We start from the raw sequence: 112,506 nt of genomic DNA on the forward strand, positions 1-112,506 counted from the left end.
CTGATGCCCGGCGTCGAAGCGGCAGCCGGTGTGCGCCTCGATGTGCTGCGCGAGCGCTTCGGTGCCCATGCTGCGGCAGGCTTCCGCGCGGCACAGTTGCACGGTGACCGGCGCGGCGGGCTCGCTGCGGAAGTGGTGATAGTAGGTGATGACACCGTGCACTTCGGCGCGCGACAGGTTCAGCGCACGCGCGAGCGGCGCAACCGCGGCCGGGGGCACGTAGCCGAGTTCGTCCTGAATCGCGTGCAGCACCGCGAGCAGCGACATGCCCGGCCGCGCGTGAGTCTGCACGAGTTGATCGGGCGCGATGGCGAGGGAATCGTCCAAGAGGGGGCTCCTTCGAGGTCATATATGCACTTGTTATTCATAATGAGTGCACGTATGCTTCGTTTATTCAATATAGGATAGGCGAACGATAGGCGGGTGAATCGGCGCGCGCAATAGGAAAGAGTTGAACATATATGATCAGGATTGAATGTCAGGCGCAGCTGGTGGTGAAGGGCGTGGACGGCCGCGAGGCCCGCCTGTCGGACGTGGTGCCGCTGCTCGCGCTCGTCGACGAATCCGGCAGCATCGCGCAGGCGGCAACGCTTAAGGGTTTGTCCTACCGCCACGCGTGGGGTTTGCTGCGCAGCATCGAAGAGCGCCTCGGTGGTCCGCTAATCGCGAAGGAGCGCGGACGCGGCTCGGTGCTCTCCGAACTCGGGCAGGCCGTGCTGCGGGCGCAGCGTCTGTGCGGCGAGCGGCTGAACGGCAACATGCAGGCGCTCGCGAGCGAAGTGGCAAGCGACCTGAACCGCTGGCTCGCTTCGCCCGCCGACGACGTGCGCATCCACGCGTCGCACGGTTACGCGGTGGCCGCGCTGGTGACGGCGCTGGTGGCGAACGATCTGCCGGTCGACATCAAGTACCGCGACAGCGCGGACGCGGTCAGCGCACTCGCGCGCGGCGAATGCGATCTGGCGGGTTTTCACCTGCCGCTCGGCGAATTCCGCGCGGTCTGCGCCGATACCTACCGGCGCTGGCTCGATCCGCAGCGCCATGTGCTCGTGCATCTCACGCGGCGCAAGCAGGGGCTGTTCATCGGCAAGGGCAATCCGAAGCGGATCGGCGGCCTGCGCGATCTTGCGCGCGACGACATTCGCTTCGTCAATCGTCAGCCGGGCTCCGGCACGCGCATGCTGCTCGATCTCGCGCTGCGCCAGCTCGGCGTGGATCCGGATCGGGTCAACGGCTATGCGTCGACCGAACTCACGCATTCGGCGATCGCGGCGTTCGTCGCGAGCGGGATGGCGGACGTGGGTTTCGGCGTGGAGCCCGCGGCGCATCACTTCGGGCTCGACTTCATTCCGGTCGTCGACGAGGACTACTACTTCGCATGCGACCGCGGGAATCTCGAACGCGCACCGCTCGCCGAAGTGATCACGTTGCTGCGCGGCAGCGCGTTTCTGCACAGCGTCGAGCATCTGGAAGGCTATGATCCACGCGACTGCGGCAAGCTGGTCGATCTCGCGGCCGGCCTCGGCGAGCCGCGCTGATGCGGCGCAGTAAAAGCGCTGTAAGGAGCCTGCGGTAAGAGGCCGTAAACATCGTGTTGCCCGAGTCGCTGCGGATCGGGTCCGTTTCGGCTAATCTCTCAGCTTCCGTTCCCGCCTTGACCGCGCGCCACACCGCGGCTGAATCGATATGAAAGTTCTTTTACACGCATGTGCCGTCGCCGTGACGGCGGGTGTGCTGCTCGCCACCGTTCCGCTTGCCTTCGCTCAGAATTCGCCAGGCGTGCCGGGCGGCATCCTGCAGGACGAGTTCCGCCTGGCAGAGCATCCGCAAATGCCGTTCGCCGCGTCGGCGCCTTCGGACAAGTATCAACACGGCAGCAGGTCGGACCGCCGCAAGCGCGGCGACATGGGTGACCCGAACGGCTGCAATCTGCAGTGTCCTAAAGACGAGTGACATCTCACTCGCTGCGGCGCCGGCGTGACGCGGCCGCCGCTGTTTGACGGCCGGTGTGCAACCGGCCGGCTGGCGCTCAAGGCTTGGCCGTGTGCCACATGTCCTTGAAGCCGTCTCCCTTCGCATCCCCCGCCTGTTTGTCCGCCGCGTAGCGATACAGCGGATGGCCCTTGTACGCCCATTGCTGCTTGCCGTCGGCGCTCGGAATCAGCGTCCAGTCGCCTGACGGCTTGTCTGCCGGGCTTGCCGTCGCCGCCGGCCAGTTGCTCATGCACCCGCCGGTGCAGGCGCTCACGCCGGGCGTGGTGTCCTTGTCGAACGTGTAGAGCGTCATGCCGTCGGCATTGACGAAGCGGCCGTTGTTCACCTTCGGCGGATCGGCCAGCGCGCTCTGTTGCAGCGCAACCAGCGCGAGCGGGGCGAGAAGGAGGATTGTCTTGCGCATGATGCGGGCTCCTGAATTGACAACGTGTGGTTGGAGTATAGGCAGCGGGCGGGCACTCGCGGATTGCCGTTCGCCTGCCAGCAATAAACGCATGCGTGCACGTGAATATTCCGCAGGTCGGGTGATCCCTGGTGGGTGAGGCGATTTTAGTGGCGAGATTAAATGGGTGATTATTGGCGATTGCGAACTCGCCGAAGAAATTTGGGAAATTTCTATTTGATATTTGGGAGATTTATTATTGCGGATTTTTCTATTTGTTGGCTTCTTTGAAAATGCGATGTTGTTGAGCGGGTGATTGATTTATAGTCCGAGAATAAATATCGTGTGAATGGATAATTAAATGACTGGAGTTCCCTTCTGGAGGGGCTGGTAAAGGCGGTGTGAGATGCGCCAGAGGGCGGTGGCGGAATGGAGAAAAGCGTGTCGGGCTCGCATGCAATTCAGACGGACAGCGCATGCTTTATAAAATAAGATGAATTGTCAAATAAGGCAAATTGTGATTTGTGATTAATTTATGATGTTAGGATTGCGCCGCTCGATGAGGCGGGGAATTGCTTACGAGCTAATTTGTTCAACCACTAAAAAGGTACTGAAAATGCAAAAGATCAATCGCAATGAACTGGCTAAATCCGCTGTTGCTGGTGGCTGCTGCAAGTGCGCCAACAAGACGACGCCGGTAGCAACCACGCCGGTTGTCAAGGCGTAATAGTCTGGCATGCCGGGGAGGTCCTCATGAGGACCTCCCCGGTCCAAAGCATCAACGTGGAGTGAAACATGGGGTCGTGGACCACCGCGTCAGTCATGCTGGCTTCGCTGCGCAACAGAATCGCGCTTGCCAGGCGCAGACTGCAAAGCGGATTGATCGCCCGCCTGCCGGCTTCGGCAATCGAGCCATTGGCCGCTGCTGCATGGAAAATCCACAGTCTCGTCGACGCCCGCACGCGCTGGAACGGTATTGCGCGCTGTGAGATCGGTCGTGACGTTCTGGGGCTGGCGCCGTTCAGCGCAACCCATGTGTCGTCCGGCAGCCTGCGCGAAAGTCTGATCGACCAGCGGATCTATTACGGCCGGCTGTCACGCGGCAGCGAAGCATGGCCGGACCTGCAAGGTATCGCGGCCACACTTGCCAGCAAGATCCGCCAACTGCAGGCCGAGGTGCCCGGGCGGCCCGTCATCGTTTCGCCGTTTCACTACGTATCGCAATACGCAAACATTTATGTGATCGACGAGCTGCGCGAAGTGCTCGGGCTCGAATCGATTTCGGTCGTGTCCGGCGTGCCGCGCGACATGTACGGCGACGACCAGACGCTGATCCCCAGCGTGACCGTGCTCTACACGTACGGCGACGGCGACCGCAACGGGCTGGGCCTGCGGGTGGCTCGAACGTTGAGACGCAACGGCGTCGCGGTGCTGTTCGCCGATGTGCCGCCCTTCACGCTGCACCGCTACCCAATGGAGACAGTCGGCGTGTCGATATTCGGACGCGACGCGCGCATCCATAACGGCGTGTTCCGGCTGGGCGCACCGTTCGGTGCAGTGCTGCTGCCGTTCTATCTGCGTTTCAAGCGCGGGCGGTTCAGCGGCGAATTGTTCGAGCCGTTGCCGCTCGCCGATCCCGACGCTGCGCAACGGCTCGCCACGTGTATCGAAGCAGCAGTGGTCGATAACTATCGCGACTGGCTCGTCGCAGGACATCCGTCGATGTACGCGTTCGCGCCGACCCGCTAGACGTTCATCCGCGAGGCAATCCGGCCGCGCGGCACGACGCCCGCCCCGGGCGGACAGACATAGCGCCGGTTGCCAACCGGCGGCAATGACACTATGGAACCCATCAATCTTCCCCAGTTCAGGGACGTCTCATGGCGCTGGATCGCGTATGCGACTTCCACGCTCGTGGCCGTCGCGATCGTGTTCGCGTTCGTTCACGATGTCGAATTGAAGCAGGACGTGCGCGCCGAAATCGTGTCGCCGGCCGAACTCAAGATTCAAGGATTAAGCGGCCTCGTGTCGGATATCTGCGTGAGCCGCGCGTCGCGTGTGGCGCAGGGCGAGCCGCTGTTTCGTCTCGACCGCGATTTGACGCTCGCGAGCAACGGTCTGCAACGCAAGGCTTTCGACGAACACGACCGCGACGAGCAGATTCGCACGAGCGACGCGCAGTACCTTCAGCGCAAGGCCGATCTGAGCGCGCAACGAGATGCCGCGCGGCTCGCCGCACAGAGCCGGCGCGCGGAAATCGCCGCGCTCGACGAGCAACTGGCGCAAAACCGCGCGCTCTCCGGCGAGGCCAGCCGCAAGCTTGCGCGGCTGGAGTCGGTGGCCGACTACATCACCGCCGACCGGATCGAGCAGGCGAGCGCCGATACGCATCAGGCGAAGGTTGCTGTTGCGCAAAGCGCCGCGCGTCGTCAGCAGCTCGCTGCGGACCTGGGTGCCGCGCTGAGCACCCAAACGGGCCTGGGCGCCCAACTCAACGAACTGGATGCGCGCCACGCGCGCGAGTTACAGGACATTCGTATGCGCTTCGAACAGACCCGTCAGGACGCAACGATTTCCGCGCCGAAAGCGGGCTTCGTGACCTATTCCGGGCTGGTGCCGGGGCGCACGCTCGCGCCGGACGACGTCGCGCTGGTCATCTCGACCGGCGAGAAGGGCGCGCTGCGCGCCGCGCTGCGCATTCCGTCGCGGCGGCGCGGCTTCGTTCGCGAAGGGCAGATCGTGCGGCTCAAATTCGACGCGTTTCCGTACGCGAAATTCGGCAGCTACCCGGCGCGGATCGACTCGATTTCCCGCACCACCGTGCGCTCGCCGATGTCGCCGGCGGCCGCCTCCGAGACGCGCGGTGCAGAGGACGATTACATGGCATGGGCCACGCTGGCCGGCGACACATTCCACTTCGAGCGGCAGCGCTTCGAGATTCTGCCTGGCATGAATGCGACGGCGAGTATCGTGATCGAGCGCCGCACCATCGCCGAATGGGTGCTCGCGCCGTTGTTCCGCGTGCTGCGAGGTTGACGGTGCGCGCGATCTATCAGAACGAAGTTGCCGAATGCGGTTACGCCTGTCTGGCGATGGTGCTGTCGCACTTCGGCCGGGCGACCGAAGTGCGCGAGTTGCAGGCATTCAGACCGATCTCGGCGAACGGTTTGTCGCTGATGGACCTGTACGACGTCGCCGTCGAGTTCGGGCTGGCGGTGCAGGCTTACCGTTTCGGCAGCGGCGATCTGGCGAGCGTCAAACGCGGGTCGATCATGCATTTCGGCGGCGCGCATTTCGTCGTGTTCGAGAAGTACGGGCGCGGCTATGTGCAGGTGATCGATCCGGCGACGGGCCGCCGGCGCATTTCGATGGACACCTTCGTCGCCAACGTGTCCGGCTACCTGCTCGAATGCGCGCCGACCGCGACGATGCCGCGCATGCGCCACAAGTCGCGCGTGCCGGCGGCGCTCGCGCGGGTACGCGCGCTCAATCCGCAACTCAACGCGCAGATCGCCAAGGTGATGTTCATCGCGCTCGGCAGCCAGTTCGCGATTCTCGCGATGCCTTATCTCGGCAATCTGGTGCTCGACGACGTGGTCGCCGCCGACAACCTGAATCTACTCAACGTGCTGGTGCTGACGTTCTCCGGCATCTTCATCGTCGGCGCGCTGAGCCAGTACATCGAGACCTACCTCGTCGAACTGTTGCACGGCCTCGTGCAGATGAACATGACCGAGGGCCTGCTGGCGAAGCTGCTGAGCAATCCGATCCCGTACTTCGAGAAGCGTCACGTCGGCGATCTGTTCGCGCGCGTGAAGGCGCAGGACGAGATCAGCGTGTACGCGACGCGCACCATGATCGCACTCGGCATCGACCTGGTCGTCGGCCTGGTCGCGCTGGCGCTGATGCTGGTGCAAAGCCCGCAACTGACGCTGATCGCGCTGCTGATTTTCGTGCTCTACGTGGCGGTGTCGTTCGCGCTGTTCACGCGGATGCGGGACACGCACGCGCTCGTGCTCGAAGAATCGGCGCGTTGCGACGACACACTGATCGAGACGATTCGCGGCGCGTCGCTGATCAAGCTGTCGCAGGGCGAGACGCGGCGCACCGCGATCTTCATGGCGAAGTACCGCGCGTACTTCGCGGCGGTCGTGCACAACAGCCGCCTCGGCAGCACCCGCGACGCGATTCTCAAGCTCGTCAACTACGCCGACATGATCGCGGTCAGCTGGTTTGCCGCGCGCCTGATGCTCGGCGGCGCGATCTCGGTGGGCGTGTTCTATTCGTTTCTGATCTACAAGTCGTTGCTGTCGGAGCGCTTCGCGCGCTCGATCAATGCAGCCTTCGCGTATTTCATGCTGAGCGTGCCGGTCGCGCGGGTCGGCGACATCGTCGACGGCGAAGCGGAGCGCTACACGCCGCCGGCCGATGTGCACAAGACCGTCGAGGTGCGCAGCTTCGAGCGTATCGACGTGCGCGACGTCACGTTCCGCTACGGCGTGTCGGACCAGCCGGTGCTCAAGCACGCGAACCTCGTGATCCGCAAGGGCGACAAGATCGTGATCACCGGCGCGTCGGGTAGCGGCAAGTCCACGCTGTTCAAGCTGCTCGCCGCGGCCGAACCGCTTCAGGAAGGGGAGATCCTGCTGAACGGCATCGCGTGGCCGAATCTCACCGTCGACGAAATCCGCCGGCATGCCGTTCACATGCGGCAGGGCGATCTGATTCTGCATGGTTCGATTGCGGATAACGTGTCGCTCTTTGCCGGCCACGCGGACGAGGCGCGCATTCACGCGTTGCTCGATGAGGTCGGCCTGCTGCCCGACGTGATGCGTCTGCCGATGCGCACCCGCACGGTGATCAGCGACACGATCGCCAATATTTCCGCTGGCCAGCGGCAGCGTTTGCTGCTCGCGCGAGCGCTGTATCAGCAACGCGAACTGCTGCTGCTCGACGAACCGACGTCGAATCTCGATCCCATGTCGGTGCGCAAGATCGTCGCGTTGCTGCGGCGGATCGAGCGGACCGTCGTGGTGATCACGCACGACATGTCGCTCGCGGCCGCGTTCGAGACGCGTTATCGGCTGGTCGACGGCGAGCTGCTGCGCGAGGCGCGTGCGGAGGCGGTCGTCGATGAATAAACGGATGGTGGCGGCCTTGCTGATCGCGCTCGCCTGCGTCAATCACGCGAGCACCGCGGCCGCCGTCGACCTGCTCACAATCGCCGAGCAGGCGCTCGCTTACAACGCGGACCTGCGGCGTCGCGCGCAGGCTCCAGGGCCGGGCGGCTGGCGGTGCCGAAGGCCCGCGCGGCATTGCTGCCGCAACTGTCGGGCGGCTGGGGGCGCGCGTACAACCGAATCGCCACCGAGGGCCTTCCGAGCGACAACTACTGGCAAAACGGGTGGACCGTCACGCTGACGCAGCCGGTGTTCGACTGGAGCCGCTGGACGACGTACCGCCAGGCCGACTTTGTCAGCGCGCGCGGCGCGCTCGACGCTGCGCGCGCGCAGCAAGAGGCCATCCTGCAAGGGGTGCGCGCGTACTTCGACGAACTCGCTGCCGAAGACGAACTGGCGCGCGCCGGCGACTACACGCTCGCGCTCGAACAGCATATCGAGCAGTTGCAGCGCCGGCAGGCGGCGGGCGAGGCGACCGTGATCGACTTGCGGGACGCCGAAGCGGCGCGCGAGCAGGCCCGGCTGCAGCAGACCGATGCCCGCGGCGATTTGCAACTGCGGCGCCTGGCGCTGGAACAGATCACGGGTGAGCCGTTTGCGGGACTGGCGCATTTGTCGGACTCCGCGCTGATGCCGCACCTGAGTCCCGACGACCAGGATAGCTGGGTCATGCGGGCTGAAGCGCACGACTACATGGTGCAGTTGAAACAGATCGACAGGCGGATCGCGCAGTTTGAAGTGGAGAAGGCGCGCGCGCGGAATCTGCCGGTCGTGAATTTGACCGCGAGCCACACGCCGGCCGGCGCGGCCTCCGGCTATGCTCGTCCGACCACCACCACGACCGCGATGTTGTCGGTGACGATTCCACTATTCGAAGGGGGCGAGACGGACGCGATCATCGACGAAGCGCGTGCACTCGAGGACAAGGCGCGGGAAGAGCTGCTCGGCGCAACTCGGGCAGCGGGCGCGACCGCGCAGGAGAACTGGACGCGCTTTCATGACGGCGTGACGCGGGTCGAAGGGTTGATGCGCGTCGTGCAGACTTCGCGCGCCGCATTGAGCGCGACGCAGGTGGGCTACAAGGTGGGCAGCCGCACGAGCACCGACGTGCTGCGGGCAGCGGATTCGTTTTACACGGGTCGTCGCGATCTGATTCGGGCGCGCTATACGGCGATTGTGGCGTTGCTGCAGCTCAAGGCCGCGACGGCGACGTTGGACCTGGACGAGGTGGCGCGGGTGAATGGGTTGTTGGCCGCGGGGGAGGAGGGGCGCGGTGCGATGGCGAATCGTCAGGCGGTGGCGGCGGAGCGCGCGGCGCATGCGGGCAATGAGCAGGGCGTCGCCGGTCAGAGCGCGCAACAGACCACGCAGGGTGCCGGGCCGCCGCCAATGTCGCCGATCGAAGCGTTGCGCGTCGCGCAACAGAAGGCGCTTGCGGCGACTCGCTGACGAGCGTGGTGGGTTCGGGAAACAAAAAACCCCGCGAGCCGGAGGCTAGCGGGGTTTTTTACAAAGCAGCGTTCCTTGCAGGATGTTTGGTGGAGGCGGCGGGAATCGAACCCGCGTCCAGAAGCACTCTACGACCAGTTCTACATGTTTAGTTCTGTCATTTGATTTAACCCCAGTGACGCGGACGAACACGCTGCACTGAGGCGATTCACTAGATTTTCGACCCGGATGTCGTGACGCCACCAAGGCTTAACTGACGTATATGACCTCTGTCGGTATTGCTACCGGTCTTGCGACTCTAGCCCGTCAGTGAACTAGGCAGAGGACGGCGGCCCTTAGGCTGCCAGTGCGAACGTATCGTCGTTTGCAGTTACGTTTTTCCCATTGATTAACGAGGTGACGGGTCCTCGACATGCCCTAGCCGCTTTGCAACCCCTGTCGAAACCAGGTCGCCCCCGCGGTTCGTTGCTCAAGTTCTCTGAGCCAGCATAGATTTTACAGTAGATTGACGGCCGCGTCCTGACTCATTGGTGTGGCGGCCGCCGCGGCACTTCAGCCGATCTCGCGCAACAGCTTCTGCAATTCGACCGGTGATTGCACGACATGCTGCGCGTGCCATTGCGCCGGCGGAATGTCGTTGCCGCAGTAGCCGTATGCAGCCGCCACGGTCTTCATGCCGGCCGCGAAGCCCGCCTGCACGTCGCGCAGATCGTCGCCGACGTAGACGACACGCTCCGGCACCACGTCCAGCTCGCGCGCGGCGTGCAGCAAGGGCGCCGGATGCGGCTTCGAATGCGCAGTCGTGTCGCCGCTTACGACACAGCCCGCGCGCTCTTCGAGGCCCAGTTGCGCGATCAGGGGCTCGGTGAGCCTCGCGACTTTGTTCGTGACGATGCCCCAGCGCACACCGCGTGCGTCGAGCTCGTCGAGCAATTCGGGGATGCCGGGAAACAGCGTGGTCTCGATGCACAAATCTGCTTCGTAGTTGGCGAGAAACTCCTCGCGCATCGACGCGAATTCGTGATCGTCCGGCCCGATGCCGAACGCCCCGCCGAGCAGCCCGCGCGCGCCCGCGGACGCGAGCGGACGCAGGTCTTCGAGCGGCACCATGTGGAGTCCGCGGTCATGGCGCATCTTGTTGACGGCGGCCGCGAGATCGGGCGCCGTGTCGGCCAGCGTGCCGTCGAGATCGAACAGCACAGCATGGCAAAGGCCGAGCACGTCGTCGTTGCCTTCGCGTTGGGGCAGGGGGGTGGGATCGCTCATTGTTGAATTCAGTGTGGCGGGTCGGGGCGGCTCAGGTGTCGCGTCGGCAGGCGAGCATGTAGTTCACGCTCGTGTCGGCGGACAGCGTGAAATGCTTGCTGAGCGGGTTGTAGACGATGCCTTTGATGTCGGCTGTGCGCAGGCCGGCGGCGCGCACGAAGCCCGCCAATTCCGACGGACGGATGAAGCGCGCGTAGTCGTGCGTGCCCTTGGGAAGCATCCGCGCGATGTATTCGGCACCGATCACCGCGAACAGGTACGACTTCACGTTGCGGTTCAGCGTGGAAAAGAACACCCAGCCGCCAGGCTTCACGAGTGTCTTGCAGGCCTCGACGATAGCGCCGGGCTGAGGTACGTGCTCCAGCATTTCCATGCAGGTGACCACGTCGAACGTGCCCGGCTCGCGGGCGGCGAGTGCCTCGGCGGCGATCTCTTCGTAATCGACGGTTACACCACTTTCAAGACTGTGAAGATCGGCGACGCCGAGTGCCTGGGTCGACAGGTCGATGCCCTTCACATGCGCGCCGAGGCCGGCCATCGACTCCGAAAGAATGCCGCCGCCGCAACCGATGTCCAGCACCTTCTTGCCTGCCAGATGCGCTTGGGCGTCGATCCAGCTCAGACGAATGGGGTTGAGTTCGTGCAGCGGTTTGAATTCGGCATTCGGGTCCCACCACCGATGCGCGAGGTCGCTGAATTTCTGTAGTTCGTGGGGATCGGCGTTGGTCATGGCGGAAGCTGCCTCGATGAGAGCGTTGAGCGGGCGCTCGAGGATAAACCCTGAGTATATAGGTCGAGGGACAGGGCGGCAAAAGGGTGGCTCTGGGGCGGTGCGTCGTGGGACTTGGCCTCGTGGAGCTTCGCTTCGTGGCTGGTCGCCCCGACTGCGGGGCGCGAACGTTCACCCACTCCCTGCCGGACGGCGCGCCCGAGATCGCACAGCGCGAACTGCGCATAAAAAAAGCCCCGCCGAAGCGGGGCTTTGATACTGCGGTAACCTGAAGCTTACTGCTTCGGCGTACCCACAACTTCGACTTCCACGCGACGATCCGGTGCGAGGCAGGCGATGAGTTGCTTGCGGTTCTTCTGGTTGCAACCGGTCGTGACCGGGTTGCGACGGCCCTTGCCTTCCGTATAGATACGGTTGGCTTCGACGCCCTTGCTGACCAGGAATGCCTTCACAGCTTGTGCACGGCGCAGCGACAGACGGTCGTTGTACTTGTCCGTACCGATGCGGTCCGTGTGACCCGTTGCGACGACGACTTCCAGGTTGATACCTTGAATCTTCGATGCCAGTTCGCTCAGCTTGTCCTTGCCTGCCGGCTTCAGGATTGCCTTGTCGAAGTCGAACAACGCGTCAGCTTGATACGTAATCTTTTCGCTAGAGATGGCCGGTGCAGGTGCGACCGGAGCCGGCGGCGTCGGAGCTTGAGCAACCAGGGCGCCATCGCACTTTGCGTTGGCCGTTGCGGGCGTCCAGAATGCATCGCGCCAGCAAAGCTCGTTCGTGCCGTTCATCCACACGTATTCGCCAGTACCATTCACCCAGTTGTCGTTCGTAGCTTGTCGCGACGCCGGCACCGACTGCGCCACGGCGGATGCAGCCATAACTGCGGTAGCTGCAATGAACGCGAGCTTTGAAAGTTTATTCATATTTCTCCTCTCGAAATTGAGATTACCGCAGGTTTACTGCGAGCCTGTTGACGAAGACAAGTCATACATTGCTCGAAGTATAACATTTGTGCGGAACAAAAAACGTGGTGTGTAGACTTCGAGCAGTGTCTAACTCTTTGTGCGTTGGCATTTTGCCATATCGTTCCCTTCCGACGATAAAAAAATCCGCCCCGGATCAAAACGCCCCTCAATTGTGGTGCATGCGCAACAGAAGTAATCGCCGGAACGCGCCGCCAGTCTTGGCTGAGCGCCGGATTGCCCCACGCACGAATCGCGCCTGGACGGCTCGAAAGCAGGGTCTTGGGGGCCCCCTCCCAAAGCTCCTGCTAATAGGTATACGTACCCTCGCCGGGCGCGGATTCACGGCATGTTAGAATCGCGTGATGCATTGCGCCTGCAATGCTTACGCGAAGGCGCGCTGAACCCGGCGCCTTCGCACGTAAAAGATACGGATAATGGATCAATTCGCCAAAGAGACTCTGCCAATCTCCCTAGAGGAGGAAATGCGCCGTTCGTATCTCGATTACGCGATGAGCGTGATCGTAGGGCGTGCGCTTCCCGACGTTCGCGATGGCCTGAAGCCGGTGCACCGGCGCGTGCTGTACGCGATGCACGAGCTGAATAACGACTGGAACCGCGCGTACAAGAAGTCGGCGCGTATTGTCGGCGACGTGATCGGTAAATATCACCCGCACGGCGACACGGCGGTATACGACACCATCGTCCGGATGGCGCAGGACTTCTCGCTGCGCTACATGCTGGTGGACGGCCAGGGCAACTTCGGTTCGGTCGACGGCGACAACGCCGCGGCGATGCGCTACACCGAAATCCGCATGGCGAAGATCGGCCACGAACTGTTGGCCGACATCGACAAGGAAACGGTCGACTTCGCGCCGAACTACGACGGCAGCGAAAACGAGCCGGCCATCCTGCCCGCGCGCATTCCCAATCTGCTGATCAATGGCTCGTCCGGCATCGCGGTCGGCATGGCGACCAATATTCCGCCGCACAACCTCAATGAGGTGGTCGACGCCTGCCAGCACCTGCTTAAAAACCCGCAAGCCACGATCGACGAGCTGATCGAGATCATCCCGGCCCCCGACTTCCCGACCGCCGGCATCATCTACGGTGTGGCCGGCGTGCGCGACGGCTATCGCACGGGCCGCGGCCGCGTGGTGATGCGCGCGCTCACGCACTTCGAGGAAATCGACCGCGGCCAGCGCATGGCGATCATCGTCGACGAACTGCCGTATCAGGTGAACAAGCGCTCGCTGCTGGAGCGCATCGCCGAGCTGGTCAACGAGAAGAAGCTCGAAGGCATTTCCGACATTCGCGACGAATCCGACAAGAGCGGCATGCGCGTCGTGATCGAGTTGAAGCGCGGCGAAGTGCCGGAAGTCGTTCTCAACAATCTGTACAAGGCGACCCAGCTGCAGGACACCTTCGGCATGAACATGGTCGCGCTGGTCGACGGCCAGCCGAAGCTGCTGAACCTGAAGGAAATGCTGTCGTGCTTCCTGTCGCATCGCCGGGAAGTGCTGACGCGGCGCACTGTATACGAACTGCGCAAGGCGCGCGAACGCGGCCACGTGCTCGAAGGCCTCGCGGTTGCGCTCGCCAACATCGACGAGTTCATCGCAATCATCAAGGCCGCGCCGACGCCGCCGATCGCCAAGCAGGAATTGATGGCGCGTCCGTGGGATTCGTCGCTGGTGCGCGAAATGTTGTCGCGCGCGGAGACGGAAAACGCGTCGGCGGGTGGCCGCGAAGCCTACCGTCCTGACGGATTGAATCCGTCGTTCGGTATGCAGGCTGACGGCCTCTACCGTCTGTCCGACACCCAAGCTCAGGAAATTCTGCAGATGCGTCTGCAGCGCCTGACCGGTCTGGAGCAGGACAAGATCATCGGCGAGTATCGCGAAGTGATGGCGCAGATCGCCGACCTGCTGGATATCCTGGCTCGCCCGGAACGCATTACGGCGATCATCGTCGACGAACTCACGTCGATCAAGGCCGAATTCGGCGATGCGCGCCGCTCGAAGATCGAGCTGAACGCCACCGAGCTGAACACCGAAGATCTGATCACGCCGCAAGAGATGGTCGTCACCATGTCGCATGCGGGCTACGTGAAATCGCAGCCGCTGTCCGAGTACAGCGCGCAGAAGCGCGGTGGGCGCGGCAAGCAGGCCACGGCGATGAAGGAAGACGACTGGATCGACACGCTGTTCATCGCGAACACGCACGATCACATTCTGTGCTTCTCGAATCGCGGTCGCGTCTACAGCGTGAAGGTCTATGAAGTTCCGCAAGGTTCGCGGAACTCGCGCGGCCGTCCGATCATCAATATCTTCCCGCTTCAGGAAGGCGAGAAGATTACGGTTGTCTTGCCGGTCAAGGAATTTTCGGCCGACAAATTCGTCTTTATGGCCACCGCGTTAGGAACCGTCAAGAAGACGCCGCTGGAAGCCTTTGGCCGCGTGCTGCGCAAGGGTATTATTGCGGTCGGTCTGGATGACGGCGATTACCTGATCGGCGCGGCCATCACGGACGGTCAGCATGACGTCATGCTGTTCTCGGACTCGGGCAAGGCGGTTCGCTTCGACGAGAACGACGTGCGCCCCATGGGCCGTGAAGCGCGCGGTGTGCGCGGCATGCAGCTCGAAGACGGACAGAACGTGATCGCGTTGCTGGTCGCCGGCGACGAGCAGCAGTCGGTGCTCACCGCCACCGAAAACGGCTTCGGCAAGCGTACCCCGATCACCGAGTACACCCGTCACGGGCGCGGTACGAAGGGCATGATCGCGATCCAGACCTCGGAGCGTAACGGCAAGGTCGTCGCCGCCACGCTAGTGGATCATGAAGCGCAGATCATGCTGATCACCAATACGGGCGTGCTGATTCGCACGCGCGTGTCGGAAATCCGCGAAATGGGACGTGCAACCCAAGGTGTTACACTCATCAGCCTTGACGAAGGGACCAAGCTTTCTGGTCTGCAACAGGTGGCCGAGGCGGAAGTGGAAGGCGACACCGAAGGTCCCGCCGAAGGCAACAACGGCGGTGAAGACAACGGTGCAGCCTGATCCGCGTCGGCGGCTCCCGGTCTCGGTAACAGGTTGAATGCTGCGCAGGGAGCTATGGCGTGTCGGGCCGACACGCATCCCGCGCAGCGCGCAGTTCAAGTTAATTTCTCTTAGGGAGTAATGATGCAAAAACGATTTAAACAACTGATGTTGCTGGCCGCCCTCGTGCCGACCTTCGCCATGGCTCAAGCGCTGCAAAGCCAGCCGCCGGCGGCTCAGGCTCCGGCTGCTGCCGCAGCACCGGTTGACCCGGCCAAGCAGGCTGCGATCAAGGACCTGCTGGACGCAATCGACGCGCAGAAGCTCGTCGGCGCAATCGGCAATAGCGCGCAAATGCAAGCGAAGCAACTGGTTCCGGCCATCCTGTCGGACGCGCTGAGCGAAAACAAGACGATGTCGGACAAGCAGAAGCAGGCTGCCGTGCCGACGCTGCAAAAGAACGCAGTGCCGAAGCTGGTTGACGGCGCAGGCCAGGTGTTCGCAACGGACAACTTCCGTCAGGACGCAATGCAAGCTCAGTACGACGCGTACGCGAAGTACTACAGCACGTCGGAAATCAAGGATCTGACGGCGTTCTACAAGAGCCCGACCGGCCGCAAGTTCATCCAGGTGCAAGACCAGGTTGGCCGCGACGTCGTGAACGGCCTGATGCAGAAGTACATGCCGCAATCGATCAAGGCAACGCGTGATCAGGCCGACAAGGAAGTCGCTTCGGTCAAGCCGGCGGCCAAGTAATTCCACGGTCGAAAGGCTGCGCTGACATCGCCTGAGCCGCCGCCTGGCAGGCTCGCCGGGCACGCCGTAGCGCGTGCCGGGTTTGGCGGGTTGGCGATGACAATGCGATAATGGCCGTTTGCGCACAGGCGCAGACGGCCATTTTCTTTTCGGCGCGGAATCTCGGCGGATTCGTTCCGGTCAGTCGCTTCCTCCAGCCCGCGCTAGCGGACCCGCGCCGTCGATTCCGCGTGGCCACGTTTCATCGTGGTCGCCTTGCCGGCGGCCACCTCCGCCGTTTTTTGCGCGATCTATCGTTTTTCGCGCCCGCTTCCAGGACTTCACGATGCGCGTCTTTAATTTCTCAGCCGGCCCGGCGGCCATGCCCGAAGATGTGCTGCGCCAGGCAGCCGACGAGATGCTCAATTGGCAAGGCAGTGGCATGAGCGTGATGGAAATGAGCCATCGCGGCAAAGAATTCATGTCGATCCACGAGGAGGCGCTCGTCGATCTGCGCGAGTTGCTCGCCGTGCCGGCTAGTCACCGAATCCTGTTCTTGCAGGGCGGCGGGCTGGGCGAAAACGCGATCGTGCCGATGAACCTGCTCGGCACGAAACCGCGCGCGGATTTCGTCATCACCGGTTCGTGGTCGCAGAAGTCGTTCAAGGAAGCGCAGAAATACGGCAGCGCGCATCTGGCCGCCAGCGGTCAGACGGCCGACGGCTTCACGCGCGCGCCGGCGCGCGCGGAATGGCAGTTGTCGGACGATCCGGCTTATGTGCATCTGTGCACGAACGAGACCATCCACGGCGTTGAGACCTTCGAGATTCCCGACCTCGGCGATATTCCGCTGGTGGCGGACGCGTCGTCGCACATTCTGTCGCGCCCGATGGACATCGCCAAATACGGCGTGCTATTCGGCGGCGCGCAGAAGAACATCGGCATGGCCGGCGTGACGGTGGTGATCGTGCGCGAGGACATGCTGGACCGCGCGCAGCCGATCTGCCCGTCGGCGTTCGAATGGAAGACCGTCGCAGAGAATAATTCGATGTACAACACGCCGCCCACCTACGCGATCTACATCGCCGGGCTGGTGTTCAAGTGGTTGAAGAAGCAGGGCGGCCTTGCCGTGATCGAAGCGCGTAACCTCGAAAAGTCGAAGCTGCTGTACGACGCGATCGACTCGAGCAGCTTCTATCTGAACAAGGTCGAACGCGGCTCGCGCTCGCGAATGAACGTACCGTTCTTCCTCGCCGACGAATCGCGCAACGAAGATTTCCTGGCCGGCGCGAAAGCGCGGGGAATGGTGCAGCTAAAGGGCCACAAGTCCGTCGGCGGCATGCGGGCGTCGATTTATAACGCCGTCCCGCTCGAAGGCGTCAAAGCGCTTGTCGAATACATGAAGGAATTCGAGCAGCGCAGCGCCTGAGTCACGCTGACCAGCAGGCGCGCGCATCCTTTCCAGCAGTTACCCGGCAGGGCCGTTTTCACGCATGGACGACGAACTCAATACCCGACTCAAACCCCTTCGCGAACGCATCGACGCGCTCGACGCGCAGCTGATCGCACTTCTGAACCAGCGTGCCGCGGTGGCGCTCGAAGTGGGCGAGGTCAAGAAGCATTTCAACGCGCCGGTGTTCAGGCCCGAGCGCGAACAGCAGGTGATCGCGCGTTTGCAGGACATGAGCGAAGGGCCGCTCGCGGGCGAGCACATCAGCGCAATCTGGCGCGAGATCATGGCGGCGAGCCGTGCACTCGAAAAAACCATCAAGGCCGCCTACCTCGGGCCGGTCGGCACCTATAGCGAACAGGCGATGCACGAGTACTTCGGTCAGTCGATCGAAGGTCTGCCGTGCCCGTCGATCGACGAAGTGTTCCGCTCGGTCGAGGCGGGCGCCGCCGAATTCGGCGTCGTGCCGGTCGAGAATTCGACCGAAGGCGCGGTATCGCGCACGCTCGACCTGCTGCTGCAAACGCAGTTGACGATCGGCGGCGAACTGGCTTTGCCGATTCACCACAATCTGTTGACGCTGAATGGCGGCCTCACTGGCGTGAAGCGCGTGTGCGCCCATGCGCAGGCGCTCGCCCAATGCCAGCGCTGGTTGTCGACCAACGCGCCGCAGCTTGAGCGCCAGGCGGTGTCGAGCAATGCGGAAGCCGCGCGATTGGCCGCGGAAGATCCGACGGTCGCGGCGATCGCCGGCGATCGCGCCGCGACCCATTACGGTTTGCAAGTGGTAAACGCGCTGATTCAGGACGATCCGCACAACCGCACGCGTTTCGTGATGATCGGCAAGCAGCCGGCCGGCCAGAGCGGCTACGACCAGACTTCGCTGATCGTGTCGGTCGTGAACGAGCCGGGCGCGATGGTCAAGCTGCTGGAGCCGCTCGCGCGCCATAGTGTGTCGATGACCCGTTTCGAATCGCGTCCGGCCCGTATCGGCACGTGGGAGTACTACTTCTACATCGACGTCGAGGGCCATCGCGACGATCCGGCGGTTGCCGCCGCGTTGACCGAACTCGGCCAGAAGGCCGCGTTCCTGAAGATACTCGGTTCGTACCCGCGCGCCCGCTGACGGGAAGCAGGCAAAGGGATTCGGGCGGCACCGGGCCGCCCACCCGCACATTCCACATCCACAGTCGTTCGGAGATATTCATGACAGCGTCTTTTGGTCCTTCCTACGTGCGCGCAATCGCGCCTTACATCGCCGGCAAGCCGATTTCGGAAGTGGCCCGCGAGTTCGGTCTGGATGAGGCGACCATCGTGAAGCTGGCATCGAATGAAAATCCGCTCGGTATGCCGGAGTCGGCGCAGCGCGCGCTGGCGCAGGCCGCCAGCGAACTCGGCCGTTATCCGGATGCGAACGGTTTCGAGCTGAAGGCGGCGTTGAGCGAGCGCTATGGCGTGCCGGCCGATTGGGTCACGCTCGGCAACGGCAGCAACGACATTCTCGAAATCGCCGCGCACGCGTTCGTCGAGAAAGGCCAGTCGATCGTCTTCGCACAGTATTCGTTCGCGGTCTACGCGCTGGCCACGCAAGGCGTGGGCGCGCGCGCGATCGTCGTGCCGGCCGTCAAATACGGGCACGACCTCGACGCGATGCTCGCCGCGATCACCGACGACACGCGTCTCCTGTTCGTCGCCAATCCGAACAATCCGACCGGCACGTTCATCGAAGGTCCGAAGCTCGAGGCGTTTCTCAACAAGGTGCCGCGCCACGTGGCCGTCGTGCTCGATGAGGCGTACACCGAATATCTGCCCGCGCAAAAGCGCTACGACTCGATCGCATGGGTGCGCCGTTACCCGAATCTGCTCGTATCGCGCACCTTCTCGAAGGCGTTCGGCCTCGCCGGCCTGCGCGTCGGCTTCGCGATTGCGCAGCCCGAATTGACCGACCTGCTGAACCGCCTGCGGCAGCCCTTCAACGTGAACACGCTGGCGCAAGCTGCGGCGATCGCCGCGCTGAACGACCAGGCGTTTCTCGAGAAGAGCGCGGCGTTGAACGCGCAAGGCTACCGCCGTTTGACCGAGGCGTTCGACAAGCTCGGTCTGGAGTATGTGCCGTCGGACGGCAACTTCGTGCTGGTGCGCGTCGGCAACGATGCCGCCGCCGGCAATCGCGTGAACCTCGAATTGCTGAAGCAGGGTGTGATCGTGCGTCCGGTCGGCAACTACGGTTTGCCGCAATGGCTGCGCATCACGATCGGCCTGCCGGAAGAGAACGAAGCGTTCCTCGCGGCGCTCGAAAAAACGCTCGCGACCGCGTAAGCGGTGATCCTTGACCCGCGCGCCTGATCGGCAACTCATCGGCATGACTGGCGCGCCTTTTTCTGTGACCGACGTGGCCGCGTTCTCTTTTAACAAGCTGGTGATTTTCGGTGTCGGCCTGATCGGCGGATCGCTCGCGCGCGCGTTGCGCGAGCGGGGCGAGGTCGAGGGCGCGCGCAAGGTGATCGGCGTCGGGCGGTCGCCCGCGTCGAGCGCGCGGGCGCAGGCCTTAGGCGTGATCGACGGCGCCGCCGCGTTGAACGACGACACCGCGCTGCGTGAAGCGCTGCGCGGCGCGGACTTCGTGTTGCTGGCGGCGCCCGTCGCGCAGACGCAGCCGCTCCTGGAGCGCATCGCGCCGTACCTCGACACTGCCACGATCGTCACCGATGCGGGCAGCACCAAGTCGGACGTAGTCGGCGCGGCTCGTGCGGCGCTCGGCGCACGCATCGGCCAGTTCGTGCCGGGGCATCCGATTGCCGGTCGCGAGTCGAGCGGCGTGGATGCCGCGTTGCCCGACCTGTATGTGAGCCGCAATGTCGTGCTGTGCCCGCTGTCGGAGAATGCGCCGGAGGCGGTCGAGCGGGTCGCGGCGATGTGGCGGGCCACCGGCGCCCTCGTGCGCGAGATGACGCCCGAGCAGCACGACCGCGTGTTCGCGTCGGTCAGCCATTTGCCGCACGTGCTGTCGTTCGCGCTGGTCGAGCAGATTCTCAATTCACCCGACGCCGCATTGAAATTCTCGTTTGCGGCGGGGGGCTTTCGCGACTTCACGCGCATCGCCGCGTCGAGCCCGGAAATGTGGCGCGACGTGTGCGTTGCCAACCGTGCCGCGCTGCTTGACGAACTCGACGCGTACACGGACGTGCTTGCGCGCCTGCGCAGCGCGATCGAAGCCGCCGACGGCGCCGCGCTCGAAGCCGTCTTCGCACGCTCGCGGCTCGCGCTCACCGAATGGCAGGAACAGCGCGCGGCCGGGCTTGCCCGGAGCGACGCGCCGAAATAACCGGAAACTGGACTCAATCATGGAATTCCTCGATCTCGGACCGTATTCCCGTGCGTCCGGCACGGTTCGTCTGCCTGGCTCGAAGAGCATCTCGAACCGGGTGTTGCTGCTCGCGGCCCTCGCCGAAGGCGAAACGACGATCACCAACCTGCTCGACTCCGACGACACCCGCGTGATGCTCGACGCGCTGGAAAAGCTCGGCGTGCGTCTGAAGCGCAATGGCGACACCTGCGTCGTGACGGGCACGCGCGGCGCGTTCACCGCACGCCACGCCGACCTGTTCCTCGGCAATGCGGGCACGGCGGTGCGTCCTCTGACCGCGGCGCTGGCCGTGAACGGCGGCGACTACCGGATCCACGGCGTGCCGCGCATGCACGAACGGCCGATCGGCGATCTGGTCGACGGCTTGCGCCAGATCGGCGCGAAGATCGACTACGAAGAGAATGAAGGCTATCCGCCGCTGCGGATCCGCCCGGCGCAGATTGGCGCCGACGCGCCGATCCGTGTGCGCGGCGACGTATCGAGCCAGTTCCTGACCTCCTTGCTGATGACACTGCCGCTCGTGCGCACTGAAAGCGGCGTGAGCACCGTGCTTGTGGACGGCGAGTTGATCTCGAAACCGTACATCGAGATCACGATCAAGCTGATGGCGCGCTTTGGCATCGAGGTCGAACGCCACGGCTGGCATCAGTTCGTCGTGCCGGCGGGCCAGCGCTACCAGTCGCCGGGCACGATCATGGTAGAGGGCGATGCGTCGTCCGCGTCGTATTTCCTCGCGGCCGGCGCGCTCGGCGGCGGCCCGCTGAGAGTGGAAGGCGTGGGTCGCGCGAGCATCCAGGGCGACGTCGGCTTCGCCGATGCGCTGATCAAGATGGGCGCGAATCTGCAGATGGGCGACGACTGGATCGAAGTGCGCGGCGTCGGCCACGACAGCGGCAAGCTCGAGCCCATCGACATGGACTTCAACCTGATCCCCGATGCCGCGATGACGATCGCCGTCGCCGCGCTGTTCGCGGACGGCGCCACCACGCTTCGCAACATCGCCAGTTGGCGCGTGAAGGAAACCGACCGGATCGCCGCGATGGCGACCGAGCTGCGCAAGGTCGGCGCGAAGGTGCGGGAGGGCGAGGACTTCCTCGTCGTCACGCCGCCTCAAAAGCTGATTCCGAACGCCGCGATCGACACCTACGACGACCACCGGATGGCGATGTGCTTCTCGCTGGTCAGTCTCGGCGGCGTGCCGATCCGGATCAACGACCCGAAGTGCGTCGGCAAGACATTTCCTGATTATTTCGAGCGCTTTACCGCGCTTGCTCAACCCTGATTCGACCCCGGATCGACTGACGTGCGACTTTTTCGATGAAACCGACCCGTCCCTTTCACCAGACGCCCGTCATTACGATCGACGGCCCGAGTGCCTCCGGCAAAGGCACCGTGGCCGCGCTGGTTGCCGCGAGCCTCGGCTTTCACCTGCTGGATAGCGGCGCGCTGTACCGGCTGGCCGCGCTGGCCAGCCTGCGTTACGGCGTCGCGGCGGATGACGCCGACGCCCTTGTCAAACTGATCGACGACCTGCACATCACGTTTCGTGAGGGGCTGGCGCAGCTCGACGGCGTCGACGTGTCGGCGGAAATTCGCGCCGAGGAAGTCGGCAGCCGGGCCTCGGCGATCGCGGTGCATGCGCCCGTGCGAGCCGCGCTGGTCGCGCGTCAGCGGGCTTTTCGCAAGGAGCCGGGGCTGGTCGCCGACGGTCGCGATATGGGCACCGTGATCTTCCAGGACGCCGTGCTGAAGGTGTTCATGACCGCCAGCGTCGAGGCCCGCGCGGCGCGCCGGTATAAGCAATTGATCCAAAAAGGATTTTCTGCTAATATAGATGACTTGCTCCGGGATTTGCGTGAGCGCGACGCGCGTGACAGTCAGCGCGCAGCCGCGCCACTCAAGCCTGCAACGGATGCAAAGCTGCTAGACACCTCCGCCTTGTCGGTCGACCAGGCGGTCGAGCAAGTGGTGCAATGGTACGAAGCTTTAGTCCCGCCTGCCTGATGAAACTACGAGTTGCGCATCAGTGCCGGGAGCAGTAGAAATCTCGTTGTCGGTAGGTGCTTCACGATGGTCGTGGAGCGTTGTTTTAACCCTTTAACCCCGCGTGGCACTCGCATTCCTGGCCCTTATTGCTGACCGTTCGGCCAGCCGGGCACCGCGAGAACCATGCAAATTTTGATTTTTATGTCCGACCTGCAAACCTCTACCCCGAATACCGAATCTTTTGCGGCTCTGTTCGAAGAGTCGCTGACCAAGCAAGACATGCGCGCTGGCGAAGTGATCTCCGCCGAAGTCGTGCGTGTCGACCACAACTTCGTGGTCGTCAACGCTGGTCTCAAGTCCGAAGCCTACATCCCGCTCGAAGAGTTCCTGAACGACGCGGGCGAGGTAGAAGTGCAGGCGGGCGACTTCGTTTCCGTCGCGATCGACGCGCTGGAAAATGGCTATGGCGACACGATCCTGTCGCGCGACAAGGCGAAGCGTCTGGCTTCGTGGCTGTCGCTGGAAAAGGCTCTCGACAACAACGAACTCGTGACCGGGACGATCACGGGCAAGGTCAAGGGCGGCATGACCGTGATGGTCAACGGTATCCGCGCATTCCTGCCGGGTTCGCTGGTCGACACGCGTCCGGTCAAGGACACTACCCCGTACGAAGGCAAGACGCTGGAATTCCGCGTCATCAAGCTCGACCGCAAGCGTAACAACGTCGTGCTGTCGCGCCGTGCCGTGATCGAAGCGACCCAGGGCGAAGAGCGCGCAAAGCTGCTCGAAACGCTGAAAGAAGGCGCGATCGTGGAAGGCGTGGTGAAGAACATCACCGACTACGGCGCGTTCGTGGACCTCGGCGGTATCGACGGCCTGCTGCACATCACCGACATCGCATGGCGTCGTGTGCGTCACCCGAGCGAAGTGCTGTCGGTTGGCCAGGAAGTCACCGCGAAGATCCTCAAGTTCGATCAAGAGAAGAACCGCGTTTCGCTGGGCATCAAGCAGCTGGGCGACGATCCGTGGGAAGGCATCTCGCGCCGTTACCCGTCGGGCACGCGCCTGTTCGGTAAGGTCACCAACATCACCGACTATGGCGCATTCGTCGAAGTAGAATCGGGCATCGAAGGCCTCGTCCACGTGTCGGAAATGGACTGGACCAACAAGAACGTTGCACCGTCGAAGGTTGTTCAGCTGGGCGACGAAGTCGAAGTCATGGTTCTCGAAATCGACGAAGACCGCCGCCGTATCAGCCTCGGCATGAAGCAGTGCAAGCCGAACCCGTGGGACGACTTCAGCCGCAACTTCAAGAAGGGCGACAAGCTGCAAGGCGCAATCAAGTCGATCACCGACTTCGGCGTCTTCATCGGTCTGCCGGGCGGCATCGACGGTCTGGTTCACCTGTCGGACCTGTCGTGGAGCGAAACGGGCGAAGAAGCAGTTCGCAAGTACAAGAAGGGCGACGAAGTGGAAGCGATCGTTCTCGGCATCGACGTCGAGAAGGAACGCATTTCGCTGGGTATCAAGCAGCTCGAAGGCGACCCGTTCAGCAACTTCGTTGCAATGAACGACAAGGGTTCGATCGTCGACGGCGTGGTCAAGACGGTGGACGCGAAGGGTGCAGTGGTGCAGCTGTCGGCTGAAGTCGAAGGGTACCTGCGCGCTTCGGAGATCGCACAAGACCGCGTGGAAGATGCTCGCAACGTGCTGAAGGAAGGCGACAAGGTCAACGCGATGATCATCAACATCGATCGCAAGTCGCGCGGCATCAACCTGTCGATCAAGGCCAAGGATTCGGCTGAGCAACAGGAAGCCATCCGCGGTCTGGCTTCGTCGGATTCGAGCTCGGCTGCTACCGGCACGACGAACCTCGGCGCGCTGTTGAAGGCCAAGCTCGACGGCCAGAACCAGTAAGCCTGAGAGGTCTGCTGCAGTATGACCAAATCGGAATTGGTCGCCCAGCTGGCTACGCGATTTCCGCAGCTTGTACTCAAAGATGCGGATTTCGCGGTGAAGACGATGCTTGATGCGATGTCGGAGGCGCTTGCCAACGGTCATCGCATCGAAATTCGCGGCTTCGGCAGCTTCGGCCTCAACCGCCGTCCCTCCCGCGTCGGACGCAATCCGAAGTCGGGCGAGAAGGTGTTGGTACCTGAGAAGTACGTACCGCACTTCAAGCCGGGCAAGGAATTGCGTGAGCGGGTGGATCGCCGCGCGGGCGAGCCGTTGAAGGCCGAAGAGCCGGATGACGATCTGTAAATGCCCCGCTGTGCGTTTTGCAGCGTGGCATTGGTAGCGTCAGCGGCCAAAGCCAGTCGGCAAAAGACCAGAAAAAGCGCCTTCGGGCGCTTTTTTTTCGTCCGTACTTTTCGCGCTGCATGCTCGTGGCTGATTTGACGTGCTGAGTCACCTTGCCGAGTCGCGCAGGGGTGCCAACCGTGCCGCAAGTCGCCCTTTCCGGCAGTGGACATCTGCCCACGCAGCCCTTTGCAGCAGCAAGCTAAACCTCGTGTAAGTCCGCAATCCGCCACTTCCTGCCCAGCCGCGAGGGCTTCAATTACAATACGGGTCACTTCGGCGCGGGCAACACCGTGGCGCGACGCGTCATCAAGCCGGCGTCACCCCGCAACTGCCGTCAAGAGACTTCTATGAAATTTATCGTCTGGTTGATCCGTGTGCTGGTGTTCGTTCTGCTGCTGGTGCTGGCGCTCTCCAACACACAACCTGCTACGCTGAATTTCCTCGCCGGCTATGCGTGGTCGGCGCCTTTGATCCTGATCGGCCTCGCGTTCTTCGTAGTGGGGCTGCTGGCTGGCCTGGTGTCGTCGATGCCGGCCATGGTGCGCTTGCGCATGGAAAATGGCCGGCTCAAGCGCGAGTTGCGCGTCGCACGCGAAACGCCGGTGGTGGTCGAACAGCCGCCCATGCCGCCGCTGATCTGAGTTTTCTTCCGCCGCGCGGCTTAGGCGCGGCGCTCCGTTCCCGCTTTCCCGCACATTTGCATTAATCGCATGGATCTAGACTTCTGGTGGCTGCTTGTCATACCCGTCGCTTTTGCGTTCGGCTGGATGGCTGCGCGCTACGACCTCAAGACGCTGCTGTCCGAAAGCGCGAACCTGCCGCGCTCGTATTTTCGCGGCCTGAACTTCCTGCTCAACGAGCAGCCGGACCAGGCGATCGACGCGTTCATCGAAGTAGTCAAGCTCGACCCTGAAACGGTCGAACTGCATTTCGCGCTGGGCAATCTGTTCCGCCGGCGCGGCGAAACGGACCGCGCGATTCGCGTGCATCAGAACCTGTTGAGCCGCGCCGATCTGCCGGTCAGCGAACGCGATCACGCGCTCTACGAACTGGGTCAGGACTTCCTGAAAGCAGGCCTGCTCGACCGCGCCGAGGAAACTTTCCGTTCGCTCGAAACGGGCGACTACGCGTTGGGCGCGCAACGGGCGCTGCTCACCATCTACGAAATCGAGAAGGATTGGGTCAAATCGATCGACATCGCGCGCCATCTGGAAACGATGGGCGCCGCATCGCTCGACAAGGAAATCGCGCAGTTCCATTGCGAACTCGCACAGGAAGCGCTCCAGCAGAACAACCCGGACGAGGCGCGCCGGCAGCTCGGCTTTGCGCTGAAGGCGAACCCGACCAACGTGCGCGCGACGATCCTGTTCGGCGACGTCGACGCGGCCGGCGGCGCGCAGGAAGCAGCCATCGCGCAGTGGCGGCGCGTCGAGGAACAGAACCCGGCCTATCTGCCGCTGGTGGCGGAGAAGGTGATGAAGGCTTACGAGGCGATCGGCCGTCCACAGGACGGCGCCGACCTGCTCACCGCGTGGGTCGATCGCCATCCGAGCAACGATCTGCTGGACGTCGCATATCAGCACGTCGCGTCGCTGCGCGGAACCGATGCGGCGCACGCGCTCGCGCGCGCACAGATGCAGAAGTCGCCGAATCTGGCGGGCATGACGCGCCTGCTCGAGGCGCAGCAAGCTGTCGCGGAAGAGCCGCGGCGCAGCGAGCTGGAACTGATGCGCACGCTGATCCGTCAGCGCACCAAAAATCTGCCGCGCTATACGTGCCAGAATTGCGGTTTCAGGGCACGGCTGTTCTATTGGCAATGCCCGGGCTGCAGCGGGTGGGAAACTTATGCGCCGCGTCGCGTCGAACCGATTGCGGCGCCGAACTGACGCTGCCTTGGCCGCCGCTTCGGCTGTGCGGCCATGGCGCCGCGCAGGTGTTGCTAATGCTTGCGCGGGCGGATGTCGCCGCGAGTTCGTCGCCGGCCTCATGACCGGCAATCATCACCGGAACCCTCTACCGGAAAACGTATGAAAATCACCATTATCGGCACTGGCTATGTCGGCCTCGTCACTGGCGCGTGTCTCGCTGAGATCGGCAATGACGTTTTCTGCCTCGACGTCGATCCGCGCAAGATCGAGATCCTCAACAACGGCGGTGTGCCGATTCACGAGCCGGGCTTGCAGGAGATCATCGCCCGCACGCGCGCGGCCGGGCGCATCACGTTTTCGACCGATATCGATGCGAGCGTCGCCCACGGCGACGTGCAGTTCATCGCGGTCGGCACGCCGCCCGACGAAGACGGCTCGGCCGATCTTCAATACGTGCTTGAAGCGGCCCGCAACATCGGCCGCACGATGAACGGCTTCAAGGTGATCGTCGATAAATCGACCGTGCCGGTCGGCACCGCGCAGCGAGTACGCGCGGTGATCGAAGAAGAGCTGGCCAAACGCGGGCTCGCGAATAGCGCGCAGCACCGCTTTTCGGTGGTCTCCAACCCGGAGTTTCTGAAAGAAGGCGCGGCCGTCGACGACTTCATGCGGCCCGATCGCATCGTGCTGGGCGTCGACGAGGACGAAGCCGGCCAGCGCGCGCGCGAGCTGATGAAGCGTCTGTACGCGCCGTTCAACCGTAATCACGAACGCACGCTGTACATGGACGTGCGCTCGGCCGAGTTCACCAAATACGCCGCCAACGCGATGCTCGCCACGCGCATCTCGTTCATGAACGAGATGTCGAACCTGGCGGACCGGGTCGGCGCGGACATCGAAGCGGTGCGTCGCGGCATCGGCTCCGACCCGCGGATCGGCTACCACTTCCTGTATGCCGGTTGCGGCTACGGCGGCTCGTGCTTCCCGAAGGACGTGCAGGCGCTGATCCGCAGCGCAAGCGAGAGCGGCCACAATCTGCGCATTCTCGAAGCGGTCGAGGAAGTGAACTACAAGCAGAAGGACGTGCTGGTGAACAAGATCACGGCCACGCTCGGCGACGATCTGAGCGGCCGCACGTTTGCCGTCTGGGGCCTCGCGTTCAAGCCGAATACCGACGACATGCGCGAGGCGCCGAGCCGTCGCGTGATTGCCGAACTGCTGGCGCGTGGCGCCCAGGTGCGCGCGTACGATCCGGTCGCGGTAGCGGAAGCGCATCGCGTGTTCGCGATGGATCTGCACGCGGCGCCCGAGCAGCTCGCGCGTTTGACCTTCACCGGCACGCAGGATGAAACGCTCACCGGCGCCGATGCGCTCGTGATCGTGACCGAATGGAAAGAATTCAAGAGTCCGGATTTCGTGCATCTGAAATCGGTGCTGAAGTCACCGCTGATTTTCGACGGCCGGAATCTGTACGAACCGGACGCGATGACCGAACTCGGCATCGACTATCACTCGATTGGACGCCCTTATGCCCAACCCTCTGAACTTCCGGCCGATGCCTGAGACCATGCCGGGCGCGCCCGCGCCCACGCCGGCGCCGAAGCTCACGATTGTGCCGCGCGCCCAGCTCGGCGCGGCGCGTGTGCTGGTGGTCGGTGACGTGATGCTCGACCGCTACTGGTTCGGCGACGTCAACCGCATCTCGCCGGAAGCGCCGGTCCCGGTGGTGCATGTGCAGCGTCAGGAAGACCGCCTCGGCGGCGCGGCCAACGTCGCGCGCAACGCGGTCGCGCTCGGCGCGCAGGCCGGTCTGTTATGCGTGGTCGGCCATGACGAACCCGGCGAGCGCCTCGTCCAGTTGCTGGGCGAAAGCGGCGTGACGCCGCATCTCGAACGCGACCCGGCGCTGCTCACCACGATCAAGCTGCGCGTACTGTCGCGCCAGCAGCAGCTGCTGCGGGTCGATTTCGAAAACTCGCCGGCGCACGAAGTGCTGCTCGCGGGTCTCGCGCGTTTCGACGAGTTGCTGCCGTTGCACGACGTGATCCTGATGTCCGACTATGCGAAGGGCGGCCTGACCCACGTCACGCAGATGATCGCGAAAGCACACGCGGCCGGCAAGCCGGTGCTGGTCGATCCGAAGGGCGACGACTGGGAGCGCTATCGCGGCGCGACGCTGATCACGCCGAATCGCGCCGAGTTGCGCGAGGTCGTCGGTCAATGGAAATCCGAAGAGGATCTGCTCGTGCGCGTGACGAAACTGCGCGCCGAGCTGGCGTTCAAGGCGCTCCTGCTGACGCGCTCGGAAGAGGGCATGACGCTGTTCTCCGACGACGGCGTCCTGCACGCTTCGGCCGTTGCACGCGAAGTGTATGATGTCTCGGGTGCAGGCGACACCGTGATCGCCACGCTCGCCGCCATGCTGGGCGCGGGTCTGACGCTGGTCGACGCGGTCGGCCTCGCGAATCGCGCGGCCGGCATCGTGGTCGGCAAACTCGGCACCGCCACCGTCGACTACGACGAACTCTTTCTTTGATGCGGCCCGCGCAATCCCCTTGTGTGCGCCTTCAGGCTGCCTGACCAGGGGATTCGCGGGGCATCAGTTGAACCCATGCAAAGCTGTCGAGTGGAGTTAGCGCTTTAGCGCTTACCCCGGTCCCATGCAAAGCTCATTACCGCAGGCTCATCATGACCCTCATCGTCACCGGCGCGGCCGGTTTCATCGGCAGCAATCTCGTGAAGGCGCTCAACGAGCGCGGCGAAGAACGCATCGTCGCCGTCGACAATCTCACGCGCGCCGACAAGTTCAAGAATCTGGTCGACTGCGAAATCGATGACTATCTCGACAAGACCGAATTCGTCGAGCGCTTCAAGCGCGGCGACTTCGGCAAGGTGCGCGCGATCTTCCACGAAGGCGCCTGCTCGGACACGATGGAAACCGACGGCCGCTACATGATGGACAACAACTTCCGCTACAGCCGCGACGTGCTCGATGTCTGCCTCGCGCAGAACATCCAGTTCCTGTACGCGTCGTCGGCGGCCACGTATGGCGGGTCGAGCCGTTTCGTCGAAGAGCGCGAAGTCGAGCAGCCGCTGAACGTGTACGGCTATTCGAAGTTCCTGTTCGATCAGGTGATCCGCCGCGTGCTGCCCACCGCGAAGAGTCAGATTGCGGGCTTCCGTTACTTCAACGTGTACGGGCCGCGCGAAACGCACAAGGCGCGCATGGCGTCGGTTGCGTTCCACAACTTCAACCAGTTCCGCGCCGAAGGCAAGGTCAAGCTGTTCGGCGAATACAACGGCTACGCGGCCGGCGAGCAGACGCGCGATTTCGTGTCGGTCGAAGACGTGGTGAAGGTCAACCTGTTCTTCTTCGACAACCCGGACAAGTCCGGCATCTTCAATCTGGGCAGCGGCCGCGCGCAGCCGTTCAACGACATCGCGAGCACGGTGGTCAACACGTTGCGCGCGCTGAACCACCAGCCGGCGCTGTCGCTCGCGGATCAGGTGCAGCGCGGGCTGATCGAATACATTCCGTTTCCCGACGCGCTGCGCGGCAAATACCAGTGCTTCACGCAAGCCGACCAGTCGAAGCTGCGCGCGGCCGGCTACGACGCGCCGTTTTTGAGCGTGCAGGAAGGTGTCGATCGCTACGTACGTTGGCTATTCGGCCAGGTGTAATTAATTCGGATCCCTCTTTAAACTGGAATCTCCCGGTTGGTGATGGTCGCCAGCCGGTAGTACGAGGGAGATTCCATATGTTTCGAAAAACTCTGGTTACCGCGGCCATGCTCGCCGCTTTCGGCCACGCGTATGCGGCGGTTGACGTCAACACGGCTAACGAGGATGCGCTGCGCGGCATCAAGGGCATCGGCGCGGCCAAAGCGAAAGCCATTCTCGACGAGCGTGCAGCGCATGGCCCGTTCAAGGACCCGGCCGATCTCGGCAAACGCGTCAAAGGCATGGGCGGGCATACCGTCGAGCGCCTGCAGGCGGAGGGTCTCGCTGTCGGTCCGGCTGGCGCGGCTGCTAACACGCAGGTTGCGGCGGCTACACAGGGCAAAGGCGCGGCCGCTCCGGCCGACGCGTCCAAAAGCAATCCCACAGTGGCGGTGAAGAAATAGCCGGACGCGGGCCGGGCGCGCGGGGCCCCCTACCGCGCGCGCGGTCCGCGACCGTCGTCCCGTTCATGGTCGGAGTGGCAAGAACACTCCTTCAGCTGTCATGCAGATGACTGGCTCCCGCGGTTCTCAGCCGCGGGCTTTTTGCGTGGTGAATTCCGTGGCCGTACAACGGGGTTCACGCGTCAGGCCGGCGTCGAACGCGAAGTCCGATGCCCGCTGGACCCATGCGGGGAGAAGGGCCGCACGGCAGCCGTGCACCTGGTAGTTTAGAATCGATGGATTGCAGACTCCACGCATCGACAGCACCAGAACCGATATGGCTTACAAAACGATTGAAGATACGATCGGCAATACGCCGCTCGTGCAACTCGTCCGGCTCCCCGACGACGAGATCCGCAGCCGCAACAACGTGATTCTTGCGAAGCTCGAAGGGAATAATCCCGCGGGGTCGGTGAAGGATCGCCCGGCTTTGTCGATGATCAAGAAAGCGGAAGCGCGCGGACGTATCAAGCCAGGCGACACGCTGATCGAATCCACCAGCGGCAACACCGGCATCGCGCTGGCAATGGCGGCTGCGATCCGTGGCTACAAGATGGTGCTGATCATGCCGGAGGATTTGTCAGTGGAGCGCCGTCAGAGCATGGCGGCGTATGGCGCGCAGATCATTCTGACGCCCGTCACCGGCGGCATGGAGTACGCGCGCGATCTGGCCGAGCAGATGCAGCGCGAGGGCAAGGGCATCATCCTCGATCAGTTCGCGAATCCGGACAATCCGGCTTCGCACCTCGAAGGCACGGGCCCGGAAATCTGGCGCGACACCGAAGGGCGCATCACGCACTTCGTGTCGTCGATGGGGACGACCGGCACGATCATGGGCGTGTCCACTTATCTGAAGACGCAGAATCAGGCGATCGAGATCATCGGTGCGCAACCCGAGGAAGGCTCGCGTATTCCGGGCATCCGCAAATGGCCGGAAGCCTATCTGCCAAAAATTTTCGATCGCAGCCGCGTGGATCGCGTCGAGAATGTGAGCCAGGCCGCCGCCGAAGCCATGGCGCGCCGCATGGCATCGGTCGAAGGCATCTTCGCCGGCATCTCGTCGGGCGGCGCGTGTGAAGTGGCGCTGCGTGTCGCGCGCCAGGTGGAGAATGCGACGATCGTGTTCATCGTCTGCGATCGCGGTGACCGGTATTTGTCGACCGGGGTGTTTCCCGCCTGACGCCTCATGGTGCAAAGCCGCAACGCTCGGCAACGCAAGGCCAAAGAAAAAGCGCCGGCTCTGAAGAACAGACCGGCGCTTTTTTCGTTCGAGCATGAGGCAGCCTCAGTGGCCGCCATGACTCATTGCGATGCCCCGTTCGACGGCGCAGCGTTATCGACGGCATTCGCCGCATCGCCTGCTTCCATCTGCGCTTTGACCCGCTGGCCCAACTGATACACCGCGAGCGCATAAAAGAAACTGCGATTATAGCGGGTCAGCACGTAGAAGTTCTTCAATCCCAGCTTGAACTCGGTGCCGCGTCCCGGCGACGGCAAATCCACTACCGTCACCGGCGTGCCGGCTTCCGCCGCGACATCCACGCCCGGTTCGTTCAGCAGCAGTCCGGCGCGCAGCAACTGTTCTAGCGGCCAATGCGGGTCCGGCTGGCCGTCGGCGGCGGCTTGCGCGACGCCCAGGCTGCCGGCATCCGAGCCGATACGCCACACCACCGGCCGGCCGCTTTCCCAGCCGTTCTGGCGCAGATAGTTGGCCACGCTGCCGATCGCGTCCGCCGCGCTCGTGCGCAGGTCGATCTGCTTTTTGCCGTCGTAGCTCACGGCGTATTGCACGATGCTGCTCGGCAGGAACTGCGGGATGCCGATCGCGCCGGTATAGGAGCCGAGTACCGTGGTCGGATCGATCTGCGCGTCGCGCGTCCACACCAGATAGTCTTCGAGATTCTTGCGGAAGGTCGCCTGGCGATCGCCGCGATTGGCGGTGCTCGGGTAGTCGAAGCTGAGCGTGGTCAGCGCGTCGAGCACGCGGAAGTTGCCCATGTAACGCCCGTAAATCGTCTCCACGCCGATGATGCCGACGATCACTTCCGGCGGCACGCCGAACTCTTCGTACGCGCGTTGCAGCGTGGCCTGGTTCGCGCGCCAGAAGCGCACGCCGGCATTGATGCGGACCGGATCGAGAAAGCGCGACTGATACACGCGCCAGTTCTTCACCGTCGGCGACGGGGACGGCGTCACGAGCTTGACCGCGGTCGCCGAATAGCTGACGCCGGAGAACAGCGCATGCAACGCGGACTCGTCGAAGTCGTAGCGCGCGACCATGTCGTTGATGAAGGCGTCCACGTTCGGATTGTTCGCGTACCGCTGCGGAATGATTTCTTCCTCGAACGTTTGCCCTTGCGGCACGGCCGGCTGCGGCTGGCTTTGCGCGACCAGCACCGGCGGCTTCTTGCGAATGTTTTGCGCGAGCGCCGGACTGGTTGCCATGAACATGCACGATGCGACGGACAGTGAGGCGGCCAGCGTGCTGATGCGAAGCCGGTTTCGTGCGGACAGAGCAAGCTTGACGGTCATAGTGAGCGAGGAGCGTGGTGCGTGGGAGACAAGGAAAAAGAGGCCGAAAAACGGATGGGGCAGTATACCCGAGGCCTTCTGCAAAACCATGCTCGACGCGTCACGGCGGCGTCGTGTGGTAAGTTCATAAATGTTGGCGCGCCGAGGGCGCGCGCCCCTGGAAGGAGACACGCTGCGCGCGCTTCGAAGAAGCCGTGCCGCAGAAGAACACCATGGCAACAGGCTTCTATTCCCACACCGACTGCATGCTGCACGATATGGGGCAGTGGCATCCCGAATGCCCCGCGCGCCTGCAGGCAATCGAAGACCAACTGATCGCGAGCCGCATCGACGCGCTGATCGAACGCGAGTCGCCGCCGCTCGCCGATGATGCCGCGCTGCTGCGCGTGCATACGCAGGCGCATATCGACTACGTCCGCAGCCGATCGCCGGCCGAAGGGATCGCTGAAATCGACCCCGATACGGCGATGAATCCGCATACCCTGCAAGCCGCGTTGCGCGCGGCGGGCGCCGCGGTGGCGGCCACGGACGCGGTGATCGAAGGCCGCTTCGACAACGCGTTCTGCAGCGTGCGACCGCCCGGCCACCATGCGGAGCCGGCGCGTGCGATGGGCTTCTGCTTCTTCAACAACGTCGCGATTGCTGCACGTCACGCGCTCGACGCGCACGGGCTGCAGCGCGTCGCGATCATCGACTTCGACGTGCATCACGGCAACGGCACCGAAGCGGCGTTCGCGGGCGACTCGCGGGTGCTGATGTGCAGCATCTTCCAGCATCCGTTCTATCCGTTCACCGGCGCGGACAATCAGGCGCCCAACATGTGCAACGTGCCGATGCCGGCGCGCTCGAAAGGCATGGAGGTGCGCGAGGCGGTGGATCTGATGTGGCTCCCGCGCCTGCACGAATTCAAGCCGGAGATGCTGTTCATTTCGGCCGGCTTCGACGCGCATCGCGAAGACGACCTCGGCAACATGGGCCTCGTCGAAGACGACTACGCGTGGATCACCGACCAGGTCCGCGAGATCGCGAAACGCTATGCGCACGGCCGGATCGTCAGTTGTCTCGAGGGCGGCTACAACCTGTCCGCGCTCGGGCGCAGCGTAGTCGCGCACGTGCGCACGCTGGCCGGCATCTGAGCTTGCCGCGCGCCGGGCTGCATTTGCACGACACCATCAGGAGCGAGCCATGAATGCCGACGCGCGCAGCGCTTCACTGATCGAGATCGAACACGATGCGTATCGGGTGCCGGGCGTCGTGCTGCTGACGATGAACCGGCCCGACGCGTTCAACGCGCTCTCCGAAGCGCTGCTCGACGCGCTGCAGAGCGCGTTGACGGAGATCGCGCGGTCGCAGGCGCGCGTGGTCGTGATCGCCGGCGCGGGGCGGGCGTTCTGCGCGGGCCACGATCTGAAGGAAATGCGCGCGGCGCCGTCGCTGGCTTATTACCAGCAGTTGTTCGCCCGTTGCACGAAGCTGATGGTGACGATCCAGCGGCTGCCGCAACCGGTGATCGCGCGAGTGCAGGGCCTTGCGACGGCGGCCGGCTGCCAGCTGGTCGCGATGTGCGATCTGGCGGTCGCGGCGGACTCCGCGCGTTTCGCCGTGTCGGGCGTGAACCTCGGGCTCTTCTGCGCGACGCCTTCGGTGCCGCTGTCGCGCAACCTGTCGCGAAAGGCGGCGCTTGAAATGCTGCTCACCGGCGACTTCATCGACGCCGCCGAAGCGAAGCGGCAAGGTCTAGTGAACCGCGTGGTCCCGGCCGACGCGCTCGACGCGGAGCTGGCGCAACTCGCGGCCAGCATCTGCGCGAAACCCGTCGAAGCGGTGAGCGCCGGCAAGGGCCTGTTCTATCGGCAGCTCGAAATGGGCATCGAGGCGGCTTATCAGCTTGCAGGCCAGACTATGGCTTGCAACATGATGGACGACTCGGCGCTCGAAGGCGTGCAGGCGTTTGTCGACAAGCGCGCGCCGGCGTGGAAGCGCTAGGCGGGTGCAGCGGCCGGCTCAACGTCCAACTGCGCCTCCAACTGCGCGCTTTTCAATCCAGTCGATCAGCGCCCCGATCACCCGGTCGCGGTCGAGATCGTTCATCGTCTCGTGATAGCTGCCTTCGTGCAGCGTCAGCGTCTTGTCCGGCGACCCCGCGTGCTGCCCGAATGCCCGGCTGCCTTCGGGCTCGGCGAGTTTGTCGGCGGTGCCGTGATACACCAGCAGCGGCATGCGCAGCCCCGTACGGCCACGTTCGATCCGCGTCATTGCCAGCAGCAGTTCCGCGCCGGTGCGCGCCGGAATCGCGCCGTGATGCACGAGCGGGTCGTTGCGATTGGCGTTCACCACGGGTTGAAGACGCGATAGCAGCGCGGCGTCGATTTTCATCGCCGGAAAGCTGGGATAGACACGGCTGATTACCTGACTCAGCGCGAGCATCCAGCGCGGCACGTCGCGCCCGGGCGCGAGAGCCGGGCTCGACAGAATCAGGCCGTTCAAGCGGCGGCCGGTCGCGTCGAGGCGCTCGATCGCATAGAGCGCGGCGACCGCGCCGCCCATGCTGTGTCCCATCAGAAAGAGCGGGGCGCAGCTTTGCGCGGCGACGTCGAGCAAAGCTTGCGCGTCGAGCAAATAGTCGTCGAAGCGCTTCACATAGGTCCGCTTGCCGGGCGCGTGGCCGTGGCCGCGCAGATCGATCGCCACCAGTTCGATGCCGGCCGCGTTCAACCGGGCGGCCAACGCGGCATAGCGGCCGGCGTGCTCAGCCAGTCCGTGCAACAGCGCGACCGTCGCACGAGTCTGTCCGATGGCCGGCCAGCGGTAGAGCGGCAAGCTCACGCCGTCGGCGGTCGTGACCGACGCGTGCGGTGGCGCGCCGGTGTCCAGCTTGCCTGCGCTCGCGCGCACATGGTGGCTTGGGGATGTTTGCATGGCTGGGCCCGTTCCGGTTTTGTGTCGCCCGATCATAGTCGTTGCCCTACTCCGCGCGCGAGCGCCGCGTACCGAGCGTCGCTCTAATATTCATAGGTTATGAAAGGATCGTAATTGATTATTAAAGGGAATGACGACGCTGCGGTAGAATTGCGGCCTCAAAATCCAATAAAAGCAACGGCGGCCGCTTGCCGGTAGCGCACAACGCTCGCCGACAGACTCCGCCGTTTCGTTTTTCCATGATCGAAATACGCAATATCTCCCAGCGGTTCGCCGGGCCCCGGGGCTGGGTCGAGGCGCTGCACAACGTCAATCTGTCGATCCCGGCGGGCGAAGTGTTCGGCATCATCGGCCGCAGCGGCGCGGGCAAGAGTACCCTCGTGCGCACCCTCAACCTGCTGACGCGCCCGTCCGAAGGCAATATCGTCGTCAACGGCCGCGATCTGACCACACTGCCCGCCGCGCAATTGCGCGAGGCGCGCCGCGAGATCGGCATGATCTTCCAGCACTTCAACCTGCTGTCGTCGCGCACGGTCTATGAGAACGTCGCGCTGCCACTCGAGCTGGCCGGCATGAAGCGCGACGAAATCGAAGCGAACGTGCTGCCGCTGCTCGATCTCGTCGGTCTGTCGGCGCAGAAGGACCGCTATCCGGCGCAGATCAGCGGCGGCCAGAAGCAGCGCGTGGGCATTGCGCGCGCGCTCGCGAGCAAGCCGAAAGTGCTGCTGTCCGACGAAGCGACGTCCGCGCTCGACCCCGAAACCACGCGGGCGATCCTCGACCTGCTCAAGCGCATCAATCGCGAACTGAACCTGACGATCGTGCTGATCACGCACCAGATGGACGTGATCAAGCAGGTCTGCGACCGCGTCGCGGTGCTGGACGCAGGCCGGGTCGTCGAAGAGGGCAAGGTGATCGACGTGTTCCTGCAGCCGCATCATGAAGTCACGCGCGCGCTGATCGGCGACGTGATCGCGCAGGAACTGCCGCCCGCGATGAAGGCGCGCGTCGCCGAGCGCCTGAAGACCGGCAGCGGCCACTTGCTGCGTCTTGCGTTCACGGGCTCGGGCGTCGATCAGCCGATTCTGTCGGAAACGATCCGCCGCTACGAACTCGACTTCAACATCCTGCACGGCCAGATCGACGAGATCCAGGGGCAGGCGTTCGGCTCGCTCGCGGTGCTCGCGGGCGGCGAACCGGCGAAGGTGGCGCAGGCGCTGACGTATCTGCGTGAACAGGGTGTGGTGGTGGAGGAGCTTTCGCATGTTGAGTGAAATGTTCGATATGTTCGTCCAGTCGTTCTGGGAAACGCTCGTGATGGTGGGCATTTCCGGCCTGGTCGGCGCATTGGTGGGCCTGCCGCTCGGCGTGCTGCTGTATCTGACGGACCGTCAGGGGGTGCTGGAGAACGTCGCGGTGAATCGCGTGATGGGTGTGATCGTCAATGCGGTCCGTTCGACGCCGTTCATCATCCTGCTGGTGGCGGTGATTCCGTTCACGCGCCTCGTGGTGGGTTCGTCGATCGGGACGGCGGCCGCCGTCGTGCCGCTGACGATCGCCGCCGCGCCGTTCATCGCGCGTCTGGTCGAGACCGCGCTGCGCGAGGTCGACCGCGGCTTGATCGAAGCGGCGCAGGCGATGGGCGCGACCACCGCGCAGATCGTGTTCAAGGTGCTGCTGCCCGAATCGCTGCCGGGCGTGGTCGCCGGATTGACGATCACCTTTGTGTCACTGGTCGGCTATTCGGCGATGGCCGGCGCGATCGGCGGCGGCGGGCTGGGCGACCTCGGCATCCGCTATGGGTATCAGCGTTTTCTGCCGGAAGTGATGTTGACGGTCGTGGTGATTCTGATCGTCTTCGTGCAGCTGGTGCAGTCGTTCGGGGATTGGCTCGTGCGTCGGTTGAGCCATAAATAAACAAGGGTCATCGGAACCCGCTAACAGAGTCGGCAGACTCGCAAGAGGTCCATCATGCAACGTCGTTTCATTCTCAAACTGGCCGCCGCGCTGGGTGCTGTCTCGCTGTTCGCCGCCGCGGCGCACGCCGAGGACACGATCAAGGTTGGCGTCACCGGCGGTCCGCACGCGCAGATCATGGACGTCGTGAAGACGGTCGCGGCGAAGAACGGTCTGAACATCAAGATTGTCGAGTTCTCCGACTACGTGCAGCCGAACGCGGCGCTCGCCGGCGGCGATCTGGATGCGAACAGCTACCAGCACGACCCGTACTTGCAGGCGCAGGTGAAGGATCGCGGCTACAAGCTGATCCGCATCGCGGACACGGTCACGTACCCGATGGGCATCTATTCGAAGAAGATCAAGACGCTCGTCGAACTGCAGCCGGGCGCGAAGATCGCGGTGCCGAACGATCCGACCAACGGCGGCCGGGCACTCCTGCTGCTGCAAAAGCAGGGGCTGCTGAAGCTGCGCGCCGATGCGGGCCTGAAGGCGACGCCGCTGGATATCGTCGACAACCCGCGCAAGCTGAAGGTCGTCGAACTCGATGCGGCGCAAATCCCGCGCTCGCTGAACGACGTGGACGCTGCCGCAATCAACACCAATTTCGCGATGGAAGCCGGCCTGAAGCCGAAGCAGGACGCGATCGCCATCGAAGACCCGAAAGGTCCTTACGTGAACATCATCGCGATCCGCGAAGCCGACCGCAACAAGCCGTGGGTCGCCAAGCTGGTCGCGGCGTATCATTCGCCGGAAGTGAAGCAGTTCGTCGACAGCAAATTCGGCGGGTCGGTGATCACCGCGTGGTGAGCCGGCGGCCTTCCGAGATCGCAAAACACGACGGCCATGGCGAATTTGCGACGTAGGTCAAAACCCGGGGTTGCCACCCGGGTTTTTTCGAGATTAAAATAGAACGATCGTTCGATATTGCCGTCACGCTGATGAGGAGCGATATCCTCCCGGTAAAGCGCCCGCGACACCGGCTGCCATAAGGGCAGTCGCTATAATGTCCGTTGGGCTGACGTATTCGTAACTTTGGAGCGTGTGCATGAAAATCCTGGTGCCAGTCAAAAGAGTGGTCGATTACAACGTGAAAGTCCGGGTCAAATCGGACGGCACGGGTGTCGACATCGCGAACGTGAAGATGTCGATGAATCCGTTCGATGAAATCGCGGTGGAAGAAGCCGTCCGTCTGAAGGAAGCCGGCGTGGCGACCGAAGTGATCGCTGTTTCCTGCGGTGTAACCCAGTCGCAGGAAACGCTGCGTACGGCGCTGGCGATCGGCGCGGATCGGGCGATCCTGATCGAGTCGGGTGAAGACCTGCAGCCGCTGGCGGTCGCGAAGCTGCTGAAGGCGCTGGTCGACAAGGAACAGCCGCAGCTGGTGATTCTCGGCAAGCAGGCCATCGACGACGACTCGAACCAGACCGGCCAGATGCTCGCCGCGCTGGCTAACCTGCCGCAAGCGACGTTTGCGTCGAAGGTGGTCGTTGCTGACGGGAAAGCGACCGTGTCGCGCGAAGTGGACGGCGGCGCCGAAACGCTGTCGCTGACGCTGCCCGCTGTCGTCACCACCGATCTGCGCCTGAACGAGCCGCGCTACGTGACGCTGCCGAACATCATGAAGGCCAAGAAAAAGCCGCTGGAAACGCTCAAGCCGGAAGACCTCGGCGTGGATGTCACGCCGCGTCTGAAGACGCTGAAGGTTGTCGAGCCGCCGAAGCGCTCCGCCGGTGTGATGGTGCCGGATGTGAAGACGCTGGTCGAGAAGCTGAAGACCGAAGCCAAGGTGCTGTGAGGGAGACGGATGAAATGACGAATCTGGTAATTGCAGAACACGACAACGCGTCGATCAAGGCCGCGACGCTGAACACGATCGCAGCGGCGCAGAAGATCGGTGGTGATATTCACGTGCTGGTCGCCGGTCACAACGCGCAAGCCGCAGCCGAGGCGGCAGCGAAGATTGCAGGCGTGTCGAAGGTGCTGCTGGCCGACGCGCCGCAACTCGAAGCGGGCCTCGCGGAAAACGTCGAAGCGACGGTGATGAACATCGCGAAGGACTACACGCACATCCTCGCGCCGGCAACCGCCTACGGCAAGAACATCGCACCGCGTATCGCCGCGAAGCTCGACGTCGCGCAGATCAGCGACATCACGGCAGTGGACAGCGCCGACACGTTCGAGCGTCCGATCTACGCGGGCAACGCCATCGCGACGGTGCAATCGGCTGACCCGATCAAGGTCATCACGGTGCGCTCGACCGGTTTTGATGCAGTGGCGGCCGTTGGCGGCAGCGCAGCGGTGGAAAAGATCGAAGCCGCCGCAGACAGCGGCCTGTCGCAATTCGTGAGCCGCGAAGTGACGAAGCTGGACCGTCCGGAACTGACATCGGCGAAGGTCATTGTTTCGGGTGGCCGCGGTCTGGGCAACGGCGAGAACTATACGAAGGTGCTCGAACCGCTGGCCGACAAGCTGAACGCAGCGCTCGGCGCATCGCGTGCAGCGGTCGACGCGGGCTTCGTGCCGAACGACTATCAGGTCGGCCAGACCGGCAAGATCGTCGCGCCGCAGTTGTACATCGCGGTGGGCATCTCAGGCGCGATCCAGCATCTGGCCGGGATGAAAGACTCGAAGGTGATCGTCGCGATCAACAAGGATGCGGAAGCGCCGATCTTCAGCGTTGCCGATTACGGTCTGGTCGGCGATCTGTTTACGCTCGTGCCGGAACTCGTCAGCGAACTCGGCTAATCGCGCGTAGCGCCGCAACGCCGGATAAAAGGCGTCTGGCAGCACACGAAGGGCGCAGGACCGAACGAGTCCAGCGCCCTTTTTTTATCAAGGCAGGAGGAGAACGAAAATGAGCTACACGGCGCCGATCAAGGACATGTTGTTCGTGATGAAGGAACTGGCCGGTCTCGAAGACATCGCGACGCTGCCCGGTTTCGAGGACGCCAACCTCGACACGGCTCAGGCCGTGCTCGGAGAGTCGGCGAAACTGTGCGGTGAAGTGCTGGCACCGCTGAACGTCGAAGGCGATCGCAATCCGAGCAGCTGGAGGGACGGTGTGGTCACCGCGACGCCGGGTTTCAAGGAAGCTTTCCGCCAGTTCAGCGAAGGCGGCTGGCAAGGCGTGCAGCATCCGCTCGACTACGAAGGTCAGGGCCTGCCGAAGCTGCTCGCGACGCCTTGCATCGAAATGCTCAACGCGTCGAACCTGTCGTTCGCGCTGTGTCCGCTGCTGACCGACGGCGCAATCGAAGCGTTGCTGACGGCCGGCAGCGAAGCGCAAAAACAGACCTATGTCCCGAAGCTGATTTCCGGCGAGTGGACCGGCACGATGAATCTCACCGAGCCGCAGGCAGGCTCCGATCTCGCGCTGGTGCGCACGCGCGCCGAACCGCAGGGCGACGGGTCATTCAAGTTGTTCGGCACGAAGATTTTCATCACGTGGGGCGAGCACGACATGGCGAAGAACATCGCCCATCTCGTGCTGGCGCGCACGCCGAATGCGCCGGAAGGCGTGAAGGGCATTTCGCTCTTCATCGTGCCGAAGTTTCTCGTCAACGAAGACGGTTCGCTCGGTGAGCGTAACGACGTGCATTGCGTGTCGATCGAACACAAGCTCGGCATCAAGGCTAGCCCGACCGCGGTGCTGCAGTTCGGCGACCACGGCGGCGCGATCGGTCATCTGATCGGCGAAGAAAATCGCGGTCTCGAGTACATGTTCATCATGATGAACGCGGCGCGTTTCGCGGTCGGCATGCAGGGCGTCGGCATCTCGGACCGCGCATATCAGAAGGCGGTCGCGTATGCGAAAGACCGCGTGCAGAGCCGTCCCGTGGATGGCTCCGCGAAACAGTCGGTCGCGATCATCCAGCATCCCGACGTGCGCCGCATGCTCGCGACGATGCGCGGGCTGACCGAGGCGTCGCGCGCGCTCGCCTATGTTGCGGCGGCTCACTGCGATATCGCGCACCGTCATCCGGACGAAGCGCAGCGCGCCGGGCACCAGGCGCTCTACGAATTCCTCGTACCGATCGTGAAGGGCTGGAGCACGGAACTGTCGATCGACGTCACGAGCCTGGGCGTGCAGGTGCATGGCGGAATGGGCTTCATCGAAGAAACGGGCGCCGCGCAGTACTACCGCGACGCGCGCATTCTGCCGATCTACGAGGGCACGACCGCGATTCAGGCCAACGATCTGATCGGCCGCAAGACCGTGCGCGACGGCGGCAAGGTCGCGAAGTCGCTGCTCGCCGACGTCGCCGCTACGGTCGAGGCGCTCGGTTCGCAGCAAGGCCCGGCATTCGAGTCGATGAAGAAGTATCTGGCGCAGGGCCAACGTTCGCTGAGCGCGGCGGTGGATTTCGTCGTCGCGAATACGAAGGGCGATCCGAACGCGGTGTTTGCCGGCAGTGTGCCGTATCTGAAGCTCGCGGGCATCGTGCTGGGTGGCTGGCAGATGGCGCGTGCGCTGCTCGTCGCGGCTCAGAAGCGCGACGAAGATCCGTCGTTCTACGGCGCGAAGATCGCGACCGCGCAGTTTTATGCGGAGCATGTGCTGCCGCAGGCGTCCGCGCTCGAAGCGTCGATTGTGAGCGCGAAGGGTGGGGAGAGCGTGCTGGCCTTGTCGGAAGACCAGTTTTGACGCCACGCTCGCGGCTCGCTGCCGCGGCGTGAAAGCAAACGGCGCCTCGCGTCAAGCGAGGCGCCGTTTTTTTATGGTTGCTTGAGTTCGACCGCAGGGCCGGCCAACGTACGCGTTTGCCAGGGGTGCAGCGCCCGGCGTCCGGTCTCAGGCGTAAGCCGGACGATGCACTTCGCCTGTCTCGCCGAGATAGCGATGCACCGACAGGTCATCCGCCTTGATGGCGGGCTGTTTGCCCGACATCACGTCCGCCAGCAACTGGCCCGAGCCGCACGACATGGTCCAGCCGAGCGTGCCGTGGCCGGTGTTCAGGAACAGGTTCGCGACCGGCGTGCGGCCGACGATCGGCGTGCCGTCCGGCGTCATCGGACGCAGACCGGTCCAGAACTGGGCCTTCGACGTATCGCCGCCGCCGGGGAACAGGTCGTTCACGCACAGTTCCAGCGTGGCGCGGCGCGCCTCGCGCAACGACTTGTCGAAACCGACGATCTCCGCCATCCCGCCAACCCGGATACGGTTGTCGAAGCGGGTGATCGCGATCTTGTAGGTTTCGTCGAGCACGGTGGATACGGGAGCCGCCGTTTCATCGACAATCGGCGCGGTGATCGAATAGCCCTTGAGCGGATAGACCGGAATCTTCACCAGGCCCGTCAGGAACTGCGTCGAGTAGGAACCCAGTGCGACGACGAACGAATCCGCGCGCACCAGCTCGCCGCCGCATTGCACGCCGGCGACACGGTCGCCGGACATTGCGAGCGCGTCGATCGGCGTGTTGTAGCGGAACTTGACGCCCAGCTGCTCGGCCAGCGCCGCGAGGCGGGTGGTGAACATCTGGCAGTCGCCGGTTTCGTCGCCCGGCAGACGCAAACCGCCGGTCAGCTTGTGCGACACCGCCGCGAGCGCCGGCTCGGCCTGCGCGAGTTCGGCAGCCGATAGCAGTTCATAGGGCACGTTGGCTTCCTGCAGCACGGCGATGTCTTTCGCGGCGCCATCGAATTGCTGCTGCGTGCGGAACACCTGCAGCGTGCCGCCGGTGCGGCCTTCGTACTGGATGCCGGTATCGGCGCGCAACGCCTGCAGGCAGTCGCGGCTGTATTCGGCGAGACGCACCATGCGGCCCTTGTTCACCGCATAACGCGCCGACGTGCAGTTCTGCAGCATCTGCCACATCCATTGCAGCTGGAATTGCGTGCCGTCCAGACGGATCGCCAGCGGCGCGTGCTTCTGGAACATCCACTTGACGGCCTTCAGCGGCACGCCAGGCGCGGCCCAAGGCGACGCGTAGCCCGGCGAGATCTGGCCGGCGTTGGCGAAACTGGTTTCGAGCGCGGGACCAGCTTCGCGGTCGATCACGGTCACTTCATGACCGGCGCGCGCCAGGTAATACGCGGTTGTCACCCCGACGACGCCACTGCCCAAAACGACGACTCGCATAGCTGCTCCAGGAGAATCAAAATAGGTTGGAGGGCGCGGCGCTCGTCGATTTGTTCGATTTCAATCGATTCGCGAGGTATAACGCTGATCGCCCAGTGTTAACCGCTATACTATTAGCAGTCAGGTAGGTTTTGTTATTGTATTTTCAGAATTTTCAGCAAAAATATCATGCGTACACAGCGCCAACCCGTCCGGACCCTCGACAAACTCGATCACAAGATCCTGCGGCTGCTACAGCAGGACGGCCGGATGGCCATGAAGGAGCTGGCGGAGCAGGTCGGGCTGTCGGTGACGCCGTGCATCGAGCGGGTCAAACGGATGGAGCGCGACGGCGTGATCACCGGCTACCATGCGCGCGTGAACCCGGCCGACCTCGGCGCGGCGCTGCTCGTGTTTGTCGAGATCACGCTGGATCACAAGAGCGGCAACATGTTCGACCAGTTCCGGCGTGAAGTGCAGAAGATCCCCGAGGTGCTGGAATGCCATCTGGTATCGGGCGATTTCGACTATCTGATCAAGGCGCGCATCGGCGAGATGGCGGATTACCGGAAGCTGCTCGGCGACATTCTTCTGCAACTGCCCGGCGCGGTGCAGTCGAAGAGCTACGTGGTGATGGAGGAAATCAAGGAGACACTGACGATCGCCGTCGGCGATTAGCAGGCGTTGCGGCCGCAGCACGTAGGGCTCGACAAACGGCGTAAACACTGTATATTCATACAGGTGTTCTGCGCCGTTTGTCTGTTTGTTTTGCGTGACCCAGCCGTGGCTAACTCCGACACCCGTACCGCTGAAGAATTTCCGATCGCGCCGCCGGCGCCTCGCAAGGGGCGCGGCGCGGTGACGAACCTGCAAGGCCGCTACGAAGTCGACCAGCGCGAAGCGGTGGACGACGGCTGGCTGCCCGCCGCGCAGGAAGACGGCGACGAGTCCAAGACGCTGCGCACGCAGATTTTCGAAGAGCGCGCGAAGACCATCCTCACGCGCAACGCGTCACCGGACATTCCGTTCGGCGTATCGCTGAACCCCTATCGCGGCTGCGAGCACGGCTGCATCTACTGCTTCGCGCGGCCTACGCATAGTTATCTGGGGCTGTCGCCCGGGCTCGACTTCGAAAGCCGGATCTACGCGAAGATCAACGCGCCGGAATTGCTCGAGCGGGAGTTGTCGAAGAAATCTTATGTGCCCGAGCCGATTGCGCTTGGCGTCAACACGGACGCCTGGCAACCCGCCGAGCGCGAATTGCGCCTCACGCGCCGCGTGATCGAAGTACTCAGCGAGCGCAATCATCCGTTTGCTGCCATCACCAAATCGTCGCTGATCGAGCGCGATATCGACCTGCTCGCCCCCATGGCGGCGCGCGGGCAATTCATGGCGGCCATCACCATCACCACGCTGGACGCCGAGATCGCGCGCACGCTCGAACCGCGCGCGGCCACGCCGTCGCGCCGGCTGCGCACTATCCGCACATTGAGTGAGGCGGGCATTCCGGTCGGCGTCAGCATTGCACCCGTGATCCCGTTCGTCACCGAGCCGGACATGGAGCGTGTGCTCGAAGCATGCGCGCAAGCGGGGGCGAGCAACGCGAGCTATATCGTGCTGCGTCTGCCGTGGGAAGTCGCGCCGTTATTCAAGGATTGGCTCACCGCGCATTTCCCTGACCGCGCCGAGCGGGTGATGAGCCGCGTGCGCGATATGCGGGGCGGAAAAGACTACGACTCGTCGTTCGCCACGCGAATGAAGGGCGAGGGCTTATGGGCGGATCTGCTCAGGCAGCGATTCCATAACGCGGTACGCCGGTTGGGCCTGAACCGGCGCAATCGCGGCATTCTCGATATGTCGCACTTTCGCCGGGGCGAGCCGTCGCAAGCCGACGAGCCGGTGCGCGTCAATCCGCAACTGAAGCTCTTTTAGCCCGGCGCGCTGCCGGTCATTGCGAGATTGTTTTGGCCGCTTCCACCTGACTTTCGAAGTAGGTCTGGAACGACAGGGCGAGGCCGGTCATCAGCAGGAATGCGCCGATCAGCAGCGAGAAGATCACTACGAAAATGACGGTCCAGCCGGAGCGGCTTTTGCGTTGCGTGTGCGCATTGAACTGCGCGTCCCATTTTTCATCGGGACGCAGCCCGTAGACGATCGCGGCGAGAAACGCGGAAAGTACCGAAACCGCGCCGAAAAAAGCCAGCAGCCAGCCGAGGATCGAAGCGCGTTCGCTTGCCACCAGCAGCATGACGCCGGGAATGCCAATCAATGTGCCTAGCAGATGAGCCCAGCCGTATACGTCGCGTTTGCCGAACAGATAGAAGCGGTGGGCGCCGAGGCTGCCCAGTAGGAACGCCAGCGCGGCGGTAATCGTCTTGGATCGGAAGCGCGGGGAAATCGAAGCAGCGGTGGACATGTCGACGTGGGCAAAGTGACAGGCGGTCGAAGGGAGCGGCGCGCCGTTGGGGTGCGGACCGACGCGCATTCTACGCCTGCCGCATGCCGGGGGCGCAGGAGGGGGCAGCGTGCTGTGAAGTTACGGCTTATCCGAATGGGGGGTGTGTTGCGCGCAATCTCTGGGCGCGTCGGCAGTGGGATGATCGTTGCCCACCCTGGAACCGGTAGTGAAGCGGCCGGGCCAGGTCGCCACCTTGCTCGAAGCCATCGACACTACGGCGCTGAATAGGTCACGCGATAGATGGCGCCGGCGTAGTCGTCGCTGATCAGCAGTGAACCGTCGGGCAACGGCAGCACGTCGGCGGGGCGTCCCCAGACGGCTTCGCCAGGCTGCAGCCAGCCTTCGGCAAAGACTTCCTGCCGCGCGTTGCCGCCGTCCGGGTCGGTCATCACCCGCATCACCCGGTAGCCGACCTTCTTGCTGCGATTCCACGACCCATGTTCGGCGATGAAAATATTGTTCCGGTATGCAGGCGGAAACATCGAGCCGGTATAAAACCGCATGCCGAGCGCGGCGACGTGCGCGCCCAGTTTCAGCACCGGCGGCGTAAACGAACTGCACGGATGGTCCTTGCCGAATTCCGGGTCGGGCGTGTCGCCGCCGTGACAATAAGGAAAGCCGAAGTCCATCCCGGCGCGCGGCGCGCGGTTGAGCTTGTCGTTGGGGACGTCGTCGCCTAGCAGGTCGCGACCGTTGTCGGTGAACCACAGTTCGTGCGTCACCGGGTGCCACGCGAAACCCACCGAGTTGCGTATGCCGCGTGCCACGACTTCATAGTGGCTGCCGTCCGGGTCCATGCGGCCGATCATCGCGAACCGGTCGCGGTCTTTCAGGCAGACGTTGCAGGGTGCGCCTTGCGGTACATAGAGCTTGCCGTCCGGGCCGAAGGCGATGAATTTCCAGCCGTGATGGGTCTCGGTGGGCAGCGTGTCGATGACCACGGCGGGTTTGGGCGGATCGTTCAGATGAGCGTCGATCGCGTCGAAGCGTACAATCTTCGACACCGCGGACACGTACAGCGCGCCGTCCCGCCATGCCACGCCCGCCGGCGATTCCAGACCGGAGGCGATCACGTGGCGGCCTGTCACGCGGCCGTTTTGCGGTTCGAGCGCATAGACGTGCCCGTCGAAACTGCCTACGTAAAGAATGCCCTTCGGCGAGAGCGCCATCGCGCGTGCGCTCGGCACGGCGTCCGACAAAACCTCGATGTGAAAGCCCGGCGGCAATTTGATGCGCTCGACCGGCAACGCGGCAACCGCCGCGAGGGCTTGGCCAGCGAACAACGCGGCCGCCGCGAAGCGTAGCGCGCGGCGGCGCGAGCTGCGCATGAGGCCGGCAAAACAAATAGATACGAGAAGAAAAGCGGGTAAAAAAGCAGTCGGCGGCAGCAGTTTCACGGGCGCTCCATCAGGTAATCCGGGCGTTCTGGCCTGGTCCCGGGCCGTTTTGCGGACGGCCGGCGCGGTCAGGTCGCTCAGTTTATCCCGGTAAGTGTTTGTTATGGCGTCGGTTTCCCGCTATAATCGCGTGTTTCAGTCGTTCCGAACCCCGGTTTTCAAGGATTCTAGTATGGTCATCATCCGCTTGGCTCGTGGCGGCTCCAAGAAGCGCCCGTTCTACAACATTGTCGCAACCGATTCGCGTAGCCGTCGTGACGGCCGCTTCATCGAGCGCGTCGGCTTCTACAACCCGGTCGCTACGAAGGGTGAATCCCTGCGTATCGCTCAAGATCGCCTGACGTACTGGCAAGGTGTTGGCGCACAACTGTCGCCGACCGTCGAGCGTCTCGTGAAGGAAGCGCAAAAGGCGCAGCCGGCTGCTTAATGGTAGCTAGCCTGCGTATCGTCGTCGGTTCGGCCGGCGGCTCGCGCAGCTTGCGTGAGCAGTCCGATGCGCGAGTTGTTTTACTGAAGCAGACGTCGAAGCTGGCAGCGAGGTTTTCTCATGTCCGAGCGTGATTCCGGCAGTTCAGGTCGCGTGAAGGCAAAGGCGGCAGCTTCGCGCGCGAAGACGTCTGGTCAGGCGCCGTTCGGTGCATTCGTCCGCAAGCCGGTCGAACGGGCCGAAGGCAGGGCGCAAGCCCAGGTTGCACAAGCCAGTTCCGCTGCAGCAGAAATGCGCGCGGAAACGGTGGAAAGCTGGCCGGCCGATGCGGTCGAAGTCGGCGCAATCGTCGACGCTTACGGCCTCAAAGGCTGGGTCAAGGTGGCCGCGCATGCGGATGCCGGGCATGGCGGCGACGCTTTGCTGAGCGCGAAGCGCTGGTGGCTGCTGAAAGGCCATGAGCGCAAGTCGGTGCCGTCATTGCAGGCAAAAACGCATAGCGACAGTGTGGTTGCCCATCTGGGCGGCGTCACTGACCGCGATGTGGCGCTGGCACTGCGCGGCTCTCGCGTCTATATCTGCCGCAGCGAATTTCCGGCCCTCGAAGCCGACGAATTCTACTGGGTCGACCTGCTCGGCCTGGATGTGGTGAACGTTGCCGGAGTCAATCTCGGCAAGGTTGCAGACATGATCGACAACGGTGCGCACTCGGTGTTGCGCATCGAATATCCGGCTGCCGACAAAAACGGCAAGCCGGTCGCAGGCGAGCGTTTGATCCCGTTCGTCGGCGTCTATGTCAAAACGGTCGACCAGGCGGCGAAGCAGATCATCGTCGACTGGGAAGCCGATTACTAAAAACATTCGCTGAATGGAGAGAGCGATGCAGTTCGATGTCGTGACGCTCTTTCCTGAAATGTTCCGCGCGCTGACCGACTGGGGGATTACCAGTCGTGCCGCGAAGCAGGAGCGCTATGCGTTGCGTACGTGGAATCCGCGTGATTTCACCACCGACAATTACCGCACGATCGACGACCGCCCTTACGGCGGCGGACCCGGCATGGTGATGCTGGCAAAGCCGCTGGAAGATGCGATCGGCGCGGCGAAAGCGGCGCAGGCGGAGCAGGGCATCGGCGCGTCGCGCGTCGTGACGATGTCGCCGCAAGGCGCAACGTTGAATCACGAGCGCGTCATGCAATTCGCCGCCGAACCCGGTCTGATCCTGTTGTGCGGGCGCTATGAAGCGATTGATCAGCGTCTGCTCGACCGTGTCGTCGACGAAGAGGTGAGCCTTGGCGACTTCGTGCTGTCGGGCGGTGAATTGCCTGCGATGGCGTTGATGGACGCGGTCGTGCGCCAGTTGCCCGGCGTGCTGAACGACTCGCAGTCAGCGGTGCAGGACAGCTTTGTCGACGTACTGCTGGATTGTCCGCATTACACACGTCCCGAGGAATACGACGGCGTGCGTGTGCCCGATGTGCTGCTCGGCGGCCATCACGCGGAAATCGAGGCGTGGCGTCGGCGTGAAGCGCTGCGCAACACGTTGAAGAAGCGGCCCGATCTGATCGTGAAGGCCAGAAAGAACAAGATGTTGAGCCGTGCCGACGAGGCATGGCTCGCGAGTCTCGCGAAGGAAGAGTCGAAGGCGTAAAGCCGGCGGTCTTTCGAGCGGACACCAGGCGGCGCCGCACATGCGTGTTCGGCGCCAGATGTGAACCCATCCTCTATCGGGGCCGTAGCCGCAAGGCAGGTACGAACGCCGACAAGATGGATCTAGGAGTCAGTAATGAATCTGATTGCAAAACTCGAGCAGGAAGAGATCGCGCGCGCCCTCGGCGAGAAGACCATCCCCGACTTCGCTCCGGGCGACACGGTGATCGTCAGCGTGAACGTGGTTGAAGGTACGCGTAAGCGTGTTCAGGCTTACGAAGGCGTCGTGATCGCCAAACGTAACCGTGGTCTGAATTCGTCGTTCATCGTCCGCAAGATTTCGTCGGGCGAAGGCGTCGAGCGTACGTTCCAAACGTACTCGCCGCTGCTGGCAAGCATCGTCGTGAAGCGTCGCGGCGATGTGCGTCGTGCGAAGCTGTACTACCTGCGCGACCGTTCGGGCAAGTCGGCCCGGATCAAGGAAAAGCTGGTCACGAAAGACCGCGCTGCTTCCCAGGCGTAAATGCTGTAAGAAAAAGCACCCCTCGCGGGTGCTTTTTTGTTTGCCAGGTCAAAATAGCGGCATGTCCCATATCCGCTTATTCAGAGAGACCCGTTGACCCGCCCCATCTTTGAGCCTGAAACACTCCCTGTCGAAGCGACTGGCGCTCATTTGCCGCCGGTGGCCGGCGAGCGCCTCACACCTGATGGCCTGCGCGCACGTTTCGAGCAACGCCTCACCTGGACGCCGGAGCCTGTCGTCGAAGTGCAATGGCGCAACACGCCGGGCGATCCGCGGGTTGCCGCAGTGCTAGTGCCGCTGGTGGTCCGCGATCGCGGGCTGACCGTGCTGCTCACGCAACGTGCCGACCACCTGAACGATCACGCCGGCCAGGTGAGTTTTCCCGGCGGCCGCCAGGAACCCTTCGATGCCGACGCCATCGCTACCGCGCTGCGCGAAGCCCAGGAAGAGGTCGGCCTCGCGCCGTCGCGAGTGGAAATTCTCGGGGCGTTGCCCGACTACCTGACGGGCACCGGCTTTTGCGTCACACCGGTGATCGGTCTCGTGCATCCGCCGTTCGCATTGAAAATGGATGAGTTGGAAGTGGCCGAAGTCTTCGAAGTGCCGCTCGCTTTTCTGATGGACCCCGCGAATCACGAGGAGCGTGTGTTCCGTTACGAGGGCGGCGAGCGCCGCTTCTTCGCGATGCCGTATCCGCGCAGCGCATCGACGGGGGCGAGCGGGCAGGGTATCAGCGAAGTCGGCGGCCACCATTTCATCTGGGGAGCGACAGCGGCGATGCTGCGCAACCTGTATCGCTTTCTCGCTGCGTGACGCGCGCCGGACTGTGCAGTCGTTGGCTCTTTGTCAGTGTCTGCTCTCAGACGAATCCGACCCTGTGCTATCGTTATAAAACAATCGTAAAAACTTAAAAAGCACGGCGCATCGCATGACTTTTTTCTCCGTATTGCTGGCTCTGATCATTGAACAGGTACGCGCGCTGTCACCGAATAACCCGGTGTCCGCGCTGCTTCAATACCACGCGGAGTCGGCGGCGCACGGATTCGATGCCGGCAAGCCCAAGCATGGCCTGCTCGCGTGGCTCGTGGTGGTGGTGCCCTGGACGCTGGCGGTCGCGCTCGTCTACTACGTGCTGTATCACATTCATTTCGCGCTGGCGTTCTTATGGAACGTCGCGGTGTTGTACTTCACGCTCGGCTTCCGCCAGTTCAGCCACTATTTCACGGATATCCATCTCGCGTTGAACAACGACGATGTGCCGCGCGCGCGTGAAATTCTGAATGAATGGACCGGGCTCGATACCGTCGATATGCCCGTCAGCGAGATCGTCCGTCATACGCTGATTCACGCGGTGGTCGCTTCGCATCGCCATGTGTTCGGGGTGTTCTTCTGGTTCCTGATTCCGGTCGGGCCGGCGGGCGCGGTGCTGTACCGGATCGCCGAATACCTGGCGCGCGCATGGGCGCGGCCGGCCGACGACCGGACCGCTGCGTTTTCGAGCTTCGCGCAGCAAGCGTTCTTCGTGATCGACTGGGTGCCGGCGCGGTTGACGTCGCTGGGCTTTGCGATCGTCGGCAATTTCGAGGACGCGATTTACGCGTGGCGCAATCATGCGCGTCAGTGGCCCGATACGAACGACGGCGTGTTGCTGGCCGCCGGAAGCGGCGCGCTGGGCGCGCGTCTGAGCGGCCCGCTTGCCGAACCGTCGAGCCTCGACGCGCTTGCTACCGGCGACGGCGGCCCGATGCAGGTCGGCGACGACTGCACGCCGCGCACGTTGCAATCGGCGGTGGGTCTGGTGTGGCGCGCGGTGGTGCTGTGGATGATTCTGCTGTTGATGCTGACCATCGCGGTGTGGCTCGCTTGATACGGGAACGCCAGCGCGGCGTATACAGAAACCGGGCAATTAATTGCCCGGTTTTTTATTGCTTCGGCCAACGCGGGCGTGCCTTTCATTGGCCGCGACGCGGGCCGCCCCTCACCTGATGCTCCGTGCCCGAATCTGCTGAGCCGTGATGCCCCGCGCTCAAACCGTCTTGGCTAACCGATATCCCGCAGCCATCTCGCACGCCGCACGCCTCACCCATCCAACGGATCACGCGCCGTCCCGCACTGCCAGCACACCGTGAATTGCGCTTCGAGCGTCTCTCCGCACTGACGGCATCGCCAGTCGGGTGAGCCCGCCGCCGGTCCATGCGCGGCCGCATCGATCAAACGCCGGGCGATCGACTCGTCGCGTTCATCGACGAGCCACAGCTCAGGCGCGCACTGATCCGCCGGAATGTCGCCGAGCGCGCCGTTCAGATAGCGGTTGTGCAGTTCGCAACGGATGCCCGCGGTCTCCAGCACATTGACCCAATGCTGTCCGGTGATCAGATTCGGCGCGCGCATCAGTTTCATGTCAGCGTACGATCTGGCTGGCTTCGTGCACGAGTTGCGCATACAGCGCATGCCGTTCACGACGGATGCGGCCGTCGGCGACCGCTTCGAGAATCGCGCAGCCCGGCTCGTGCAAGTGATGACAATTGTAGAAGCGGCAGTTCGGCAGCAGCGGCCGGAACTCCGGAAACGCGCGTTCGAGCCGGCCTTCGGTCAGATGATGCAGGCCGAATTCCTGAAAGCCCGGCGAGTCGATCAATGCGCCGCCTGCGCCGCTACCGTCGACGTTCGGCAACGGATAGAGCCGCGTAAAAGTGGTGGTATGACGCCCGCTATTGAGCGCCGTTGAGATCTCGCGCGTGGCGACTTCGGCATCGGGAATCAGCAGGTTCACGAGCGTCGATTTGCCCATGCCGGACTGTCCCAGCAGCAGCGTCGAATGACCACGCAGATGTTCGACCAAAGCGTCACGAGCGGCCACGGGCTGCATTTTGATCGACACCTCGACGACCGGATAGCCCAACGCGCGATACGGCTCCAGCCGTCTGCGCGCACCGTCGAGCGCACCGGTCACGTCGATCTTGTTCAGCACGATCAACGGCTTCAACTCGTTCGCTTCGGCGGCGACGAGCGCGCGGCCGAGCAGGTCTTCGCTGAAATGCGGTTCAGTGGCGAGCACGATCAACAGCTGGTCGAGATTGGCGGCGAACAGTTTCGACTTGTACTGATCCGAGCGATACAGCAGATTGCGCCGCTCGCCGATCTCGACGATCACGCCCTGGTCCGCGGAAGTCGGCTCGTAGATCACGCGATCGCCGACCGCCACCTCGCTGCGCTTGCCGCGCGGGAAGCACTGGAGCATCGCGCCGCCGTCCTCGGGCGCCACCAGATAGTGGCGGCCATGCGCGGCCACCACGAGGCCGCCTACGCGCGGGCTGGACGGCGCGCGCGGCGCTTTCGGGGAGCGGCCGCTCATGCGTGCCGCAGCAGACGGTCGATCCGCTGCGACGCCGGCGGATGCGAGTAATAGAACGCGGTGTAAAGCGGATCGGGTGTCAGCGTCGACGCGTTGTCCTCGTACAGCTTGACGAGCGCGTTGACGAGGTCTTGCGCATCGGTCTGCGTCGCGGCGAACGCGTCGGCTTCGAACTCGTGCTTGCGCGAACTGAGGCTGCCGAGCGGCGTGACGAAGAACAGGAACACCGGCAGCGCGAGGAAGAACAGCACGAGCGCCAGGCCGCTATTGCCGCCCAGCAGCGACGGCCGCACGCCCAGGCCTTCGTAGAACCACACGCACTGGGAAAGCCAGCCGAGCAGTGCGAGCATCACGAGGCTGATCGCGAAAGTGACGAGCATTCGCTTGATCACATGACGGCGCTTGAAGTGGCCGAGTTCGTGCGCGAGCACGGCTTCGATCTCGCTGCCCGACAGGCGTGCGAGCAGGGTGTCGAAGAACACGATCCGCTTGGCCGCGCCGAAGCCGGTGAAGTACGCGTTGCCGTGCGCCGAACGGCGGCTGCCGTCCATCACGAAGAGGCCCTTGGCGGCGAAGCCGCAGCGTTGCATCAGGGCTTCGATGCGGCTTTTCAGCGCTTCGTCCTTCAGCGGTTCGAACTTGTTGAAGAGCGGCGCGATGAACGACGGGTACAGCACCAGCACGAGCATCTGGAACGCGACCCAGACGATCCAGGTCCACAGCCACCACAGGCCGCCCGCCTGTTTCATCAGCCACAGAACGACGAACAGCAGCGGCAGGCCGAACGCGGCGCCGAGCAGCGTGCCCTTGATGCGATCCAGGAAGAAGATGCGCTTGCTCATCCGGTTGAAGCCGAAGCGCTGTTCGATCACGAACTGCCGGTAATAATCGAACGGCAGGTCGATCGCGCCGGTGATCGCGATCACCGCGACGATCAGCGCGATCTGGCCGATGTAGTCGCGGCCGAGCCAGTCGGAGATCGCCAGGTCGAGCGCCTGCACGCCGCCGAGCAGCGTGAGGCCGATCAGCACGGCCGCGCCGACCAGGATCTCGATCATCGTGAGGCGGGTGCGCTCGATGGTGTAGTCGGCGGCGCGCTGGTGCGCGGTCAATGCGATGGTGCCGGCGAACTGGCTCGGCACCTGCTCGCGGTGCGCGGCGACGAAGCGGATTTGCCGCGACGCGAGCCAGAGTTTGGTGCCGACCATCGCCACGACGGCGACGACGAACAGAACGGTGAAGTACAGGGTGGGCATCCGGGGATTCCGTGGTATCTATGCGAGAATTATATGTTTCTTCCCGCCTCGCGGCGGGGCGACGTGGTCAAACCGGCTGAAACCGGGTCCAGCCAATCGCTCAGACCAATCTCAAACGAACAATCGCCGTGGCCAGCGTGCTTGCACAGAAGCCGCCGGCCGGGCCATCAGGGTTGCCTTCATGACTGACATCCTCGCATCCACCGAACAGCCGCCGCTCGTGCGCAGCGAAATGAATCTCGTCTGGCTGGACATGGAAATGACCGGGCTCGAGCCCGACTCCGACCGCATCATCGAAATCGCGGTGGTGGTGACGAATTCGACGCTCGACAGGATGGTCGAAGGTCCGGTGCTGGCGATTCACCAGAGCGACGAGACGCTCGCGAAGATGGATCAGTGGAACCAGAACACGCATGGCCGGTCGGGCCTGATCGACCGCGTGAAGGCATCGACGGTCAGCGAGGCCGATGCCACCGGGCTGATCCGCGATTTCCTCGGCGCTTATGTGCCGCCCGGCAAGTCACCGATGTGCGGCAACTCGATCTGCCAGGACCGCCGCTTCATGGCGCGCTGGATGCCGGAACTGGAGCAGTTCTTCCATTACCGCAATCTTGACGTCAGCACGCTGAAGGAACTGTGCCGCCGCTGGCAGCCGGCCATCTACAAGGGTTTCCAGAAACGCGCGATGCACACCGCGCTGGCCGACATCCACGAATCGATCGACGAACTGAAGTATTACCGCGAGCACTTCCTGATTCCGTCGGCGCCGGACGCGTCCGCCAGCGCCGAATAAGCACTAGGCCGGCCGCGGCGCGCGCACCGCGTTCTTCGGCCGGAACGCCTTCACCACGTCGGCATTCGTTTCCACGTACGGCCCGCCGATCAGGTCGATGCAGTAAGGCACCGCCGCGAATATACCCGGCACCTTCACCGCGCCGGCCGTGCCGCCTGCATCACCGCCGGCATCTGTTTCGCGCAGGCCCTCCAGCGTTTCCCGAATCGACTTCGGCTGACCAGGCAAATTGATGATCAGCGCCGCGTGATCCGCCGTTTCGCGGATCACCGCCACCTGGCGCGACAGGATCGCGGTCGGCACGAAATTCAGGCTGATCTGCCGCATCTGCTCGCCAAAACCGGGCAACTCCTTCGTCGCGACCGCGATCGTCGCCTCGGGCGTCACGTCGCGGCGCGACGGGCCGGTGCCGCCGGTGGTCAGCACCAGGTCGCAGCCGGCTTCGTCGACCAGCTCGATGAGCGTCGCGGAAATGGTCGGCGCGTCGTCCTGAATCAGCCGCGTGAGCACCTGCCACGGCGAGCTCAATGCCGCGCCCAGCCACTCCTGCAAGGCCGGAATGCCCTTGTCCTCGTACACGCCGGCGGACGCGCGGTCGCTGATCGACACGAGACCAATCACGATCTCGTCCGGGTGCCGGCGAATGGGCTTACTCGTCGCGCTCGTCATCGTCGTCTTCCAGGGCGTCGTCGGCTTCGGAATCGCTTTGCGCGGACGGGCCGTCCGCGTTCTTGATCCACTGGAACAGTTCGCGGAAATAGCGCGGCGGCTTGCTCTGCTGCGTTTCCTTGCGGGCGTTGCGGATCAGCGTGCGGCCCTCCTGCGGGTCGGCATTCGGGTGCTGGCGGATGAACTCGGTCAGCGCGGCGTCGTCGGCGAGCAGTTTCTCGCGGGTGCGCTCGATCCAGTGAAGCTTGGCCGTTTCCGCCTTGTTGACGCCGTTGTAGGTGTCGAGCGCGGTGCGCAGCGCGGCGGTTTCCGCGTCGAGCAGCGAGCGCATCACGCGGCCGACGTATTGCACCTGGCGGCGCTTGCCTTCGTGGTCGGTGATGCGGCGCGCTTCGCGCACGGCGTCGTCGAGCTTTTCGGGCATCGGCATGCGCTTGAGCGCATCTTTGGGCAGCGCGATCAGCGCCGAGCCCAGCTCCTGCAGCTCATGCATTTCGCGCTTGAGCTGGGACTTGCTGGGACGGTCGTAGCCGTTTTCGTCGACTTCCGGCGCGGCGGATTCGATGGGTTGAATGCGGGTTTTGCGTGTCATGCCGGTATTGTAGCGTGCCGCGCCCGCCGCACCCGCGCTGGCGGTGCGCACGAGGGCTTGCGCCTGGTCAGGCGTCTGCCGCGGGGCAGCCCCGCGGACAACCAGCCGGCTACCCGCGGCGAGGCACGCAAGCCTCAGCGATTGCCAGGTACGGCGGCGCGTACCTTGCTATGATCGCGGGATGCGTAAACCACCCCGCACGTGCGCGAGCATGAGCGCGGCATGTGCGAACACTTAGGGCCGCTCGGCCCCGAACAGGACGGCAACGACAATGGCAGCAGACATGGACGTCAAGCAGCGCTTTTTTCCGCATACCCAGGATGAACTGAAGGAAATCGCCTCGGACATCCTTCGTCACGCGAAGTCGCTCGGCGGCACCGACGCGGCAACCGAAATCTCCGAGGGCGACGGGCTGTCCGTCTCCGTCAGGCGCGGCGAAGTCGAAACGATCGAACACAATCGCGACAAGATGGTCGGCGTGACGGTGTTCATCGGCAACAAGCGCGGCAATGCGAGCACTTCGGACTTCTCGTCGCAAGCTTTGAAGGACACGGTCGCGGCGGCGTACAACATCGCGCGCTTCACCGCGGAAGACGACTGCGCCGGCCTTGCCGAAGCCGAGCTGCTCGAAACCGCGCCGCGCGATCTCGATCTTTATCACCCGTGGACTCTGTCCGCCGACGAAGCGGTCGAAATCGCCCGCCGCTCGGAAGATGCCGCGTTCGCGACCGATCCGCAGATCAAGAACTCGGAAGGCGCGAGCGTGTCGGCGCAGCACTCGCAGTTCGTGCTGGCCACCTCGCGCGGCTTCCTCGCGGGCTATCCGTACTCGCGCCACTACATTGCGTGCGCGCCGATCGCCGGCAGCGGCCGCAACATGCAGCGCGACGACTGGTACACGTCGACCCGCAGCGCGTCGGAACTGGCCAACCCGGAAGCGGTGGGCCGTTACGCGGCGCAACGCGCGCTCGCGCGCATCGGCGCGCGCGGTCTCGATACGCGCAAGGTGCCGGTGCTGTTCGAAGCGCCGCTCGCCGCCGGGCTACTCGGCGCGTTCGTGCAGGCCACGAGCGGCGGCGCGCTGTATCGCAAGACCTCGTTCCTCGTCGACAGTCTCGGCAAGCCGGTGTTCGCGCCGCACGTGCAGGTCGTGGAAGATCCGCACGTGGTCCGCGCGATGGGCAGCGCGCCGTTCGACGAAGAAGGCGTGCGCACCCGGCAGCGTTCGGTGGTGAAGGACGGCGTGGTGGAAGGCTACTTCCTGTCCACTTATTCGGCGCGCAAGCTCGGCATGCAGACCACCGGCAACGCGGGCGGCTCGCACAACCTGTCGTTGCGCAGCTCGAACACGCGCCCGGATGACGACTTCGAAGCGATGCTGAAGAAGCTCGGCACGGGCCTCTTGCTGACCGAACTGATGGGGCAGGGCGTGAACTACGTGACGGGCGACTACTCGCGCGGCGCGTCGGGCTTCTGGGTCGAGAACGGCAAGATCCAGTATCCGGTCGAGGAGATCACGGTGGCGAGCACGCTGCAGGAGATGTTCCGCCATATCGTCGCGATCGGCGCGGATACGATCACGCGCGGCACCAAGCAGACCGGCTCGGTGCTGATCGAACGGATGACGATCGCGGGGCAGTAAACGGTTGGGGCCGCGTCCCGGCGGCGTAGAAGAAAACGGCAACGCCACGCCAATCTGCGTGGCGTTTTCTTATTGCGCGTGACGTGTGACGAGTTGAGCGTCGCGCTTTTCAGGCGCTCTTGCGCTTGTACGTGACGAACGCATAGTCGAAGTCGTTCGGCGCGTGCGCACGATGCGTCTCGTGCGCGACTTCTTCCCACTCTCTGTCGTCGAGCTTGGGGAACGTGACGTCGCCGTCGAAGTCCGCGGAAATCTCGGTGATGATCAGCTTGTCCGCGAGGCGCAGCCCTTCCACGTACAACTGCGCGCCGCCGATCAGAAACGCTTCCGGCGCCTGGTCCTGACCGGCCAGGCGCAGCGCGTCCTCGAGGGTCGTGGCGGCGTCGCAGCCCTGAAAACGGCGCGCCGCATCCCGCGTCACGACGATGTTGCGGCGTCCCGGCAACGGCCGGCCGATCGATTCATGCGTCTTGCGGCCCATGATGATGGGCGCGCCCATCGTGGTGCGCTTGAAGAACGCGAGGTCTTCGGGCAGTCGCCAGGGCAACTGGTTGTTGCGGCCGATCACGCCGTTGTTGGCGCGAGCGACGATCAGGGTGAGCGTCGTCATCGAGTGGAAAGGGGAACGTAACCGGCCGATTCTACCTGACGCGCCGGCGCGGGCCGTCGCGCGGCCCCGCGGGTATTGCGCCGCCAGCGTCATTCGTGGGGCGGATCGTCCGCGGCGAAGGGCGCTCTCGCTTCGGCGCCGCTCAGTTCGCGCAGGCCGTGCAGACCCATTAGCCGGTACAGCGTGACGCGCGAAATGTTCAGATCCACCGCCGCCTCGTTCAGCCGATGCCGATGCCGCAGCAATGCCGCCTCGATCGCGCGCTTCTCGGCGGCTTCGCGTGCTTGCGTCAGCGTCATGGTCTGCTGTTCGCTGAACTGCGCGAGGTCGAGGTCGTCGGCGGAAATCAGCTTGTTCTCGGCCATCACGATCGCGCGGCGCACGCGATTGATCAGCTCGCGCACATTGCCGGGCCAGTTGTAGTTGTACAGCGCCTCGATCGCGGACGGCGTGAAGCCGCGGATCTTGCGCGCGCTGTCGGCTTTGAACTTGTGCAGGATGTGATGCGCGAGAATCTCGATGTCCCTGCCGCGCGCGCGCAGCGGCGGCTCGTCCACGCGCAGCACGCACAGCCGGTGGAACAGGTCGGCGCGAAAGCGCCCGTCGCGCATCGCCTCTTCCAGGTCGACGTGGGTGGCGGAAATGATCCGCACGTCGACCGGAATCGAATCGCGCCCGCCGAGCCGTTCGATCTTGCCTTCCTGCAGAAAGCGCAGCAGGCTCGCCTGGCTTTCGAGCGGCAGATCGCCGATTTCGTCGAGCAGCAGCGTGCCGCCGTCGGCGGCTTCGACCCGGCCGATCTTGCGCTGATTGGCGCCCGTGAACGCGCCACGCTCGTAGCCGAATAGTTCGGACTGCAGCAGATGATGGGGAATCGCCCCGCAATTGATCGCAATGAACGGCGCCTTGCGGCGCGGCGAGCGTTCGTGAATCGCGAGCGCGGTCAGCTCCTTGCCGGTGCCCGACTCGCCGGCGATGAACACGCTCGCGTCGGTGTTCGCCACCTTGCGGATTGTGCGAAAGAGCTGCTGCATCGCCTCGCAGGTGCCGACCATCTCGTCGTCGCCCAACTCGCCCACGGGCGGCGCGAGTTCCGGCTCGCACAGCGTGACCATGCCGAACGCGTGGCCGACCAGATAATCGACCGTCGCGTTCGCCACCGGCATCTTCACGAAGTCGAAACAGTAATGGCGCACGAGCCTGCGCGCGAGCGGATCGTTGAGCCGCTCGCTGGTGGCGAGCGCGATCCAGCCGAGCTGCTGCTGGCGCAGACTCGCTTCGAGCCCGGCCAGCTCGCGCGGCGCGAAGCTCGCCAGATCGACGATGCCGGCGCAGGCCGCGTCGGGCTTCACGAGCCGGCCGAGTTCGTGCGCCGAGCGCGCCGTGGCGACCCGCCAGCCGCGGCTCTTCAGATGCGCGACGAGCGTTTCGTCCAGCGTGCGCGCGACGTAAAGCAGCGGGCGTTCGCGCTGGCCACGCGACGTGGCCGCGGCCGCCGCGCCGATGTCGGCCACGGCCAAGGCGGCCGGCATTCGGCTCGCCGGCACGCCGACGGGCTGCGTCGCGGCCATCTCCTTGGGCCGCGCCAGCGACAAATGCGATCCCGCTCCCGCCACCGGAGCAACACTGGTCAGATGAGGTGATTCACGCACGGTCGACCTCGCATGGTTGGCACGTCAGAAGGTATAGGGAAACCGCACGCCGACCACGAAGTTCGGCGCATCGGGCGTGAGCCCGATGGACACGGCGCCATTGATGGTCAGGTGCTTGTTCACGGCGTGGTTCAGGCCAAAATTCATCGCTGCGGCGGTGGTTTCGCTGCCCGGCACCTTCTCGTAGGAGCCGCCCGGCGCGCGCGTCTTCGATTCGGGTTCGAGCGCCATCGTGAACGACACGCTGGCCGAATCCTTGTCGGAGAACGCCAGCGCCACGCCACCGCCGAACTGCACGATGTCGCCGAGCTTGACCGTCGCCGGCTGGGTTTGCCCCTGCACCGACGAGATATCCGCGAACGAGCGCGCGATGTTGTAGGTGTACGAAACACTGCCGAACAGCACCACCGGGTCATAGGTCTTCAGCACCGAGACGCCGGCCGTCACGTTCCAGAAGCCGGTGCCGGTGGGCAGCTTGGTCGGCGCGACCAGATTGGTGTTGTCGGGCTCGATCTGCACCACCTTCTCGCCGAACGGCGAGGTGCCGGTCGGCGCCTTGAAGCGCAGGCTGCCGACGATGTCCGGCAGGCTGTAGGTTTCCTTGAGGAACTGGTAATAGATCCCGAAGTTGACGTCGCCCAGCGCGCTGCTGCTCACCGTCGCGTCCGACATCGTGCTCGCCGCGCCGCCCGCGCCACCGACGATGAAATTGCTGCGCCGGTACACGTAGGGCACGTCGACATCGACGCTGATGCGGTCGGTCAGGCCGTAGCGCGTGTCGAGATCGGCCATCAACTGGTGCGACTTGGTCTGGCCCAGGTTGATGTTGCCGAGGAAAATCGCGTCGAGCGCGAGGAAGCCGGACAACTGCAACTGGCGCCGGTCGTAGTACGTGTCGCTGAGGCCGAAGTCCATCGTCAGCTTGTGATCGAAGAGCGGCGCGTGTTCGCGTTGCACGACCGCCTGCTCGGCCTGCGTGCGCACCGGTTCGGCGGCCCGCTGGGTCTGGCCGATGGCGCCGCTGCCGTCGGTGGCGGCCGGCAGGCCGCCCGCGCTGCCGCCTTCGGGCGCGGGCGGATTGGCGGGCACGCCGGTCGCCGTGCCCGTGTTGCCGCCCGGCGCGGGCGTGCTCGGGTTGAGCTGCGCGAGCGGCGGCAACGGCACCGGCAGGCCGTCGGCGCCGGGCTGATCGGCCACGCTCTGGCTGCCGGCCGGCGCGCCGCGGCCGCGCAGCGTCATTTCCAGGTCGGTGACCTGGCGTTCGAGTGAATGGATCTGCCGCTGCTGTTCGTCGACGACCCGCATCAACGTGTTCAAACGTTCTTCTAGGACTGTCCGGCGAGCGCCTGTGCGTTCGCCGCTGACGAAAGGGCCAATAGCATGACGGCGGCCGGAATGGCCGCCAGTGCCATGCGCGGGCACCCTGGTCGATGAAAGGCTTTTCATTTTTGATCCCCCGGTGTTTCCGGCCGCGCATCGCCCATCCCCTGACGGCGGGCGGCCTTTTCTTCGCTGCTGTGCTGCTGTGCTGCTGTCCTGCTCGATGGCGGGTGGCGGCCCGCCTGGTCATCTCCTGTTTTGCAGAGCTTGTAGTACGCCTAACTGACGGATCATCGAGGTCGGCATCTGCTGGGTCTGCAGATGCAACTGCAATGCGTTGGCGACTTGCTGGTTATTGCCTGCAATCTGCAGCAACTGGGCGATCCGCCCGTTGCCTGGCGCGATGGTCTGGGTGGCGAGCCCAGCCGGCGTCTGCAGCGCGATGCGCACGCCGTCGCTGCCGAACGTAATGCCGGCTTTGACGGAGCCGGTCGAGTTGCTGGCCGCTGCTGACGGTGCGTTGGCGGCGCCCGCGAGCGTCACGGCGCGATTGTTGAAGTCGATCAGCGCGGAGTTCACGCCGCTGTTGCGATCACCGCCCACCTGAGTGACCTGCGAAACTCCGTTGACCGCAATGCTTTGTCCGCCGTTGACCCGAGCGTCGGGATTGGCCCCGTTGCCGCCGGGGCCGCCGCCCGTCACGCTCGCAAGCGTGCTGACGGAGGTGGAGATCTGACCGGCCGTGTTCTGGGCCGCGGCGAGCGTGCCTTGGGCGAGGGCTGTCACGCCGTTGGGCAATTGCCATTGCGAAAGAACATTCAGAACGAAACCGGAAATCATCGAGGCGCCGGCATATTTGCCGGTCTGATTGGCAAGGACGTCATCGCCGACCCTCTGCACCTTGACGGCTGCGGCGTCGGCTTCGCGTGAAGCGGGAAACTCGGGCACGGGTGGCGAGCCGGCGCCTTGTGACGCATGGGCGCTGCCGGTTGCGCCGCACGTGATGGCGCAGAGGGCAAGGCCGAGCTGGGTGAGGTATTGCTTCATGATTGGGTCAGAACAGGTCTGCCTTGTTCAAGCCGTACTCGACAAAAGGAGTCGCAGCCGTGCCGTTGGCCAGCGCGCTGGCGCGCAGCTTCAGCGCGAGCGACTCGTTGTCCTGCAACAGCGGTGAGTCCTCCCTGAATGGTTTGCCGAGGACCGCGAACACGAGACCGTTCCAGGTCTTCGCGAAGTCCTCTTCGAGCACGACGCGATTGCCGAGCGCCGGGTCCGCGATGAACACGCGGCCGTCCTGCGCATGCTTGACGATCACGAAATGCTCGTACCCGTCGATGTTCATCAGAACCATCACGGGAATCTGCAAATGGTGGAGAGCGTCGGTGTTCACGCGAAAGCCGCGGCCGCGCAAACCGATGGTCTCGACGAACTTCTTCATGTCGAGCATCGAGAAGCCGTTCTGGACAACGACGTCGGGCGTCGAGAAAACCATCATCCGGCGGATCAGTTCGGTCTCCGGAATGTCGATGCCGTAGGCGAACTTGAGGAGGGTGGCGAGCGCCGCCGCGCCGCAGCTGAAGTCGAACTGCTGGTTGACGATGTGGCTATAACGGATGTCCTTCATCGAATGAACCGTCTTCGTCAACGGCGCGCCCGCGAATCTGGACGTGTCGATGCTCGACTGTGCGCAAGTGTGGTCCACGCACAGCATGCAGCCTGCCAGCGCTACGGCGAACTGTAGCGCCGGGAACCCCTTGAACCCGTACATGTTGGTCTCCCGCGGTGTACGCACCGGCCGCTGCGATCGCTGCCGGCGCGTGCCCCTTTACTGCTTTTCTGACTTCTTCTGCCTGCCGTCGGTCGGTGCCGCCGGCTTATTTACCGCTGTTCAGCGCCGCGATAGCGAGGCCGTTGTGCTGCAGGTTGCCCGCGCCGCCCGCGATGTTCACGCCGATGTTGCCGGACGCGCCGGCGAGCGAGTTGGCGCCCAGCATCGCGGTGCCCTGGAATTGACCCACCACCGTCATGGCGGCGGTTTGCGAGTTGTCATCCGTGGCGACCATTGCCGTGGTCATCGCTTTGCCCGGCTTGGTCGTCGTCACTGCACCGGCGAGGCTGTTGTTCTGCACGTTGCCGATACCCGAGGCGACGTTGACCCCGACATTGCCCGTCACACCCGATAGCGAGCCATCCCCGATCGACGCGTTCAGATTGAAGTTGTTGATCTGGGCGGTGCCGCTCGACGCTTGCGTGTTGAACACCTGCGCGTTGCCGAACACGTTGCCGATGTCCACCGACGCGAGCGACACGTCGTTGCTCTGCGCGTTGCTGATGCCTTCCGCGATGTTGATGCCGAGGTTGCCCGACACACCGCTGGCCGCGTTGTTGCCGGTGGTGGCGTTCAGCGTGCCGGCCGCCTGGTTGTTGTAGTACTGGGTGACCGTGCCGGTGGTCCTCACGTCGGTCGTGGCCAGGCTGGCGTCGATGCCAAAGGCTGCGCCGTAGACGTCGGTGGACGACGAGCGGGTCGCCGTGTAGCCGGACGAGTGTTCGCCGAGCGCCGCGAAGCCCGAGCCTTCGTTCGCGCGGAAGCCCCATACGCGGCCCTGACCGGACGCTTCGGTGGCTTCGATGCCGCCGGCCACGCCCGACATGTTGGCGTAGCTCGACTGGTTGTAGTCGGCGCGCAGGCCGCCACCGGCGCTGAACGAGCCGCTGCCGTGCGACGGAGTGTTGTGGGCCTGATAGTTGTAGCCGCCGCCGATCGAGCCACCGGCCGAGATATGGCCGCCGGAGTTGGAGCGGGTAAGGATGAAGCCGCCTGCGATGCCGGCGGCCTGCTGGCTGGTTTCATAGCCGCCACCCGCCACCGACGCGCTCTGGTTGCCGTACGCATAGCCGCCCGGTGCCTGGAAGCCTTGCGAGCTCGAGTTCATCGACGAATGGCTTTGCGTCAGCACGGCGAAAGCCGCGCCGCTGCCTTTGACCGAGATCGCGCGGTTGTTGTAGGTGGTCGCCACGCTGCCGCTCATGTAGTTCTGCGCTGCCGCGACGAGCGACGCGTTCACGCTGACCGACTGGTTGTTGTTGACCACTGCGCCGGCCGTGCTGGACACGTGCACGCAACCATACAGTCCGACCATGCCTTCGACGCCGATTGCATCGCCGACCAGCATCGAGTTGAACAGATAGGCATTTTGCGGTGCGGCTAACGCGCTGCCGGACGCGGCGACGAGAACGGCTGCGGCAATGAGAGTGCGCTTCATGATTCGCTCCGATACTTTAAGTGTGGTCAGTTAAAAAAAGTGCCCGCCGGGGGACGGAGCACAAAACTGTTTGCCGTGGCATTACCAGCGCCGGCTGTCTGGTTGATCTGGACGATCCCGCTGACATTCTTGAAGGCATCGCTGGAAACGCTCGTCTCGCGTACGCCATGAACCCCGATGGATTGACCCGGACCGCCGTTTTTCGGGGCCGTCGCGGATAGCTCCCCATCCGAGACGGTCTCGACTCCGAGCGCCGCAGTCCCCAACAGGGTGCTATTGCGCTGCAGATTCCCTGCTCCGGCGGACTGGTTCACCAGCACCGCGCCGGAAGTATTCGAAAAAGCATTGGCTTCGATCGACGCCCGCGCCGCCGTGACACGCGCGGCCACCGACGCGCTTTGCACGCTGGCGTTCTCGTTGCCCACCGCGCCGCCGTTCGTGATCGTGATCTGGTTGGCCTGCGCGTTGTCGAGACCGGCTGTCTGGTTGACCGTGAACGCGCCGATTACGCCGGCGCCCGCGCCGTTGGCCATGGTCGAGCCGGCGCTGATGGCCGGCACCGCTTGCGCGTGCGCGTGGCTCGCTGCGAACGCGGCGCCGCTCAGGCACACGCATAGCGCCGCGTGCAGCGACGTGACTCGGAGCGGGCTCATTTCAAGCCTCCGAGCGCGCCGCCCAGTGCATTCGACAGCGGCGCGAGCGCTCCCGTCACCGATGAGCTGATGGCGCCGCCAATGCCCGCCGTCGGCCCGCCGATGCCGCCGGCGTTGAGCGCGACGTTGTTGCCGGTGGCCTTGCCGCTGAGGATCTGCGCGACCGCCTGCATACCGGGGCCGCCGAGTGCGCCGCCCGTGGCCACGCCACTTGACCCATGCGCGTTCGTTAGATCGGTGTCGCCCACGAGTTGCGCGATGGCCGGATTGAACGAGTTGGCCGGGAAAGTGGTAGCGCGCACCGCGACCGGGTCCTGGTCGCGCGGCACGGGGACGAAGGCGTCGCGCGGCGTGACCGTGCGCTCGACGACGATGTCGCCCGGATTGACGACCTGTTGGGCGGTCGCGCTGTCGGCAAAACATACGGTGAGCAGGACGAGTGCGCTTGCGAGAGCCGCCGGGAGTCCCGTGGGGGCGACGGGTGGTGACGCCGCCGACGCGCCATGCGCGCGCGGCGTCCGGATGGAGGTAGTCATGTCTCGGTCCTTTCTTTTTGTGTTCGCGGCGCGCGATGTTTTCGTTTCCGCGCTGCCTCTGTTGCATCGCAATCTGTTCGCTCTACTTCCTCTGGTACGTGGCGACGTTGCCTTGGGCGGCGCGCGCGGCGCGCGCGGCGTCGACCGGGATCGGCAACGGCGAGGGCGGAGCGATCTCGTCCCACAGCGTCACGCGCCCGCCGCTGCTGCCGCGCATGAGCTGCGGTGTCGCGGCGACCATCAACATCCCGACCGCGCCGCCGCGCTGGCGCGCCAGCACCTGGTCGTCGAGAGAAATATCGTTCACGGATGCAGCATCGGCGGGCGCGCCCAGCGCATCGTTCGTGAGGCGGCCGAATTCGCTGGCCGCGCCGGGCGTCCACTCCGACGAGGCTGCGGCGACGCGGTCGCCCTCGAGGCGGGTCCCGGCGAAATCCGCCAGCGTGGCGGATCGGGACTGTGCTGCCTGGGCATGGACCTCGGCGGGCAGCACGATCAAGGCGATTGCCGCGCACAGGGCCGCGCAGGCTGCGACGCCGATGGGGTCGATGCGGGAAGCGAGTCGCATGATGTCTCTCCTTGGTGCATGGCATTTAGCGAAACGTGTGCCATCGCTCGCAATCCATTGATGCGTAGGGATGCGATCTACATACCAGGGAGCGTTATTCGACAAATCGGACAAAAACGTTTCAGGGCTGAAACGGTAGGCACAAAATACCTATAAATCGTTAATCCGGCGGGTACAAACTACCTTCGGGTGAACGCCAGGAAAGCGCTTCCACTAATGTATTATTCGTCGGCTGAATAAATGGTTATCAAGCGCCGAGCCTTCGTGGTAAAGGACTCCGTGATTAAATTCGTATAATTGTTTTCGAAGCGGCGGACGTATAGTAAGCTCTCGAAAACAACTTCAGATTTAAAAAAGGCCGCTAACAGGCCGTCTCAAACACACACGCCGCTTTCTTGGGGATCAGCTGTCCGCACGGAATGGAATGGCCGTTCGGGTTTTGCTATGCGCGAATCCCGATTGAGTCAGCGTGTCTGAATTGCAGTTCAGGTGCGTGCGTCATCCTTAACGTTCGTTGACGAGAGGATCTGAATAATGGAACCCGCAACGCGGCAACTGATTTACGTTTCACGCGATCCGAGCGCGGAGTTGAATACCAGGTTTCATCAGCGCGGCTGGCATGTCGAAGTCGTGGGATCGGCGCGCGACGCGCGCCGCGCGGTTCGCGCCGGAACGGCGGCGGGCGGCCTGCTCGATCTTTCCAGCGATTTCCAGCCGCACGAAATTGCCGCTTTCGAGTCCTGCCTGACCATGCCGAACGTCGGCTGGGTGGCAGCCACCATGCCCGGCCAGCTGCGTGACGCCGCTTTGCGCCGGCTCGTGCGCGACTATTGTTTCGACTATGTGACGGTGCCGTATTCGGGCGACCGCATCGTCGATTCCGTCGGGCACGCGTACGGCATGATCTCGCTGGGCGAGCCGGCGTCGAACGATGGCTCGCAAGGCGCCGAAGGCGAAATGGTCGGCTCGTGCGACGCCATGCTCGCGCTATTCCGCTCGATCCGCAAAGTGGCGATGACCGACGCGCCGGTGTTCATCTCGGGCGAATCGGGCACCGGCAAGGAACTGACGGCGGTCGCGATTCACGAACGCTCGGCGCGGCGCAATGCGCCTTTCGTGCCGATCAACTGCGGCGCGATCCCGCCGCATCTGCTGCAATCGGAACTATTCGGGTATGAGCGCGGCGCGTTCACCGGCGCCAATCAGCGCAAGATCGGCCGGGTGGAAGCGGCCAACGGCGGCACCTTGTTTCTCGACGAAATCGGCGATCTGCCGCTCGAGAGCCAGGCGAGCCTGTTGCGCTTCCTGCAGGAGCGCAAGGTCGAGCGGCTGGGCGGCCACGGCGCGATCGACGTGGACGTGCGGATCATTTCGGCGACCCACGTCGACATGACCGCGGCGATGATCGAAGGGCGTTTTCGTTCCGACCTCTATCACCGGCTATGCGTGCTGCAGATCGACGAGCCGCCGCTGCGCGCGCGCGGCAAGGACATCGAGTTGCTTGCGCGGCACATGCTGGAACGTTTCAAGAAGGATGCGAGCCGCCGCTTGCGCGGCTTCGCGCCCGATGCGATCGCGGCGCTTCACAACTACGGCTGGCCTGGCAATGTGCGCGAGCTGATCAATCGGGTGCGGCGCGCAATCGTGATGTCCGAGGGCCGCGCGATCACGGCGCGCGATCTCGAACTGGCCGAGTATGTCGAGATCGTGCCGGTGTCGCTCGCGCAGGCGCGTGAGGCGGCCGAGCGTCAGGCGATCGAACTCGCGCTATTGCGTCATCGCGGGCGGCTTGGCGACGCCGCGCAGGAACTCGGCATCTCGCGCGTGACGCTGTATCGGCTGCTGTGCTCGCATGGGATGCGCCATATGGAAGGCGAGCCGCTGTCCACGCGGCATGGTGATTTGCCGGCTTCTGTGCCGCATCTTTAGGCGGGTTGCGGGCCTTTGCTGAGGCGGGGGCGGCGCGGCGCCTTGGGGGCTTTTCAGGGCTCATCAGGCGCGTTGGTTCTTACGCGCCGGGAGGGCGGGGGCCTCGCTATCGCGTTTGACTGGCTTGTTGGGCCGGCTGACGCGCTTGCGCTTCACGCGGGTCCTCGCAACGAGAGCCCTCCTTGCCCGCCCGCGCCCGTCTGTCGGTCATCACGCTTTTCTTTCAAGGCCACTTCTCCAGCCATATTTTCTCCACTGCTTGCCGCGACAAGGCGGCGAGCTGCCGCGCTTGTTAAAATCGGGTTTTCCGCTCAATCCCCGTGGCGCGCGCATCGACATTGCGCGGGCGCCGCGTCGAAGGAACCCGCATGAAACAATACTTGGACCTCGTTCGCACGATTCTCGACACCGGCACGTGGCAGGAGAACCGCACCGGCATCCGCACCATCAGCATGCCGGGCGCGATGTTGCGCTTCGATCTCCAGCAGGGGTTTCCCGCAGTCACCACGAAAAAGCTCGCGTTCAAGTCGGCAGTGGGGGAACTGGTCGGGTTTCTGCGCGCGTCGCGCAGCGCCGCGGATTTCCGCGACCTCGGCTGCAAGGTGTGGGATGCGAACGCCAACCAGAATCCGCAATGGCTCGCCAATCCGTACCGGCAGGGCCCGGACGACCTCGGCGACGTGTACGGCGTGCAGTGGCGCCAGTGGCCGGCGTACAAGGTGCTCGACGCCGGTGCGAGCGCGCAGCTTGCCGACGCCAGCGCGCGCGGCTTCCAGGTGGTGACCGGATTCGAAGAAGACGGCAGCCCTAAGGTGCTGCTCTACAAGGCGATCGATCAGTTGCGCCAGTGTCTCGATACGATCATGCAGAACCCCGCCGACCGGCGCATTCTGTTTCATGCGTGGAACCCGGCGGTGTTGGATCAGATCGCGCTGCCGGCTTGCCATCTGCTTTACCAATTTCTGCCGAACGTCGCGCGCCGTGAAATCTCGCTGTGTCTGTACATTCGCAGCAACGATGTCGGGCTCGGCACGCCGTTCAACCTGACCGAAGGCGCGGCGTTGCTGCATCTGGTCGGACGCCTGACGGGGTACACGCCGCGCTGGTTCACGTATTTCATCGGCGATGCGCACATCTACGAGAACCAGCTCGATATGTTGCAGCAGCAGCTCACGCGTGAGCCTTATGCGAGCCCGACTCTGGCGATTTCGGATCGCGTGCCGGAGTACGCGAAAACCGGCGTCTATGAACCCGAGTGGCTGGAGAAGATCGAGCCGGCGGATTTCTCGCTGGTCGGCTATCGGCACCACGAGCCGTTGACCGCGCCTATGGCGATTTGAGCGCGCGCCGGCGACCGGTTTCAGTCGTGCAAAGAAAAAACCCGCGATGTGAGAATCGCGGGTTTTTTTACGCTGCCGCTTGCGTGCGCCGTCACGCGCGGCAGGCGGCAACGGATCTTAGGTCGGCGGCGCTCAGCTCTTGTGATGCTCGTCGCGGTTGCCGCCGCCGGGATGTTGCTCGACGTGTTGCTGCTGCGGTTGTGGTTGCGGGCGCGGCGGCTGGACCTGCTGCGGACGCGGTTCGGGGCGCGGCTGCTGGACCTGCTGCGGACGCGGTTCGGGGCGCGGCTGCTGGACCTGCTGCGGACGCGGTTCGGGGCGCGGCTGCTGGACCGACTGCGGCCGTGGTTCAGGTCGCGCTTGCTGAACCTGTTGCGGCCGTGGCTCTGGCCGCGGCTGTTGTACCTGTTGCGGCCGTGGCTCAAAACGCGGCTGCTGCTGTTGCACCGGTTGCGGCTGTGGCTCCGGCCGTGCCATCTGCATCGGCTGTGGACGAGGCTCCTGACGCCGCTGCTGTGCCTGCATGTCAGCTTGCCGTTGCGCCTGCTGCCGCGCCTGAAACTCCTGCTCGCGCGCCTGCTGCTGCATCGCCGGATTTTCCGCCGGACGCGGCACGGCATGCTGTTGCATCCCCGCGTTCGCCTGCACATTGGCGCCGGGCTGCTGGCCGAAACCCGGCCGCTCCTGCGGACCGCCACGCTGCTGCGCCATCGGCGCATGCGGCTGCGTCCACACCGGCTCGTGGCCGCCATTCGCACCCGGCTGCCGACCCGCCTGCTGCGGGATCCCCATCCCATGCTCCTGCGCGTAACCCGCCGGGTTGCCGCCAGCCGCTTGCGGCGGCCTCGGCACGCCATTCGTCGGATGCGCCATGGCGCCCGGCTGCTGCGTGTGCTGATTGCCGACCATCGGCGGCGGCGTCCCAGGTCGAACTTGCGGCTCGCCCGCATGCGGCGCCTGAGCGGCGCCGGCAACTTCGCCGGGCCGCTGTGCCGCCTGCTGTCCCGCCTGTTGCGTACCATTGGGCGCACCAGGCATCGGCGCACCCGCCGCCGCGCCCGGCGGCCGTCCGGCGATATGCGACTGGACGACCCGCACGTTTTGCGCCGGCAACGCGCCCCGCCCGCCCGCCATGTGCGCGGACACCGAAGTCCGCACGATAGGCTGACCGCCGCCCGGCACCCGTCCGCCGCTTTGCGCGAAACGCTGCGCGAGGCTGTCGTGATAAGCAGGCGGCATCGCGGGACTGCGCGTCGCCACCACCGGACGCGCAATCACGCCCGCCGGCGGCCTGTAATTCGCATTGCGCAGACCCGGCCCGAAGCTCTCCCGCACCGGCGCGATCCCCGGCCCGCCCGGGTTGAACCGCGCGTTGTGCCACTGCCCCGGATCGACCTTCTGCGCGAAGCGTCCGACCGGCTGCCCGTGCACGAACGCCGTCGCCGGCACGGCAGTCAGGCCGCCGCGCCCGCGATAGTTGACGTAGGTGTTATGGATGTTCACGTTGCGGTTGTACTGGTTGACGAACGCGTTCCGGTTGACGCGGTTGTAGTAACCCTCGCTCCAGTGATCGTGGCCACCCCAATGCGGATGCCACCGCTCGCCCGGGCCGAGCGGGAACCACGCGACGCCGGCCGCCACGATCCCGCCGACCGCCAGATTCACGCCCCAGTCGGGCACGCCACCGCCTTCGTCGTCGCCGACGAAGGCGGCCAGGGCCGGCGCGTAGACCGGCGGCGCGTCGGCTACGACCGGTCCCGGCACCCACGCCCACGTGTCGTCCATCTGCACCCAGCGGCCGTAGTGGTACGGCGCGAAGCCCCACGGCTGGTCGTCGACCCAGGTCCAGCCCCACGGCGCCTGCCAGACCCAATGGCCGTCATGGTAGGGCGCCCAGCCGGCGGGCGTGGCGCGCGGCACCCACACCTCGCCGTATTGCGGACTGCTGCGCCACGTGCCGTTGGCATCGAGATCCTGATAACCGGGCACGTCGCGCGACACGTACTGTGCCGACACCGAGCGGTCCTCCGCGCCATCGCGGCTCACGGCCCATTGATCGAGGCTGTCGAGGCCGGGCACCTGGTTGTCGGCGAGCTGTTGCAGGTTCGTGCCGCCGAAGCGGATCTGCCGGCCGGCCGTGACGGGCACCTCGCCGCTGTCGCCGTACACGGTCGCGCTGCCGCTGCGCACGGTGACGGTGGTGCTGCTGCCGTCCGGCGCGACGTCGACACGGTAGTCGCCGGGACCGTTCACGCCGAGCGCGATGTTCGGCGTGTCGATTTCATACGACGATCCCGGCGGCAGTTCGCGCACGCGGGTCGACAAGGTGCCCTGCGCGACTTTCAGCTGGGCGCTGTTGTCGTCGAGATTGAGCACGTCGAGGCTGGTGGACTCGCCGAGTCGCACCGCCGTCGAGCCGATGTGCAGCTCGGAGCGCGCGTTCTGGTCGTTCCAGAGCTGGTCGCCGGTGGTGAGCGGGCGGTTGATCTGTGCGTAGGTCCAGTCGGTGGCGCCGGCGGGCTCGGTGGTCACGGTGCCGGCGGTGTAGTTCAGCCGCGCGATGCGCCCCGGCGGGTCGGTATTCTGGCTGGTCGCGGCGTCCTGCGGCGCCGACGGCATGTCCTGCGCCCAAGCAACTTGCGCGGCGCACAGCAGGACGGCGGCGGCGATCAGTGTGTAGCCCGGCAAGCGGTGCGTCGAAGGGGGGCGGGCGGTGACGGTTCTCATGACTTATCTCCAACGGACGCGGCGATCTGCTCGGTCCGTAAGTCACTCTACTCGTGGCGTTTGTTTCAAGACCCCCACTTTTGTAAGGCCACGCTATCGGCGTGTAACAAAAAATCTCGCGCCCGGCGGGTTGCCGGTTTTGATGCAGCGGTTGGCGGGTTCACGACGCAGTCGCCGCAGTCGCCGCTCGCACCGGCGGACGACTCACGCCGCGAGAAACGCATCGAAATGACGGTGGCCGGCCGGCGTGACGCGCAGGATGCGCGGCCGCTCGGTCCGCTCGATCCAGCCGTGCGCCGACCACGCGTCGAGCAACGCCGCGCCGAGTGCGCCGCCAAGATGCGGACGCCGCTCGCTCCAGTCGGGGCACGTGCATGCGAAGCGGCGCCGGCGGCTCTTCTGGGCGGACAGGTCGATGCCCCATTCGGCGAAGCGCGCGGCGCCGTCGGCGGTGGCCTCGAGCGTCGTGCCGTGCAGCGTCAGCAGACCGCGCTCGACCAGCCGTTCGAACACCTGTACCGACAACTCGCCCGCCATGTGGTCGTAGCAGGTGCGGGCGTAGCGCATGTCGAGCGGCACGGTGCGCGCCGGACGCGGCGTCGCGCGCTGCGGCGCGCTGACTTGCGCGACGTTGGCGAGCGCCTCGATCGACGCGGCAATGTCGGGCGACGCGATCCGGAAGTAGCGATGCCGGCCGCGCACTTCGAGCGCGAGCAGGCCGCCGTCGGTGAGGCGCGCGAGATGCGCACTGGCCGCCGACGGCGAGAGTCCCGCGATCATCGTGAGTTCGCCGGCGGGGCGGGCGCTGCCGTCCATCAGCGCCCACAGCATCGCGGCGCGGCCCGGATCGGCGAGCAGCGCGCCGATCCGGCTGAGGCCTGGAAAATGGTTCGATTCGTCAGTGAGGGTGGCGGCCATCGGGTGTCTCCAAGGGCGGCGCGCGAAGCGCCATCAAGTCCACTGTAACGGGCTGTGCTATTCGATGTTTCAGCTTAGCGTGAACAATGGCATGCGGCGGCCACGAAAATCCGGCGGTGCGGGGCGGGAGTCGTATCGGCGGGGGTGCCGCGCTGCGCCGCGCCGGCCGGCGTCGCGGCAGCACGACGGCCTGACAGGCTAGAATCGAAGCCTGTCTATGCAGGAACACGTTGTCATGAAAACTTTTCTTGCCGTCGCCGCCGCAGTCCTGCTTTTCTCCGCCTGCGCGCTGGGCGGCGCCGGGTCCGGCGCCGGCTCCGGCTCCGGCAGCATCAACATGTACGGCACGATCGACGAAGGGATCAGCTTCCACAAATAAGCGCACGATCCCACGCGAGCGCCGCTCACCTCGAGCGAAAACCTAATCGAAAGCTGGTCGAAAGACTCGCGCGCTCACCCGCAAAGATTCGGCGGCGCAGGCCGTCCAAAGCTGCCACGCCGTCAATATTGCGCTCGTATAATCGCCCCCTTTCAATGCATCCGATTGACCGGAGTCAAGATGAGCACCCCTCCCGTAGCGCCGCTGGACCGTTCGGAAACCACTTTCCGCTTTCTTGCCGAGCCGAGCTCGGTCAACTTCGGCGGCAAGGTGCACGGCGGCGCGCTGATGAAGTGGATCGACGAGACCGCGTATGCGTGCTCGGCGGTCTGGTCGGGACGCTATTGCGTGACGGTCAGCGTGGGCAATATTCGCTTTCGCCGGCCGATTCTGGTCGGCAATCTGGTCGAATTGCGCGCGCGGGTCGTAGCGACGGGCCGCACCAGCATGCACATTCACGTCTCGGTGCACGCGGGCGATCCGAAGGGCGGCGAGCTGCTGCAAACCACCGATTGCCTGATCGTGATGGTCGCCGTCAATGAGAACGGCCAACCAGTGCCGGTACCCGCTTTCGTGCCGCAGAGCGAGGAGCAGAAACGCCTCGCCAAGTACGCGATAGACGTGAAGGAAGCGCTCGACGCTATCGTCGAACTGAAGCCGGACGAAGTGGCGCAGGGCAAGATTTAAGCGGCGCGTGCCAGGGGCGCTGTTCAAGAGCCCCTGAAGGCCCGCGAGGGCCGCGCGAACCGTGGCGTTCGCGCAGCCGGTGATTCAACGTCAGTTGCGGCGGGCGCTAACCCTCAAGCGTGAGGGACCGGACCGTCGCGCCGCAAGCGCAACGGCTTGCCCGGAATCACACCGCCGAATTTCCGACCATATCCTTCGGCCGCACCCATTCGTCGAACTGCTGCTCGGTGACGAAGCCGAGCGCGAGCGCCGCCGCCTTCAGCGTGGTGCCTTCCTTGTGCGCCTTCTTCGCGATCTGCGCGGCCTTGTCGTAGCCGATGTGCGGATTGAGCGCCGTCACCAGCATCAACGATTCGTTTAGCAAAGTATCGATGCGCTCGCGGTTCGGCTCGATGCCCACCGCGCAGTTGTCGTTGAAACTGTGCGCGCCGTCGGCGAGCAGACGAACCGATTGCAGCACGTTGTGCGCGATCATCGGCCGGAACACGTTCAGCTCGAAGTTGCCGCTCGCGCCGCCGATATTCACCGCGACGTCGTTGCCGAACACCTGTGAGCACAGCATCGTCAGCGCTTCGGATTGGGTCGGGTTGACCTTGCCCGGCATGATCGAACTGCCCGGCTCGTTTTCCGGAATCGACAGTTCGCCGAGCCCGCAACGCGGGCCGCTCGCGAGCCAGCGAATGTCGTTGGCGATCTTGTTCAGGCTCGCCGCGACGGTCTTCAACGCGCCATGCGCGAACACCAGCGCGTCGGCCGCGGCCATCACCTCGAACTTGTTCGGCGCCGACACGAACGGCAAGCCGGTCAGCTTGCCGATGGCGGCCGCCACCTTGTCGGCGAACTGCGGATGCGCGTTCAGACCCGTGCCGACCGCGGTGCCGCCTTGCGCGAGTTCGTACAGATGCGGCAACGCCGATTCCACGTGACGGATGCCGTGCTCGAGTTGCGCGACATAGCCCGAAAACTCCTGGCCGAGCGTGAGCGGCGTGGCGTCCTGCAAATGCGTGCGGCCAATCTTGACGATATCGGCAAACGCCTTCGCCTTGCCGTCGAGCGTATCGCGCAGCGTCTTCAGCGCCGGCAGCAGATGCTTGACGATCGCACACGCTGCGGCCACATGCATCGCGGTCGGGAACACGTCGTTCGACGATTGCCCGCGATTCACGTCGTCGTTCGGATGCACCTTGCGCGCTTCGCCGCGCTCGCCGCCGAGCAACTCGCTCGCGCGGTTCGCGATCACCTCGTTGAGGTTCATGTTGGTCTGCGTGCCGGAGCCGGTCTGCCAGACGGCGAGCGGAAATTCCTCCGGATGCTTGCCGTCGATGATCTCGTCGGCGGCCTGCATGATTGCGCGAGCCTTGCTTTCGTCGAGCACGCCGAGGCCGAGGTTCACCTCGGCGGCCGCGCGCTTGATGACGGCCAGCGCGGTGATCAGCTCGGGCGACTGCTTCTCGGTCGAAATACGGAAGTTCTGCAGCGAGCGCTGAGTTTGCGCGCCCCATAGACGCGCGTTCGGCACGGCGATTTCACCGAACGTGTCACGCTCCATTCGTACGTCTTCGGTCATGTTTCACTCCGCTTCTCAAAGTTCTGCGTTGACAGGCAATAGGGAGAATAGTCCCGTTAGCACGTTCCGGTATAACCCGGCTTGGGGATCGAAAATGTAGCTGCGGCGCGTGCCGTTCTCGACGTCGCTCCACACGAGCGGCGAGAGCGGCGCGCCGATCGAGCGCAGATAGGCGAGCTGGGCGTCGTCGGCCAGCGTGACGCGATAGCTTTCCTCGGGCGAGGTGCCGTGCGCGAAGATCCGCGCGACCTCGTCCGCGAGCTGCGGACTGTGGATCACCAGCGCCAGTTCGGTGTTCAGATTGGCCGAGCGGGGGTCGAGGTTCATCGAGCCGATCACCAGGATCTGGTGGTCGATCACATAGGTTTTCGCATGCAGGCTGGCGCGCGAACGCGAGCCGGCGATGCCCGCGGGCGGGGTTTCCTGGCGCGGCTTGAATTCGTAGAGCTCGACGCCTTGTTGCAGCAGCGGTACGCGATACGGACCGTAGCCCGCCTGCACGGCGACCGCGTCGGTCGCGGCGAGCGAGTTGGTCAGCACGGCGATGCGCACGCCACGGTGCGTCAGCTCGCCGGCCGTCTTGACACCGGCATCGTGCGGCACGAAGTACGGCGACACGATCAGGAACTCGTGGCGCGCGTCGTGCACCAATTCGCGCAGCCGCTGCAGCGGTGGACTGACGTAGTCCGGCGACGGATGCTCGATCTTCTCCGGCGGGTCGGCCTTGAATTCGGCGGACGCCCAGATGAGGCCCAGTTGTTCGCTCGTGATCTGCGACGCGAGCGGCGTCGCGTTCAGGGGTTTTGCGTTGTATGGATCGGCATTGGTGCGCCAGTGCTGGCCAAGTCGTCGCGTGTCTGATCGAGTTCCTTCGCGTCGAACCTCTGTTTGTTCAGCGCCCGCAGCGGATACGCAAGGCTGCTATTCCAGTAGTCGTCGAAACTCGCCGAGATGTCGGCGGTGATCGGGCCGGCGGCCAGCACGTCGAGGTCGCGGAACTGCAGCGTTTCGCTCGCGCTGAAATACTCGTCGCCGAGATTGCGGCCGCCCACGATCGCCAACTGGTTATCCGCGATCATCGCCTTGTTGTGCATGCGGCGCGTGAAGTGGCCGAGCTGCGTGAACAGGTTCGTGGTGCGTTGAAACACGCCTTCCTGCGCGCTGCCGAACGGATTGAACACGCGGATCTCGATGTTGTCGTGCGAGTTCAGACCCGCCATCACGCGGTCGATGTCCTTGAAGTTCAGATCGTCGACCAGCATGCGCACCCGCACGCCGTGATCGGCCGCATACAGCGCCGCGCCGAGCAGCAGCTTGCCGGTGGTGTCCTCGTTGGCGATGTAGTACTGCATGTCGAGGGTTGTGGTCGCCGCGCGCGCGAGCGCGATGCGCATCTGCAACGCGTCGGTGCCCTTGGACAGCACGCGAAAACCCGACTGCCCCGGATGCGCGGCTTCCAGCGGCGCGAGCGAGGTACGCAGCGGGGTGGTCGCGGTGGCGGGCAGCGCGTGCGTGACCGGACGGTCGAACGCGGTGGCGGGCGGCTTGCTCGCGCAGGCGGTCAGTAATGCCGCCGCGCAGCACAGCAGGAAAATGTGTCTCGCGGTCCCCCAAGGGGACTGCGTTCTGGGTGTGCTGAATGCACGCTTGCGCTGCAGTGCGCTTTGGTTCTGTTCGTGGTGCCCCGGCACGCTGTCATCCCCTTGTTTGCAAGCTTCTCGTGACGGCAGCGCGGATGCTTGCTCACGCTGTCGAGAAAACCATTCTAAGGGAATTGGGGGCAGGCGGTTTCGTGCTGCCGGGTGAGCGCTGTGACGGAAGTTCCATGTCGGGAAGATTGCGCGGCGGCCTTTGCCGGGACCTAATGAGCGTGCCGACAAAGGCCGCAATTGAGTCTATGCGCTCATGTCGAGCGCTGCCGCGATCGCTTTTTAAACTGCGATCGCGGCGCGCCGAGTTCGCGTTAGCCGCGCCCGGCGTTCAACCCGCGCTCGCCGTCCGCATGCGTGGAGCCTTTCGCGGGACGTCCCGCCCAGTGGCCTGCGAGCAGCGAGCCGGACAGGTTGTGCCACACCGAGAACAATGCGCCCGGCAAGGCCGCGATCGGCGTGAAATACAGCTTGCCGAGCGTCGCGGCGAGGCCCGAGTTCTGCATGCCCACTTCGATCGCGAGGGTGCGGCAGACGGCTTCGTCGAAGCCGAGCAGACGCCCGCCCCAGTAACCGCCGAGCAGGCCGATGCCGTTATGCAGCACCACGCCCAGCATCACCACAAGGCCGACCGACGCGATGCTCTTCTGCGTGCCGCCCACCACCGCGCCGATGATGAGCACGATCGCGACCATCGAGATCAGCGGCAGGATCGGCTCGATCTTGCGCACCGTCTTGCTGAACAGATGGTTGATGATCAGGCCGACCACGATCGGCAGCGCGACGATCTGCAGGATGCTCATCAGCATGCCGTGCACGTCGACGGCGATCGACGCGTCCACGTAAAGACGCGTGAGAAGCGGCGTCGCGAACACGCCGACGAGGGTCGACAACGCGCTGATCGTCACCGACAACGCGACGTCGCCGCGCGCCAGATAGATCATCACGTTCGACGCCGTGCCGCTCGCGACGCTGCCTACCAGCACCATGCCGGCGGTCAGGTCCGGCGGCATGCGCAGGGCCTTGGCGATCACCCAGGCGGCGAGCGGCATCACGAGGTAGTGCAGCACGATGCCGGCGAGCACCGGCGCGGGCCGCGTGAAGACACGCTGGAAATCGGCCACGGATAACGTGACGCCCATCGCCAGCATGATGATCGTGAGCAGCGTGGTGACGTGCGGCGCGATGCCCGTGAACGACGCGGGCGAGCAGTACGCGGCGATCGAAACGAGCACGGCCCAGAGCGGAAATAAGCGGGTGACGCGGGCAAGCATGACGGGTGGTCCTTGGTTATGTTTTATCGCGAGAATCGAGGGTGCATCGAGCGGCCGGGCGGGCCAGCCGGAGCGGCGGCGTTCGGAAGTCGGCCGCGCGAACGCGGCGAACCGTGCGGGCAGTGGTGAGCCTGCGGGCGGCGCTGGCCTTTGTGGGGCGTGCCAAGCGGAATCCCGGCGTATGGCGCGGGTGGGCGCCGGTGGGCCGGGACCGGCATTTTACCTTTTGGCGGCGGGGCGGCTGTGGAGGACGGTCCGGTCCTTGTTGAGGACGCGTCGCGGGGGGTGGATCGAATGAGCTGCTGGCGATGCTTCGTCGTGTGGATTGTCTCGCGCGAAGGAGTCGACACGAGCGCATCCGAAGTGGCAAACGGCAAACGGTAAGCGGCCCGCGCTCAACCCGATCCAACAGGCGGCGTTACCACCGCCGCCGGCACGCGCCGCAAGCTCAGCCTATGAAACCGCAACGTCATCAGAAGCGCGACGCTCGCGAGGCCGGCCGCGAGCCCCCACCATAAACCGCGCGCTCCGAGGCCAAAGTGAAACGCCAGCGTATAGCCGGTGGGAAAACCGATCACCCAATAACCGAACGCCGCGGCGATCATCGGCACGCGCGTGTCCTTTAGCCCCCGCAGGCAGCCTGACCCGACCGTCTGCATGCCGTCGACGATCTGGAAAATCGCCGCCACGCCCAGCAGCGAACTCGCCAGCGCGACGGTCGGCGCGTTGGCCGGGTCGTCGAGATGCAGATAGAGGCCGACGATCCAGTGCGGCGCGGCAATCAGCACGATCCCCGACAGCGTCATGAAGCCGACGCCCAGCGCCAGCGCGACGAAGCCCGCATGGCGCGCGGCCAGCGGCTGCCCGGCGCCGGCCCAGAAGCCGACCCGGACGTTGGCCGCCTGGCCGATCGCGAGCGGCACCATGAAGGCCACCGACGCGACGTTCAGCGCGATCTGATGCGCGGCGAGCTGCGACTCGCCGAGCAGGCCGACCATCAGGCCGGTGGCGAGAAAGAGCGTGGACTCGACGCCATAGGTGATCGCGACCGGCCAGCCGATGCCGAACAGTTCGCCCATCAGCGGCACGTTCGGCCGCGTCGCGACGACGAAATGGCGGAAGCGCGGCCGCAGATGCAGCAGCGCCATCAGCACGAGCGCGGTCAGCCAGACGGTGATCGAGGTCGCGGCCGCCGAGCCCAGAAAGCCGAGCCGCGGCAACCCATAAGCGCCGTGGATCAGCCCGTAATTCAGGAATGCGTTGACGCCGACGCTCGCGATCGACACCCACAGCAGGCGTCGCGCCGCGCCGATCGCCGGCAGAAACGAGCGCATCAGACCGACGCCGATCAGGCTGGCGGGCGCGCCCCAGCGCAGCACCGCCGCGTATTCGCCGACGTTGTGTGCGAGCAGACCCGGCTCGCCGAACGCGAGCAGGATTCGCGATGCGAACGACAGCAGGATGAACGCCGGCACCGACAGCAGTACCGACAGCACGAAACCGGTCCAGTAGATATGCGGCACGCGGCTATCGTCCTGCGCGCCGCGCGCGTGCGACACGCTCACGCTGACGGAAGTCAGCACGCCCTGCAGCAGCGTCACCACGACGAAGAACAGGTTCGCGCCGAGCCCGCCGGCGGCCAGCGCATCGGGGCCGAGCGAGCCGAGCAGGATGGTGTCGGTGACGCTCATCGCCATTTGCGAGAGCTGCGCGATCGCCAGCGGCGCCGCGAGCCGGGCGGTGTCGGCCGCGTGGCGGGAGAAGGTCGGCGGCCGGGCGGCCACCCGGGTGAAGCCGGATTGAGTCATGAAGCGCTTGACGGCGGAAGTGGCGGGGCAGTGTCACGGGGCCGGCGTGTGGCGCGCGTCGCTCGCTTCGTACGCTGGCGGCGGCGCGTTGCGGCGGCCGCGCGCTTAGCAGCGGAGAAGGAAAGCGCGGTGCGTTCGCGAGCCGCTCGTGCTGGCCAAAGGGTTTGTCTGTCGAAACCAACAGCTTATTGCGTGGGCCCGGCGATGTCGATGGAAGACGCACGATTCTGGTGCGTGCGATGCAGCGAGTTTCCGGACTGCCGGTGGGCGGGGAGGCGGACGCCGCCTCAGTGGGCCTCGTGGACCGCGATCCGCGTATCGCCGAGCAGTACGACCTGACCCGCGCGGATTTTGCAGGTCTTACGTGTTTCGACCCGGCCGTCGACGGTCACAGCGCCGTCGGCGACCATCATTTTGGCCGAGCCTCCGCTATCCGCGAGCCCCGTTATCTTCAGGAGATTGTGCAGTTCGACGTAGTCGCCGGTGAGCGTGAAATCGAGGTTGGGCATGGCGTTTGCACCTTCAGGCAAAGGGTTCGCATCATAAGGCACAAGCTTGCCCTAGATGAAGCACGCGGTGCACGCGGCCCGTGCGCAAGCAAATGCAAGCAGTTGTTATCCGATTGTCGGAAAGTGAAACGTTGCGTAACACCGGTCGTACATCGCAGAGTTCCCTCGTAAAGTTCGGAAACGTAGCAGAGCTTGCTGTATTTCATCGAAATCCCAGCGACAGAAGACCGGGCGAGGCAGGCCGGACTGGTCGTCCCGACAGACCGCCGGACACGCCACGTCACAATAACTTGAGAGAGGATTAGCCATGACCCAGATTCGTTCGCTCCTGATCGGCACCGCCCTCACGGCTTTTGCCGCCACCGCCGCCATGGCGCAGACCACGCAACCGGCGGCAGGACTCGGTGGCCAGGCGCAGATGCAGACGCAAGGCGCCGAGGTCGCGCCCGCCGCTCCCGCCGCGCAGGGCGTGCAGCCGGTGACGCCGGCGCCGACCCGCCTGACGGCGTCGGGTTCGACCGATCCGCTGGTGCAAAAGCGTGACGCCAACGCGAAGGCGAATGCGGAATATCGCGCGTCGAAGAAGGCGTCTAAGGCGGAGATGAAGGATGAGCAGAAGGCCGCCAAGGCGCAGTACAAGGAGCAGGTGCGCGACGCGAAGATCAATCAGAAGGCGGATAAGCAGGCTGCCAACAACGAAATGAAGATGAACATGGAAGGACACGCTGCGGTTCAGGCTGATGGCGCCGATGTGAAGCATTAAGCCAGCCGCGCGAGCGTCGGCGTGGCGGGGAGGCGTTAGCCGTCACGCCGTGCTTCGCCCGGTTGGGATGCAACTGTCGGGCGGGGCGCGCAGCGCTTTGCACGATGTTTGAGGGAGGTGCCGGATGAGTATCGTCAGGTCAACGAAGAACCGGATTTATGCCGCGTTGATTGCGGGTTGTCTGTCATCGGTCGCGTTCGCGCAGGCGAGCGACCCGGCCGCGGCGCCCGTTACCCACGCCGACAAGAAGGCCGTGAAGGAACAGTCGAAGGCGGACAAAAAGGCCGCAGTCGCGCAGGCCAAGGCCGACAAGACGAAAACCGACGCTCAGGCCGACGCCGACAAGGCCAATGCCGATGCCAATTTGAAGGACGCGAAGAAGCAGTAAGCGTGCGCGTCGCAAGTTGGGGAGGTCGATGTCACGTCGTCCGCTTCGCTCGTGAAAACGATGAGTGGCCCGTGGCGCGAAAAGTTGCGCACGGGCCGTTTTCTTTGCGGGATCCTGTTTTCACGTTAGGCGCTACTTCGCGCCATTTTCCGCACTCGCGCTGGACCTGTTTACGTGCAGACATCGCAGTGACGAGGCGGTTCGGCTTCGCTCCCAAATAGCCGTCAAAAAAGGGTCGCTTGTCGCCGATGGTTGTATGGATATACAGTATGCGTCGCCATCCTGTGTCCATCCCAAAGTGCAGACTCCCGTGCTCTCCGTCGCCGAAACTCCGCCGCCCTCCGATACCGCCGCCAGGCTCGCGAAGCTCAACGACGCCCAACGCGAAGCCGTCGAACATGGCGCCGACACCCCCAACGCGCCCCCCGGCGCGCTGCTGGTGATCGCGGGCGCCGGCTCCGGCAAGACCAACACGCTCGCGCATCGGGTCGCCAATCTGGTGGTGAAGGGTGCCGATCCGCGCCGCATCCTGCTGCTGACTTTTTCGCGCCGCGCGGCGCTCGAAATGACCCGCCGCGTCACGCGCATCGCCGGCGCGGCGCTCGGCGCGCGGGCCGCGCTCGCGCAGGGGCTCACGTGGTCGGGTACGTTCCACAGCGTCGGCGCGCGGCTGCTGCGCGAGTACGCCGAGCTGATCGGTCTCGCGCCGTCCTTCACGATCAACGACCGCGAAGATTCCGCCGATCTGATGAACCTGGTGCGCCACGAACTCGGGCTGTCCGCGAAAGAGCGGCGCTTCCCGGCCAAGGGCACCTGCTTTGCCATCTATTCGCGCGTCGTGAACACCGGGGCGTCGCTCGGCCAGGTGCTCGACAACGCGTTTCCGTGGTGCCGCGAATGGGAAGCCGACCTGCGCATGTTGTTCGCCGCGTATGTCGACGCGAAACAGAAACAGAGCGTGCTCGACTACGACGATCTGCTGCTCTACTGGTCGCACATGGCCGCGGAGCCGGCTATCGCGGCCGACCTGTCGGCGCGCTTCGACCACGTGCTGGTCGACGAATATCAGGACACCAACCGTCTGCAGGCGTCGATCCTGCTCGCGCTGAAGCCGGACGGGCGCGGCCTGACCGTGGTCGGCGACGACGCGCAGTCCATCTACTCGTTTCGCGGCGCGACCGTGCGCAACATTCTCGATTTTCCCGCGCAGTTCGACCCGCCCGCACGGCAGGTCACGCTGGAGCGCAACTACCGTTCGACCGCGCCGATCCTGGCCGCGTCGAACGCGGTGATCGAACTGGCCAGCTAGCGTTACACGAAAAACCTGTGGACCGACAAGGCGTCGGCGCAACGTCCGCGTCTGGTCACGGTCGCCGACGAAGCCGATCAGGCACGCTATATCGTCGAACAGGTGCTCGAAGCGCGCGAGCAGGGGATGAAGCTGAAGTCGCAGGCGGTGCTGTTTCGCGCCGCGCACCATAGCGCCGCGCTGGAGATCGAACTGACCCGCCGCAACATTCCGTTCGTCAAGTTCGGCGGTCTGAAATTTCTCGATTCGGTGCATGTGAAGGACGTGCTCGCGGTGCTGCGCTGGGCAGAGAATCCGCGCGACCGCGTCGCTGGTTTTCGCGTCGTGCAGTTGCTGCCGGGCGTGGGGCCGGCCACCGCGGCGAAGGTGCTCGACGAGATCGGCACGCGCGCGGGCGGCGGCAACCCCGTCGACACCGCCGCGAGCGCACTCGCCGCGTTTGCCGCGCCCGCTCGCGCGCAGGAGGACTGGCATCCGTTCGTCAAGCTGGTGTCGAGCGTGTATGGACGGCAGACGCCTTGGCCCGCCGAGTTCGAAATGGTGCGGCGCTGGTACGAGCCGCATCTCGAACGCAATCACGAGGACGCTGCGATCCGTCACGCGGACGTGCTGCAGATGGAAAGCATCGCGGGCACGTACGCGTCGCGCGAGCGCTTTCTGACCGAGCTGACACTCGATCCGCCCGATGCCACCAGCGACGAATCCGGCGTGCCGCTAATCGACGAAGACTACCTGATCCTGTCGACGATTCATTCGGCGAAGGGGCAGGAGTGGCGCAACGTGTTCGTGCTGAACGGCGTCGACGGCTGTATTCCGTCCGATCTCGGCACCGGCAGCGAGGACGAGATCGACGAGGAACGGCGCCTGTTATACGTGGCGATGACCCGGGCGAAAGAGGATCTGCACATCGTGGTGCCGCAGCGCTTTTACGTGCACAACCAGACGCATATGGGTGATCGTCATGTATGGGCGTCGCGCACGCGCTTCATTCCCGCGCATCTGATGCCGCTGTTCGACGCGTATGCGTGGCCGCGCGTGCCAGTGCCGAGCGCGCCGACGGCAGCGGGGCTCGCGGCGGCCGCGAAGGCGAAGGTCGAGATTGGCGCGAAGCTCAGGAAGATGTGGGATTGAAGCGCGGGGGCGTGGGTTGGGGGATAGGGCGGAGCGAGCATGGGGGCGTGCTCGTGCGCTGCCGCCCCCAAGGTCGAACTCAGCGCGACTGTCGTTGCTGTTGCTGCGGCACCGGACGCGGCGGCACGAAGAAGTTGCGCAGCCATGCCGCGAGGCGTGAAAACACGTCATACGGCTCTTCGACGAAAATCTCCGGCTTGAGCAGGCGCAGATACTCCATGATCTGCTGCGCTTCCTGTTTCTGGAACGAGCCATGCGAGATGCCCAGCCGCAGCAGCCCGCGCAGTTCACCGAGCTTCTCGCGCGCGGTGCTGCCCACGCTCGTTTCGCACGCCACCTTGGCCTCATAGACCCGCTGACGCAACGATTCCACCAGCCGCCATGCGGGCGTCTGCATGACTTCTTCGAGCGCCTGGATGTCCTGCGCCGCGCTTTTGATCTGCGCGGCGAGCGGGTCGACCAGCGCCGCATCGCCTTCCGCTTCCTTGACGATCGCCGCCGCCCAGTCGCGGCATTGCTTGGCCAACTCGTCCGGCGTCCATTCCGAGCGCGCCGCGAAGCCGAAACCGAACTCGCCCGCCTGCCGCATCAGAATCGCGACGACATCCGGGAATTCCTTGTCGAGCGTGCGCTTGGCCCATGCGTACTGGCCGCCCTGCAGCATCCGCTGGACCGCGTGTTCGGTCAGCGGCACCATGTTGTCGAGCAGCTTGGCGCGCAAGAAGTCCTCAAACGACGGCGTCGCGAACTGCGGGTCGAGCTTCAGCGAAACCCGCAAAAAAGCGTCGAAGTCCTTGCGCAGCGACGCAAGGGTCTCGTCCTTGAGCTTGAGGGTGATTTGACCCATGTGTTATCCCGTTTGGTCCTGCCGCACGGCCTCGTCACGTCGTCCGGCCGCGCGGGGACCTTGGGCGACGCGACGCCAGATGCCGACGCGGTTGATTCCTGCCTGTTGCCGCGTAACCAGCGGGATGCATCCCGATGCGCGGACCTCGACTTCTTATCGGCGGATGGGACGGAAACTTGAGAGGGTGCGGGTGGCGGGGGACGCTTTAGAAGGATCCGTCGCTAGCTGGATGGGTCGCTTGCCGTGTGTCCCACGTCACACGAGCCGCCCGATGCCGATCTTGAGTGCGTGCGGGTGGCGGCAAAGGCTTTGGGAGGGGAGGCGCCGCTAGCCGGGTGCGTCGCATGTGGCCCGAGCTGGACGACGCCTATGCCGACGCCGCCGCGCGGCGGCACATGTCTACTTGAGCACGACGCATTGCCAGACAAAGAACACTGTCAGGCCGACCGCGATGGTCAGCAGCGGCCGCCGTGTCAGCGCGCTAACGACGACAGCGGCCAGCGCGCCGACCAGCTGCGGATTGCGCCAGCTCAGTTCGGCATGGGTGCCGTGCGGCGAAACCGCCATCGGCACGATGATCGCCGTCAGTACGGTAACCGGCACGAAACCCAGGGCCGTACGTACCAAGGGCGGAAACACCAGCCGGTCGCCAAGTACGAACACGGCCGCGCGGATCACCCACGTAATGACCGCCATGCCGATGATTAGAACGACGTAGTTCATCGGGCGGCCCCCGCGGTTTCGCGCGAGCCGCGCAGATTGGGGCGCGACGTCGACAGCAGCACGCCGACCGCCACACCCGCGAACACCGCGCCGAGCAGGCCCAACTTGTACGGCCAGGCTTGCCAGAAAAAGGCCAGCGTGCCCGCGGTCGCGGCGGCCGCGATGTAGCGCAACGCGACGAGTTGCGGCACGACGATCGCGATGAAGGTGGCGACCATCGCGAAATCGAGCCCGAGCGATTGCAAGCCGGGGAAGGCCGCCCCGAACAGCAGGCCGGCGATGGTCCACAGCTGCCAGTTCAGGTACATCGCGAGACCCGCACCGAAGAAATAGTGCGGACCGACCGTGCCGGGTTCGCGATGTCGGTAGTGTTCCCACGCGACCGCGAACACTTCGTCGGTGAGCAGCGCGCCGAGCGCCCAGCGCCAGCGGGCCGGCAGATGCGCGACGTGCGGCGCGAGCGTCGCGCTGTACAGCACGTGCCGCAGATTGACGACGAGCGTGGTGGCCCAGATCACGGCGAAACTCGCGTGGCCGGCTATCAGGCCGAGCGCGATGAATTGCGCGGAGCCGGCGAACACGATGAGCGACATCAACTGGCCGTGCCACAGATTCAGCGGGCCGGATGCGACGAGCGTGCCGAAAATGACGCCGAACGGCGCGGCGCCGACCATCATCGGGATGATGTCGCGTGCGCCGGCCGTGAATTCCTTGAGGCGGCCTGTGCCGATGGGCTGGCCTTGGGGTGAATGGGTCAATCCTGGCTCCTTGATTTGGAGAGCATAGCCAGGGGTGGTAGGGCGGGCTTGTACGTTCTTGCGGTGAATGGGCGTGGGCGGGCGGTTGGGGGTAGAGGCAGGATCAGAAGGGAGGGGATCAGAGGAAGGAGCGGAGGGCGGAGGGCGGAGGGCGACAGGCAAGCGGCGGGCGGCGAGAGCCGAGAGCCGAAGCCAGCCCGCAACGCGCAGCCGCCCGTCCCAACGCCTCCACGCCGCCTCAAACCCCCTGCCACCGACCGGGCGGCACCCCGAACATGCGCCGGAAATGCCGGGTGAAATGGCTCTGATCGGTGAAGCCGCTAGCGGCGGCGACATCCGTCACCGAAACTCCCGCGCGCAGTGGCGCGAGCGCGCGTTGCAAACGCACCTGATTGCGCCACGCGTGAGGCGGCAAGCCCGTCGCGCGGGTGAAAAGGCGCGCCGCGTGAAACGGCGACAACCCCGCTGTCCGCGCCACTTCGGCAAGCGTAACCGCCTCGACGAGATCGCCAGCCAGACGCTCCTGCATGATCGCGACGCGAGCATCATCGGCGGCGACATGCGTGGCCGCTGGTTGCGTGCGCGAATAGCGCACCAGCAGCGTGGACAGCGCGTCGAGCATCGCGGCTTCGGCCGCAAGCGCATCGTCGCCCGCCTCCAGCAGACGATGCGCGTACGCGAGCCGCGTCGCCAGATCCGGGTCGCGGATCACGCCGGGCGCAAACCACGGCTGCGCTTGCGGCTTGCCGGCGACTTCATTGGCGAGGTCGTGGATGAAATCAACGGGCGCATACAGCACGCGATACCGCCAGCCTGCCTCGACCGCCTTCGAGCCCGTGTGCAGTTCGCCGGGATTGATGATCGGCACGCTGCCGGCCTCGGCCACATAGTCGGAACCGCGATACCGATAACCCTCCGCCCCCGCGACGATCACCGGGATCGTGTACGCGTCGTGCCAATGCGGCGTGAATTCGTGATCGTGATATTCGGCCGTGAGCAGGTCGGCGCCGGGCAGAAGCGGCGTGCGCCAGTAGCGGGCGGAATCTCCGAAACGATGGGGTGCGGTCATGATGAAGGTCCGGCTGGACCGGACAGTGTAGCGCGTCGCGAGTGCTCGCGGCGGGGGCCATTGCCTGCGCCGCGAGGCGTCTTGCCGTACGCCCGCGCTTACTTGACGGGGATCGTCGTGCCGGCCGGCATCGGCACGGCGCTCACGCTGTTTTTCGCGCTGCCGCTGACGACCCGGTCGCTATAGGTGAGGTACACGAGCGTGTTGCGCTTCGCGTCGACAACGCGCACCACATGCAGCGACTTGAAGATCAGCGACATGCTCACAGAGAACACGTCGGCCTGCTGCTTCACCGGGCCCGTGAAATGAATCGCGCCGACCTGGCGGCAGGCGATCGAAGCCTCGGTCGGATCTTCGGCAATCCCGAGCGTGCCCTTGACGCCGCCGGTGCGCGCGCGCGACACATAGCAGGTCACGCCTTGAACGGTCGGATCGTCATAGGCCTCGACGACCACCCGGTCGGAGCCTGTGATGTGGAAGTTGGTATTGACGCTGGCGACTTCTTCGCTGTGTGCTGAAGACAGCAGCACGACGGTGGCGGCTGCCAGCGCGATGCGCAATGAGATGGGTTTCATGGGTTGCCGAGGTGAGCGCCTGGTTGGGCGCGAGACGCGCCGGGAAACCGCCATCGTAACGGCATGCGCCGGAGAGGGTTGAGGCCTGTGAGCCAGTGACGCACGCTGGCTCGCGGCCGGTTCACCAACAGATGACACGTATCGGGCGGCAAAAACGTCAGCGCCGAGCCAACCACGGCGTGATCCGCCATCGAGGAAAACGTGACGCGCAAAACTGATCGCGCAAAAACAAAAGGCCCGCACGGATGCGGGCCTTTCAAAATTTTGGCTCCTCGACCTGGGCTCGAACCAGGGACCTACGGATTAACAGTCCGGCGCTCTACCGACTGAGCTATCGAGGAACAGCAGTACAACTCGATCTACATAAAAAAACCCGTCTTGGATAACGGGCTTTTGCAATTCTTGGCTCCTCGACCTGGGCTCGAACCAGGGACCTACGGATTAACAGTCCGGCGCTCTACCGACTGAGCTATCGAGGAACAGAACAACAACAGCAGAGAAGCGAAATTGTAGGGGCAGCTTTTGCGCCTGTCAATACCTTGCGTTCATCTTGATTTCATCGGACTGCCGCGGGGCGAGTGACAGGCGGTTGCGCTCAGCGCGCGAGCAGCGCGAGCTTTTCCTTCACGTCCTTGAACTCGTCGGCTTCCGGCAGCGGCGCCTTGGTCTTGGTGATGCTCGGCCAATTCTTGGCCAGGTCGGCATTCAGCTCGATGAAGTCCTGCTGGTCGCCCGGCACATCTTCTTCGGCATAAATGGCGTTCACCGGGCATTCGGCTACGCACACGGCGCAGTCGATGCATTCATCGGGGTCGATCGCGAGGAAGTTGGGACCTTCGCGAAAGCAGTCCACCGGGCACACATCGACGCAGTCGGTATAGCGGCACTTGATGCAGCTTTCGGTCACAACGTGAGTCATTCAGGCAGCTCCTGCATGCGGAATCAGGGAAGGCGCAAACGCCAAAAGCGCTATTGTAACGTAACGTCAAGAGGCGCATGCAGCATCGGCCAACGCCTTTTATATGTTTTCGTGATTAGTTTATGGCGCCCGGCAAGGGACTTTCTTCGGGGCGCGCAGCGACAGCCCGCCGGCTCGCTGAAGCCTGGCGCATTCGGGTAACATGCCACACGTCGCCGCATGGCTGCGCCGCAGGCGGCACGGGTGAGTCAGGCCTTTTGAGCCGGGCCTTTTTTCGTTTTTTCAGTGGTCCAGTTCGCACGATCATGATTATTACTTCGCTGCTCGATACCGATCTGTACAAGTTCACGATGATGCAAGTGGTGTTGCATCATTTTCCCGCCGCGAACGTGGAGTATCGCTTTCGCTGCCGCACGCCGAATGTCGATCTGGTGCCGTATATCGGCGAGATTCGCGACGAAGTGCGCAAGCTCTGCGATCTGCGCTTCACCGACGACGAACTCGACTACTTGCGGCGCATGCGCTTCATCAAGGGCGACTTCATCGAGTTTCTTGCGCTGTTCCATCTGAACGAGAAATACATTTCGATCGAACCGTCGCCGAAGGGCAATGGCGAAATCGACATCGAGATCAAGGGGCCCTGGCTGCACACGATCCTGTTCGAGATCCCGATGCTCGCGATCGTCAACGAAGTCTATTTCCGCAACACACAGCAAACGCCCGACTACAGCGAAGGGCGCGGCCGCCTCGTCGAAAAGATGCAATTACTGGGCGCGCGCCCCGAATTCGCCGACTGCAAGATCGCCGACTACGGCACGCGCCGCCGCTTCTCGAAGCAATGGCACGAGGAAGTGATCCTCACGCTGAAAGACGGTCTCGGCGAGCAGTTCGCCGGCACCAGCAACGTCTTCTACGCGATGAAGCACAACCTCACGCCGCTCGGCACGATGGCGCATGAATATCTGCAGGCGTGCCAGGCGCTCGGCCCCCGGTTGCGCGACTCGCAGATCTTCGGCTTCGAAATGTGGGCGAAGGAATATCGCGGCGACCTGGGGATCGCGCTGTCCGACGTGTACGGCATGCAGGCTTTCCTGCGCGACTTCGACATGTACTTCTGCAAGCTGTTCGACGGCGCGCGTCATGATTCGGGCGATCCGTTCGACTGGGGCGAGCGCCTGCTCAAGCACTACGAAGCGAACCGCTGCGACCCGCGCACCAAGGTCCTCGTGTTCTCCGACGCGCTCGACATTCCGAAGGTGCTGCAACTCTACGAGCGCTTTCGCGGCCGCTGCAAGCTGGCCTTCGGCGTCGGCACCAATCTGACCAACGACCTCGGCTATAACCCGCTGCAGATCGTCATCAAGATGGTTCGCTGCAATGGTCAGCCGGTGGCGAAGCTGTCGGATTCGCCGGGCAAGAACATGTGCGAAGACAAGGCCTACCTCGCGTACTTGCGGCAGGTGTTCGGCATCGCCCAGCCTGACGAAGAGGCGGCCAAATAGCGCGCTTCACGCGCTGCGCGGGTTCGTGCAACGGCTCGCCTGGTCATCACTTTGAACGCGCGGGCGCCGCCTCGCAATATGCCGTTCGGCCAGGGTGTTCGCGCGAAGGCCGGCCGGTATAATCCTCGTCACTTCGCACGGCTGTCGACATGAGGATCTCGCATATGGACACATCGATTGCCCGCCGCAACATCCTGGCGCGCATCCGCGCCGCGCAAGGACGCGAGCCCGAGCCGTCGGCTGCCGAGCGCGACGCCGCGGCGGACTATCTCGAGCGCCATCCAGCCGGTCCGCGTCCGGAGATGCCGGCCGACCTGAGCGCGCGCTTCATCGAAGAAGCGCAGAAATTGGCGACCACGGTCGACACCGTTCAGACGCTCGCCGACGTGCCGGCCGCCGCGCATCGCTACCTCACGCAGCACGGGTTGCCGCTCCAGGCTATCGCGTGGCAAACGCTGCAGGATCTGCAGTGGGCCGAGGCCGGCCTCACCGTTGAATTCCGCAAGCCGCGAGACGGCGACCTGGTCGGTATCACCGGCTGCTTCTGCGCCACCGCCGAGACCGGCACGCTCGTGCTGCTGTCCGGGCCGCAAACCTACGCATCAGCCGGCCTGCTGCCGGAAACGCACATTGCCATCGTGCCGGCTTCGCGCATCGTCGCGGGGCATGAGGAAGCGTTCGGCCTGATCCGCAACGAGCGCGGCGAACTGCCCCGCGCCGTCAATTTCGTCTCCGGGCCTTCGCGCACCGGCGATATCGAACAGACCATCGTGCTCGGCGCGCATGGCCCGTACAGGGTGCATGTGATCGTCGTGCAGGGTGCCTGAGCGAGTAGCGCGGCTACGCTCCATCGCGCGCGTGGCCGTCCGCGATACTCGTAACAAAAGGAATTCAAGAATATGAAAGGGCATGCCGTGGGGGCGAGGATGTCGCTCGCCGCCGCACTGATGCTGGTCGCGTGGTCTCAGCCAGCGTGCGCCGCGACGCTCGACGGCGCGAGCCTGTCGGCACTGTGGGGCCTGCCGTTCGCCGGCGTGCTGGTGTCGATTGCGGTATTTCCGCTGGTCGCGCCCGCGTTCTGGCATCACCATTTCGGCAAGGTCGCGGCGGCGTGGGCGCTCGCGTTTCTCGTGCCGTTCGCGTTCAGCTTCGGTGTGCACGAGGCTTTCGGCGAGCTGGTGCATGCCATGCTTGCGGAGTACGTTCCGTTCATCATCCTGCTGACGGCGCTTTACACGGTCGCGGGCGGCATCTGCGTGCGCGGCAATCTGCATGGCACGCCGCGCGTGAATACCACGATTCTCGCGCTCGGCACGTTGCTGGCGAGCGTGATGGGCACGACCGGCGCGGCAATGCTGCTGATCCGTCCGCTGCTGCGCGCCAACGACAATCGCCGGCACGCGGTCCATGTGGTCGTGTTCTTCATTTTTCTCGTGGCGAACGTGGGTGGTTCGCTGTCGCCGCTGGGCGACCCGCCGCTCTTTCTCGGCTTCCTCGAGGGCGTCAGTTTCTTCTGGACCACGGTGCACCTCGCGCTGCCGATGCTGTTCGTCAGCGCCGTACTGCTGGCCGGGTTCTATGCGCTCGACTCGTACTACTTTCATCAGCGTGAAGAGGAGCGCTCGCGCTTTCTCGATCCGACGCCCGAGGGCGCGCCGCGCGGCATCGACGGCAAGGTCAATTTTCTGCTGCTCGCCGTGGTGATCGCGCTCGTGCTGATGAGCGGGCTATGGCGGCCGGGGGTGACGTTCGACGTGTTCGGCACCCCGGTGGCGCTGCAGAATGCGCTGCGCGATATCGCGCTGATCGCCGTCACGTTGCTGTCGCTCGCGTGGACGCCGCGCGCGGCGCGCGCGGGCAACGACTTCAACTGGGCGCCGATCGAGGAAGTGGCGAAACTGTTCGCCGGCATCTTCGTGACGATCGCGCCGGTCATCATGATGCTGCGCGCCGGCGAGGCCGGTGCGTTCGCGGGCATCGTCCATCTGGTCAACGATTCCGCCGGCCAGCCGCGCGACATCATGTACTTCTGGGCGACGGGCCTGCTATCTTCGTTTCTCGACAACGCGCCGACCTATCTCGTGTTCTTCAACCTGGCCGGCGGCGATGCGCATACGTTGATGACCACCGGCGCGACCACGCTCGCCGCGATTTCGGCCGGCGCGGTGTTCATGGGCGCGAACACGTATATCGGCAACGCGCCGAACTTCATGGTGAAAGCGATCGCGCAGTCGCGCGGCGTTCGCATGCCGAGTTTTTTCGCCTTTATGGGCTGGTCCGGCGCGGTGCTGCTGCCGCTCTTCGCGCTCACCGGCTGGCTGTTTTTCTGACGCTCATTTCGACGCCGAGGCATTTCCGCTCGACGCGCTATACGGAGAATTGCAATGCAGAAGATCCTCGTCGCCCGTTCGATCTTTCCCGATGTGATCGAACGGCTCAAACAGTATTTCGACGTCGACAGTAACCAGGGCGACGTGCTGCCCGCCGACGAACTGAAGCGCCGTCTCGCGGATAAGGACGGCGCGCTGACCGCGGGCGAGCCGATCGACGCGAGCGTGCTGGCGGCCGCGCCGCGTCTGCGCGTGGTGTCGAACATGGCGGTGGGCTACAACAACTTCGACATGGCCGCGTTCAACGCCGCGAACGTGCTCGGCACCAACACGCCGGACGTGCTCAACGAGTCGACCGCCGACTTCGGCTGGGCGCTGATGATGGCCGCGGCACGGCGCATCGCCGAATCGGAGCACTGGCTGCGCGCGGGCAAATGGCAGAAGTGGAGCTACGACGGCTTTCTCGGCAACGATCTGCACGGTTCCACGCTCGGCGTGATCGGCATGGGCCGGATCGGCCAGGCGCTGGCACGTCGCGCGAAGGGCTTCAACATGCAGGTGCTCTATCACAACCGCTCGCGCGTGGCGCCGGAGATCGAGGCCGAGCTGAACGCGGAATATGTATCGAAGCAGGATCTGTTGCGCCGCGCCGATCATGTCGTGCTGGTCGTGCCGTACTCGAAGGAAAGCCATCACACGATCGGTGCGGCCGAACTCGCGCTGATGAAACCGACCGCTACGCTCACCAACATCGCACGCGGCGGCATCGTCGACGATGCGGCGCTGGTCGAAGCGCTGCGCTCGAAGCAGATCGCGGCGGCCGGTCTGGACGTGTACGAAGGCGAGCCGCATCTGAATCCGGATCTGCTGAGTGTGCCGAACGTCGTGCTGACGCCGCATATCGCGAGCGCGACCGAAGCCACCCGCCGCGCGATGGCGAACCTCGCCGCGGACAACCTGATCGCCGCCCTGGGCGAAGGGCCGCGCGCCGGCCAACCGCCGAATCCGATCAACCCGGATGTGATCGGCAAGGCGCGTTCATGATGCTGATTCTGGTGGCGGCCGTCGCGGTGCTGGCGGTCGCATTGGTGATCGCGGTGACGCTGCTGCTGCGCGTGCAGGGCCGCGCGGACGACCACGAGCAGTTCGAACTGCTCAACGAACGTATCGACGTTGCCGCGGACACGCAAGCGCACGCGTACGAGCGCCTCGAACGGCAACTGCGCAACGACATCGCCGAGACGGCGCGGGTGTCGCGCACCGAGCAGAGCAGCGGCTTCGCGCACTTTCAACAGACGCTTGCCGCGCAGTTCAGCAGCATGACCACGGTGCAAAGCGGCAAGATCGACGGTTTCGCGCAGCAGCTCGACGCGGTGCGTCACAGCCTGCAGGCGCAAGCCCAGCAGGCGCGCGACGAACAGGGCCGCACGCTCAAGCAGTTCGGCGAGACGCTGAGCCTGCAACTGGGACACCTCACCGAGGCGAACGACCGGCGCTTCGCCGAAGTGCGCGCGACCATCGAACAGCGGCTCAAGGATATCGAGGCGAACAACTCGGCCAAGCTCGAGGAAATGCGCCGCACGGTCGACGAAAAACTGCACGCCACGCTCGAACAGCGGCTGGGCGAATCGTTCAAGCTGGTGTCCGACCGGCTCGAGCAGGTGCATCGCGGGCTGGGCGAGATGCAGACGCTGGCGGCCGGCGTGGGCGATCTGAAGAAGGTGCTCACCAACGTCAAGACGCGTGGCACATGGGGCGAAGTGCAACTGGAAGCGTTGCTCGAACAGCTGCTCACCGCCGATCAATACGCGAAGAACGTCGCGACGGTGCCGAAGAGCGCGGAGCGTGTCGAGTTCGCGATCCGCTTGCCGGGACGCGCGGAGCAGGGCGCCGCGGCGGCGCCCGTCTGGCTGCCGATCGACGCCAAATTCCCGCGCGAAGATTACGAGCGTCTGATCGAAGCGCAGGAGCGCGCCGATCCGGTCGCGGTGGAAGAGGCGTCACGCGCGCTCGAAGCGCGGATTCGCGCGGAGGCCCGAGCGATCGCCGAGAAGTATGTGGCGCCGCCGCACACCACCGACTTCGCGCTGCTGTACCTGCCGACCGAAGGCCTGTATGCGGAAGTGTTGCGCCGGCCTGGACTGACGGATCTGCTGCAGCGCGACTACCGCGTGACGATTGCGGGACCGACCACGCTGACCGCGTTGCTCAACAGTTTGCAGATGGGCTTCCGCACGCTCGCGATCGAAAAGCGTTCGAGCGAGGTGTGGCAGGTGCTCGGCGCGGTGAAAACGGAGTTCGGTAAATTCGGCGACGTGTTGGCCAAGACCAAGGCGCAGCTGGAAACCGTCACGCGTTCGATCGAGGCGGCGGAAACGCGCACCCGCATGATGAGCCGCAAGCTGCGTGACGTCGAGGCGTTGCCGGGAGAGGAGGCGAGCGGCCTGCTCGGCGATGCGCTGTCGAGTGTGGACCCCGACGAGCAATAAGGGTGCAACGAGGCTGCGGGTCGGGCAGGCGGACCAGCGCGAAGCTTAGACGCCGCCCGCTTTATCCGCGCCCGCGGCCAGCTGCTGGAGCGCATCGCCCGTCATCCGCACCACGCGCCAGTCCGGTAGCACGGTCGCTCCCATCTTCTGATAGAAGTCGATCGCGGGCTGGTTCCAGTCCAGCACCGTCCACTCGAAACGCGCGCATTGCCGCTCCACCGCCAGGCCGCAAGACGCCGCAGCATCGCGGTGCCCAGGCCGCTGCCGCGTTGCGAGGGTTGCACGTACACGTCCTCGAGATACAGCCCGCGCCGGCCAGCGAAACTCGAATAATTGTGGAAGAACAGCGCATAGCCGACGATGCGGCCGGCGTCTTGCGCGACCAGCGCTTCGATCGAGGGCCGCGCACCGAATAGCGCGTCGAAGAGACCCGCTTCGGTCGCGACAAAGACGTGCGTGAGGCTTTCGAATTGCGCCAGTTCGTACGTCAGCGCGAAGATGGCGCCGATGTCCGCGGGCGTGGCGGCGCGGATCGTCGCGGGCATTACGCCTCTTCCGGCGCGTCGGTCAGATGAATCTCAATGCCGCCGAAGCGCGACGCAACCCAGTTGTACGCGTGGCAGGCAATCCACAGCAGCACGAAGCCGAGGATCGCATTCAGCAGCAGCGCGCTGAACACCGTGCTCAATTCCACCGACCCGTAGCGAATAAACGCGACCAGCACACCCAGCAGCACGATCGGCACCGAGAACGTCAGGTACACGAGGATGAGCGCTTTGGCCGTCTGTCCAGGTGCAATGAACGAGATCTGTTTTTTCATGTAGGTCCAACCCGTGTTTCGTAGTGGTAATGGGTAAAGCTGCAGACGGCCGTTCGCGCTTAAACGAGGCCGTCGAATAACATGATCGCGACGCATTCTCCCTCGGCAATCGCGCCTTCGTCGTGCCCGAGCACGATAAAACAATTGGCTTCGCTCATCGAACTCAGCACGCCCGAGCTTTGCGAGCCGGTCGGCGTGACGCGCCAGTGTCCGTGCGCGTCCTGCTCCGCGATGCCGCGCTGGAACTCGGTGCGGCCGGGGCGTTTGTGGATGGCCTGGCGGCTCCTCGCGTGAATCGTCGGCAGCGGGCGCGGCGTCGCGCCGGACATCAGCAGCAACACTTCCCGCACGATCTGATAGAACGCGACCATCACGGCGACCGGATTGCCCGGCAACCCGAAGAATAGCGCCGGCTGCCCGGCGCCCGGCCGCGCCCCTGACCAGATCCGGCCGAACGCGAGCGGCCGGCCTGGCCGCATCGCCAGACTCCAGAACGCGACGTCGCCGAAGGTCTGCAGCAGTTGCCTCGTGAAATCGGCCTCGCCGACCGACACGCCGCCCGAGGTCAGCACCACGTCGGCGCTCGCCGCGGCGCTGCGCAACGCGGCGTCCAGCGCGGCGGGCTCGTCGCGCACCACGCCGAGATCGAGCGCGTCGACGTTCAGCCGCCGCAGCATCGCAAACAGCGTGTAGCGGTTGCTGTCATACACGGAGCCTGCATCGAGCGGCTCGCCAAGCGAGCGCAATTCGTCGCCGGTCGAGAAGAACGCGACGCGCAGGCGCCGTCGCACATTCACTTCGCCGATCCCGAGCGATGCCAGCAGCCCGAGGTCCGACGCCTGCACGATGCGGCCGGCCTTTAGCGCGGCATGGCCGCGCGCGAGATCTTCGCCGGCGAGGCGGCGATTGGCGCCGGGCGAAACGGCGTCGGCCGCGAAACGGATCGATGTCGCATCCGCGCTGCGCTCGACTAGCTCCTGCGGCACGACCGTGTCGCAGTCAGCGGGCATGCAGGCACCGGTCATGACGCGCACGCATTGGCTCGCCTCGACGCGGCCCGCGAACGGATGCCCGGCCAGCGCCTTGCCGGCGATGCTCAGATCGACGGTGGATGCTGCCGTTGCCAGCGCCGCGCGGTTGAACGCGTAGCCGTCCATCGCGGAATTGTCATGCGACGGAACGTCGATCGGCGACACGATGTCGGCGGCGAGCACGCGGTCGAGCGCGTCGCGCAATGCCACGCGTTCAACGGCCGTGACCGGTGCGGCCCACTGGCGAACAATGGCCTGCGCGGCCGGAACGGGTAGCGCTTGAGGATCGTATTGCGCGACGCAGCGGGAAAATTCGTTAAGCGTGGTCATGAAGGGCTGGGCGTCGCGACCGGAGAAGGGCGCGGCTGTTGCCGTGCGGCCGGGCGGAGATCAACCGTGGCCTCGATCACGTTCGAGGTCGGCGAGTTCTTGTAACGAGTTGGCATTGTAAAACGCGCGCTCGTCGGTAAAGACGACTTCCACCGTCCTGTGGCGTGCGTACCACGCGCGGACTTTGCGCTCGCCGGCGTCCAGAAACTCCGAGAGGTCGTCCGCGAGTCCGGTGCGCAGCAGCGCGAAGACAGGGTGGAGGGCCGTGTTGTCGTCGGCGTCGACGGTCGCGGCGGTGGCGATGTCGGCCTGGTTCGCGCTTAGCGCGTGCGCCAGGTGCGCGGCGAGATCGGCGGGCAGCCAGGGTGAGTCGCAGGGCGCGCTCAGCAGATAGGGCGTCGCGCTCGCGCGCAGGCCGGCGAGCAAGCCCGCCAGCGGTCCCGGGAAGCCGGGCAGCGTATCGGCCACGATCGCCGCGCCGAATGGCGCGCCGAGGGCGGCATAGGTGTCGGGATGGCGATTGGCGCTGATCAGCAGCGCGCCGGCTTGCGGCGCCAGGCGCCTCAGCACATGGACGGCGAGCGGCTCGCCGTGTAGCGTTTGCAGGCCCTTGTCGACCCCGCCCATGCGCTTGCCGCGACCGCCCGCCAGCAGCAGGCCGGTGATCTGTTCGCGCGTGATTTGCATGCTCCGGCCGCTCAGCCGCCGATGTACGACATTTCGACGCGGCGGCCAGCGTGCTCGCGAGAGTCGGCTGGATAGCTGCCGCGCAGTTGCGAATAGCGGTCGCTGCGGCCTTGCCAGATTTCCGCGATGACGGTGGCGATCTCGGCGTCGCTCGCGCCGCCGCGCAGTAACGCGCGCAGGTCGTGACCAGACGATGCGAACAGGCAAAGGTACAGCTTGCCTTCGGTCGACAGCCGCGCGCGCGTGCAACTGCCGCAAAACGCGCGCGTGACGCTCGAAATCACGCCGATCTCGCCGCTTCCGTCCACGTAACCCCAGCGCTGCGCGGTCTCGGCGGCGCTGTGCGCTTCGAGCGGCACGAGCGGGAACTGCTCGGCGATGCGCGTCACGACGTCGGCCGACGGCAACACTTCGGCCATGTTCCAGCCGTTCGACGTGCCGACGTCCATGTATTCGATGAAGCGCAGCATCGTGCCCGAGCCTTTGAAGTGGCGCGCCATCGGCAGTATTTCGCTGTCGTTGGTACCGCGCTTGACGACCATGTTGACCTTGACCGGCGCGAGCCCCACCGCGTGCGCCGCGGCGATACCGTCCAGCACGTCGGCGACCGCGAAGTCGGCGTCGTTCATGCGGCGAAACAGCGTGTCGTCGAGTGCATCGAGACTGACGGTGACGCGGCTCAGTCCGGCGTCTTTCAGGCTCCGGGCCTTGCGTACCAGCAGCGAGCCGTTGGTGGTCAGCGTCAGGTCGACCGGGCGGCCCGCCGGGGTAGTCAGTTGCGCGAGCCGTTCAATCAGGAATTCCAGATTTTTGCGCAGGAGCGGCTCGCCACCCGTCAGACGAATCTTTTCCACGCCATGTGCGACGCCAAGTCGCGCCAGCCGTTCGATTTCCTCGAAGCTCAACAACGCGCTGTGCGGCAGGAATGCGTAGTCCTTGTCGAACACCGCGCGCGGCATGCAATAGACACACCGGAAATTGCAGCGGTCCGTTACCGAAATGCGCAGGTCCCGCAGCGGACGCAACAACGCGTCGTGCAGCACGCCACGAGGCGTCTGCACAGGGCCGGCAATGACCGGCGCCGCGCTGAGGTCGGCAACTGGGATGATGCGTCGGGACATGGCGTGTTTCTTTGACTGCTCAAGTGGAGGGCTAGATAGCCATTCTATCGGAAATGCTTTTGACGACACTCGGGAGCCGGGCCTTGTCGGGTATACCGGGAGCGGCATGTCCCAACGCATCCGGTCTGCCGGTTGCACCCCTATATGCAAAAAGCCCGCCGGGTAGGGCGGGCTTTTTGAGTGCGGCGGGCTATCTTACTGCGGGTGCTTCCCCGTTTCCACTTGTTGCATCGGCGCGTTGTCGAGCGGCGGCAACGGCTTGCGCTCACGCACCACGCGGGCCGGCTTGGCGGTCTGCGCAGCGGCTTCCTGCGCGGCACGCCATTTTGCGGTGTCGGTGTTCACCCACACAAGACCGGCCTGTTCCAGCACCGGCTCCAGGGCTTCCGCCGACACGGCGTCGCGCGGTGCCTGCGCTGCCGGCATTGCCGCGGCGACCGGTGCCGGTTCGATCGCAGCGGGCTGCGCCGCAACTTCGGCCTCTACCGGCTGTGCTTCGACGATCTCTGCTTGCGGCGCGGGCGTCACCGCCGGTGCTTCGATCACCGCCGCCGGAGCCGCAGTATTGACCGGAGCCGGAGCGGCCGGCGTTTCGACGGCCGGCGCTTCGCCATGCGCCTGGGCCGGAGCTTCGGCACGGGCAACCGGTTCGACCGGCGAAACCGTCTCGCTGGCGGCGGGAGTGGCTTGTGCCACCGGCACTTCTGCAACCGGTTCAACCGCTGCTGGCTCAACCGCAACCGGCTCAACCGCAACCCGCGTGGCCGGCGCGTGTTCGACCGGCACCGTCGTTTCCGTCTTCGCAGCCTTTTCGGCGGCGAGAGCCGTTGTTTCGGTCGCCGCGTGCAGTTCGGTCACGACGGCGGTTTCAGTCGCTACAGCCGCGACCACCACTTCCACCGGCGTCACTTCCTTCGCTTCGCTGACTTGCGCCTTGTGCTCGACCGGCTGTTGAACCGTGCGCACCGGTGTGTCGTCGCTGACGCTGAGGTCGTCGCCTTCGGCTTCCGCGACGTCCGCTGCGAGGTTGCCGTTCACGTCCTCTTCACGTTCACGACGGCCACCGCGACGGCCCCGACGGCGGCGACGGCGCTCTTCACCGTCACGCGCGACCGCTTCCTGATCGATCGGCGCGCCGTTTTCGCCCAGCGCGGCCTGGCTGCGCGCCAGTTCGTCCGCCGGTTGCGCTTCGGCTTGCGTGCTCAGTGCATCCGTGGTTTCCGCTGGCTGCTTGCGACGTTCGCCGCGCTCAGCCCGCTCGCCACGTTCACGGCGCTCGCCACGCTCGGCGCGCGTTGCGCCTTCCACCGATTCCGCGCGCTCAGCACCGCGATTGTCGCGATCACGATTTTCGCGACCCTCGCGAGCTTCACGCGGCTCGCGTGCTTCGCGCGGTTCACGGCCTTCGCGGGCCTCACGCGGCTCACGCGCTTCACGATTGCCTCGCGGCTCGCGAGCCTCGCGGCCTTCGCGTGCTTCACGCAGCTCGCGGCCTTCACGCGGTTCGCGTTCTTCGCGACGCTGCGACGGTTGCTGGCCTTGAGCCTGACGGCCGCCGGCTGTGCCTTCGCCGCGGGCCGCCGCATCGCGGCCAGCCGCGCCGCCACGCCGACTACGGTTGCGATCGCCGCCGCGTTCGCCGGTGCGCTCGCCGCGCTCCGGGCGTTCGCCGCGTTGCGCCCGCGCCTGCTTCTCGGTTGCGGCCGGTGCGACAGGCGCCGGCGCGGCCGGCTGCATGCCGAACAGGTTCTTCAGCCAGCCGATGAAACCGCCGCTCGCCGGCGTCACAGCGATCGGAGCCGGGGGCGCCGCCGGGCGAACCGGTGCGCTCGGCGCCGGCTTTTCAGGCGTGATGCCCTTGACCGCCGCTTCCTGCTTCGGCTTCACTTCCTCGGCGCGCTTGCTGTAACCCGTTTCAGATTCCAGTTCGCGAGCCGCTTCTTCGGCCATCTTCCACGATGCGCGCGGCTCGTCGAGGCGCGCGTCGTCGTGACGCAGACGCTCGAGCTTGTAATGCGGCGTATCGAGGTGCTTGTTCGGAATCAGAACGACACTGACCTTGAAGCGCGACTCGATCTTGTTGATTTCGGCGCGCTTTTCGTTCAACAGGAAGGCGGTTACCTCGACCGGCACCTGGCAATGGATTGCCGCGGTGTTTTCCTTCATCGCTTCTTCCTGAATGATCCGCAGCACTTGCAGCGCGGACGATTCGGTATCGCGGATGTGGCCCGTGCCGTTACAGCGCGGGCAGGTCACGTGGCTGCCTTCTGACAGGGCCGGACGCAGACGCTGACGCGACAGTTCCATCAGACCGAAGCGCGAGATCTTGCCCATCTGGACGCGCGCGCGGTCGTGCTTGAGCGCATCTTTCAGGCGCTGCTCGACTTCGCGCTGGCTCTTGGCCGACTCCATGTCGATGAAGTCGATCACGATCAGGCCGCCCAGGTCGCGCAGGCGCAACTGGCGGGCGACTTCGTCGGCGGCTTCGAGGTTGGTGCGCGCGGCCGTTTCCTCGATGTCCGCGCCCTTGGTGGCGCGCGCCGAGTTCACGTCGATCGCGACCAGCGCTTCGGTGTGGTCGATCACGATCGCACCGCCCGACGGCAGCGGCACCGTGCGCGAGTACGCCGTCTCGATCTGGTGTTCGATCTGGAAGCGCGAGAAGAGCGGCACGTCGTCGTGATACCGCTTCACCTTGCTGACATTGTCCGGCATCACGATGTCCATGAAGGCGCGTGCCTGGTCATGGATTTCGGTGGTGTCGATCAGGATTTCGCCGATATCCGGCTGGAAATAATCGCGGATCGCGCGGATCACGAGACTCGATTCGAGATAGATCAGCATCGGCTGGCCGCTCGAACCGCTTTGCGACGCGGCTTCGATCGCGCGCCACAGCTGCATCAGGTAGTTCAGGTCCCATTGCAGTTCTTCGGCGCTGCGGCCAATGCCAGCCGTGCGCGCGATGATGCTCATGCCTTCCGGCAATTGCAGCTGCGCCATGGTTTCGCGCAGTTCCTGACGGTCGTCGCCTTCGATGCGGCGCGACACGCCGCCGCCGCGCGGATTGTTCGGCATCAGAACGAGATACCGGCCGGCGAGCGAGATGAACGTGGTGAGGGCCGCGCCCTTGTTGCCGCGCTCTTCCTTTTCGACCTGAACGATCAGTTCCTGGCCTTCCTTCAGCGCGTCCTGAATGCGCGCGGAGCGCATGTCGACGCCGTCGCGGAAATACTGACGGGCGACTTCCTTGAACGGCAGGAAGCCGTGGCGGTCTTCGCCATAGTTGACGAAACAGGCTTCGAGCGACGGCTCGATGCGGGTGATGATGCCCTTGTAAATATTGCCTTTGCGCTGTTCGCGGCCGGCGGTTTCGATGTCGATATCGATGAGTTTTTGCCCATCTACGATGGCGACGCGCAGTTCTTCCTGCTGCGTCGCATTGAACAACATTCGTTTCATTGAACGACTCCAGAGCGGCTTAGCCCGCCCTCTCGCTGCGCGGTTGTCAGTCGCGAGAGCGAAGAGGCAGCGGCATGCCGCGCCTTATTGTGTTTTCACAAGCACGCTGGAGCGGGAAAGATGGCGGGAGAATTGCCTGAGAGGGCCCGGCCCCATTCAAAAATGGGCGCGGTGCCGCAGGGCACATGCGAACACGGCTTCAAATAACGACCCGACACGCCGCGGGTTCTGCCGGCAGACCTTGATAAGCCTTTCGTCCACTCTCGCCGGTGCGCCAACTGGGCGCGTGACCGGAGGGTCGGAGGCTGCGGTCATGCCGCAGCGGGAAGTTCGCGCAGGCGGCGCGTCTTTTCCTGCTGGGGGTGTCTCGCCTCATTTTGACGTCGCCATGCCTTGTACTTTCTACAAGACGCCTCGGGCGCACGCCGTATATTCGCAACCCGCAGCTTCGTACAGCAGGCGTCAGACCGCCCGATTTCGAAGCTGAAGTTAAATTCTTTTTTACCAAAATTCCGTTACCGTCGAAGCCGACCTTGACCGAACGCGCCTGTGGGCGCCGTCCCTGCCGGGTACTGACTTCGTGCGTGCAACTCGTTGCATCTCAAATTGAGGGTGAGCAACCAGACCCCGGCGCAAGTAAAATAACCGTTTATCGCTTGCACCTGCGCAATCCGCCCGAATTCCGGTCACTGCGCCGGCCGCCGCAGACTGCTGGGCAAATTATATTCAGAATGAAAGAGTTAGGCAAAATATCCCAGAAATCGGTCGCAAGCGACCAGGTCTCCGTCATCGAGATCGACGACAGCGCGGCGGGTCAGCGCATCGACAACTTCCTGTTGCGCGTCTGTAAAGGCGTGCCCAAGAGCCATATTTATCGCATCCTGCGCAGCGGCGAAGTGCGGGTCAATAAGGGCCGGATAGACGCGCAGTACCGGCTCGAACTCGGCGACCTCGTGCGCGTGCCGCCGATCCGCGTCGCGCAACCGAACGAAGCGGCCGCGCACGTGAGCGTGCCGAGCGCCAATTTCCCCATCGTTTTCGAAGACGATCACCTGCTCGTCATCGACAAGCCGGCCGGCGTCGCGGTTCATGGCGGCAGCGGCGTCGCGTTCGGCGTGATCGAGCAGATGCGCGAAGCACGGCCGCAGGCCAGGTTCCTCGAACTGGTGCATCGGCTGGATCGGGAAACCTCCGGCATCCTGATGCTCGCCAAGAAGCGTGCCGCGCTCGTCAATCTGCACGAGCAGATTCGCGAGAACAAAATGGACAAGCGCTACTATGCGTGCGTGCATGGCGTGTGGGCGAGCGATTGGGGCCGCCGCCGCGCGGTCAAGGCGCCGCTGCACAAGTACCTGACCGCGGACGGCGAACGCCGCGTGCGCGTGCAGGAAGACGGTCTGGCGTCGCATACCGTTTTCAATCTGATCGACAGCTGGTCCGGCTACGCGCTGCTGGAGGCGGAGTTGAAGACCGGCCGCACGCATCAGATCCGGGTTCATTTGCAGCATCTGGAACTGCCGATCGTCGGCGACGCCAAATACGGCGACTTCGCGCTGAACAAGGCGCTGGCGCGCGCCAGCGCGAAGCCGGGTCTGAAGCGCATGTTCCTGCACGCATACCGGCTGAAGCTCACGCATCCGGCCACCGGCGCGCCGTTGCAGCTCGAGGCGCCCATGCCCGCCGAGTGCCGCAGCTTCATCGCGCAGCTCAACGAACTACGAAATGGGTCCAACCCGGAGTCGACACTGCATGGCTAGAGAGCAATTTGATCTGATCGTTTTCGACTGGGATGGCACGCTGATGGATTCGACCGCGCACATCACGCGCAGCATCCAGGCCGCCTGCCGCGATCTCGGCTTGCCGGTTCCCGCCGACGAGGCCGCGAGCTACGTGATCGGTCTGGGCCTGCGCGAAGCGCTGCAGATTGCCGCGCCCACGCTCGATCCGTCCGACTATCCGCGACTTTCCGAGCGTTACCGCTTCCATTATCTGGTGAAGGATCAGACTACCGAGCTGTTCGCCGGCGTGCGCGAGATGCTGCAGGATTTGCGCGATCAGGGCTACCTGCTCGCGGTGGCGACGGGCAAGAGCCGCGTCGGGTTGAACCGCGCGCTCGACCAGTCGCGGCTGACCAGCCTGTTCGACGGCACGCGCTGCGCCGACGAGACGTTCTCGAAGCCGCATCCGGCGATGCTGCACGAGCTGACGCGCGAACTGGGGCAGGATCCGGTGCGCACGGTGATGGTCGGCGACACCACGCACGATCTGCAGATGGCGATCAACGCGGGTGTCGCGGGGATCGGCGTGACTTATGGCGCGCACCCGGCCGGCGCGCTGAGCGCGCTGTCGCCGAAATTCGTCGCTTCCAGCGTGAGCGCACTGTCTGGCTGGCTGCGAGAGAACGCATGAGCGCGAGCCTGGCGGCGACGGCGGCACAAGCCGTGCGCATTTGCGCGGCGGACGACCTGGTGGACGGCGGCGCGGGCGTACGCCGCGCCGCGCGGCTGGGCGGCGGCGATGTGGTGGTGTTTTTCGTCCGCTACGAAGGCCGTGCCTATGGCTATCTGAACCGATGCGCGCATGTGCCGATGGAGCTCGACTGGGCCGAAGGACAGTTCTTCGAATCGTCCGGTTTATACTTGATGTGCGCTACACATGGCGCGATTTACGCGCCTGATACCGGCAAATGTGTCGGTGGTCCGTGCCGCGGCGGCAGATTGCGTCCTGTCCAGGTTGAGGAACGGGACACGCCGGAGGGCCGCGCCGTGTTCTGGCTGCCTGACGGCGAACTGCATCCGGCCACGCCCTGACTTCTCCTTCATCTTTCCACAGCCCGCATGTCCGACAATTTGACTCCCGAGCCGAAGGACCCCTCCCTGACCGGCCGCGCCCGCACGTCCGCCGATGAACCCGGTTGGGAGCGGGCGGCGCTCGAACGCATCGCGATGGCGGCGATCGCCGAACAGCGCACGGCGCGGCGCTGGAAAATTTTCTTCCGTTTTCTCTTTCTGCTCGTGCTGCTGCTGCTTGTATGGGGCGCCATCACTTTCTCCGGCGACCGGGTTGCCGTCACAGGCCGTCACACGGCGATGGTGACACTTGACGGCGAAATCTCTGACGATACGAATGCGAACGCGGAAGATGTCAATGCTGCATTGGATAGTGCATTCGACGACTCCGGCACTGCCGGCGTGATCCTGCGCTGCAACAGCCCGGGGGGCAGTCCCGTGCAGGCGGGCATCATTTACAACGAAATCCGGCGCTTGCGGACCAAATACCCGTCAATTCCCCTGTATGCCGTAGTCGGCGACATGTGCGCGTCGGGCGGCTACTACGCGGCCGCAGCGGCGGACAAGATCTACGTGGACAAAGCGAGCATCGTCGGTTCGATCGGCGTGCTGATGGATAGCTTCGGTTTTACGGGCCTGATGGACAAACTGGGGATTCAGCGCCGGCTGCATACATCCGGTGAGAACAAGGGTTTTTTCGACCCGTTCTCGCCGGAAACGCCGAAGATGGACGAACATGCACAGGACATGCTGGATCAGATCCACGCCCAGTTCATCGACGCAGTGCGTCAGGGCCGCGGCAAGCGGCTGCATGAAACTCCAGATATGTTCTCCGGACTGTTCTGGACGGGTCAGAAGAGCGTCGAGCTGGGCCTTGCCGACGGCTTCGGCGACTCGGATTATGTCGCCCGTGAGCTGTTCAAGGCGCCAGATATCGTCGATTACACGGTGAAAGAGAGCATTACGGATCGTGTTGCGCGCAAATTCGGCGCGGCAGTGGGCAGCGGCGCCGTTCACGCGATGGCGCTGGGCGGGAAATACAAGCTGCGTTGATCGAACTCTGTGTGGCAAGTGAGAAGCCCCGCGTAATCGTCATGGATTGCGCGGGGCTTTTTTCGTGAAGCCTCTCTATTGAGCGGGCCTGCCGTCAAACCGCCAGCATGAGGAAAATAGCGGGCCGCTTGTGCAGGTCGATGGCTGGCTTCCTCTTCCAGTCGGCCACGCTGTGGCTGGCGATGGTTTCGGTCTCCAGCGTCAGGTCGACTGCTACGCACACGAGCGTGGACGGGGCGCACGTCGCCAGCAAGGTATCCAGCAGTGGACGGTTCCGGTAAGGCGTTTCGATAAAAATCTGCGTTTGCTTGCCTTTGCGCGACTGCTGTTCCAGGTCGCGCAGACGCTTGGCGCGTTCGGCGGCGTCCACCGGCAGGTAGCCGTGAAACGCGAAGCTCTGCCCGTTGAGCCCTGAAGCCATCAAGGCCAGCAGAATCGAACTCGGCCCGACGAACGGCACGACCTTCACGCCGCGCTCGTGCGCGCGGCGCACCAGCAACGCGCCGGGGTCCGCGACCGCTGGACAGCCCGCCTCGGAAACAAGTCCAGCGTCGGTGCCGGCAAGTAGCGGCGCGAGCAGCGTGTCGATTTCGCCCGCTGGCGTGTTGACGTTCAGTTCCCGGATCTCGATTTCCTGGATCGGCCGCTCGGTGCCGACTTTCTTCAGGAATGCGCGCGTGGTTTTGGCGTTTTCGCCGATGTAGTAGTGCAGCGATGCCGCGCGCGCCCGCACCGGGGCGGGCAGGACGGCGTCGAGCGCGGCGGCGTCGCCTTCGCCGAGCGTGTTCGGAATCAGATAGAGCGTACCGCTCATGATGCCCCCAGAAGTGGATAACCGGCTGCCAGCAACATGCGCGACAGTGCGATCAACGGCAGGCCGACAAGGGCGGTGGGATCGTCGGAATGGATGGCTTCGAGCAGCGCGATGCCGAGACCTTCGGATTTGGCGCTGCCCGCGACGTCGTACGGCGTTTCGGCTCGCAGATAGGCCTCGAGCGCGGCGTCGGGCAGGTGGCGAAACTGCACGCGGGTCACCACGTCGACGGTTTGCGCCACGCCCGAGCCGCTGTCGAACAGACACAGCGCACTATGGAACAGCACTTCGCGGCCACGCATCGCCTGCAATTGGGCCAGCGCATTTTCGTGCGAGCCCGGTTTGCCGACCTGCAGGCCGTCGTATGTGGCCACCTGGTCGGAGCCGATCACCAGTGCGGCGTCGGCGGCGGCAAGTGAGCTTGCGACCGCCCGCGCTTTGGCTTCTGCAAGCCGCAAAGCGGTCGCTTCGGGCGTTTCGCCGGCGAGCGGCGTCTCGTCAATCGCTGGCGCGACGACGTCGAACGGCACGCGCAGCCGTTCGAGCAACTCGCGCCGATACGGCGAACTCGACGCCAGAATGAGGCGGGGCGGGCGTTTGGGGGAATCTGGCATGATCAACCAACGGCTAGGGAGGCGGGGCGTACGGGGCTGCGCGGAGCTCGCGCGCGTACGGACTTAAGTGTTTGACTCGAAAAGACAAAACGGATATGATTTCGGGCTTTTCATCGGTATGCTTGTGCTAGGCGGGTCTTGGTGTGTTTGATTGAGCACGCCGCTGAGGGCTTCGCGGACTGTCTTGCACACCGATTAACCTGGCGGTTTACCCCGGCGAAATTCTTGCCGACGCAGGAGCGCACAATGACTCAACATCTTGGCAACCCTGCAGGTCTGCCCGACCCGCATGAGCTCGATCTGTTCGAATTTGCGCGGAGTGGGCGCCAGGCCGCGGGTGTCGTGCGCGTCTCGCAACTGCCGCGCATGTTAAACGAAGTCCCGGCAGAAGCGCCAGACCGCGATACCGCGTTCACCTGGCAAGCCGAAGGGGCGACGCAACCGGAATTGCAGGATGACGGCACCGAGGGTCCCCAGCCTTATTTGAGGATGGCGGTTCACGGCGCCGCGTGGCTCGAATGTCAGCGGTGCATGACGCCGTATTCGCAGGCGTTCAACGTCGATGCAACTTACCGGATCGTCAGCACTGAGGCGGAAGCCGAAGAGTTTCCGCTCGACGAGGATGAAGTCGAAGTGATCGTGGGCTCGCGCCAGTTCGATCTCATCGACTTGATCGAAGAAGAGTTGCTGCTTTCCTTGCCGCTCGTGCCCAAGCACGAGGTTTGTCCCGAAGTGCACGAGAGCCTCGTCTCTGGTGTGGCCGGTGCCGAAGGCGAGGGCGACGAAGCCGCAGCGGACGAGGCTGGCGAAGGCGATGAGCCGGAGCGGCCCAACCCGTTCGCGGCGCTCGAAAGTCTCAAGCGCGGTGAGCGGGGCGACAAGAAGCACTGAACAGTTGCATGGGAGCGCGATGCGGGCGCATTGGCCGTTTGGCCGATGGCGGAGACCGGGTCGGGCTGTGTTAGAATTCGGAAAATTTTTAGGAGTAAGTCATGGCAGTTCAACAAAATAAGAAGTCGCCGTCGAAGCGCGGCATGCACCGTTCGCACGATTTCCTGACGGCAGCGCCGCTGGCCGTCGAGCCGAGCACGGGCGAAGTGCATCTGCGTCACCACGTTAGCCCGAACGGCTACTATCGCGGCAAGAAAGTCGTCAAGACGAAGAACGACTAATCGTTTCACTGCGTTGCGCCCTTTGGCGTTTCGCGTGGCGATCGGCTCGCTTGACATTTTCCCGGCTCGGCAAAAAGGCGGCATTCACTTGCCGCTTTTTTGTGTCGATCGCAGTTGGAGCTTTGGCGCTTACTGCGATCCCATGCAGAGCGCCTGAAATTCGTCGCACTCCATGACAGTAAAGCTCACGATAGATTGCATGGGAGGCGACCACGGCCCGTCCGTGACCGTTCCCGCTGCCGTCAACTTCGCTCGTTCGCATCCCGACGCGCAGCTGCTTCTCGTCGGCATTGAAAGTGCGATTCGTGCGCAGCTGAAGAAGTTGAAGGCTCAAGACCTGCCGGCGCTGACCGTTGTGCCCGCTTCCGAGATCGTCGCGATGGACGATCCGGTCGAGGTTGCGCTGCGCAAGAAAAAAGATTCGTCGATGCGCGTGGCGTTGAACCGCGTCAAGGAAGGCGAGGCGCAAGCCTGCATTTCCGCTGGCAACACCGGCGCACTGATGGCGGTGTCGCGCTATGTGCTGAAGACGCTGTCGGGCATCGAACGCCCGGCCATCGCGTCGGCGCTGCCCAATCCCAATGGCTACACGATGATGCTCGACCTGGGCGCCAACGTCGACTGCGAGCCGCAGCATCTGCTGCAGTTCGCGGAGATGGGGCACGCGCTCGTGTCCGCGCTCGAAGGCCGCGAGCGGCCCACCATCGGGCTGCTCAACATCGGCGAAGAAGTCATCAAGGGCAATGACACCATCAAACGCGCCGGTGAACTGCTGCGCGCGAGTACACTTAACTTTCACGGCAACGTCGAAGGTAACGATATTTTCAAGGGCACGGTCGACGTGATCGTCTGCGACGGTTTCGTCGGCAACGTCGCGCTGAAGACGTCGGAAGGTCTTGCGCAGATGCTGTCCAACATCATCAAGGAAGAGTTCGGCCGTTCATGGCTCACGAAGGTGATGGCGGTGCTCGCATTGCCGGTATTGATGCGTTTCAAGAAGCGCGTCGATCATCGGCAGTACAACGGTGCCGCGCTGCTCGGTCTGCGCGGACTGGTGATCAAAAGCCACGGTTCCGCGGACGCCTACGCGTTTGAGTGGGCTATCAAACGCGGGTATGATGCCGTCAAAAACGGCGTGCTGGAGCGCCTTGCGCGAGCAATGGAAGAGAACGCGGGTTCTCTCGAACAGGCGGCGCGCGACGCAAGCGGTGCGGGTCACGCAAGCCCGATCGCAGGCCAGCCGGCCGAGCCCTACGCTGCGCAATCCTCGAAGGCATAATGGCTCAATCCACAATTTATTCCCGCGTGCTGGGTAC

At 64.5% G+C, this 112,506-nt stretch carries 102 protein-coding genes, 2 tRNA genes, 1 other RNA gene and 4 pseudogenes (1 of these 109 only partly in view); 61 read left to right on the forward strand and 48 right to left on the reverse strand.

The window, feature by feature from the left end; genetic code table 11:
• Positions 1–327: NAD(P)H-dependent oxidoreductase subunit E (locus PQR02_RS04030; RefSeq protein ID WP_408225833.1), on the reverse strand; the 327-nt coding region annotated here is incomplete at its 3' end.
• 134 nt (positions 328–461) lie between these two features.
• On the opposite strand from PQR02_RS04030, the gene PQR02_RS04035 reads away from it, so the two are divergent.
• Together PQR02_RS04035 and PQR02_RS04040 are read left to right on the forward strand one after the other, a co-directional pair.
• Positions 462–1,538 (forward strand): substrate-binding domain-containing protein, encoded by a 1,077-nt coding sequence (locus tag PQR02_RS04035; RefSeq protein WP_408225836.1) that lies wholly within the window; start codon positions 462–464, stop codon positions 1,536–1,538.
• A gap of 148 nt (positions 1,539–1,686) precedes the next feature.
• Positions 1,687–1,953: a hypothetical protein gene (locus PQR02_RS04040; RefSeq protein WP_408225839.1), complete on the forward strand. Its 267-nt coding sequence runs from the start codon at positions 1,687–1,689 to the stop codon at positions 1,951–1,953.
• Positions 1,954–2,029: 76 nt separating this feature from the next.
• Here the strand turns inward: PQR02_RS04040 and PQR02_RS04045 are convergent, their stop codons facing one another.
• Complete coding sequence (locus PQR02_RS04045; protein WP_408225842.1) at positions 2,030–2,398, reverse strand: COG4315 family predicted lipoprotein; 369 nt, start codon at positions 2,396–2,398, stop codon at positions 2,030–2,032.
• 774 nt (positions 2,399–3,172) lie between these two features.
• Between PQR02_RS04045 and PQR02_RS04050 the strand changes: the two genes are divergently transcribed.
• From PQR02_RS04050 to PQR02_RS04065, 4 genes are all read left to right on the forward strand, one after another.
• Positions 3,173–4,126 carry a lysophospholipid acyltransferase family protein gene (locus PQR02_RS04050; RefSeq protein WP_408225845.1) on the forward strand — a complete coding sequence of 318 codons (954 nt, stop codon included), beginning with the start codon at positions 3,173–3,175 and terminating at the stop codon, positions 4,124–4,126.
• A 93-nt stretch (positions 4,127–4,219) separates the two neighbouring features.
• A complete protein-coding gene (locus PQR02_RS04055; RefSeq protein ID WP_408225848.1) occupies positions 4,220–5,413 on the forward strand; it encodes an HlyD family secretion protein in 1,194 nt (397 codons plus the stop codon).
• Between the two features lie 2 nt (positions 5,414–5,415).
• Positions 5,416–7,518: a peptidase domain-containing ABC transporter gene (locus PQR02_RS04060; RefSeq protein ID WP_408225851.1), complete on the forward strand. Its 2,103-nt coding sequence runs from the start codon at positions 5,416–5,418 to the stop codon at positions 7,516–7,518.
• Positions 7,519–7,671: 153 nt separating this feature from the next.
• Positions 7,672–9,006, forward strand: a complete 1,335-nt coding sequence (locus PQR02_RS04065) for a TolC family protein (protein ID WP_408225854.1) — start codon at positions 7,672–7,674, stop codon at positions 9,004–9,006.
• An 87-nt stretch (positions 9,007–9,093) separates the two neighbouring features.
• On the opposite strand, the gene ssrA is transcribed toward PQR02_RS04065, so the two are convergent.
• The 4 genes from ssrA to ompA form a co-directional block, all read right to left on the reverse strand.
• Positions 9,094–9,463: a transfer-messenger RNA gene (gene ssrA / locus PQR02_RS04070) on the reverse strand.
• Positions 9,464–9,558: 95 nt separating this feature from the next.
• Positions 9,559–10,272: a phosphoglycolate phosphatase gene (gene gph, locus PQR02_RS04075; protein WP_408225857.1), complete on the reverse strand. Its 714-nt coding sequence runs from the start codon at positions 10,270–10,272 to the stop codon at positions 9,559–9,561.
• A gap of 31 nt (positions 10,273–10,303) precedes the next feature.
• Positions 10,304–11,002: a bifunctional 2-polyprenyl-6-hydroxyphenol methylase/3-demethylubiquinol 3-O-methyltransferase UbiG gene (gene ubiG, locus PQR02_RS04080; RefSeq protein ID WP_408225860.1), complete on the reverse strand. Its 699-nt coding sequence runs from the start codon at positions 11,000–11,002 to the stop codon at positions 10,304–10,306.
• Positions 11,003–11,277: 275 nt separating this feature from the next.
• A complete protein-coding gene (gene ompA, locus PQR02_RS04085; RefSeq protein ID WP_408225863.1) occupies positions 11,278–11,925 on the reverse strand; it encodes an outer membrane protein OmpA in 648 nt (215 codons plus the stop codon).
• Positions 11,926–12,401: 476 nt separating this feature from the next.
• Here ompA and gyrA point away from each other — a divergent pair, with 476 nt between their 5' ends.
• From gyrA to cysM, 17 genes are all read left to right on the forward strand, one after another.
• The gene (gene gyrA / locus PQR02_RS04090; RefSeq protein ID WP_408225866.1) at positions 12,402–15,026 is read left to right on the forward strand and encodes a DNA gyrase subunit A; all 2,625 of its coding nucleotides are present in this window, start codon (positions 12,402–12,404) and stop codon (positions 15,024–15,026) included.
• Positions 15,027–15,149: 123 nt separating this feature from the next.
• Positions 15,150–15,761 carry a DUF2059 domain-containing protein gene (locus tag PQR02_RS04095; protein WP_408225869.1) on the forward strand — a complete coding sequence of 204 codons (612 nt, stop codon included), beginning with the start codon at positions 15,150–15,152 and terminating at the stop codon, positions 15,759–15,761.
• A gap of 325 nt (positions 15,762–16,086) precedes the next feature.
• Entirely contained in the window at positions 16,087–17,169 is a 1,083-nt protein-coding gene (gene serC / locus PQR02_RS04100; protein ID WP_408225872.1) for a 3-phosphoserine/phosphohydroxythreonine transaminase, read from the forward strand.
• A gap of 64 nt (positions 17,170–17,233) precedes the next feature.
• Positions 17,234–18,316, forward strand: a complete 1,083-nt coding sequence (gene pheA / locus PQR02_RS04105; RefSeq protein ID WP_408225875.1) for a prephenate dehydratase — start codon at positions 17,234–17,236, stop codon at positions 18,314–18,316.
• 80 nt (positions 18,317–18,396) lie between these two features.
• Positions 18,397–19,509, forward strand: coding sequence for a histidinol-phosphate transaminase (hisC, locus tag PQR02_RS04110; RefSeq protein WP_408225878.1), 1,113 nt, complete (start codon positions 18,397–18,399; stop codon positions 19,507–19,509).
• Positions 19,510–19,573: 64 nt separating this feature from the next.
• Complete coding sequence (locus PQR02_RS04115) at positions 19,574–20,515, forward strand: prephenate dehydrogenase (RefSeq protein ID WP_408226378.1); 942 nt, start codon at positions 19,574–19,576, stop codon at positions 20,513–20,515.
• Positions 20,516–20,534: 19 nt separating this feature from the next.
• The gene (gene aroA / locus PQR02_RS04120; protein WP_408225880.1) at positions 20,535–21,839 is read left to right on the forward strand and encodes a 3-phosphoshikimate 1-carboxyvinyltransferase; all 1,305 of its coding nucleotides are present in this window, start codon (positions 20,535–20,537) and stop codon (positions 21,837–21,839) included.
• Positions 21,840–21,874: 35 nt separating this feature from the next.
• Positions 21,875–22,561 (forward strand): (d)CMP kinase, encoded by a 687-nt coding sequence (gene cmk, locus PQR02_RS04125; RefSeq protein ID WP_408225883.1) that lies wholly within the window; start codon positions 21,875–21,877, stop codon positions 22,559–22,561.
• Between the two features lie 165 nt (positions 22,562–22,726).
• Positions 22,727–24,460, forward strand: a complete 1,734-nt coding sequence (gene rpsA / locus PQR02_RS04130) for a 30S ribosomal protein S1 (RefSeq protein WP_042321879.1) — start codon at positions 22,727–22,729, stop codon at positions 24,458–24,460.
• A gap of 21 nt (positions 24,461–24,481) precedes the next feature.
• Positions 24,482–24,805, forward strand: a complete 324-nt coding sequence (locus PQR02_RS04135; RefSeq protein ID WP_007180889.1) for an integration host factor subunit beta — start codon at positions 24,482–24,484, stop codon at positions 24,803–24,805.
• A gap of 389 nt (positions 24,806–25,194) precedes the next feature.
• Positions 25,195–25,488 (forward strand): LapA family protein, encoded by a 294-nt coding sequence (locus PQR02_RS04140; RefSeq protein WP_091800094.1) that lies wholly within the window; start codon positions 25,195–25,197, stop codon positions 25,486–25,488.
• Positions 25,489–25,557: 69 nt separating this feature from the next.
• Positions 25,558–26,733 (forward strand): lipopolysaccharide assembly protein LapB, encoded by a 1,176-nt coding sequence (lapB, locus tag PQR02_RS04145; protein WP_408225887.1) that lies wholly within the window; start codon positions 25,558–25,560, stop codon positions 26,731–26,733.
• 141 nt (positions 26,734–26,874) lie between these two features.
• Complete coding sequence (locus tag PQR02_RS04150) at positions 26,875–28,278, forward strand: UDP-glucose dehydrogenase family protein (protein ID WP_408225890.1); 1,404 nt, start codon at positions 26,875–26,877, stop codon at positions 28,276–28,278.
• Complete coding sequence (gene rfaE1, locus PQR02_RS04155) at positions 28,244–29,251, forward strand: D-glycero-beta-D-manno-heptose-7-phosphate kinase (RefSeq protein ID WP_408225893.1); 1,008 nt, start codon at positions 28,244–28,246, stop codon at positions 29,249–29,251. The genes PQR02_RS04150 and rfaE1 overlap by 35 nt, the downstream gene beginning before the upstream one ends.
• Before the next feature lie 152 nt (positions 29,252–29,403).
• Positions 29,404–30,396: an ADP-glyceromanno-heptose 6-epimerase gene (gene rfaD, locus PQR02_RS04160; protein WP_408225896.1), complete on the forward strand. Its 993-nt coding sequence runs from the start codon at positions 29,404–29,406 to the stop codon at positions 30,394–30,396.
• A 77-nt stretch (positions 30,397–30,473) separates the two neighbouring features.
• Positions 30,474–30,839 (forward strand): ComEA family DNA-binding protein, encoded by a 366-nt coding sequence (locus PQR02_RS04165; protein WP_408225899.1) that lies wholly within the window; start codon positions 30,474–30,476, stop codon positions 30,837–30,839.
• A gap of 316 nt (positions 30,840–31,155) precedes the next feature.
• Positions 31,156–32,058, forward strand: coding sequence for a cysteine synthase CysM (gene cysM / locus PQR02_RS04170; RefSeq protein WP_149673619.1), 903 nt, complete (start codon positions 31,156–31,158; stop codon positions 32,056–32,058).
• Positions 32,059–32,180: 122 nt separating this feature from the next.
• Here the strand turns inward: cysM and mltB are convergent, their stop codons facing one another.
• Positions 32,181–33,410 (reverse strand): lytic murein transglycosylase B, encoded by a 1,230-nt coding sequence (gene mltB, locus PQR02_RS04175; RefSeq protein ID WP_408225903.1) that lies wholly within the window; start codon positions 33,408–33,410, stop codon positions 32,181–32,183.
• Positions 33,411–33,622: 212 nt separating this feature from the next.
• On the opposite strand from mltB, the gene PQR02_RS04180 reads away from it, so the two are divergent.
• Both PQR02_RS04180 and PQR02_RS04185 read left to right on the forward strand, forming a co-directional pair.
• Positions 33,623–34,546, forward strand: a complete 924-nt coding sequence (locus PQR02_RS04180) for a histone deacetylase family protein (protein WP_408225906.1) — start codon at positions 33,623–33,625, stop codon at positions 34,544–34,546.
• A gap of 49 nt (positions 34,547–34,595) precedes the next feature.
• Positions 34,596–35,396 (forward strand): enoyl-CoA hydratase, encoded by an 801-nt coding sequence (locus tag PQR02_RS04185; protein ID WP_408225909.1) that lies wholly within the window; start codon positions 34,596–34,598, stop codon positions 35,394–35,396.
• Positions 35,397–35,414: 18 nt separating this feature from the next.
• Here PQR02_RS04185 and PQR02_RS04190 read toward each other — a convergent pair whose 3' ends face one another.
• Positions 35,415–36,329 carry an alpha/beta hydrolase gene (locus tag PQR02_RS04190; protein ID WP_408225912.1) on the reverse strand — a complete coding sequence of 305 codons (915 nt, stop codon included), beginning with the start codon at positions 36,327–36,329 and terminating at the stop codon, positions 35,415–35,417.
• Between the two features lie 239 nt (positions 36,330–36,568).
• Here PQR02_RS04190 and PQR02_RS04195 point away from each other — a divergent pair, with 239 nt between their 5' ends.
• From PQR02_RS04195 to PQR02_RS04220, 6 genes are all read left to right on the forward strand, one after another.
• The gene (locus tag PQR02_RS04195) at positions 36,569–37,603 is read left to right on the forward strand and encodes a methionine ABC transporter ATP-binding protein (RefSeq protein WP_408225915.1); all 1,035 of its coding nucleotides are present in this window, start codon (positions 36,569–36,571) and stop codon (positions 37,601–37,603) included.
• Entirely contained in the window at positions 37,593–38,246 is a 654-nt protein-coding gene (locus tag PQR02_RS04200; protein ID WP_408225918.1) for a methionine ABC transporter permease, read from the forward strand. The genes PQR02_RS04195 and PQR02_RS04200 overlap by 11 nt, the downstream gene beginning before the upstream one ends.
• A 54-nt stretch (positions 38,247–38,300) precedes the next feature.
• A complete protein-coding gene (locus PQR02_RS04205) occupies positions 38,301–39,095 on the forward strand; it encodes a MetQ/NlpA family ABC transporter substrate-binding protein (RefSeq protein ID WP_408225921.1) in 795 nt (264 codons plus the stop codon).
• Positions 39,096–39,333: 238 nt separating this feature from the next.
• On the forward strand, positions 39,334–40,083 hold the full coding sequence (locus PQR02_RS04210; RefSeq protein ID WP_408225924.1) for an electron transfer flavoprotein subunit beta/FixA family protein: 750 nt from the start codon (positions 39,334–39,336) through the stop codon (positions 40,081–40,083).
• Positions 40,084–40,097: 14 nt separating this feature from the next.
• On the forward strand, positions 40,098–41,033 hold the full coding sequence (locus tag PQR02_RS04215) for an electron transfer flavoprotein subunit alpha/FixB family protein (protein WP_408225927.1): 936 nt from the start codon (positions 40,098–40,100) through the stop codon (positions 41,031–41,033).
• A 109-nt stretch (positions 41,034–41,142) separates the two neighbouring features.
• A complete protein-coding gene (locus PQR02_RS04220; RefSeq protein WP_408225930.1) occupies positions 41,143–42,933 on the forward strand; it encodes an acyl-CoA dehydrogenase in 1,791 nt (596 codons plus the stop codon).
• Positions 42,934–43,080: 147 nt separating this feature from the next.
• Here the strand turns inward: PQR02_RS04220 and PQR02_RS04225 are convergent, their stop codons facing one another.
• Positions 43,081–44,367 carry a D-amino acid dehydrogenase gene (locus PQR02_RS04225; protein ID WP_408225933.1) on the reverse strand — a complete coding sequence of 429 codons (1,287 nt, stop codon included), beginning with the start codon at positions 44,365–44,367 and terminating at the stop codon, positions 43,081–43,083.
• A 168-nt stretch (positions 44,368–44,535) separates the two neighbouring features.
• On the opposite strand from PQR02_RS04225, the gene PQR02_RS04230 reads away from it, so the two are divergent.
• A complete protein-coding gene (locus PQR02_RS04230) occupies positions 44,536–45,024 on the forward strand; it encodes an Lrp/AsnC ligand binding domain-containing protein (RefSeq protein WP_408225936.1) in 489 nt (162 codons plus the stop codon).
• Between the two features lie 105 nt (positions 45,025–45,129).
• Complete coding sequence (locus PQR02_RS04235) at positions 45,130–46,278, forward strand: PA0069 family radical SAM protein (RefSeq protein ID WP_408225939.1); 1,149 nt, start codon at positions 45,130–45,132, stop codon at positions 46,276–46,278.
• Positions 46,279–46,294: 16 nt separating this feature from the next.
• Here PQR02_RS04235 and PQR02_RS04240 read toward each other — a convergent pair whose 3' ends face one another.
• A complete protein-coding gene (locus PQR02_RS04240) occupies positions 46,295–46,762 on the reverse strand; it encodes an NINE protein (protein ID WP_408225942.1) in 468 nt (155 codons plus the stop codon).
• 254 nt (positions 46,763–47,016) lie between these two features.
• The gene (locus tag PQR02_RS04245) at positions 47,017–48,132 is read right to left on the reverse strand and encodes a PQQ-dependent sugar dehydrogenase (protein WP_408225945.1); all 1,116 of its coding nucleotides are present in this window, start codon (positions 48,130–48,132) and stop codon (positions 47,017–47,019) included.
• 241 nt (positions 48,133–48,373) lie between these two features.
• Between PQR02_RS04245 and rpsP the strand changes: the two genes are divergently transcribed.
• The 6 genes from rpsP (at position 48,374) to PQR02_RS04275 (ending at position 52,665) form a co-directional block, all read left to right on the forward strand.
• The gene (gene rpsP / locus PQR02_RS04250; RefSeq protein WP_013090118.1) at positions 48,374–48,628 is read left to right on the forward strand and encodes a 30S ribosomal protein S16; all 255 of its coding nucleotides are present in this window, start codon (positions 48,374–48,376) and stop codon (positions 48,626–48,628) included.
• Between the two features lie 120 nt (positions 48,629–48,748).
• Positions 48,749–49,483 carry a ribosome maturation factor RimM gene (gene rimM, locus PQR02_RS04255; protein WP_408225948.1) on the forward strand — a complete coding sequence of 245 codons (735 nt, stop codon included), beginning with the start codon at positions 48,749–48,751 and terminating at the stop codon, positions 49,481–49,483.
• 25 nt (positions 49,484–49,508) lie between these two features.
• The gene (gene trmD / locus PQR02_RS04260; protein WP_408225951.1) at positions 49,509–50,276 is read left to right on the forward strand and encodes a tRNA (guanosine(37)-N1)-methyltransferase TrmD; all 768 of its coding nucleotides are present in this window, start codon (positions 49,509–49,511) and stop codon (positions 50,274–50,276) included.
• Positions 50,277–50,411: 135 nt separating this feature from the next.
• A complete protein-coding gene (rplS, locus tag PQR02_RS04265; protein ID WP_408225953.1) occupies positions 50,412–50,798 on the forward strand; it encodes a 50S ribosomal protein L19 in 387 nt (128 codons plus the stop codon).
• 93 nt (positions 50,799–50,891) lie between these two features.
• A complete protein-coding gene (locus tag PQR02_RS04270; RefSeq protein WP_408225956.1) occupies positions 50,892–51,611 on the forward strand; it encodes a CoA pyrophosphatase in 720 nt (239 codons plus the stop codon).
• 115 nt (positions 51,612–51,726) lie between these two features.
• A complete protein-coding gene (locus PQR02_RS04275; RefSeq protein WP_149673599.1) occupies positions 51,727–52,665 on the forward strand; it encodes a CobD/CbiB family protein in 939 nt (312 codons plus the stop codon).
• A 212-nt stretch (positions 52,666–52,877) separates the two neighbouring features.
• Here PQR02_RS04275 and PQR02_RS04280 read toward each other — a convergent pair whose 3' ends face one another.
• From PQR02_RS04280 to PQR02_RS04290, 3 genes are read right to left on the reverse strand one after another with little or no spacing between them, the layout of a single operon-like run.
• Positions 52,878–53,198, reverse strand: a complete 321-nt coding sequence (locus PQR02_RS04280) for a putative signal transducing protein (protein ID WP_408225960.1) — start codon at positions 53,196–53,198, stop codon at positions 52,878–52,880.
• Between the two features lies 1 nt (position 53,199).
• Positions 53,200–54,153, reverse strand: a complete 954-nt coding sequence (rsgA, locus tag PQR02_RS04285) for a ribosome small subunit-dependent GTPase A (protein ID WP_408225963.1) — start codon at positions 54,151–54,153, stop codon at positions 53,200–53,202.
• A complete protein-coding gene (locus tag PQR02_RS04290) occupies positions 54,150–55,409 on the reverse strand; it encodes a M48 family metallopeptidase (protein ID WP_408225966.1) in 1,260 nt (419 codons plus the stop codon). The genes rsgA and PQR02_RS04290 overlap by 4 nt, the downstream gene beginning before the upstream one ends.
• Positions 55,410–55,590: 181 nt before the next feature.
• On the opposite strand from PQR02_RS04290, the gene orn reads away from it, so the two are divergent.
• Complete coding sequence (gene orn / locus PQR02_RS04295) at positions 55,591–56,202, forward strand: oligoribonuclease (protein ID WP_408225969.1); 612 nt, start codon at positions 55,591–55,593, stop codon at positions 56,200–56,202.
• 3 nt (positions 56,203–56,205) lie between these two features.
• On the opposite strand, the gene mog is transcribed toward orn, so the two are convergent.
• Both mog and yjgA read right to left on the reverse strand, forming a co-directional pair.
• The gene (mog, locus tag PQR02_RS04300) at positions 56,206–56,871 is read right to left on the reverse strand and encodes a molybdopterin adenylyltransferase (RefSeq protein ID WP_408225972.1); all 666 of its coding nucleotides are present in this window, start codon (positions 56,869–56,871) and stop codon (positions 56,206–56,208) included.
• Positions 56,852–57,463: a ribosome biogenesis factor YjgA gene (gene yjgA, locus PQR02_RS04305; protein ID WP_408226381.1), complete on the reverse strand. Its 612-nt coding sequence runs from the start codon at positions 57,461–57,463 to the stop codon at positions 56,852–56,854. The genes mog and yjgA overlap by 20 nt, the downstream gene beginning before the upstream one ends.
• A gap of 271 nt (positions 57,464–57,734) precedes the next feature.
• On the opposite strand from yjgA, the gene pmbA reads away from it, so the two are divergent.
• Positions 57,735–59,105: a metalloprotease PmbA gene (gene pmbA / locus PQR02_RS04310; RefSeq protein WP_408225975.1), complete on the forward strand. Its 1,371-nt coding sequence runs from the start codon at positions 57,735–57,737 to the stop codon at positions 59,103–59,105.
• A 109-nt stretch (positions 59,106–59,214) separates the two neighbouring features.
• Here the strand turns inward: pmbA and PQR02_RS04315 are convergent, their stop codons facing one another.
• The 9 genes and pseudogenes from PQR02_RS04315 to PQR02_RS04355 all read right to left on the reverse strand — a co-directional run bounded on the left by PQR02_RS04315 (position 59,215) and on the right by PQR02_RS04355 (position 67,710).
• Positions 59,215–59,715, reverse strand: coding sequence for a dihydrofolate reductase (locus PQR02_RS04315; RefSeq protein WP_408225978.1), 501 nt, complete (start codon positions 59,713–59,715; stop codon positions 59,215–59,217).
• Positions 59,716–59,804: 89 nt separating this feature from the next.
• The gene (locus tag PQR02_RS04320) at positions 59,805–61,367 is read right to left on the reverse strand and encodes a sigma-54 dependent transcriptional regulator (protein ID WP_408225981.1); all 1,563 of its coding nucleotides are present in this window, start codon (positions 61,365–61,367) and stop codon (positions 59,805–59,807) included.
• A 24-nt stretch (positions 61,368–61,391) separates the two neighbouring features.
• Positions 61,392–62,813: pseudogene (locus PQR02_RS04325) on the reverse strand (hypothetical protein).
• A gap of 120 nt (positions 62,814–62,933) precedes the next feature.
• Positions 62,934–63,734, reverse strand: a complete 801-nt coding sequence (locus tag PQR02_RS04330) for a peptidase C39 (RefSeq protein WP_408225984.1) — start codon at positions 63,732–63,734, stop codon at positions 62,934–62,936.
• Between the two features lie 7 nt (positions 63,735–63,741).
• Positions 63,742–64,455: a C39 family peptidase gene (locus tag PQR02_RS04335; protein ID WP_408225987.1), complete on the reverse strand. Its 714-nt coding sequence runs from the start codon at positions 64,453–64,455 to the stop codon at positions 63,742–63,744.
• A gap of 106 nt (positions 64,456–64,561) precedes the next feature.
• Positions 64,562–65,953 carry a FapB/FapC family functional amyloid domain-containing protein gene (locus PQR02_RS04340; protein WP_408225990.1) on the reverse strand — a complete coding sequence of 464 codons (1,392 nt, stop codon included), beginning with the start codon at positions 65,951–65,953 and terminating at the stop codon, positions 64,562–64,564.
• Positions 65,954–65,979: 26 nt separating this feature from the next.
• Positions 65,980–66,606 carry a FapB/FapC family functional amyloid domain-containing protein gene (locus tag PQR02_RS04345; protein WP_408225993.1) on the reverse strand — a complete coding sequence of 209 codons (627 nt, stop codon included), beginning with the start codon at positions 66,604–66,606 and terminating at the stop codon, positions 65,980–65,982.
• The gene (locus PQR02_RS04350) at positions 66,603–67,142 is read right to left on the reverse strand and encodes a FapA family amyloid fibril periplasmic chaperone (RefSeq protein WP_408225996.1); all 540 of its coding nucleotides are present in this window, start codon (positions 67,140–67,142) and stop codon (positions 66,603–66,605) included. Before PQR02_RS04350 ends, PQR02_RS04345 begins: the two co-directional genes overlap by 4 nt.
• Before the next feature lie 82 nt (positions 67,143–67,224).
• The gene (locus tag PQR02_RS04355; RefSeq protein ID WP_408225999.1) at positions 67,225–67,710 is read right to left on the reverse strand and encodes a hypothetical protein; all 486 of its coding nucleotides are present in this window, start codon (positions 67,708–67,710) and stop codon (positions 67,225–67,227) included.
• Positions 67,711–68,244: 534 nt separating this feature from the next.
• Between PQR02_RS04355 and PQR02_RS04360 the strand changes: the two genes are divergently transcribed.
• Together PQR02_RS04360 and PQR02_RS04365 are read left to right on the forward strand one after the other, a co-directional pair.
• Positions 68,245–69,639 carry a sigma-54 dependent transcriptional regulator gene (locus PQR02_RS04360; RefSeq protein ID WP_408226002.1) on the forward strand — a complete coding sequence of 465 codons (1,395 nt, stop codon included), beginning with the start codon at positions 68,245–68,247 and terminating at the stop codon, positions 69,637–69,639.
• Between the two features lie 368 nt (positions 69,640–70,007).
• Positions 70,008–70,979 carry a thymidylate synthase gene (locus PQR02_RS04365; RefSeq protein WP_408226005.1) on the forward strand — a complete coding sequence of 324 codons (972 nt, stop codon included), beginning with the start codon at positions 70,008–70,010 and terminating at the stop codon, positions 70,977–70,979.
• Positions 70,980–71,111: 132 nt separating this feature from the next.
• Here the strand turns inward: PQR02_RS04365 and PQR02_RS04370 are convergent, their stop codons facing one another.
• Positions 71,112–73,706 carry a DUF6600 domain-containing protein gene (locus PQR02_RS04370; protein WP_408226008.1) on the reverse strand — a complete coding sequence of 865 codons (2,595 nt, stop codon included), beginning with the start codon at positions 73,704–73,706 and terminating at the stop codon, positions 71,112–71,114.
• A gap of 204 nt (positions 73,707–73,910) precedes the next feature.
• Complete coding sequence (locus PQR02_RS04375; RefSeq protein WP_408226011.1) at positions 73,911–74,624, reverse strand: ArsR/SmtB family transcription factor; 714 nt, start codon at positions 74,622–74,624, stop codon at positions 73,911–73,913.
• Positions 74,625–74,859: 235 nt separating this feature from the next.
• Here PQR02_RS04375 and PQR02_RS04380 point away from each other — a divergent pair, with 235 nt between their 5' ends.
• Complete coding sequence (locus tag PQR02_RS04380) at positions 74,860–75,003, forward strand: hypothetical protein (protein WP_408226014.1); 144 nt, start codon at positions 74,860–74,862, stop codon at positions 75,001–75,003.
• A gap of 180 nt (positions 75,004–75,183) precedes the next feature.
• Positions 75,184–75,690 carry an acyl-CoA thioesterase gene (locus PQR02_RS04385; protein WP_408226017.1) on the forward strand — a complete coding sequence of 169 codons (507 nt, stop codon included), beginning with the start codon at positions 75,184–75,186 and terminating at the stop codon, positions 75,688–75,690.
• 166 nt (positions 75,691–75,856) lie between these two features.
• On the opposite strand, the gene fumC is transcribed toward PQR02_RS04385, so the two are convergent.
• The 5 genes and pseudogenes from fumC to PQR02_RS04410 form a co-directional block, all read right to left on the reverse strand.
• Positions 75,857–77,257, reverse strand: a complete 1,401-nt coding sequence (fumC, locus tag PQR02_RS04390) for a class II fumarate hydratase (RefSeq protein ID WP_408226020.1) — start codon at positions 77,255–77,257, stop codon at positions 75,857–75,859.
• 15 nt (positions 77,258–77,272) lie between these two features.
• Positions 77,273–78,948, reverse strand: a pseudogene (locus tag PQR02_RS04395) (phospholipase D family protein).
• 272 nt (positions 78,949–79,220) lie between these two features.
• On the reverse strand, positions 79,221–80,180 hold the full coding sequence (gene panS, locus PQR02_RS04400) for a ketopantoate/pantoate/pantothenate transporter PanS (RefSeq protein ID WP_408226023.1): 960 nt from the start codon (positions 80,178–80,180) through the stop codon (positions 79,221–79,223).
• Positions 80,181–80,575: 395 nt separating this feature from the next.
• The gene (locus PQR02_RS04405) at positions 80,576–81,988 is read right to left on the reverse strand and encodes an MATE family efflux transporter (protein WP_408226026.1); all 1,413 of its coding nucleotides are present in this window, start codon (positions 81,986–81,988) and stop codon (positions 80,576–80,578) included.
• A gap of 287 nt (positions 81,989–82,275) precedes the next feature.
• Entirely contained in the window at positions 82,276–82,497 is a 222-nt protein-coding gene (locus PQR02_RS04410; RefSeq protein ID WP_042321998.1) for an RNA-binding S4 domain-containing protein, read from the reverse strand.
• Positions 82,498–82,804: 307 nt separating this feature from the next.
• On the opposite strand from PQR02_RS04410, the gene PQR02_RS04415 reads away from it, so the two are divergent.
• The 3 genes and pseudogenes from PQR02_RS04415 to PQR02_RS04425 all read left to right on the forward strand — a co-directional run bounded on the left by PQR02_RS04415 (position 82,805) and on the right by PQR02_RS04425 (position 86,088).
• The gene (locus PQR02_RS04415) at positions 82,805–83,260 is read left to right on the forward strand and encodes a hypothetical protein (RefSeq protein ID WP_408226030.1); all 456 of its coding nucleotides are present in this window, start codon (positions 82,805–82,807) and stop codon (positions 83,258–83,260) included.
• A gap of 124 nt (positions 83,261–83,384) precedes the next feature.
• The gene (locus PQR02_RS04420; RefSeq protein WP_408226033.1) at positions 83,385–83,648 is read left to right on the forward strand and encodes a hypothetical protein; all 264 of its coding nucleotides are present in this window, start codon (positions 83,385–83,387) and stop codon (positions 83,646–83,648) included.
• Between the two features lie 256 nt (positions 83,649–83,904).
• Positions 83,905–86,088, forward strand: a pseudogene (locus PQR02_RS04425) (ATP-dependent helicase).
• A gap of 79 nt (positions 86,089–86,167) precedes the next feature.
• Here the strand turns inward: PQR02_RS04425 and PQR02_RS04430 are convergent.
• The 8 genes from PQR02_RS04430 to fdxA form a co-directional block, all read right to left on the reverse strand.
• Positions 86,168–86,935 carry a DUF4088 family protein gene (locus PQR02_RS04430; protein ID WP_408226035.1) on the reverse strand — a complete coding sequence of 256 codons (768 nt, stop codon included), beginning with the start codon at positions 86,933–86,935 and terminating at the stop codon, positions 86,168–86,170.
• Positions 86,936–87,334: 399 nt separating this feature from the next.
• A complete protein-coding gene (locus PQR02_RS04435; protein ID WP_408226038.1) occupies positions 87,335–87,658 on the reverse strand; it encodes an AzlD domain-containing protein in 324 nt (107 codons plus the stop codon).
• Positions 87,655–88,416, reverse strand: a complete 762-nt coding sequence (locus PQR02_RS04440; RefSeq protein WP_408226041.1) for an AzlC family ABC transporter permease — start codon at positions 88,414–88,416, stop codon at positions 87,655–87,657. The genes PQR02_RS04435 and PQR02_RS04440 overlap by 4 nt, the downstream gene beginning before the upstream one ends.
• 238 nt (positions 88,417–88,654) lie before the next feature.
• Positions 88,655–89,485: a helix-turn-helix transcriptional regulator gene (locus PQR02_RS04445; RefSeq protein ID WP_408226044.1), complete on the reverse strand. Its 831-nt coding sequence runs from the start codon at positions 89,483–89,485 to the stop codon at positions 88,655–88,657.
• Between the two features lie 98 nt (positions 89,486–89,583).
• Entirely contained in the window at positions 89,584–90,060 is a 477-nt protein-coding gene (locus PQR02_RS04450; RefSeq protein ID WP_408226047.1) for a CreA family protein, read from the reverse strand.
• A 265-nt stretch (positions 90,061–90,325) separates the two neighbouring features.
• Positions 90,326–90,401 (reverse strand) — tRNA-Asn (locus PQR02_RS04455).
• Between the two features lie 62 nt (positions 90,402–90,463).
• A tRNA-Asn gene (locus tag PQR02_RS04460) sits at positions 90,464–90,539 on the reverse strand.
• A 116-nt stretch (positions 90,540–90,655) separates the two neighbouring features.
• Positions 90,656–90,979, reverse strand: a complete 324-nt coding sequence (fdxA, locus tag PQR02_RS04465; RefSeq protein ID WP_408226050.1) for a ferredoxin FdxA — start codon at positions 90,977–90,979, stop codon at positions 90,656–90,658.
• A gap of 305 nt (positions 90,980–91,284) precedes the next feature.
• Here fdxA and pncB point away from each other — a divergent pair, with 305 nt between their 5' ends.
• From pncB to PQR02_RS04490, 5 genes are all read left to right on the forward strand, one after another.
• Positions 91,285–92,481 carry a nicotinate phosphoribosyltransferase gene (gene pncB, locus PQR02_RS04470; RefSeq protein WP_408226053.1) on the forward strand — a complete coding sequence of 399 codons (1,197 nt, stop codon included), beginning with the start codon at positions 91,285–91,287 and terminating at the stop codon, positions 92,479–92,481.
• A gap of 164 nt (positions 92,482–92,645) precedes the next feature.
• A complete protein-coding gene (locus tag PQR02_RS04475) occupies positions 92,646–93,308 on the forward strand; it encodes a LutC/YkgG family protein (RefSeq protein WP_408226056.1) in 663 nt (220 codons plus the stop codon).
• Positions 93,309–93,380: 72 nt separating this feature from the next.
• Positions 93,381–94,811: a sodium:proton antiporter gene (locus tag PQR02_RS04480; protein ID WP_408226059.1), complete on the forward strand. Its 1,431-nt coding sequence runs from the start codon at positions 93,381–93,383 to the stop codon at positions 94,809–94,811.
• Positions 94,812–94,865: 54 nt separating this feature from the next.
• Positions 94,866–95,855, forward strand: a complete 990-nt coding sequence (locus PQR02_RS04485; RefSeq protein ID WP_408226062.1) for a 2-hydroxyacid dehydrogenase — start codon at positions 94,866–94,868, stop codon at positions 95,853–95,855.
• On the forward strand, positions 95,852–97,300 hold the full coding sequence (locus PQR02_RS04490; RefSeq protein ID WP_408226065.1) for a DNA recombination protein RmuC: 1,449 nt from the start codon (positions 95,852–95,854) through the stop codon (positions 97,298–97,300). The genes PQR02_RS04485 and PQR02_RS04490 overlap by 4 nt, the downstream gene beginning before the upstream one ends.
• Positions 97,301–97,345: 45 nt before the next feature.
• Here the strand turns inward: PQR02_RS04490 and PQR02_RS04495 are convergent.
• The 6 genes and pseudogenes from PQR02_RS04495 to PQR02_RS04520 all read right to left on the reverse strand — a co-directional run bounded on the left by PQR02_RS04495 (position 97,346) and on the right by PQR02_RS04520 (position 104,748).
• Positions 97,346–97,845 (reverse strand): annotated as a pseudogene (locus PQR02_RS04495) (GNAT family N-acetyltransferase).
• A complete protein-coding gene (locus tag PQR02_RS04500; RefSeq protein ID WP_074764961.1) occupies positions 97,845–98,120 on the reverse strand; it encodes a hypothetical protein in 276 nt (91 codons plus the stop codon). The pseudogene PQR02_RS04495 and the gene PQR02_RS04500 overlap by 1 nt, the downstream one beginning before the upstream one ends.
• Before the next feature lie 59 nt (positions 98,121–98,179).
• The gene (gene moeA / locus PQR02_RS04505) at positions 98,180–99,481 is read right to left on the reverse strand and encodes a molybdopterin molybdotransferase MoeA (RefSeq protein ID WP_408226068.1); all 1,302 of its coding nucleotides are present in this window, start codon (positions 99,479–99,481) and stop codon (positions 98,180–98,182) included.
• A 60-nt stretch (positions 99,482–99,541) separates the two neighbouring features.
• Complete coding sequence (mobA, locus tag PQR02_RS04510) at positions 99,542–100,168, reverse strand: molybdenum cofactor guanylyltransferase MobA (RefSeq protein ID WP_408226071.1); 627 nt, start codon at positions 100,166–100,168, stop codon at positions 99,542–99,544.
• A gap of 11 nt (positions 100,169–100,179) precedes the next feature.
• Positions 100,180–101,289: a GTP 3',8-cyclase MoaA gene (gene moaA, locus PQR02_RS04515; protein WP_408226074.1), complete on the reverse strand. Its 1,110-nt coding sequence runs from the start codon at positions 101,287–101,289 to the stop codon at positions 100,180–100,182.
• Between the two features lie 195 nt (positions 101,290–101,484).
• Positions 101,485–104,748 carry an Rne/Rng family ribonuclease gene (locus PQR02_RS04520; protein ID WP_408226077.1) on the reverse strand — a complete coding sequence of 1,088 codons (3,264 nt, stop codon included), beginning with the start codon at positions 104,746–104,748 and terminating at the stop codon, positions 101,485–101,487.
• Positions 104,749–105,479: 731 nt separating this feature from the next.
• On the opposite strand from PQR02_RS04520, the gene PQR02_RS04525 reads away from it, so the two are divergent.
• Genes PQR02_RS04525 through PQR02_RS04540 form a run of 4 tightly spaced genes read left to right on the forward strand, consistent with a single transcriptional unit; the run spans position 105,480 to position 108,590 of the window.
• Positions 105,480–106,505, forward strand: coding sequence for an RluA family pseudouridine synthase (locus PQR02_RS04525; RefSeq protein ID WP_408226080.1), 1,026 nt, complete (start codon positions 105,480–105,482; stop codon positions 106,503–106,505).
• Positions 106,498–107,157 carry an HAD-IA family hydrolase gene (locus tag PQR02_RS04530; RefSeq protein ID WP_408226083.1) on the forward strand — a complete coding sequence of 220 codons (660 nt, stop codon included), beginning with the start codon at positions 106,498–106,500 and terminating at the stop codon, positions 107,155–107,157. The genes PQR02_RS04525 and PQR02_RS04530 overlap by 8 nt, the downstream gene beginning before the upstream one ends.
• A complete protein-coding gene (locus tag PQR02_RS04535) occupies positions 107,154–107,558 on the forward strand; it encodes a Rieske (2Fe-2S) protein (protein WP_408226086.1) in 405 nt (134 codons plus the stop codon). The genes PQR02_RS04530 and PQR02_RS04535 overlap by 4 nt, the downstream gene beginning before the upstream one ends.
• A gap of 27 nt (positions 107,559–107,585) precedes the next feature.
• Complete coding sequence (locus PQR02_RS04540; RefSeq protein WP_408226089.1) at positions 107,586–108,590, forward strand: S49 family peptidase; 1,005 nt, start codon at positions 107,586–107,588, stop codon at positions 108,588–108,590.
• A 94-nt stretch (positions 108,591–108,684) separates the two neighbouring features.
• Here the strand turns inward: PQR02_RS04540 and PQR02_RS04545 are convergent, their stop codons facing one another.
• Together PQR02_RS04545 and PQR02_RS04550 are read right to left on the reverse strand one after the other, a co-directional pair.
• On the reverse strand, positions 108,685–109,404 hold the full coding sequence (locus PQR02_RS04545; protein ID WP_408226092.1) for an SAM-dependent methyltransferase: 720 nt from the start codon (positions 109,402–109,404) through the stop codon (positions 108,685–108,687).
• A complete protein-coding gene (locus PQR02_RS04550) occupies positions 109,401–110,018 on the reverse strand; it encodes a Maf-like protein (protein ID WP_408226095.1) in 618 nt (205 codons plus the stop codon). Before PQR02_RS04550 ends, PQR02_RS04545 begins: the two co-directional genes overlap by 4 nt.
• 246 nt (positions 110,019–110,264) lie before the next feature.
• Between PQR02_RS04550 and PQR02_RS04555 the strand changes: the two genes are divergently transcribed.
• The 4 genes from PQR02_RS04555 to PQR02_RS04570 form a co-directional block, all read left to right on the forward strand.
• Complete coding sequence (locus tag PQR02_RS04555; protein WP_408226384.1) at positions 110,265–110,909, forward strand: YceD family protein; 645 nt, start codon at positions 110,265–110,267, stop codon at positions 110,907–110,909.
• A gap of 101 nt (positions 110,910–111,010) precedes the next feature.
• Positions 111,011–111,190 carry a 50S ribosomal protein L32 gene (gene rpmF / locus PQR02_RS04560; RefSeq protein WP_006051932.1) on the forward strand — a complete coding sequence of 60 codons (180 nt, stop codon included), beginning with the start codon at positions 111,011–111,013 and terminating at the stop codon, positions 111,188–111,190.
• Positions 111,191–111,362: 172 nt separating this feature from the next.
• The gene (gene plsX, locus PQR02_RS04565; RefSeq protein ID WP_408226098.1) at positions 111,363–112,469 is read left to right on the forward strand and encodes a phosphate acyltransferase PlsX; all 1,107 of its coding nucleotides are present in this window, start codon (positions 111,363–111,365) and stop codon (positions 112,467–112,469) included.
• A protein-coding gene (locus tag PQR02_RS04570; protein WP_408226101.1) for a beta-ketoacyl-ACP synthase III crosses the window boundary here: on the forward strand, positions 112,469–112,506 show its 5' portion. The gene runs 952 nt beyond the window's last position; the window shows 38 of its 990 coding nt (coding positions 1–38); its start codon is at positions 112,469–112,471; the stop codon falls past the right edge of the window. Before plsX ends, PQR02_RS04570 begins: the two co-directional genes overlap by 1 nt.

The sequence above is a fragment of the Paraburkholderia sediminicola genome, from assembly GCF_046026895.1.
In the GTDB taxonomy this organism is placed as follows: domain Bacteria; phylum Pseudomonadota; class Gammaproteobacteria; order Burkholderiales; family Burkholderiaceae; genus Paraburkholderia; species Paraburkholderia sediminicola_C.

What these genes read in the sequence shown, in the direction of transcription:
- PQR02_RS04430 (WP_408226035.1), bottom strand. Translation starts at nt 86,935, where the DNA reads ATGGGTCAAATCACCCTCAAGCTCAAGGACGAGACCCTTGCGTCGCTG.
- PQR02_RS04345 (WP_408225993.1), bottom strand. Translation starts at nt 66,606, where the DNA reads ATGAGCCCGCTCCGAGTCACGTCGCTGCACGCGGCGCTATGCGTGTGC.
- PQR02_RS04550 (WP_408226095.1), bottom strand. Translation starts at nt 110,018, where the DNA reads ATGCCAGATTCCCCCAAACGCCCGCCCCGCCTCATTCTGGCGTCGAGT.
- plsX (WP_408226098.1), top strand. Translation starts at nt 111,363, where the DNA reads ATGACAGTAAAGCTCACGATAGATTGCATGGGAGGCGACCACGGCCCG.
- PQR02_RS04195 (WP_408225915.1), top strand. Translation starts at nt 36,569, where the DNA reads ATGATCGAAATACGCAATATCTCCCAGCGGTTCGCCGGGCCCCGGGGC.
- PQR02_RS04040 (WP_408225839.1), top strand. Translation starts at nt 1,687, where the DNA reads ATGAAAGTTCTTTTACACGCATGTGCCGTCGCCGTGACGGCGGGTGTG.
- PQR02_RS04380 (WP_408226014.1), top strand. Translation starts at nt 74,860, where the DNA reads ATGAAAACTTTTCTTGCCGTCGCCGCCGCAGTCCTGCTTTTCTCCGCC.
- PQR02_RS04205 (WP_408225921.1), top strand. Translation starts at nt 38,301, where the DNA reads ATGCAACGTCGTTTCATTCTCAAACTGGCCGCCGCGCTGGGTGCTGTC.
- PQR02_RS04220 (WP_408225930.1), top strand. Translation starts at nt 41,143, where the DNA reads ATGAGCTACACGGCGCCGATCAAGGACATGTTGTTCGTGATGAAGGAA.
- PQR02_RS04525 (WP_408226080.1), top strand. Translation starts at nt 105,480, where the DNA reads ATGAAAGAGTTAGGCAAAATATCCCAGAAATCGGTCGCAAGCGACCAG.
- PQR02_RS04375 (WP_408226011.1), bottom strand. Translation starts at nt 74,624, where the DNA reads ATGGCCGCCACCCTCACTGACGAATCGAACCATTTTCCAGGCCTCAGC.
- orn (WP_408225969.1), top strand. Translation starts at nt 55,591, where the DNA reads ATGACTGACATCCTCGCATCCACCGAACAGCCGCCGCTCGTGCGCAGC.
- PQR02_RS04215 (WP_408225927.1), top strand. Translation starts at nt 40,098, where the DNA reads ATGACGAATCTGGTAATTGCAGAACACGACAACGCGTCGATCAAGGCC.
- PQR02_RS04435 (WP_408226038.1), bottom strand. Translation starts at nt 87,658, where the DNA reads ATGAACTACGTCGTTCTAATCATCGGCATGGCGGTCATTACGTGGGTG.
- yjgA (WP_408226381.1), bottom strand. Translation starts at nt 57,463, where the DNA reads ATGACACGCAAAACCCGCATTCAACCCATCGAATCCGCCGCGCCGGAA.
- PQR02_RS04095 (WP_408225869.1), top strand. Translation starts at nt 15,150, where the DNA reads ATGCAAAAACGATTTAAACAACTGATGTTGCTGGCCGCCCTCGTGCCG.
- aroA (WP_408225880.1), top strand. Translation starts at nt 20,535, where the DNA reads ATGGAATTCCTCGATCTCGGACCGTATTCCCGTGCGTCCGGCACGGTT.
- PQR02_RS04405 (WP_408226026.1), bottom strand. Translation starts at nt 81,988, where the DNA reads ATGACTCAATCCGGCTTCACCCGGGTGGCCGCCCGGCCGCCGACCTTC.
- rpsP (WP_013090118.1), top strand. Translation starts at nt 48,374, where the DNA reads ATGGTCATCATCCGCTTGGCTCGTGGCGGCTCCAAGAAGCGCCCGTTC.
- PQR02_RS04190 (WP_408225912.1), bottom strand. Translation starts at nt 36,329, where the DNA reads ATGCAAACATCCCCAAGCCACCATGTGCGCGCGAGCGCAGGCAAGCTG.
- PQR02_RS04385 (WP_408226017.1), top strand. Translation starts at nt 75,184, where the DNA reads ATGAGCACCCCTCCCGTAGCGCCGCTGGACCGTTCGGAAACCACTTTC.
- PQR02_RS04555 (WP_408226384.1), top strand. Translation starts at nt 110,265, where the DNA reads ATGACTCAACATCTTGGCAACCCTGCAGGTCTGCCCGACCCGCATGAG.
- gyrA (WP_408225866.1), top strand. Translation starts at nt 12,402, where the DNA reads ATGGATCAATTCGCCAAAGAGACTCTGCCAATCTCCCTAGAGGAGGAA.
- PQR02_RS04540 (WP_408226089.1), top strand. Translation starts at nt 107,586, where the DNA reads ATGTCCGACAATTTGACTCCCGAGCCGAAGGACCCCTCCCTGACCGGC.
- PQR02_RS04370 (WP_408226008.1), bottom strand. Translation starts at nt 73,706, where the DNA reads ATGAGAACCGTCACCGCCCGCCCCCCTTCGACGCACCGCTTGCCGGGC.
- rpmF (WP_006051932.1), top strand. Translation starts at nt 111,011, where the DNA reads ATGGCAGTTCAACAAAATAAGAAGTCGCCGTCGAAGCGCGGCATGCAC.
- PQR02_RS04315 (WP_408225978.1), bottom strand. Translation starts at nt 59,715, where the DNA reads ATGACGACGCTCACCCTGATCGTCGCTCGCGCCAACAACGGCGTGATC.
- ompA (WP_408225863.1), bottom strand. Translation starts at nt 11,925, where the DNA reads ATGAATAAACTTTCAAAGCTCGCGTTCATTGCAGCTACCGCAGTTATG.
- moeA (WP_408226068.1), bottom strand. Translation starts at nt 99,481, where the DNA reads ATGACCACGCTTAACGAATTTTCCCGCTGCGTCGCGCAATACGATCCT.
- PQR02_RS04360 (WP_408226002.1), top strand. Translation starts at nt 68,245, where the DNA reads ATGGAACCCGCAACGCGGCAACTGATTTACGTTTCACGCGATCCGAGC.
- PQR02_RS04035 (WP_408225836.1), top strand. Translation starts at nt 462, where the DNA reads ATGATCAGGATTGAATGTCAGGCGCAGCTGGTGGTGAAGGGCGTGGAC.
- cysM (WP_149673619.1), top strand. Translation starts at nt 31,156, where the DNA reads ATGGCTTACAAAACGATTGAAGATACGATCGGCAATACGCCGCTCGTG.
- PQR02_RS04475 (WP_408226056.1), top strand. Translation starts at nt 92,646, where the DNA reads ATGGACACATCGATTGCCCGCCGCAACATCCTGGCGCGCATCCGCGCC.
- PQR02_RS04340 (WP_408225990.1), bottom strand. Translation starts at nt 65,953, where the DNA reads ATGAAGCGCACTCTCATTGCCGCAGCCGTTCTCGTCGCCGCGTCCGGC.
- PQR02_RS04530 (WP_408226083.1), top strand. Translation starts at nt 106,498, where the DNA reads ATGGCTAGAGAGCAATTTGATCTGATCGTTTTCGACTGGGATGGCACG.
- PQR02_RS04050 (WP_408225845.1), top strand. Translation starts at nt 3,173, where the DNA reads ATGGGGTCGTGGACCACCGCGTCAGTCATGCTGGCTTCGCTGCGCAAC.
- mobA (WP_408226071.1), bottom strand. Translation starts at nt 100,168, where the DNA reads ATGCAAATCACGCGCGAACAGATCACCGGCCTGCTGCTGGCGGGCGGT.
- PQR02_RS04150 (WP_408225890.1), top strand. Translation starts at nt 26,875, where the DNA reads ATGAAAATCACCATTATCGGCACTGGCTATGTCGGCCTCGTCACTGGC.
- PQR02_RS04410 (WP_042321998.1), bottom strand. Translation starts at nt 82,497, where the DNA reads ATGCCCAACCTCGATTTCACGCTCACCGGCGACTACGTCGAACTGCAC.
- PQR02_RS04045 (WP_408225842.1), bottom strand. Translation starts at nt 2,398, where the DNA reads ATGCGCAAGACAATCCTCCTTCTCGCCCCGCTCGCGCTGGTTGCGCTG.
- PQR02_RS04485 (WP_408226062.1), top strand. Translation starts at nt 94,866, where the DNA reads ATGCAGAAGATCCTCGTCGCCCGTTCGATCTTTCCCGATGTGATCGAA.
- PQR02_RS04240 (WP_408225942.1), bottom strand. Translation starts at nt 46,762, where the DNA reads ATGTCCACCGCTGCTTCGATTTCCCCGCGCTTCCGATCCAAGACGATT.
- PQR02_RS04365 (WP_408226005.1), top strand. Translation starts at nt 70,008, where the DNA reads ATGAAACAATACTTGGACCTCGTTCGCACGATTCTCGACACCGGCACG.
- PQR02_RS04420 (WP_408226033.1), top strand. Translation starts at nt 83,385, where the DNA reads ATGAGTATCGTCAGGTCAACGAAGAACCGGATTTATGCCGCGTTGATT.
- cmk (WP_408225883.1), top strand. Translation starts at nt 21,875, where the DNA reads ATGAAACCGACCCGTCCCTTTCACCAGACGCCCGTCATTACGATCGAC.
- panS (WP_408226023.1), bottom strand. Translation starts at nt 80,180, where the DNA reads ATGCTTGCCCGCGTCACCCGCTTATTTCCGCTCTGGGCCGTGCTCGTT.
- fumC (WP_408226020.1), bottom strand. Translation starts at nt 77,257, where the DNA reads ATGACCGAAGACGTACGAATGGAGCGTGACACGTTCGGTGAAATCGCC.
- PQR02_RS04500 (WP_074764961.1), bottom strand. Translation starts at nt 98,120, where the DNA reads ATGAAAAAACAGATCTCGTTCATTGCACCTGGACAGACGGCCAAAGCG.
- PQR02_RS04180 (WP_408225906.1), top strand. Translation starts at nt 33,623, where the DNA reads ATGGCAACAGGCTTCTATTCCCACACCGACTGCATGCTGCACGATATG.
- ubiG (WP_408225860.1), bottom strand. Translation starts at nt 11,002, where the DNA reads ATGACCAACGCCGATCCCCACGAACTACAGAAATTCAGCGACCTCGCG.
- PQR02_RS04280 (WP_408225960.1), bottom strand. Translation starts at nt 53,198, where the DNA reads ATGAAACTGATGCGCGCGCCGAATCTGATCACCGGACAGCATTGGGTC.
- PQR02_RS04230 (WP_408225936.1), top strand. Translation starts at nt 44,536, where the DNA reads ATGCGTACACAGCGCCAACCCGTCCGGACCCTCGACAAACTCGATCAC.
- PQR02_RS04135 (WP_007180889.1), top strand. Translation starts at nt 24,482, where the DNA reads ATGACCAAATCGGAATTGGTCGCCCAGCTGGCTACGCGATTTCCGCAG.
- moaA (WP_408226074.1), bottom strand. Translation starts at nt 101,289, where the DNA reads ATGTCCCGACGCATCATCCCAGTTGCCGACCTCAGCGCGGCGCCGGTC.
- PQR02_RS04335 (WP_408225987.1), bottom strand. Translation starts at nt 64,455, where the DNA reads ATGTACGGGTTCAAGGGGTTCCCGGCGCTACAGTTCGCCGTAGCGCTG.
- PQR02_RS04275 (WP_149673599.1), top strand. Translation starts at nt 51,727, where the DNA reads ATGACTTTTTTCTCCGTATTGCTGGCTCTGATCATTGAACAGGTACGC.
- PQR02_RS04480 (WP_408226059.1), top strand. Translation starts at nt 93,381, where the DNA reads ATGAAAGGGCATGCCGTGGGGGCGAGGATGTCGCTCGCCGCCGCACTG.
- PQR02_RS04350 (WP_408225996.1), bottom strand. Translation starts at nt 67,142, where the DNA reads ATGACTACCTCCATCCGGACGCCGCGCGCGCATGGCGCGTCGGCGGCG.
- pncB (WP_408226053.1), top strand. Translation starts at nt 91,285, where the DNA reads ATGATTATTACTTCGCTGCTCGATACCGATCTGTACAAGTTCACGATG.
- PQR02_RS04535 (WP_408226086.1), top strand. Translation starts at nt 107,154, where the DNA reads ATGAGCGCGAGCCTGGCGGCGACGGCGGCACAAGCCGTGCGCATTTGC.
- PQR02_RS04445 (WP_408226044.1), bottom strand. Translation starts at nt 89,485, where the DNA reads ATGACCGCACCCCATCGTTTCGGAGATTCCGCCCGCTACTGGCGCACG.
- PQR02_RS04200 (WP_408225918.1), top strand. Translation starts at nt 37,593, where the DNA reads ATGTTGAGTGAAATGTTCGATATGTTCGTCCAGTCGTTCTGGGAAACG.
- PQR02_RS04415 (WP_408226030.1), top strand. Translation starts at nt 82,805, where the DNA reads ATGACCCAGATTCGTTCGCTCCTGATCGGCACCGCCCTCACGGCTTTT.
- PQR02_RS04355 (WP_408225999.1), bottom strand. Translation starts at nt 67,710, where the DNA reads ATGCGACTCGCTTCCCGCATCGACCCCATCGGCGTCGCAGCCTGCGCG.
- hisC (WP_408225878.1), top strand. Translation starts at nt 18,397, where the DNA reads ATGACAGCGTCTTTTGGTCCTTCCTACGTGCGCGCAATCGCGCCTTAC.
- pmbA (WP_408225975.1), top strand. Translation starts at nt 57,735, where the DNA reads ATGGCAGCAGACATGGACGTCAAGCAGCGCTTTTTTCCGCATACCCAG.
- PQR02_RS04545 (WP_408226092.1), bottom strand. Translation starts at nt 109,404, where the DNA reads ATGAGCGGTACGCTCTATCTGATTCCGAACACGCTCGGCGAAGGCGAC.
- PQR02_RS04165 (WP_408225899.1), top strand. Translation starts at nt 30,474, where the DNA reads ATGTTTCGAAAAACTCTGGTTACCGCGGCCATGCTCGCCGCTTTCGGC.
- PQR02_RS04055 (WP_408225848.1), top strand. Translation starts at nt 4,220, where the DNA reads ATGGAACCCATCAATCTTCCCCAGTTCAGGGACGTCTCATGGCGCTGG.
- PQR02_RS04245 (WP_408225945.1), bottom strand. Translation starts at nt 48,132, where the DNA reads ATGCGCAGCTCGCGCCGCCGCGCGCTACGCTTCGCGGCGGCCGCGTTG.
- pheA (WP_408225875.1), top strand. Translation starts at nt 17,234, where the DNA reads ATGGACGACGAACTCAATACCCGACTCAAACCCCTTCGCGAACGCATC.
- lapB (WP_408225887.1), top strand. Translation starts at nt 25,558, where the DNA reads ATGGATCTAGACTTCTGGTGGCTGCTTGTCATACCCGTCGCTTTTGCG.
- rsgA (WP_408225963.1), bottom strand. Translation starts at nt 54,153, where the DNA reads ATGAGCGGCCGCTCCCCGAAAGCGCCGCGCGCGCCGTCCAGCCCGCGC.
- rplS (WP_408225953.1), top strand. Translation starts at nt 50,412, where the DNA reads ATGAATCTGATTGCAAAACTCGAGCAGGAAGAGATCGCGCGCGCCCTC.
- serC (WP_408225872.1), top strand. Translation starts at nt 16,087, where the DNA reads ATGCGCGTCTTTAATTTCTCAGCCGGCCCGGCGGCCATGCCCGAAGAT.
- PQR02_RS04520 (WP_408226077.1), bottom strand. Translation starts at nt 104,748, where the DNA reads ATGAAACGAATGTTGTTCAATGCGACGCAGCAGGAAGAACTGCGCGTC.
- PQR02_RS04210 (WP_408225924.1), top strand. Translation starts at nt 39,334, where the DNA reads ATGAAAATCCTGGTGCCAGTCAAAAGAGTGGTCGATTACAACGTGAAA.
- PQR02_RS04330 (WP_408225984.1), bottom strand. Translation starts at nt 63,734, where the DNA reads ATGAAGCAATACCTCACCCAGCTCGGCCTTGCCCTCTGCGCCATCACG.
- mog (WP_408225972.1), bottom strand. Translation starts at nt 56,871, where the DNA reads ATGACGAGCGCGACGAGTAAGCCCATTCGCCGGCACCCGGACGAGATC.
- PQR02_RS04225 (WP_408225933.1), bottom strand. Translation starts at nt 44,367, where the DNA reads ATGCGAGTCGTCGTTTTGGGCAGTGGCGTCGTCGGGGTGACAACCGCG.
- PQR02_RS04290 (WP_408225966.1), bottom strand. Translation starts at nt 55,409, where the DNA reads ATGCCCACCCTGTACTTCACCGTTCTGTTCGTCGTCGCCGTCGTGGCG.
- fdxA (WP_408226050.1), bottom strand. Translation starts at nt 90,979, where the DNA reads ATGACTCACGTTGTGACCGAAAGCTGCATCAAGTGCCGCTATACCGAC.
- trmD (WP_408225951.1), top strand. Translation starts at nt 49,509, where the DNA reads ATGCAGTTCGATGTCGTGACGCTCTTTCCTGAAATGTTCCGCGCGCTG.
- PQR02_RS04450 (WP_408226047.1), bottom strand. Translation starts at nt 90,060, where the DNA reads ATGAAACCCATCTCATTGCGCATCGCGCTGGCAGCCGCCACCGTCGTG.
- PQR02_RS04185 (WP_408225909.1), top strand. Translation starts at nt 34,596, where the DNA reads ATGAATGCCGACGCGCGCAGCGCTTCACTGATCGAGATCGAACACGAT.
- rfaD (WP_408225896.1), top strand. Translation starts at nt 29,404, where the DNA reads ATGACCCTCATCGTCACCGGCGCGGCCGGTTTCATCGGCAGCAATCTC.
- mltB (WP_408225903.1), bottom strand. Translation starts at nt 33,410, where the DNA reads ATGACCGTCAAGCTTGCTCTGTCCGCACGAAACCGGCTTCGCATCAGC.
- PQR02_RS04490 (WP_408226065.1), top strand. Translation starts at nt 95,852, where the DNA reads ATGATGCTGATTCTGGTGGCGGCCGTCGCGGTGCTGGCGGTCGCATTG.
- rimM (WP_408225948.1), top strand. Translation starts at nt 48,749, where the DNA reads ATGTCCGAGCGTGATTCCGGCAGTTCAGGTCGCGTGAAGGCAAAGGCG.
- rfaE1 (WP_408225893.1), top strand. Translation starts at nt 28,244, where the DNA reads ATGCCCAACCCTCTGAACTTCCGGCCGATGCCTGAGACCATGCCGGGC.
- PQR02_RS04140 (WP_091800094.1), top strand. Translation starts at nt 25,195, where the DNA reads ATGAAATTTATCGTCTGGTTGATCCGTGTGCTGGTGTTCGTTCTGCTG.
- rpsA (WP_042321879.1), top strand. Translation starts at nt 22,727, where the DNA reads ATGCAAATTTTGATTTTTATGTCCGACCTGCAAACCTCTACCCCGAAT.
- gph (WP_408225857.1), bottom strand. Translation starts at nt 10,272, where the DNA reads ATGAGCGATCCCACCCCCCTGCCCCAACGCGAAGGCAACGACGACGTG.